Here is a 114,039-nt window from a genome sequence, read left to right as displayed (position 1 = left end):
TCCCGGCCAGCATCAACGGCACGCGGACGGCCCAGCCGTGCGCGTCGGGGAGCAGCGCCAGCGCGGCGTCCATCGCCAGGCCGACGACGAAGACGTTGGAGACCGTACCGAGGCCCGGACGCTGCCTCAGCGGGATCCACAGCAGCAGCACCGCGGCGCCCACGACGATGGACACGGCCCCGATCGACAGACCGGTGAGCTCGGCGAGCCCCTGGTGCAGCACGTTCCACGGCTCCAGGCCGAGGCCGGACACGACGAGGAGCGCGGAGCTCACGCCGTACAGGGTGAGGCCCGCGTAGAGCTGCGTGAGTCTCCGCGGCAGCCGCGTCGCCCCGCGTGCGGTGCCGGGTGTCGTGCCGGGTGTCGTGCCGGACAAGAGGTGCCCCCGTCGGTGGTGGTAGTGGCCTGGCGCATGACACTCTGTGGCTTGTACAGAGAAGCCAACCATGGCCAATTCGAGGAAGGTGGACCGGGAATCATGGCTCAGTGGACTTCGGCAATGGGGTCGACGCAGCTCGCCCGTCTCCTCGCCTCCCAGCAGGACCGCCCCGCGGGCACGCGCCGCCCGCCCGCCTACCGCGCCCTCGCCGACGGCATCCGGCTGCTCGTGCTCGAAGGACGCGTACCCGTCGCCGCGCGCCTGCCCGCCGAGCGTGAACTCGCGGTCGCCCTCGCCGTCAGCCGCACCACCGTCGCCGCGGCCTACGAAGCGCTGCGCACCGAGGGGTTCCTGGAGTCCCGCAGGGGAGCGGGCAGCTGGACCGCGGTCCCCGCCGGAAATCCCCTCCCCGCGCGCGGGCTCGAACCACTGCCTCCCGAGGCGCTCGGTTCCATGATCGACCTCGGCTGCGCCGCACTGCCCGCGCCCGAACCCTGGCTCACCCGCGCCGTCCAGGGCGCCCTCGAAGCCCTCCCGCCGTACGCCCACACGCACGGCGACTACCCCGCGGGCCTGCCCGCCCTGCGCGAGATGCTCGCCGAGCGCTACACCGCGCGCGGGATCCCCACCATGCCCGAACAGATCATGGTGACCACGGGCGCGATGGGCGCCATCGACGCCATCTGCCACCTCTTCGCGGGCCGCGGCGAACGCATCGCCGTGGAGTCGCCGTCGTACGCCAACATCCTCCAGCTGATGCGCGAGGCGGGCGCCCGCCTCGTCCCCGTCGCCATGGCCGAAGGCCTCCAGGGCTGGGACATGGACCGCTGGCGCCAGGTGCTGCGCGACGCCGCGCCCCGGCTCGCGTACGTCGTCGCGGACTTCCACAACCCGACGGGCGCGCTCGCCGACGAGGACCAGCGCAGGCAGCTCGTCGAGGCGGCCCGGTCCGCGGGCACGGTCCTCGTCGTCGACGAGACGATGAGCGAGCTCGGACTCGACGCGGACCTCGCCATGCCGCGCCCTGTCTGCGGCTTCGACCCGGCGGGCTCCACCGTCATCACCGTCGGCTCGGCCAGCAAGGCCTTCTGGGCCGGTATGCGCATCGGCTGGGTGCGGGCCGCCCCGGACGTGATCCGCAGCCTCGTCGCCGCGCGCGCGTACGCCGACCTCGGCACCCCCGTCCTCGAACAGCTGGCCGTGAACTGGCTCCTGAACACCGGTGGCTGGCAGGCCGCCGTCGACGTGCGCAGGGAGCAGGCCAGGGAGAACCGCGACGCGCTGGTCGCCGCCGTCCGTCGCGAGCTGCCCGACTGGGAGTTCGAGGTGCCGCGCGGCGGTCTCACCCTGTGGGTGCGCACCGGGGGCCTGTCAGGGTCGCGGCTCGCCGAGGTGGGCGAGCGGGTGGGCGTGCGGGTGCCATCCGGGCCGCGCTTCGGAGTGGACGGGGCGTTCGAGGGGTACGTACGGCTGCCGTTCACGGTGGGGGGCGCGGTCGCCGACGAGGCGGCGGCGCGGCTTGCGGCGGCGGCACGGCTGGTCGAGACAGGCGTCGGCGCGGGCGCGCAGGTCGCGCACCCGTTCGTCGCCTGACGCCCCTCTACGGAGGAGGGTCTCAGCTCTCGGCGGGGACCGGTTCCGCCTCCGTGGCCTCCGGGGGTGCGGCCTCCGTTTCGTCCGGCGGGGTGCTCCGCTCCGGCAGCAGTTCCATGACGGCCCCGCGGTGGGCCTCGCTGGTCGCGTCGTCGTACGGATCGGGGGTCGCGGGCACCTGGAGGCGGTGCACCTGGCCCGCGCCGAGCCGGGCGTAGCCGCGGCCGGGCGGGACGTCCATCGTGGGCGTCGTGTGGGGAGGCACCCCGAGGACGTCCTCCAGCTGGTCGACCGTGGCGTAACCGAGCACCACGCGCGCGCGGGTGTGCTGGTGCACGGCTTCGCTCAGCGCGTCGAGGCCGTCCAGCTGGTCGGCGACCACGACCGTCACGTTGGCCGCCCTGCCGTGCCGCAGTGGGACCTGCAGCAGTGACTGGGGGTCGGTGCGCCCGTCGGCCGCGGCGAGGTGGCCGAGCGCGCTCGGGCGGTCGAGGAGGATCCACAGGGGGCGCTTGGTGTCCTCCGGGGGCGGGTGACCCGCCTGCCGCGCGCGGTTCGCCGCGATGAGCCTGCGCTCCGTCTCGTGCGCCGCCCATTCGAGGCTCGCGAGCGCCCCGGTGAGCCCGCACTCGATGGCGAGGACCCCGTCGCGGCCGGTCAGGCAGGCGTAGTCGCCGGTGCCGCTGCCCTCGACGATGAGCACATCGCCGTACTGCAGCGCCTGGAGGGCGATGGAGCGCAGCAGGGTCGTCGTGCCGCTGCCGGGCTGCCCGGCGATCAGCAGGTGGGGCTCGGTGGAGCGGATGCCGGTGCGCCACACGACGGGGGGTACGTCGCGTTGTTCCGCACCGTCGGCCAGCGGCAGGGTGCGCTGGACGCCGGTCTCGTCGGTGAAGCCGAGGACGGTCTCTCCCGGAGCGGTGACGAAACGCTGGGCCGCGATGTCGGTGGGCAGCGGGGAGAGCACCGTGACGGTGAGCTGGTTGCCCTCCTCGTCCCACAGGAAGTGGTACTCGCGGCCGCGGCCCGCCTTGGCGTGCAGCAGTTGTTCGATGCGTGCACGGGACTCGGCCTCGCCGTCCGTGAAGTACGCGGGGTAGCGCACCACGAGCCGGGAGATCCGCCCGGTGTCGTCGAAGTCGTGCTCGACGAACGCCTTGTCCCATTCACCGCCGTGCGCGAAGAGCGGGGCGGGGTCCTCGGGGACCGAGAAGTATGGGACGAGCGCTTCGTAGAGGGACTGCAGCCGCTGTACCTGTGCCTCGTCCGGTCCTGTCGGCTCCGGAGCGGTGCGCTCGCGGCCGGTCCAGGCCGCCGCCGCCATCAGGGAGGCGATGGCGAGCAGCGGCCCGTAGGGAACGAGCGCCACGACCAGGACCACGGAGGCCGCAAGGAACAGCAGCGGCCCGCGCTTGTCCTTGGGGGTGTCGGCCCATCTGCGCCGCCCGGCGGCAGCCAGCCGGCGCAGTCCGCGGGTGATCGTGATCAGCGGATGGAGAACGTCCGTGGCGCTGTCGGCCGCCGACCGTGCCAGTTCCCTGCTCCGGGCGATGGATGCGGTGCCGTTGCTCAGAATGCGGGGGAGTGGTCGCCTGGCCACGTCTGTCTCCTGGAGGTGCGTGCGAAAGCGGGACGGTCAGAACTTGATCCCGCCGAGGAGGCTCGCCAGGCTCGCGCTCCCGGCCTTGATGCTCGGGGCGATGGCGGTGCCCGCCATGAAGAAGCCGAAGAGGGCGCAGACCACCGCGTGCGACGCCTTGAGTCCGTCCTTGCGGAAGAAGAGGAAGACGATGATTCCGAGCAGTACGACGCCCGAGATGGAAAGGACCATGACGGTTCTCCTGGTTTGGTGGGGACAGTCACCATGAGTTCTTCCAGGTTCACAGCATGTATCCATACGATAAAAGGTGCAAATGGGTTAATTTCTTGAGATTTCCCTCTAGCGGCGGAGCCCAGTTGGGCCATGGTGATGGTTCCGAGTGGCCTCCGCGCCCCTGCGTGATCTTTGCCTCGAGCGGCTCGGGTCATGTGCCCGCCGGGGCAGTACCCTGTCGATTCACTCGTGCGGCTGCACAGGCAGACGCAGCCGAAAGACCAGAAAGGCGGAACGCTCCCATGAGCGAAGCCCCCGACCCCGAGGTCGTGGAGCTGGCGACCAAGATCTTCGATCTGGCACGTCAGGGCGACGCCGTGGCGCTCGCCGCCTATGTGGACGCAGGTGTCCCCGCGAACCTCACGAACGACAGCGGCGACTCCCTGGTGATGCTCGCGGCCTACCACGGGCACGCCGACGCGGTCCGCGCCCTCGTGGAGCGCGGCGCCGACACCAACCGCGCCAACGACCGGGGCCAGACCCCGCTCGCCGGAGCCGTCTTCAAGGGCGAGGACGCGGTGATCCGGGCCCTCCTGGACGGTGGCGCGGATCCCGCCGCCGGTACTCCGTCGGCGGTCGACACGGCCAGGATGTTCGGAAAGGCGGAGCTGCTGCAGCTGTTCGGGGCCGCCTGAACCGGGTACCTGACCAGCAACAACGGGGGCGCTGGAAATGTGGTCGCGGCGGACCTGACCGCCGGGTCATCATGACGACGTGATTCACGGACGCGACGGTGGGGCAGATGTTGCCGCACCGCGTGGACCGTGAGCGGCCCGCCCCCGGACCTCCCGTCCGGGAACCCCCGGGCCACCGACGAGAGGCAGAGGAAGATGGTCTTCGACAAGCAAGAGACGGCGGGCGGCCCGACGTGTTGGCGCACGGCCAGGTAATGCGAGATTCCCGGTTGCGTCGACGCTTGATGTGAGGCTGTTTCCCATGTTCGATCCGGTCATAGCGCCCAGCGGTACGCTGCTCGGCCTGCTGCAGCGGGGCCGCGGCGACGGCACCCTGCACGCGCTCACCGCCCCACGTTCCGAGGCGCTCACCGCCCTCGACCACTGCGTGCTGAACGATCCCCGTCACGACTGGCAGGTGGAGAACCGTTCGCTGTACTACGCCCGGCTCTACCTCGACCTGCACGGCGGGCTCGGTGAGATCGAGCGGCACCTCTTCGATGCCGAGGACGTCCTGAACACGGACGACTCGCGCACCGGACTCGCCCTCGCCGTCCTCGGGCACCTCGCCTCGTACGGCAGGCAGGACGCCCTCGAACTCCTGCGGAGGTACGCGGCGTTCGGCTCCAACTGGGCCTGGGCCCTCGACGAGCTGGCGCTGCGCGACGACGACGCGGGCCTGCGGGCCCTCGCGGCCCCCGTGCTCGCCAGGTTCGCCCCCGACGCGGAGGGCGAGGCCGACCTGGCCGCCGCCGTCCGCGACGCCTACGAACCGAGGCCCTGGCGCCTCTGGGAAGAGGACCCCCGCGCCGACATCGGCGCCCGCGTGCGAGCCGCGCGGGAACAGGGCTCCTTCGACCGGTGGCAGCGCCAGATGCGGCCCTCGGGGCCGCGCCCCGGCTGGAGCGTCCAGGCCGTCTTCGACTGGGCCCAGGAGGGCCTGGAGCGGGGCACCGTCCTGTACGTGCCCGCGGCCCGCTGCCTGACCGCGGTCGCCGGACCCGACGACCGCGCCGAAATCATCGAGGCCGCCCGCAACGGCTCCGACGGGGCGCGCGGCACCGCCCTGCGCTACCTCGCGGACACCCACGACCCCGCCGTCCTCGACCTCATCGAGTTCGCCGCGGAAGGCCCCTCCCGGGTCGTGATCGACGCCGCGACCGACGCCTTCGAACGGATGCGCAGCATCGCCGCCGTCGAACGCGCCCGACGCTGGGCCTACCGGCCCGACGACCTGGGCGCGGCCGCCGGACGCATGCTCGCCTGCCGGGGTGGCGCACAGGACAGCAAGCTGGTCCTCGCCGCACTCCGCGAGGCCGTCCGCGGCGAGGGCCCGGACGCACCGACCCTGTGGACCCTCGTCGACGGCGCCGGACGCCTCGGCATCGCCTGCGCCGCCCCCGTGCTGCGGCACGTCTACAGAGAGACCGCCTCCTCCCACCTCCGCGGCCGCGCCGCCCGCGCGCTGGCCGCCACCGACCCCTCCTTCGCCTCCGGCTTCGCCGTCGAGTGCCTCTGGGACTGCGAGGAGTCCACCCGCGAAGTCGCCGCACGGCACGCCGAGACCGGTGACGCCCGCGTCGTCAACCGGCTCCGCAGGCTCGCCGCGGACCCCGCCGAGGAGGACGAGGTACAGACCGCGGTGCGCAGCAGGATCGGCCCGGACGCGGCCGTGTAGCGGGCGGCCTACGGAGCCGGTCGCGGCCGCCGCCGGTTCATGGCGACGAAGCGTACGGGCGTGCCCGGCCGGGCCTGGGCCGCCGCGGCCAGATCGCTCTCGCGGACCACGGCGACCACCGGGTAGCCCCCGGTCGTCGGATGGTCGGCCAGGAAGACGACGGGCCTGCCGTCCGGCGGGACCTGCACGGCGCCGAGCACCATGCCCTCACTGGGCAGCTCACCCTCGAAGGCCCGCTCCAGTGCGGGCCCCTCGGTGCGCAGTCCGATGCGGTTGCTGGCCGAGGACACCGTGTACGCGCGCGTGGTGAGCGTGTCCAGGGCCGCCGCCGTGAACCAGTCCGCGCGCGGCCCGAGCGTCACCCTGAGGACCAGCTCCTGGGGTGGCGCGGGCTGCGGCACGATGTCCACGCGCGCGTGGGTGCGGCCGGGGTGCCCCAGGGGCAGGACGGCGCCGGGCGCGAGCGGGGGCGGGCCGAGGCCGGAGAGCAGGTCCGTGGAGCGGCTGCCGAGCACCGGGTCGACGGTGACACCACCGTCGAACGCGACGTAGCAACGTACTCCGGAGACGGCCGCCCCGACGTCCAGGAGCGCTCCCTCGGGCACCCGCACCGGCGCGCCCCAGGGCGCGGGGCGGCCGTCCACGGTCACGGGGCAGGGGGCGCCGCCGACGGCGACCGTCGTGGTCCTGCGCGGACGTACGGCACAGCCGTCGAGCGTGGTCTCCAGGACCGCCGCTTCGGGCGGGTTGCCCACCAGGCGGTTGACCAGGCGGGCCGCGGGCGGGTCGAGGGCTCCGGAGCGCGGTACTCCGAGATGGGCGTGCCCGGGGCGCCCGAGGTCCTGCACGGTGGTCAGGGCTCCGGCGCGTACGACGGCGAGGGCGTGGTCGGTCATCACGTCCTCGCTGCCGGGTGGGGCACGAAGCGGACGCGGACGCCTGGGGAGAGCAGCGCGGCGGGCACGCGCGCGTGGTCCCACAGCACGGTGTCCGTCGAACCGATGAGCTGCCAGCCGCCGGGCGACGCACGGGGGTAGACGCCCGTGTACGGGCCCGCCAGGGCGACGCTGCCCTCGGGGACGCTGGTACGGGGCGTGGCCCGGCGCGGTACTTCGTAGCGCTCGGGCAGGCCTGTCAGGTAGCCGAACCCGGGTGCGAACCCGCAGAAGGCGACGCGGAATTCGGCGGCCGAGTGGATCCGGGCCACCTCGGCCACGGGGACGCCCCAGTGCGCCGCCACGTCCGCGAGGTCCGGTCCGTCGTACCGCACCGGTATCTCCAGGACCACTCCCGCGCGCGGGGGCAGCGGCGGGATATCCCAGCCGGGCAGCTCCGCCCCGACGCGGGCGGGCTCGTCGAGCCCGTCGAGGAGCACCGTACGGGCCGCGGGCACGATCTCCCGCACGCGCAGGGCACCCGACGCGCGGCGACGCAGCAGCTCGGCGTGGAGGGCCTGGGCCTCGGTGCCGTCGGAGAGTTCGACGAGCAGGGCCCGCTCGCCGACCGGCAGGGCCCTCATGCGAACGCCGCCACGCGCACGCCCGCCGCCTCCAGCGCGGACCGCACCCGGCGCGCCAGATCCACCGCCCCCGGAGTGTCGCCGTGCAGGCACAGCGACCGCGCGCGGACCTCGATCTCGCGGCCTCCGAGCGAGGTGACGACACCGGAGCGGGCCATTCCGACGGACCGCGCGACGACGGCGTCCGCCTCCGTGACGACCGCTCCCGCACGGGAGCGTGGAACGAGAGTGCCCTCTTCGGTGTAGGCGCGGTCCGCGAACGCCTCGGTGACAGTGGGGAGCCCGGCCTTGTCCGCCGTCTTCAGGAGGGACGATCCGGGCAGCCCCAGCACGGGCAGCGCGGCGTCGGCGAGCAGTACGCCCTCGACGACCGCGCGGGCCTGTTCCTCGTCGTGGACGACGCGGTTGTAGAGCGCGCCGTGCGGCTTCACGTACGACACGCGCGTGCCCGCCGCGCGGGCGAACACCTCCAAGGCGCCGATCTGGTAGGCCACTTCGGCCGCGAGCTCGGCGGGGGGCACGTCCATGGCGCGCCGCCCGAAGCCCGCCAGGTCCCGGTAGGACACCTGCGCGCCGATCCGCACCCCGCGCTCGGCGGCGCGGTCGCACACCCGGCGCATGGTGGCCGGGTCCCCGGCGTGGAACCCGCAGGCCACGTTGGCGCTGGTGACGACGGAGAGCAGCTCCTCGTCGTCGGTCAGGTGCCAGCGGCCGAAGCCCTCGCCGAGGTCGGCGTTGAGATCGATCAGGGGCGCGCTCATCAACGTAAGCCTCCAGTGCTTGACGCAAGCCTCCAACGCTTTCGGCGGTCACACCACGCGGTACTGCTCGTCCCGGGCGTCGGTGACGAACATCCGGCCCGGCGCGTGCGTGATCGCGAAGGGCGGCCGCGATGCCATCACCGCGGCCTGCGGCGTGACCCCGCACGCCCAGAACACCGGGATGTCGTCGGGTTCCGGGGCCACCGCGTCGCCGAAGTCGGGGCGGTCCAGGTGCGGGATCCCGAGCCCGCCGGGGTCGCCGCAGTGCACCGGACTGCCGTGCACCGCGGGCATCAGCGAGCTCTCCCTGATGGCGTCGGCGAGCAGGCGGGGCGGCACAGGGCGCATCGACACCACCATCGGGCCGTGCAGGCGGCCCGCGGGGCGGCAGGGGCGGTCGGTGACGTACATCGGGACGTTGCGGCCCTGCTCGATGTGGCGCAGCGGGACACCGGCGTCGGCGAGCGCCCACTCGAAGGTGAAACTGCACCCGATGAGGAACGTCACCAGGTCGTCGCGCCAGTGGTCCACCACGTCCGTCGGCTCGGCGGTCTGCTCGCCGTGCTCCCACACCCGGTAGAGGGGCAGGTCGGTGCGGAGATCGGCGCCGGGGGCGAGCGGAGTGGCCCAGGAACCCGCGTCCGTGACGTCGAGGACCGGGCAGGGCTTCGGGTTGCGCTGGCAGAACAGGAGCATCTCGTAGGCCCAGTCGGCGGGGACCGAGACGAGGTTGGCCTGCGTGAAGCCCGCGGCCCACCCCGCCGTGGGGCTCGTGTCGCCCGCGCGGAAGGCGGCCCGCGCCTTCTTGGCGCTGCGGACCGACGGCGTGGCGCGTGTCTCCCGGCTCACAAGAGCTCCCTTCCGCGCGTCTCCGGCAGACCGAGGAGTGCCAGAACGGCGAGTGCGTATCCGATGGCTCCGAAGACGAGCGCTCCGCCGACGCCCCAGCTGTCGGCGAGGAAGCCGACCATGGTGGGGAAGACGGCGCCGATCGCGCGCCCCGTGTTGTACGTGAAGCCCTGCCCCGTGCCGCGGACGGCGGCCGGGTACAGCTCACTGAGGAACGAACCGAAGCCGCTGAAAATCGCCGACATACAGAAGCCCAGCGGGAAACCGAGCACAAGGAGAAGGCCATTGGCGCCGTCCGGGATGTTCGTGTACGCGAGGATGCTGGCCGCGGAGAGGAACGCGAAGAGCGTGATGTTCCGCTTCCTGCCGAGCTTGTCGGTGAGGTAGCCACCGGTCAGGTAGCCGATGAAGGCACCGGAGATCAGGAAGGTCAGATAGCCGCCGGTACCGACGACGGTCAGGCCGCGATCGCTCTTGAGGTAGGTGGGCACCCAGGTGGCCAGCGTGTAGTAGCCGCCCTGCACACCGGTGGACAGGAGCACCGCGAAGATCGTGGTGCGCAGCAGCCCCGGCTTGAAGATGGCCGTGAAGGACCCTTTGTTCGCGCTCTTGCGCCGCTCCTCGGCGGCTTCGGGCGCGTCGTGCACGTTGCGCCGTACGTAGATCACGAGCAGCGCGGGCAGCGCGCCGGTCCAGAACATCACGCGCCAGGCGACGTCGTCGTCCAGGAACTGGAACACCACGGTGTAGACGATCACCGCGAGGCCCCAGCCCACGGCCCAGGAGCTCTGGATCGCGCCCAGGGTGCGGCCGCGGTTCTTGGCGGTGGCGTACTCGGCGACGAGGATCGCGCCGACCGCCCACTCGCCGCCGAAACCGAGCCCCTGAAGAGCACGGAAAACGAGCAGCGTCTCGTAATTGGGCGCGAAGCCGCAGGCGACGGTGAAGACGGCGTACGTGATGACCGTGATCATCAGGGCCTTGACGCGGCCGATCCGGTCGGCGACCACCCCCGCGATGGCACCGCCCACGGCGGAGACGACGAGGGTGACGGTGGTGAAGAGCCCCGTCTGGCCACTGTCGAGGCCGAAGTACGCGGCGAGCGCCACCATGCTGAGCGGCAGCGTGAAGTAGTCGTAGGAGTCGAGGGCGTAGCCCCCGAAGGCGCCGGCGAAGGCGCGGCGCCCGCGGGGGCCGAGGGCGCGCAGCCAGCCGAAGGCGCCGCTGTCGTCGGGGAGTTCGCCCTGTTCGGGGTGTGGACCGGCCGGAGCGGCCGTCTGGGGCGGTGGGGTCGTGCTCATGGGCACCTCACAGGTGAGGGACGGAGGGTGCTGGAGCGGGCGTGGTGCGGTCGTGCGGTGGAGGTGGGGGGAGTCCGGACGGGGAGGGGTGGAGCACGAGCGGTGAGCTGTGCCCGACAACGTAGAGGATCGTTGAACGATCCCTCAATACCCCTGTTGTCTCGTTCTTGCATCTGCGATTGAATCCGGGCATGGCGGAGGGGATGGGTGACGTGAACGGACTGGCCGACGACCGCGCGCTCCTGGGGCGTACGAGTACGGCGGAGCGGGTCTCGGACATCCTGCGGAGCCGCATCGCCGCGGGCTTCTTCCCGCCCGGGACACGGCTCTCCGAGGACAGCATCGGCGGCGCTCTCGGCGTCTCCCGCAACACGCTGCGGGAGGCGTTCCGGCTGCTCACGCACGAGCGGCTCCTTGAGCACCAGCTCAATCGCGGGGTCTTCGTACGGATGCTGACCGATGACGACGTAGGGGACATCTACCGCACCCGTGCCCTCGTCGAATGCGCTGTCGTGCGGGGGCTCGGCGAACCGCCGTACGCCGTGGACGGACTCGCCGACGCCGTCTCCGACGGCCGGCGGGCCGCGCGGGCGGGCGACTGGAAAGGTGTGTCCACCGCCAACATCGACTTCCACCGGGAGCTCGTCGCCCTCGCCGGCAGCGAGCGCACCGACGAGCTGATGCGCAGCGTCTTCGCCGAACTGCGCCTCGCCTTCCACGTGGTGGACGATCCCCGGCGGCTCCACGAGCCCTACATCGCCCGCAACGGACAGATCCTGGAGGCGCTCCAGGAAGGCCGGCGTGACGACGCGGAGAGGCTGCTCGTCGAGTACCTGGACGACTCGCGCAGGCGGGTGGTCGACGCGTACGGGCAGCGGGGGGCGGAGGGCGAGCGGGGCGCCTGAACCGGGCGGTCGGCATGCCGGTGAGGGGCCAGCGGCACAGTGGCCGGGCGTTGTCACATCTGCGCCGTTTCGACCGTTGTCAGACCGAGGATCTAGTCTGTGCACCGTGACTTCGCCTGCCGTTACGGACACCGCTCCGCCCCAGCTCAGCGCGGGGCCGCGCCCCGCTCTGGGCCCGGCCGCCGACGAGGGCCTGGCGCGCCGCCTGCGCGCCCTCGCCTGCACGGCGCCGCTGCACGACCTCGACGTGCGCAAGGCCAACCTCGCGGGTGAGTACTCGGTGTACGCGATGGCGGAGGTGGCCCTGTCCGCCATCGACCTCGTCACGCTGAACATGGACTTCGATACGGGCGCCGACCACGAGCAGATCGTCGCCAGGCTGCTCCCGCGCGTCGCCGCCCAGGCGCCCGCGCGCCCGGCCGCCGAGCACGAGCGTGTGGCGCGCTGGGTCCTGGAGAACCTGATCAACGTCGGCAGCGTCGACCGCGGCTTCCGCGCCGTATACGGTACCTTCGCCCCGGACGGCACATATGTCCGCAGGGACTACGACTTCAAGCTCCTCGAAGAGGTCCCCGGCCACGGCGGCAGTGTCTACCTGCGGACGACCGACGAAGCGGTCAACGTCCTGGTGGGCGCCCTCGACACCGACGTCACCAGCGCACAGATCGCCGCCGAGGTGAAGCTCGAGGTCCTGATCAGCCGCGGCAGGCTCGCCGACGCCCAGCTCGCCGCGGAGCAGGCGCGCTACCGCACCGTCCAGTACTCGGAAACACTGCGCAAGGCCCTCGACGCGACCCGGCGCAACGTCCGCGCGGTGGACTGGCTCAAGGCCGTCCCCGACATGATCGCCGAGGCGCTCGACCACGTCGCGGACCGGTACCGCCACGAGAACGCCATCCTGACCAACATCCGCAAGGCCCGCGACGAGTCCGAGGACCCCGAGCAGAAGCGCCGCGCCGCCGAGCTGGTCGACATCGTCAAGGACTGCATCCGCCGCCACACCCAGCTGCAGTCCCGCCTCCTGGAGGCCGGCCCGCTCTTCCGCGCCGAACAGGACCGGCAGGCCTTCGCCACCCCCACGGCGCGCACGGGCCTCGACCTGTACGGACAGCTGGTGGCCCCCCTCCTGCCGCTCCCCGCCGAGCAGGCGATCCGCGTGACGGACGCCTACTTCGCGCGCGGCACCGGACTGCGCACGCCCGTCTCCGTCCGCGTCGGCGACCTCGTCGACATACTGCTCACGCCGCCCATGGAGCGCGAGCACCTCGGCGCGGAGATGCCCGAACCCGACCTCATCGCCACCCCGGACGACAGCCGCTTCAGCGAGGAGCAGCTCGCGAGCGCCATGGAGCTGCTCGACCTGCCGGCCGACGCGCCGCGCCGGCTCTCCGGCCTCCTTGCCGACGCCCGGCGCCGCGACACCGAACTGCCCTACCTGGTCGCCCTGTTGGCCGTGCACGCGGCCAGCCCGCCGGTCGGCACCGCTTACCGCCAGGGCGAGGAGAAGCTGCTCTTCGCCGTGGACGACGGCACCGAACTCGACGACGAGGAGTTCGGCGGCGCGGACCTCATCGTCGGCACGGCACTCCTGGACGCCGTCGGCATGGCAGCCGACCGGACGGAGGCGGCATGACCAGGACCGACCCCCCCTCTCCACCCCACCCCCAAGGAGCACACGCCGTGACCGACCACCCCGCAGAGCACGCCGCGTGGGGCGAGCCGGACTCCACGGCGGCGCCCGCCGCCCCCGCGCCCGTCACCCCCGCCGACGCAGCCGACGCCGCACGGCTCGTCGCCTTCGGGCTGCAGCCCAAGCTCCAGCCCGCCCGCGACCAGGAGTACGCGGAACTGCTCCGCCGCTACCGCGAGGATCCGCCCTTCGCCCGGCTCGCCGACGCCGTCGCCACCGGACTCGGACTCGTCGTCCTGGAGGTGTCCCCGCGCGCGGGCATGGCCGTGACCGCCGCGGAGGACTCCGTCTTCGCCGTCCGCATGGGGGACTACGCCCGCCGCGCGGCCACCGACTCCACCGACCGCTTCCTGCACGGCCTCGCCCACCTCGCCATCGCGGCCATGGCGTTCCCGCGCCCCGAGGACCTCGCCGACGACGGCTACATCGGCCGGGTCACCGTCAACGGAGTGGACGCGTTCGTGCGCCAGGCCTGCCACCGCCTGGAGGAGCGCGCCGAGGAACAGGGCGACAACACCGACCCCGCGACGGACACCCCCGGCCTCGAAGCCGCCTGGCGGATCTGGACCCGCCGCAGCTCGACCGGCGCCACCAAGGACGCCCGCCGCCTCGCGGGTTCCACCACCGGCATCGTCGGCAAGGCCGCCGCCTTCCTCACCGACTCGGGCTTCCTGCAGCGCACGGGCGACGACTCCGGAGGGACGTACCGCACCACGGCCCGCTACCAGCTCCAGGTCCGCGACATGGCGGGCACCGCGGCCATGGCGGAGCTCCTCGAACTCGGCGTCGTCCCGGTCACGGACGGTTCGGCGACGCTGCTGCCGCCCGAAGAGACCGACGACCTGGAGCTGGCCGCCGACGCGGGGCTGCCCTTCCACTCCTGACGCGGCCCCGACAGGCCGCCGGGCCCCGGCCCTCCCCGCCCCCCCACCTTCCTTGCCGTCCCCACGACTTACGACGAGAGTCCGCCGCCATGTACGAGCTGTCCCGGATCCGCCTCTACTCCATCGGGCCGGCCGGTGCGCGCTACGCCGACACCGTGCTCGACCTGCGCGGCGTCGGCGCGGAGGTGCCCGACCCCGCGCCCACCCAGGCGGAGTTCTTCGAGGACGAGCCGGTCGGCCCGCCGCGCCGCCCCGCACCCGCCGGCGTGCTCTTCCTGGAGAACGGCGGCGGCAAGTCCGTCCTGCTCAAGCTGATCTTCTCGGTGATGCTGCCCGGCCACCGGAACACGCTCGGCGGCGCCAGCTCCGGTGTGCTGCGCAAGTTCCTGCTCGCCGACGACTGCGGACACGTCGCCCTGGAGTGGCAGCACACCCTGACCGGCGAGTGCGTGGTCGTCGGCAAGGTCAGCGAATGGCGGGGCCGACAGGTCTCCAACGACCCGCGGAAGTTCGCCGAGGCCTGGTACTCCTTCCGGCCCGGCCCCGGCATGAGCCTGGACTCGCTGCCCGTCGCCGAGTCCACCGCCGTGCGGCCTTCGGCGGAGGGCGCGTCCGGCGCCCAGGGGCGGCGGCGCACCATGAAGGGCTTCCGCGACGGCCTGACCGAGGCGGGCAAGGCGTACCCGCACCTCGAAGTGCACTGGGAAGAGATCCACGACCGCTGGAACGAACACCTCGGCGACCTCGGACTCGACCCCGAACTCTTCCGCTACCAGCGCGAGATGAACGCCGACGAAGGTGAGGCCGCAGGCCTCTTCGCCGTCAAGAAGGACTCCGACTTCACCGACCTGCTGCTGCGCGCCGTCACCGACACACGCGACACGGACGGCCTCGCCGACCTCGTCCACGGCTTCGGCAACAAGCTCGGCCGCCGGGCCGAGCTGATGGCGGAACGCGACTTCACCGCAGGCTCCGTTGACCTGCTGAACCGCATCGTCGACGCCGCCGACACCCGGGCACGCGCGCGTGACGTACACGCGGGCGCGGAGCGCCGCACCCGGACCCTGGCGCGCAGGCTCTCCGCGCGCGGCGTCGAGGAGCGGGGCCGCGCCGCCGAACTGGCCGGACAGGTCACCGCCGCCGCCCACACCGTCACCGAGGCCGAGCAGGCGCGCGGCAAGAGCGCCCTGATCTCCGCCGAACTGGCCTACCGGCACGCCTCCCTGGCGCTCACCGTCGCCGAGAAGGCCGCCGCCGCCCAGCGCCGCGAGCTCGCCGACGCCCGCACCCTGCACTCCGCCTGGCAGGCCGCGGAGGCCGTCCTCAGGCACCGCGCCGCCGCCGACCGCTCCGCGCGCGTGGCCGTCGCCATCCGTGAGGCCGAGCGTGACGCGGCACCCGCGCTCGCCGCCCGCGCGAAGGCCGCGTCCGACCTCGTCCGCGCCCTGCACACCGCAGCCGAAGGCGCGGAGAACCTCGCCAACGAAGAGGAGGAGCGGTCCGCCGCGCTCCAAGAGACCGGCGAGGCCGCACACCGTGACGCCACGGTCGCCGCCACCGAGGCGCAGCGCGCCCGCAGCGAGGTGGGCCACCTCAAGCAGCGCCTCGCCGAGGTCGAGCAGGAGACCGCCGAGGCCGTCCGCGCGGGCTGGCTCGACGACACCGCACCCGACGCCGACCCGGCCCGTGCCGCTCTCGCCGCCAGCGACGCCGAGAAGACCACCGTCGCCGCGTGGGACGCCGCCCGCGAAGCCGCGGGACGCGCCGCCGACCACGCCAAGGAGACGGCCGCGGCGGAGGCCCGCGCCGAACTCACCGCCGCCCGCGCCTCCGACGCCGCGACCGCCGCCGAGGCCGCCCACGACACGGAGCGCCGCGCCGCCGAGTCCATCGCGGGCAACCAGCGGCTCGCCGAACTCCTGAGCCTGCCGAGCGCGGGCGGCGGAGTGCCGCTGCCCCGCCAGGGAAGCGACCACTCCGAAGACGCCTCCGTCGAAAGCGCACTCACTGAAGGCGCCCTCTCCGGAAGCGCCCTCTCCGTAGAGGAGCTGGACCGCTCCGCGGACGACCTGCGCGTCCTCCTCGACGACGGCGTCGCCTCCGCCGAGCGGCAGCTCTTCGACCTGCGCACCGCGGCCGCCGACGACTCCCGCATCCTCGGCGCCCTCGGCGACGGCGGCCTGCTCCCGCCCGGACCCGACGTCCTGGCCACCGTCGAGTTCCTCGGCGAGCACGGCATCCCCGCCCTGCCCGGCTGGCGCTACCTCGCCCAGGCCGTCGACCCCGCCGACCACGCGCGCGTGCTCGCCGCCCGCCCCGAGCTCGTCGACGGCGTCGTCATCACCGACCCCGACACGCACGCCCGCGCCCGCGACGCCCTCGCCGACGCCGCCCTGCTGCCCCGCTCCGCCGTCGCCGTGGGCACCGCCGCCGCCCTCCTCGCGCCCACGCCGGGCGAGCAGTCCACGGACAGTGGCGTCTTCCTCGTACCGCCGAACCCGGCCATGCACGACGAGCACGCCGCCGACGAGGAGCGGCAGGCGCTGCGCGCGCGGGCCGCCCGGCGGGACGAGGAGATCCGCGCGCTCGCCGTCCGACTCGCCAAGGACCGCGAGCTCGCCGCCCGCCTGGCCTCCTGGCGCACCGGCTGCCCCAGCGGCCGCCTCGCCGAACTCGCCACCGCCGCCGAGGAGGCGCGAGCCTTCGCCGCGGAGGCCGAGGCCGAGCTCGCCGAGGCCCGTACCGCCCGCGCCGAGGCCGACGAGGCCGCGAGCGAGGCGGCACGCGTGCGTGACGAACGCCAGGACGCCGCCCAGCGCGCCCGGCGCGTCGCCGACGCCCTCGCAGGCCTCGCCTTCCGGCTCCGCGAGCGGGCGGGCTGGCAGACCAAGCTCCGCGAACTGGCCGACGACGCCGTGGAGTCCGAGGCCCGCGCCCAGACCTGCCTGGACCGGGCCCGCGCCGCCGACGAGGACCGCCGCGCCGCCCAGCGCGCCGCCGACGACGCGCGCCGCACCGCCCGCGCGCTGCGCGCCGAGCGCGCCGAGATCGCGGGCGCCCCCGAGGACGTACCGGAGGAGAGCGACACCCGCAAGTCGTCGCTGCCCGCTTTGCGAGAGGCCTACCGCGCGGCGTCCCAGCTCTACGAGAAGGTGGGCGTCGGCGCCGACCTCCGCGCCGAGCAGGCCCGTGCCGAGAGCGACGAGAGCGCCGCCCTCGCCGAGCTCGACCGGCTCAGCAACAAGGTCCGCACCCGCGCCGCCCTGCTCCTCGAAGGCACCGACGGCTCCGACGGGCCCTCCCGGCAGGCAGCCGCCGCCCGCGCGGAAGCCCAGGTCCAGCTGATCGAGGCCCGCGCGTCCACCGCCAGCGAACAGCTCGGCAGGCTCCGCGGCGAGGCCGAGCGGCACGCGCCCGAGGACGGCGACGCCCACACCGAGCTCCCCGAAGAGCTCGTCCCCGCCGACGCCGAGCAGGCCCAGACCCTCCTGCGCACCGCCACCGGCGAACTGGCCGCGCACACCGAGGCGCTGAGCCGCGCCAAGGAGGCGCACGCCGCCCTGCTGCACACCCACCGCGTCACCGAGGACGCCGCAGGCGGCTTCGACGAGACCGCGGCGCTGCTCCGCGACCTTCTGCGCGAACACCACGAAGAGGACGCCGAAGACACCCCCGAGGGCTACCCCGGCTCTCTGGAAGAGGCCCGCCAGGCCGCCGCGGAAGCACGCCGCTCTCTGCGCGGCTGCGCCGCCGACCTGTCCACGGCCGAGTCCGCCGTGCGGGAGGCCAGCGACATCCTCGTGCGCCACGCGAACTCGACGCGGTACGAGCAGGTGCGCACCCCCGCCCGCCAGCAGATCCGCGAACTGCCCGCGTCCGCGCTGCCCGAGCACGCCAAGAAGTGGGCCGACGCGTTCGCGCCCCGGCTCCGCGTCCTCACCGACGAGCTGGAGCAGCTGGAGCGCAACCGCGACAGCATCGTCGACCGGCTGCGCGGCCTCGTCGAGTCCGCGCTCGCCACCCTCCGCTCCGCACAGCGCCTCTCCCGCCTGCCCGAGGGCCTGGGGGAGTGGTCGGGCCAGGAGTTCCTGCGGGTCCGCTTCGAGGAGCCCGACCAGGCCACGCTCGTCGAACGGCTCGGCGAGGTCATCGACGACGCGACCCGCGCCGCCGTGAAGAAGAACTCGGACATGCGGCGCGACGGCATGTCCCTGCTGCTGCGCGGCGTCCAGGCCGCTCTCGAACCGCGCGGTATCGCCGTGGAGATCCTCAAGCCGGACGCCGTGCTGCGCGCCGAGCGCGTCCCCGTCGGACAGATGGGCGACGTGTTCTCCGGAGGGCAGCTGCTCACCGCGGCCATCGCCCTGTACTGCACGATGGCGGCCCTGCGCAGCAACGACCGGGGCCGCGACAAGCACCGGCACGCCGGCACGCTCTTCCTGGACAACCCCATCGGCCGCGCCAACGCGACGTACCTCCTGGAGCTCCAGCGGGCCGTCTCGGACGCGCTCGGCGTGCAGCTGCTCTACACGACCGGCCTGTTCGACACGACCGCGCTCGCCGAGTTCCCGCTGGTCATCCGGTTGCGGAACGACGCGGACCTGCGCGCGGGCCTGAAGTACATCAGCGTCGAGGAGCACCTGCGCCCGGGCCTGCCGCAGCAGGACCCCGACGGCGAGACGGTGCACGGGGAGATCACCGCGACGCGCATGTACAAGCGGCCCGCCGCCCAGCCGGAACCGGCTCAGGGGGTCTCTACGCAGTGAGCTGTTTCGTCAGCCAGTCATGGAAGAACCCGATGTGGTGCTCGGTCGGCACCAGCACCCCGCCCTCGCGGTAGGCGCGTGACGCCATCGCGGGCTGGGTGCGCTCGCAGGCCGCGAAGTCCTGCGTGTTGACGCGGTGGAAGAGTTCCACGGAGTGCGTCAGGTCCGCGCCGGAGGCGACGACGTCGGGTGCGTACAGCCAGTCGCACTCCACGACCGTGCGGTCCTCGGCCAGCGGGAACATCCGGTGCAGGATCACGTGGTCGGGGACGAGGTTGATGAACACGGTCGGCTTCACGGTGATCGCGTAGTAGCGGCGGTCCTGGTCCTGCGACACTTCGGGGAGACGGCCGAAGCCCGCGCTGCCGTCGACCGTGAAGCCGCCGACCTCCTCCCCGAACGCGGCACCGTGCCCCACGTAGTACTGCGCGGCGAAGCCGTCCGCGAACTCCGGCAGGACGTCGGTCAGTTCGGGGTGGATCGTCGCGCAGTGATAGCACTCCATGAAGTTCTCGACGATCAGCTTCCAGTTGGCGCGTACGTCGTAGGAGACGCGTTTGCCGAGGGCGAGACGCTCGGTGCCGTAGCGCTCGATGGACGCCGCGTCGCCGAGCCGTTCGACCGCCGCGCCCATGACGGTCTCTTCGAAGGAGGGCGGTTCGTCGGCCAGGCACACCCACGCGTAGCCGAGCCACTCCCGGAGGGGCACCTTGATCAGACCGTAGGCGGCGCGGTCCACGTCCGGCATCTTCACCAGGTTGGGTGCGGCGACGAGCCGTCCTTCCAGGTCGTACGTCCAGGCGTGGTACGGGCATTGGAGGGCGCGCCGCACCTGCCCGGACGCCTCGGTGCACAGGCGCGCGCCGCGGTGCCGGCAGACGTTCAGGAAGGCGCGCAGTTCGCCGGTGCGGGAGCGCGTGACGAGGACACTCTCGCGGCCCACCTGCACGGTGCGGAAGGCGCCGGGCTTGTCGAGGTCGGCGGCGCGCACGGCGCAGAACCAGAGAGCTTCGAAGACGCGGTCCTGCTCCTGCCGGAAGATCTCCGGGTCGGTGTAGTAACGGCCGGGGAGGGTGGCGGTGAGGCTCGGCGGCAGCGGGGTCGTCGTCACGGTTCTCGTACTCCTCAACGGTGCTTGTCAGGCAGGCGTGGCGGCGAGGCGGCTCGGGTCGAAGAGCTCGATGGGGTGCGCGGTGGCGCCGTCGAGGGCCAGATCGGCGAGGATCTCGCCGACCACGGGCACGAACTTGAAGCCGTGTCCGGAGAAGCCCGCCGCGACGGTCACCGAACCGGGGTGCTCCGGATGTCGGGCGATCACGAAGTGCTCGTCGGGAGTGTTGGAGTACATGCAGGTGGCGGCCTTGACGAAGCCACCGGGGAGGCCCGGGACCAGCCGCCCCACCTGTTCGGCCATCGCGACGATCTCGTCGTCGTGGACCGTCCGTTCGATGCTCTCCGGAGTGCAGGGGGTGCCCTTGCGGAAGAAGGCCGCCTTCGCTCCCAGCGAGGGCCCGTCGATGGCGGGGAAACCGTAGACCTGGACGCCCTCCGCGTCCTCCCAGATGTAGATCGGATGGTTCTCCGGGAGGAAGGGGCCGACTCCGCCGGAGGGCTGGAACCAGTACATGACCTGCCGTTCGATGGTGAAGGGCACGCCCAGGTCGGTCAGCAGCCCGGGTGCCCACGCGCCCGGGCAGATCACCAGCTGTCCGGCGGTGTAGGTGTCCTCCGCGGTGTGGACGCGCACCCCGTCCCGGTACGGCTCCCACCGGGTCATGGGCTCCTCGAAGTGCAGGTCCGCGCCGTCTCGCGTGGCCAGTTGGAGATGTGCGGCCACGGTGTTCTCGGGGCGGACGAGGCCCGCCCGCGCCTCGTACAGGGCCACCTCGTCGTCGCCCGGGGTCAGCGTCGGGAAGCGGCGGCGGATCTCCTTGGCGTCGAGCATCTCGTGGGGCAGGTCCCACCGTTCGGCGGAGAGCCGTGAACCGGAGACCGTGCGGCTGTCGGGGTGCCCGAGCATCACGCCGCCGCACAGGGTGGCGATGTCGCGGCCCGTGTCGCGTTCGAGGCGGTCGTACAGCTCGTAGGCGCGCAGCAGCAGCGGTACGTACGCGGGGTCCTCGAAGTAGGACTGCCTGGTGATGCGCGAACCGCCGTGGCTGGAACCGCGGGCGTGCACCGGGCCGAACTTCTCCAGGCCGAGGACGCGGGACCCGCGCGCGGCGAGGTGGTGCGCGGCGGCGCTGCCCATGCCGCCGAGGCCGATCACGATCACGTCGTAGGTGGGGGACACCGGTGCCTCCTGGCGGCTAGCGGCGGATACGGGTCATCTCCGGGTCGAACAGGGGCTCTTCGGCGACCGTCGCGGGAACCTTCTCGTCGAAGTACTCGATGTGGACGCCGGTGCCCGTCTCCAGGGGCGGCAACCAGGCGTAGGCGACGCAGCGGCCCAGGGTGTACCCGTACGAGGCGCTGGTGACGTATCCGCAGGGGGCGCCGTCGACGTACACGGGTTCCTTGCCGAGGACGACCGCGGCGGGGTCGTCCAGCAGCAGGGCGGTGAGTTTCCGGGTGGGCCGCCCGAGCTTCTCGAGCGCCGAACGGCCCACGAAGTCACCCTTGTTCATGCGGACCGCGAAGCCGACGCCCGCCTCGTAGGGGTGGTGTTCGGTGGTCATGTCGTGACCCCACGCGCGGTACCCCTTCTCCAGGCGCAGGCTGTTGAACGCGGAACGCCCGGCCGCGATCAGGCCGTGCGCCCGCCCCGCCTCCCACAGCGTGTCCCAGAGCCGGAGCCCGAGATCGGCCGTGGTGTACAGCTCCCAGCCCAGTTCACCGACGTACGACAGGCGCATCGCGGTCACCGGTACGTGCCCGATGTACGTCTCCTTGGCCTTGAAGTAGCCGAAGGCCTCGTGGGAGAAGTCGTCCCGGGTGAGCGGCTGGACGAGCGCGCGGGCCAGTGGCCCCCACACGCCGATGCAGCAGGTCCCGGAGGTGATGTCCCTGACGTGGACGTCGCCGGGGGCGTGGCGGAGCAGCCAGTCGAGGTCGGCGGGGGAGTTGGCGCCCACCTGGAAGCGGTCGGGGGCGAGGCGTGCGACGGTCAGATCGGAGCGGATGCCGCCCGCCTCGTCGAGGAGGAGGGTGTACGTGACCGCGCCGGGCTTCTTGGCGAGGTTGTTGGAGGTCATGCGCTGCAGGAAGGCGAGAGAGCCGGGCCCGGTGACTTCCAGGCGGCGCAGCGGCGTCATGTCGTAGAGGGCGACGCGCTCGCGGGTGGCGTGCGCTTCGGCGGCCGCGATCGGTGACCAGTGACGGGCCGCCCAGGCGTCACGAACGTGCCCCTGAAGGCCGTCTGCCAGCGGGGCATTGGCCTCGTACCAGTGCGGGCGCTCCCAGCCGCCGCCCTCCAGGACGACCGCCCCCAGCTCCTGCTGCCGGACGTGGAAGGGGCTGACCCGTAGGGGTCGTGGCCGGTCCATCGGCTGGAGCGGGTGGATGACGTCGTACACCTCGACGAACTGCTGCGCGCCGCGCTCCGCCACGTACGCGGGGGAGCGCTGGGCGTCCTCGAAGCGCGTCAACTCGCACTCGTGCAGGTCGAGCGAGGGCCGCCCGTCGACCATCCACTCGGCGACCGCCTTGGCGACGCCGGCGGAGTGCGTCACCCACACGGCCTCGGCCAGCCAGAAGCCCCGCAGCGTGCGGGACTCGCCGAGTACGGGCATGCCGTCGGGCGTGAACGAGAAGACGCCGTTGAAGCCTTCCGCGATCTCCGCCTCCTTCAGCGCGGGGAGCAGTTGTCGGCACTCCTCCCAGCTGGGCGCGAAGTCCTCCTCGGTGAAGGGGTACGAGGACGGCATGTCCTCGGCGTCGTCGTACGCGGGAACGGTGAACGGGTCGACGGGCAGGGGGCGGTGGGCGTACGAGCCGATGCCGATGCGGTCGGTGTGCTCACGGAAGTACAGATCGCGGTCCTGGTGGCGCAGGATCGGCCTGGAGGCCTCGGTGCGCGGGTCGTTGAGGCCCGCGAGCTCGGGCAGCGGCGCGGTCCTCACGTACTGGTGGGCGAGCGGCAGCAGCGGGATGTCGACCCCCGCCATCCGGCCGATCACGGGCCCCCAGAACCCGGCCGCCGAGACGACGTGATCGGCGGGGAAGGTGCCGCGGTCGGTGACGACGGCGGTGACGCGGCCACCCTCCTTCTCGATGCCCGTCACAGTGTGCCGTTCGAGAAATCGTGCTCCACGCGCGCGTGCCCGTTCCATCTGCGCGCGGCAGGCGGGCACGGCACGGGCCAGGCCGTCCTCGGGCGTGTACAGACCCCCGTACACCAGCGTCTGGTCGATGAGCGGCCACAGCTCCTTGCAGCGCGCCGGGCCGACGAGTTCGGCATGCACGCCCCAGGACGCGGCGAAGCCCGCCTTGCGGTGCAGGTCGGCCCAGCGTTCGGGCGTCGTGGCGAGCTCCAGGCCGCCGACGGCGTTGAAGCAGGGGAGACCGTCCACCTCAAGGGCGTTGAACTTCTCCACGGTGTACGCGGCGAACGCGGTGAGGGTCTTCGAAGGGCCTGTCCGGAAGACGAGGCCGGGCGCGTGCGAGGTGGAGCCGCCGGGCGCGGGCAGCGGCCCCTGGTCGAGGACGGTGACATCGGTCCAGCCGCGGGCCGTCAGCTCGTCGGCGAGCGAACAGCCGACGATGCCGGCTCCGACGACGACCACGCGGGGCCCTACGGGGTGGTCGGGGATCAGGGTGGGGTCCGGGTCCAGGGTGGGGTCGGGGTTCAGGGCGGGGTCGGGGTTCAGGGTCGGGTCGGGGTTCACAGGACCACCACCGATCGCAGCACTTCGCCCCGCTGCATCCTCGCGAACGCCTCCTCCACCTGATCGAGCGTGATGGTCTCGGAGACGAATCCGCCGAGGTCGAGACGGCGGGTGAGGTACTGGTCGACGAGGATCGGGAAGTCCCGGGTGGGCAGGCAGTCGCCGTACCAGGACGACTTGAGGGCACCGCCGCGCGAGAAGAGGTCGATCAGCGGCAGGTCGACCGTCATCTCCGGGTCGGGCACACCTACCTGCACGAGCACGCCCGCGTGGTCACGCATGTAGAAAGCCTGTTTGTACGTCGACGGGGTGCCGACGGCGTCGATGGCGACGTCGACTCCGTGGCCGCCGGTCAGCTCACGGACCGCCGCGACGGGGTCCGTGCCGCGTGAGTTGACGGTGTGCGTCGCGCCGAACCGGGTCGCCCCGTCCAGCTTGGCCTCGTCGATGTCGACGGCGATGACGCGTCGGGCCCCGGCCAGGGACGCTCCGGCGACCGCGGCGTTCCCGACGCCGCCGCAGCCGATGACCGCGACGGTGTCGCCGCGCCCCACCCCGCCGGTGTTCACCGCGGCTCCGTACCCCGCCATCACGCCGCAGCCGATCAGGGCGACGGCCTCGGGACGGGCCGCCGCGTCGACCTTCACGGCCTGCCCGGCGGCGACCAGCGTCTTCTCGGCGAAGGCGCCGATCCCCAGGGCGGGGCTGAGCGGGGTGCCGTCCAGCAACGTCATGGGCCGGGTGGCGTTGCGGGAGTCGAAGCAGTACCAGGGACGGCCGCGCAGGCAGGAGCGGCAGGCTCCGCAGGGAGCGCGCCAGGCGATCACGACGCAGTCGCCGGGGACGAGGCCGTCGATGTCGGCGCCGACCGCCTCGACGATGCCGGCCGCCTCATGGCCGAGCAGGAACGGGAAGTCGTCGTTGATCGCGCCCTCCCGGTAGTGCAGATCCGTGTGGCAGACCCCGCAGGCCTGCACGGAGACGAGAACCTCTCCGGGGCCGGGATCTGGCACGACGATCGTCTGCACCTCGACGGGTGCGCCCTTCTTCGGGGCGACGACGGCACGGACCTCGTGGGGCACGGCCAGACTCCTCTGCTGTTGCGCACGGCGTGGCGGTGTTGTTGCGTCCTGCACGTTCGGTTGCGCTATGAGAGACATAGTGAGAACGCCATCAAGAGGCCGTCAAGGGGGCGGAGCCAAGCCGTTCGCCGCTTCTGGGAGCGCATGGGGGCGCGCACGCACGCGTGAGGGCGGAGCCGTGAACCCCCGGCTCCGCCCTCATGAGTTCGTACGCTGCGGTGCTGCGTCCGCGGACCCCGCGCCCGGCCCGTGCACCGGCTGTGCCGCGGACCGGGCAGTGCCCGGAAATGTCAGAGGCCCTGCCTCGTCCGCTCCAGAAGCCCTGCGTCGTCCGCTCCGAAAGCCCTACCCCGTCCGCTTCAGAACCCGTACCCCATCCGCCGGGAGAGCTCGACGGCGGCGGCGACGGTGCGCTTGCCGAGCTCGGTGAGACGGTCCTCGGTCAGCCGGTAGACGGGGCCGGAGGCGCTGAGGGCGCCTATCACCTTGCCGTCGTGCGCGCGCACCGGCGCGGCGACGGCGGCGAGGCCCACCTCCAGCTCCTCGACGGCCACGGCGAATCCCTGCTCGACCACGGCCTCCAGCTCCCCGCGCAGCGCCACCGTGCCGGTCACCGTGTGCTCGGTCAGACGCGGCAGGGTACGGGCCATCAGGCCCTCCCGCAGGGTGGTCGGCAGATGGGCGAGGAGCACCTTTCCGCTGGACGTGGCGTGCAGCGGGGTGCGCCGGCCGAGCCAGTTCTGCGCCGTCACCGATGCCGGGCCGCGGGCCTGCATGATGTTGACCGCGGCGTCGTCGTCCAGGACCGCGATGTTGACCGTCTCGCCCAGCTCGTCCGCGAGCTCACGGCAGACCGGGCCGCCCTCCTGAGAGATGTCCATGCGCACGGCCGCCGCCCCCGCGAGGCGGAGTATCCCCGCGCCGAGGAAGTACTTCCCCCGGTCCTTCGCCTGGCCGACCAGGCCCCGGTTCTCCAGCACGCCGAGCAACCGGAAGGCCGTCGACTTGTGGACGCCCAGCTCGTCGGCGATCTCGGTGACTCCGGCCTCGCCGTGCCGCGCGAGGATCTCGAGAACGCTCACCGCGCGGTCCACGGACTGGACGGATCCAGCCGCCCCCTTCGGCTGTTTCTCCCGCGGTTCACCGCGGGGTGTCCTGTCCTGATCAGCCTGTTTCCGGTCGCCCGTCATATCTGAACTCTCACCACCTGGCGGCCTCTTGAAGCCGCGTCTTCGGGAAGCCCTTGACGCGATGGGCGCCCCACCCGGATTCTGTTGCGCATAGCGCTCTCTGTTGCGCCATGCGAAACATCATGTTACCGAAGGGTCTTGGTCCCCCTAGGGCCCAGGACCGGGCCGAATCACTCCCAGAGGGGGGCCCATGATCCCCGTATGCCGCCTTGAAGACCTCCCCGCAGGCGACTCCGTCCGCCTCGACACCACACCGCCCGTCGCGGTGTTCAACGCCGACGGCGAGCTCTACGCCATCGACGACACGTGCAGCCACCAGGATGCTTCCCTGTCGGAGGGGTGGCTGGAGGGCTGTCTGGTCGAATGCCCTCTGCACGCCGCTTCATTCGATCTTCGCACCGGCAGGCCCACCTGCCTGCCCGCGCGCCGCCCCGTCCGTACCCACCAGGTGTACGTGGAGGACGGCGTCGTCCACGTGCTCGTCGCCGCCGACGCGGGAGTCGCCGGTGACGGCGGTGCGGGCGCCGCCGAGAAGGGATCGGCGGCATGAGGACCGTCATCGTGGTGGGCGCCTCGCTCGCCGGCCTGTACGCGGCCAGGGAACTGCGTACCCAGGGCTTCGACGGCCGCCTCGTCGTCATCGGGGCCGAACCGCACGCGCCCTACGACCGCCCGCCCTTGTCCAAGGGCTTCCTCACCGGCACGGCGGACGAGGCCCAACTCGCCCTCACCGACGAGGAGGAGACGGACGAGCTCGCCGCCGAGTGGCTGATCGGCGCGCGGGCCAGGGCCCTCGTCGCGCGCGGCCGCACGGTCGTCCTCGACGACGGCCGCACCGTGGCGGGCGACGGCGTCGTCATCGCCACCGGCGCGGCGGCCCGGCGCCTCCCCGGACCTCCGCTCGCGGGCGTCCACACCCTGCGCACGCTGGACGACGCCCGCGCGCTGCGGGCCGAACTGACGCGTGGGCCGCGTCGCGTCGTGGTGATCGGCGGCGGCTTCATCGGTGCCGAGACCGCGTCCTCGTGCGTGACCCTTGGGCACGACGTCACCGTCGTCGAAGCGGCGCCGCTGCCCCTCGCGGCCCCACTCGGCCCCGAGATGGCCTCGGTGTGCGCACAGTTGCATGCGCGCGGTGGGGTCAGGCTGCTGACGGGGGTGGGTGTGGCGGGGCTGCGAGGTGGGAGGGGCGGGGGCGCGTCCGACTCGGGGACGGCCGAAGCACGGATGTCTGAGGCACGAACGGCTGAGCCACGGGCGGCTGAGCCACGGCCGGCTGATGCGCGTGCATCGGGCCTGGCTCGGGCCAACCGATCCGTCGCCGCCGTCGAACTGGCCGACGGCCGGCTGCTGCCCGCCGACGTGGTCGTCGTCGGTATCGGGACGGTCCCCCATACGGACTGGCTCGCGGGCTCCCCCCTCGCAGTGGACGACGGTGTCCTGTGTGACGACGGCTGCGTTACCGCGCTGCCCCAGGTGGTCGCGGTGGGCGACGTCGCAAGGGCGGGTGGAATCCGCGCCGAGCACTGGACCGGTGCCACGGAGCAACCACGCGTCGCCGTACGTAATCTGCTCGCCGGGAGCACGGTCGAGACGGTGCACTCCCTGCCCTACTTCTGGTCGGACCAGTACGGCTCCCGCATCCAGTTCGCCGGTCGGCGGAGCGACGGGGACGCCGTACGCATCGTCGAGGGCTCGCCGGACGGCCTGGGCGACCCGGCGACAGGCACGCGCGGAGAAGGGCTCCTTGCCGTCTACGAACGCGCGGGACGGACCACCGCGGTCCTCGCGGTCGACCGCGCCCGTCCCTTCATGAAGATGCGCAGGGGCCTGGCCGCCGCCCGGGCGGCGGAGCTCGCCGGAGTCTGAGAGCCTGAGTCACAGCCCCGACCGCGAGCAGCCGTCGGCCTGCGCCGCGCCGCTCAGGGATGTGACAACTGCCCCGGCCCACTGCGCCCGCGTATGCGTTCCTTCCCGCGCGCCATGGCCCGTGCCTCCCGGCGGGCCCGGCGCCGCTCGCGCCGCAGCCGCCGCGCCGTGCTGCTCGGCATCGACACCACGCCGTTGCGCTGGTTCCACACCTGGCGGGTCACCCACACGTCCAGCACGCCCCAGGTGGCGACGACCGTGCTCGCCACGCTGCTCAGCACCATGGGGAAGGAGAGCCACGACCCCGCCAGGGCGGCGAGGAAGGCGACCATGGCCTGCACGAGTGTGAGCGCCACTATGATCACGGCCCGCACCGCCGCCGTCCGCACCGGATCGGGCAGCCGCCGTCTGCGTGCGGGCTCCTCGACCCACAACGGCTGCCGCCGCTCCGCCTCTTCGCGCTCCCGCGTACCGCCCCCGGACTCCCTGTGGCGCTCTGCCGTACCCATCATTTCGTCACTCCCCCCGCTGCTCGCGGCCGTTCACGGGTCACCCTCCGGACTGCCCGTTCTGCCGCGCTTCATGTCGCCCGCCCCGTGACCTGCCCGAGCTGTGCCGGTGACCTGACCGCGGCCCGCGGCTCTCTCCCTCAAGGACGAACGAGAGATCCGAAAGATTCCCGTTCCGGTTCCGGGGAGCGAAGAAATCCGGCCAACTGGCGTGCGTACAACGGCGGATGGGCCCCAGTAAGAGGTGCCACATGCTGGGACGCAATCTCCCGTAATGGAGGGACAACTGCGGACGTCCCTTTCGCGTCACGGCCGAAAAGCGTTCGGATGCGCCTTCGAGTTGCCCGTGAGTCAGTAGTAGGCTCGCGCCGTTTGTTGACGCACATGTGTGCCCCTGGCCCGTGCAACGGTCGCAGGGGCCGATCTGGGGGAGGCCATGCGCTTTCGCGGGAAGTCCATCCGCAGGAAGATCGTGGCGCTGCTGCTCGTGCCGCTGCTCTCCCTCACGGCGATCTGGGCCTTCGCCACCGTGATCACGGGCCGCCAGGCGCTGAGCCTCGTCGACTCGGTCAACGTGGTCGACAAGCTCGCCTATCCGGTCGAGGACACGGCGCGCGTGATCCAGCAGGAACGCCGCCAGACCCTCGTATACCTCGCCGACCCCCGGGCCTCGGACGCCATGTCCGCGCTGCGCCGCAGCCGCACGGCGACCGACGGGATGATCGACAAGATCCGGGCCAACGCCCAGGACCCGGACGTCCGTGACGGCGTCACCGGGGATTCGCGCAAGCGGCTCAACGAGCTCGTCGAGGCCTTCGACAGCATCGACCCGCTGCGCCGCGGCGTCGAAGAGGGCACGATCACCCGGGCCGGCGCCCTGAAGATGTACACCAAGCTGATCGACCCCTACTTCGACCTGCTGAGCACGCTCAACGGCTTCTCCGGCCTCGACGACATGAAGTACGACCAGCAGGGCCGTGCCCTCGTCGGCGCCACCCGCGCGCGTGAGCTGCTGTCGCGCGAGGACGCGCTGATCGGCTCGGCGCTCGTCGCGGGGCGCATCACCAAGTCCGAGATCCGCCAGGCCACCGAGCTCCGGGCGCAGCGCGGACTCCTCTTCGAAGTGAACTTCGCCCAGCTCCCCGAGGACGACCGCGCCCGCTACGAGCGCTACTGGAACGGCACCGAGACCACCCAGCTGCGCAAGGCCGAGCAGGCCATCATCGAGTCCGGGCCAGGCACCCCGCGCGTGGTCACTGCGTCCCACTGGGACGAGGCCGCGGGCCGCGTCCTCAAGCAGCTCTCCGAAAGCAACATGGAGGCGACCGACCGCTTCCAGGACCGCGTCGAGCCCGCGGCCGTCGACGTGATCGTCCGCGTCATCGCGGCCGGCGTGCTCGGCCTGCTCGCCCTGCTGGTCTCCCTCTTCCTGTCCGTACGCATCGGCCGCGGCCTCATCAGGGACCTGCGCCGACTGCGACTCGAGGCCCATGAGGCGTCCGGCGTCCGGCTGCCCGGCGTACTGCGCCGCCTGGCCGCAGGCGAACAGGTCGACGTGGAGACCGAGGCGCCCCGGCTGACGTACGGCAAGGACGAGATCGGCCAGGTCGGCCAGGCCCTCAACACCCTGCAGCGCGCCGCCGTCGAGGCCACCGTCAAACAGGCCGACCTGCGCCGCGGCGTCTCCGAGGTCTTCGTCAACCTCGCCCGCCGCAGCCAGGTCCTGCTGCACAAGCAGCTCACGCTCCTGGACACCATGGAGCGCAGGACCGAGGACACCGACGAGCTCGCCGACCTGTTCCGCCTCGACCACCTCACCACCCGCATGCGGCGGCACGCGGAGGGTCTCGTGATCCTGTCCGGCGCCGCCCCGTCGCGGCAGTGGCGCAAGCCCGTCCAGCTCATGGACGTCGTCCGCGCGGCCGTCGCCGAGGTCGAGGACTACGAACGCATAGAGGTGCGCCGCCTGCCCCGCATCGCGGTCACCGGGCCCGCGGTCGCCGACCTCACGCACCTCATGGCGGAACTCCTGGAGAACGCCACGGTGTTCTCGCCTCCGCACACCGCCGTCCAGGTGCTCGGTGAGCACGTCGCCAACGGCTTCACCCTGGAGATCCATGACCGGGGGCTCGGCATGACCCCTGACGCCCTCCTGGACGCCAACCTGCGCCTCGCCGAGACCCCGGAGTTCGAGCTCTCCGACACCGACCGGCTCGGTCTGTTCGTGGTCAGCAGGCTCGCGCAGCGCCAGCGGGTCCGCGTCTCCCTGCAGCCCTCGCCGTACGGCGGTACGACCGCCGTCGTGTTCATCCCCGAGTCCCTGCTCACCGACGACGTACCGGACACCGACGGGGCCGGCTTCCGGATCGACCGGGCCCGGACCAAGGCGGCCGTGCCCGGCGCCGACCAGGGCGTCGACCGTGCCGCGGCCCTCGCCCAGGTGCCCGTGCAGCTGCCGGGCCTGCCCGCCTCCGTCCTCGACGGCCCCGTCGAGCTCGAGGCGCCCGTCGGCATGGCGGGTCTTGACGGTTTCCCCGGCTCTCTCGACGACGAGGACAGTGAGCGCGGCGGCCTCTTCCGGCCCCGCCGACGGGTGGCGGGCACGCCCGGGGAACAGCACCAACAGGCCCGCGACGACCGCGAGGCGAGCCGCGCGGAGCCGACCCGCCGGGACACCGCAGACGCCGACGACGACTCCGCCGAGGACGCCCACTCCGGAGGGCCCGTACCGCTGCCGCGCCGCAGGACCCCGAAGCTGGTCCGCTCCAACGGCCGCCCGGTGACGCACGCCAAGCCCCAGGACAGCCGTTTCCCCGACGACAGGTCGCCGCAGGAAAGCCGCTTCTCCGGAGGCAGGGCCCAGGACGGGCGCTTCTCCGAAGACAGCCGTTTCCCCGAGGACAGCCGGTTCCAGACGGACAGCCGCTTCCAGGACGACAGGTCCACGCAGAGCAGGCCGTTGGCCCCGGCCGCCGAGGACGAGATCCCGTCCCCGCAACGCCCGCAGCAGCAGCCCTCCTGGCCCGACCTGTCACCTCCGCACCGCGACGTCACGGCCGTCGACGACATGCCGACCGAGCTCCCGCCGCGGGGCCGCCGCGCCGCGGCCCAGGACACCGGCCGGGAACGGACCACCACGACCACCGTCGGCGGGCTGCCCCGCCGCGTCCGGCAGGCCAGCCTGGCCCCGCAGTTGAAGGACGGACCCGACCGCCGCTCCCCACGCGCCGAGACCCGGCCGGAGGAGCGGGACGCCGAAGAGGTACGCAGCCGCATGGCGTCGCTCCAGCGTGGCTGGCAGCGCGGCCGCGACGAGAACGCCGCGGGCGACGACGCCACGGACGGCACAGCACCAGGAACGACACCCGAGGGGGACGGTCGATGACCGCACCGAACGCCGACGCACGCACCACCACGACCGGGGGGCGGGGTGAGCTGAACTGGCTCCTCGACGACCTGGTGCAGCGCGTCGCCAGCATCCGCAAGGCACTCGTGCTCTCCGGAGACGGCCTGCCGACCGGCGTGTCGAAGGATCTGACCAGAGAGGACAGCGAGCACCTCGCCGCCGTCGCCTCCGGGTTCCACAGCCTCGCGAAGGGGGTCGGCCGGCACTTCGAGGCGGGCCGGGTCCGCCAGACCGTGGTCGAGCTCGACGACGCCTTCCTGTTCGTCACGGCCGCGGGCGACGGCAGCTGTCTGGCCGTCCTCGCGGACGCGGATTCCGACGTCGGTCTGGTCGCGTACGAAATGACCCTGCTGGTCAAGCGGGTGGGCGTGCATCTGGGTTCGGCACCGCGCACGGATCTGCCCGCCGGGGGGTAGTGGGAGGTCATGAGCGAAGACGGTCGAGGGACGCAGAGAACCACAACGGCGCGGAAGTTACAGCGGGCGCAGGAGGCGCCCCGCTGGTTCGACGACGACGCGGGCCCCGTGGTGCGGCCGTACGCCATGACGCGCGGCCGCACCACGAGCAACGGACAGCACCGGCTCGACCTGATCGCGGTCGTCGTCACCGAGGCGCACGCGTACGACGTCCCGGAAACCGACCGGACGCTGTCTCCGGAGCACGTGGACATCGTCGGGCTGTGCCGCGACACGCCTCAGTCGGTCGCCGAGCTGGCAGCCGAACTCGACCTGCCCATCGGCGTGGTCCGCGTCCTCATAGGGGACCTCGTCGACGACGAACTGGTGCACGTGACCCGCCCCGTGCCCCCCGCCGAGCTGCCGGACGAGAGCATTCTGCGCGACGTGATCAGCGGCCTCCGGGCACTCTGAGTCACGTGGCGGCGCCCCTGGCGATGTACTCGTGATCGAACCCCCTGGCGGCGGCGGATACGGACCGGCCCCGCGCGACACCACTGATGCAGGAGAAGCGAGCGATGATCTTCAAGCGCACTCAGCGCGACAAGGCCCCCGTCGAGCCGGTCACGCTGAAGATCCTCGTGGCGGGCGGCTTCGGCGTCGGCAAGACGACGCTGGTCGGCGCGGTCAGTGAGATCAAGCCGCTGCGCACCGAGGAGACCCTCAGCGAGGCAGGCAGGCCCGTCGACGACACCAGCGGCGTCGCGGGCAAGCACACCACTACGGTCGCGATGGACTTCGGCCGCATCACTCTCCGCGAGGACCTGGTCCTGTACCTCTTCGGCACGCCGGGACAGGACCGCTTCTGGTTCCTCTGGGACGAGCTGGCGACCGGCGCGCTGGGCGCCGTCGTCCTCGCCGACACACGGCGCCTGGAGGACTGCTTCGCCGCCGTGGACTACTTCGAACGACGCTCCATCCCCTTCGTCGTCGGTGTCAACTGCTTCGACGGTGCCAACATCTACCCGGCCGACGCGGTACGACAGGCGCTCGACCTCGACGGCCACGTGCCCGTGGTGATGTGCGACGCGCGCGACCGCGAGACCGTCAAGGAAGTCCTCATCGACGTCGTCGAACACGCGATGGCGGCGGCCGCGGCGGCGCGGGAACCCGCCACTACGTAGCGTGCGGTCACGCTGCGGCCCGTACCCCCGCCGACTGGGGTACGGGCCGCAGTTCCGTCCGGCCGGCCGTCAGCCCTCGTCCTCCTCCAGCCAGCCGAGGCTCCGCTCCACCGCCTTGTGCCAGTTGTGGAACTCGCGGTCCCGCGATGCGGCGTCCATGTGCGGGGTCCACTCGACGTCCTGCTGCCAGTGCGCCTTCAGCTCGTCGAGGTCGTTCCACACGCCGGTCGCGAGCCCCGCCGCGTACGCAGCGCCCAGACAGGTGGTCTCGGAGACCTTGGGACGGATCACCGGCACACCCAGGACGTCCGCCTGGTGCTGCATCAGGAGGTTGTTCTTGGTCATGCCGCCGTCCACCTTGAGGGTGGTGATCCGCACTCCGGAGTCCTGGTACATGGCGTCCACGACCTCGCGCGTCTGCCAGCTGGTCGCCTCCAGGACGGCACGCGCGAGGTGCGCCTTGGTGACGTACCGGGTGAGACCGGTGACGACGCCGCGCGCGTCGGAGCGCCAATAGGGCGCGTACAGGCCGGAGAACGCGGGCACGATGTACGCCCCGCCGTTGTCGTCCACGCTCGCCGCAAGGGACTCGATCTCATCCGCATTGCGGATGATGCCGAGCTGGTCCCGGAACCACTGCACCAGAGCGCCGGTGATCGCGATCGACCCCTCCAGGCAGTACACCGGCGCGTCGGAGCCGATCTTGTAGCCCATCGTCGTGAGCAGACCGCTCTTGGAGGGTACGGGCCGGTTACCGGTGTTGAGCAGGAGGAAACTGCCCGTGCCGTACGTGTTCTTGGCCGTCCCCGTGTCGTAGCAGGCCTGCCCGAAAACGGCCGCCTGCTGGTCGCCGAGGGCGGAGGCGACGGGCACTCCGGAGAGCTGGCCCACCGCCGTTCCGTACACCTCGGCCGACGACCTGATCTCCGGCAGGACCGCTTCGGGGACGTTCATCGCCGACAGGATCGACCGGTCCCACTGGAGGGTCTCCAGGTTCATCAGCATGGTGCGGCCCGCGTTGGTGACGTCGGTGACGTGCTTGCCGCCGTCGGTGCCGCCCGTGAGGTTCCAGATCAGCCAGGAGTCGATGGTGCCGAAGGCTATTTCGCCCCGCTCGGCGCGGGCCCTGAGTCCCGGTACGTTGTCGAGCAGCCAGGCGGCCTTGGGCCCGGAGAAGTAGCTCGCCAGGGGCAGACCCGTCTGCTCACGGAAGCGGTCCTGGCCGTCGGCACCGCCCAGTTCGTTGCAGAGCGCCGAGGTGCGGGTGTCCTGCCAGACGATCGCGTTGTGCACGGGCTTGCCGGTCGCGCGGTCCCACAGGACCGTGGTCTCCCGCTGGTTGGTGATGCCCAGCGCGCTCAGCTGGTCGGCGCGGAGGCCGGCCTTGGCGATCGCCCCGGCGACCACCGCCTGCACCTTGGACCAGATCTCGGTGGCGTCGTGCTCCACCCAGCCGGGCTTGGGGAAGATCTGGCGGTGCTCACGCTGGTCCACGGCGACGATCGCGCCGTCCTGGTTGAAGATGATGCAACGGCTCGACGTGGTGCCCTGATCGATGGCGGCGACGAATTTCTCGGAGCTGTCCGGCATGGCTACTCCTTGATGACCTTGGTGAGAAGAGTCGGAAGGCTGCGAGGACTCAGAAGGCTGCGTTGTAGATGAGGCCCGCGAGAGCCCCGCCGATCAGCGGCCCGGCCACCGGAACCCAGGCGTAGCTCCAGTCGGACGTGCCCTTGTTGGGGATCGGCAGGAACGTGTGCACGACGCGCGGACCGAGGTCGCGCGCCGGGTTGATGGCGTACCCCGTGGGACCACCGAGCGAGAGGCCGATGCCGACGACCAGGAAGGCCACGATCAGCGTCTGCGTGCCGGATTCGCCGAGCCCCTTCGTGAGCCCGAAGGCCAGGATGGGCAGCACCAGGGCGATGGTCGCGATGACCTCGGTGATGATGTTGGCGACCGGGTTCCGGATCTCCGGGATGGTCGAGAAGATCCCGAGCGTCGGCGTCGGCACGTGCACGCCCTCCGAGTCGCCCTTCGCGCCCCGCGTGACGTTGGCGTTGAACTGCGCCAGGTACACGAGATAGGCGAGGACGGCACCCAGCATCGCGCCGACCATCTGCCCGAGGACGTAGATCCAGGTCTTGTCCCACTCCCCGGTGTCGATCGCGATGCCGAGCGTGACGGCGGGGTTGAGGTGACCACCGGAGAGCGGGCCCGCCGTGTACGCGCCGGCGAGCACGCCGAAGCCCCATCCGAAGGCGATGACGACCCACCCGGAGGCCTTCGCCTTCGAATGGCTGAGTGTGACGGCGGCGCACACACCGGCGCCGAGAAGAATCAGAATCGCGGTGCCGATGACCTCACCGACGAAGATGTCCCCGTTCGAGTACATGGCGGCTCCTAGGCCCTCGCCCGGGGCGGTGCGCCCCGGTCCTCCGTGCAGGGTGCGTTCCCACGACTACCGCCTGGATACGCCCGGCTGACGCAGCCGGAGGCAGAGGTCTCCCGAGCCCCGCCCGGCGCCCATGGCGAGCGTGCCGTCACAGACGGATCGCCGCTGGGGGATGACCTGCCGAACAGGCTGAACAGGCCCTTTGTGCCGACCCTGCACGCGCGCAGAGGCTCTGTGCGCGGGGGGCCGAAGTGCGGCGACGCCGACTGACACCCGGAAGTGTTCACCGATGGTGATGGAGCGTCAAGGTCGCGGACGGCACTGGTTAACCGGCGTGCGAGCTTCCTCCACAGCGCCCGTGACGGCCTCCCAGGCGCCGTCTGCCGCCCGAACGGCCCCGCGTCCGTGCCGCGACGCCCCGGGCCTCCGCGGAGGGCCTCAGTGCACCGCCACGACCGACGACCCGTGCCCGAACAGCCCCTGGTTCGCGGTGACCCCCACGCGCGCCCCAGCGACCTGCCGCGCTCCTGCCGCCCCGCGCAACTGCCACGTCACTTCGCAGACTTGCGCGATGGCCTGCGCGGGCACCGCCTCCCCGAAGGAAGCGAGGCCCCCACTGGTGTTCACGGGCACACGTCCGCCCGGCGCCGTCACTCCGTCGCGCAGCAGCTTGGCGCCCTCGCCCTCGCCGCACAGGCCCAGGTCCTCGTACCACTGCAGTTCCAGTGCGGTCGACAGGTCGTAGACCTCCGCCAGCGATATGTCCTCGGGGCCTATGCCCGCTTCCTCGTACGCCGCCCGCGCGATGGACGCCCGGAACGTCCCCTCGGCAGGGTGCACGACCGCCGCCGAGTCCGTCGCGATGTCCGGCAGGTCGAGCACTGTCGTCGGATACGTGGGGGTGACGGTGGACACCGCGCGGATGCGCACCGGGTCCGCCGCTCCGTGACGGCGCGCGAACTCCATGCTGGTGAGCAGCAGGGCCGCGGCGCCGTCCGAGGTGGCACAGATGTCGAGCAGGCGCAGCGGATCGGCCACGACGGCGGACGCGGCGACCTCCTCGGCGGTCACCGTCTTGCGGTAGCGCGCGTTCGCGTTGAGCGCGCCCGCCGCGGCGTTCTTCACCTTGACCTGGGCGAAGTCCTCCAGGGTGTCGCCGTGCACGGCCATCCGGCGGCGCGCGTACAGGCCGAAGTAGGCCGGATTGGTCGCTCCCAGGACGCGGAACCGCAGCCAGTCGGGGTCGTCGGGCCGGTCGCCGCCGGCCGGGCGGAAGAACCCCTTCGGTGCCGCGTCGGCGCCCACCACCAGGACTACGTCGGCCATGCCCGCGAGGATCTGTGAGCGCGCCGTGTTGATCGCCTGGGCGCCGGACGCGCAGGCCGCGTACACACTCGCCACGCGCGCGCCCTGCCAGCCGAGCGCCTTGGCGAACGTGGCTCCCGCCACGTACCCCGGATAGCCGCCGCGCACGGTGTCTGCTCCGACGATCGAACCGACGTCCCGCCACTCGACCCCGGCGTCCGCGAGCGCCGCGCGTGCCGCCACCACTCCGTACTCGACGAAGCCGCGCCCCCACTTGCCCCAGGGGTGCATGCCTGCGCCGAGCACCGCCACCTCCGTGGTCATGCGCCCACCCCCACGGGCCGCCAGTGCCAGGTCGTCCATGTCGTCCCGCTGTCCTCGTCGAGGACTCCGGGGACGAGCTCCACCTCCATGCCGACTGCCAGATCGGCCACGGAGACCCCGGGAACCGACTGCCCGAGCACCACCATCCGCTCCGCCTCCAGCTCCACTGCGATCAACGTGTAGGGCTCCCAGGGAAGTTCCGGGTCGGAGACGTAGGGGGCGGGGGGCCGGTAGCGGCCGTCGGTGTACGACCAGACGCGCCCGCGCCGCGACAGCGGCACCTCGGCGAGCTCGCCGCCCGCACAGCCGGGATTGCGGCAGAACCCGTCCTCGCGCGGGAAGAAGACACAGGCGCACGCGGCGCAGCGCGTGCCCAGCAGACGGAAGTCGTCACCCTCTCCGGTGAACCAGTTGGCCACCACGGGTGTGCGCGTACGCGACAAGGCTCCTCCAGGGCACCGGATCTGACGGGACGTCAGGAGTGTGCCACGGGCAGCCCGCTTTCGTCAGGAGGCACCGAAAACGGTCACGGGCCGGCCGACTTTCGCCGAAGGAGTGAAATCCGGGAGGCACGGTGAACCGGACGGCCTTCTTTCGCGTCCGAGTATCGGTAGGGGGTGTCCGGGGCCGACGGGGGTGGTCCCGGACACCCCCTGCAGTACCTGTGGTGCCGGCGGCCTCACTTTCCTCGCAGCGACTGCCGGGAGACCGGGAAGTCGAAGTAGGTGTCGGGGAACGTCTCGGGCTTGTACGTGTAGTGCCACCACTCTTCGGGGAGGTTGACGAAGCCCTCCTTGCCCAGCGTGTCGCGCAGGAGATCGCGGTTGGCGCGCTGCTTCCCCTTGATCCGGGGATCGTCCGTATGCGACAGGGTGTCGAAGCAGTCGAACCCCGTCCCCATGTCCACGGAGTTGTCGGGGAAGCGCTCGCCGCGCGGCCCGAAGCAGGACTTCAGCGGCTCTCCGGGGACGTACGGCCGGGTCGGCAGGGCCGGCAGCCGCACCACCGTCAGATCCACCGTGGAACCGCGGCTGTGCCCGGACTTCTCCGCGATGTACCCGTCCGCGAACAGCCGCGACTTGTCGACACGGGGATAGAACTCCGCCTTCATGCGCTCATCGGCGAGATCCTTCGCCCAGCGCACGAAGTGGTCGACGGCCCGCTGCGGCCGATAGCAGTCGTACACCTTCAGGGAGTACCCCTTGCGCAACAGCTTGCGCTGCGCCTTGTGCAGGGCCTCCGCCGCGGGCTGGGTGACGATGCACATCGGCTTCCTGTAGCCGTCGACGGGCTCGCCGACGAAGTTGTGCGGCGTGAAGTAACGCATCTCCTGAATGATCGTCGGGTCGACGTCACGCAGCGCGGCGAACTCCTTCGGAGCTTTGGGCTCGGCACGCGCGTGCGCGGGGGAGGGGGCGGCGGCCACGGAGAGCAGAGCGGCGGCGCAGAGGGCGAGATTCCGCAGGGCGGGGACAAGTCCTGTCATGTCCCAGCGTCTATCAGGATCACCGCCACCCGCGAAAGACCGGCGCGACAGGGATCGGATACAGTCCGCGGCGTGTCCGCATCCCCACACTCCACCAACTCCGTCCCGGGCTCCCACTGTTCGAGCTGCGGGACGTCCTACGAGGACCAGCCCGTGGGCTGGCCCCGCACCTGCGCCGACTGCGGCGCGGTGGCCCATCGCAACCCGCTGCCCGTCGCGGTCGCGCTCCAGCCCGTCTACGACACCCAGGGCACCGGCCTGGTCGTCATCACCCGCACCATCGCTCCCGCGCGGGGAGGCATCGCGCTGCCCGGCGGGTACATCGACGACCGGGAGGACTGGCGCGACGCGGTCGTGCGCGAACTGAAGGAAGAGACCGGCATCGGAGCGGAGAGCCGCGACGTCCGCCTGGCCGACGCCATGAGCGCAGCCGACGGCTACCTCCTGCTCTTCGGCCTCCTCCCCGCACGGCCCGCCACGGACCTGCCGCAGTCCGTGCCGACGGACGAGACCGAAGGCTGGCACCTGCTGCGCCGCCCCGAAGAACTCGCCTTCCCACTGCACACGCTGGCGGCACACGCATGGTTCGAGGGCCGCTACTGACCGGCAACCGCCACCAGCCCGCAAGAACTCCGTTCAGTCGCGGAAGCCCACTCCGGCGCGGCTGACCCTCACCCGCCCACTCCCCGCACCCGCACCGGACGCCCCGGTGCGGGCCCGTCCTCGCTCCCCTCCCGCTCGACGACGACCCGCCCCTCGCTCCACCGCGTCGTGAACCGTTCGAGCTCCGCCTCCGCCCACCCGTCACCCGCGTCGGCAACCACGAGGCCACCCCCCGAACGCCCCTGAGCGGGCGCCCACACCTCCAACTCGACGCCTCCCTCGCACCCGAGCACGGGCAACACCGTGCCCGCGCGCGCGAACACCGGAATGCGCGACAACGGAGCGTCCACAAGCACCTTCCCCGGCCCCTCGTACGCCCGGCCGGTCGCCGTGTCGTACCAGCGCCCCCGCGGCAACCGCACCGCCCGCCGCACCGCACCGCTCTCCAGCACCGGCGCCACCAGCAAGGAGTCGCCGAGCAGGAACGCGTCCTCACAGTCCCGCAACGTCCTGTCCTCCGGATTCCCCCACCACAAGGGCCGCACATAGGGAGCGCCGGTACGCCGCGCGAGATGGGCGAGCGTCACGAAGTACGGCAACAGCCGCCTGCGCTCGACCAGAACCTCACGCGCGTGGCCCAGCACCTCGTCGCCGAACTCCCACGGCTCACGCCGCCCCGCCCCGATCGCCGCATGCGTGCGGAACAACGGCAGATACGCCCCCAGTTGGAACCACCGCAGATACAGCTCCGGCGACGGACTGCCGTCGAAACCGCCCACATCAGGACCCGAATACGGCACACCGCACAACCCCAGCCCCAACACCAGCGAAAGCGACGCCCGCAACCCGGGCCAACCCGTGGACACATCCCCGGACCACGTCCCTCCGTAGCGCTGCATCCCCGCCCACCCGGAACGCGAGAACAAGAAGGGCCGCTCCTCGGGATGCAGCGCACGCACCGCCTCATACCCGGCACGGGCCATCGCCAGGCCATAGATGTTGTGCGCCTCACGATGGTCACCGCCGCGCCCCTCCAGGGAGTGCCGCGCCGACCGCGGCAACGTCGCCTCGCCGAACGCGGCGAACGACACCGGCTCGTTCATGTCGTGCCAGAAACCCGAGAACCCCTGATCGAGACGCTCCTTGTAGAGCGTGCCCCACCACTCACGCGCGCGCGGGTCGGTGAAGTCGGGGAACACCGCCTCCCCGGGCCACACGACACCACGCACCGTCCGCCCCGAGGCATCCCGCACAAAGGCATCGGCCGCCACCCCACTGTCGTACGCCTCCACCCCCTGCTCGGACTTCACCGCGGGGTCGACGATCGACACGAGCCGGATCCCGCCCTTGCGCAACTCGTCCGCGAACTGCGGCAGCTTGGGAAACCGCTCCCTGTCGACCGTGAACACCTGGTGCGCCTCGTAGTGATCGATGTCCAGGTGCACCGCATCCAGCGGCAGCCCCCGCTCCTGATAGCCGGCGACGATCCGCCGCACCTCCTGCTCACTGCCGAAGCCCCACCGCGCGTGATGATGCCCGAGGGCCCACGAGGGCGGCAGCGCCGACGGACCGGTGAGCGACGCCCAGGTGTGCAGCACGCGCGCGGGAGTACCGACCATCGCCCAGTACCGCAGCGGGCCGCCACTCATCCGAACCTCGCACGAACCGGGCCGATCGTGACCGGATCCCGCGCCCTCCACACCCTCGTGGACCGAGACGGCGCCCTCCCACGTGTTGTCGTGGAACACCAGGTGCGTGGCGGCGTCGGCCACCACCATCTGCACCGGCATGGTGATGTACAGCGGATCGTCGCCCGGCCCGAAGGACCCGCCCGGGTCCGTGTTCCACAGCCGGTACGTCCCGTTCCGCAACCGCGGCCCCGAGGACCGGCCGCCGAGACCGAAGAACCGCGCCTCCGCAGGCACCTCCGACCGCTGCACCCAGCGCCCCGCACCACCGTCGGCACGCTCCCACCAGCGCGGCGGCAGATCCCGCCGCAACGTCACCCCGCCCGGCGTGCGCAGCTCCACCGCCCCGTACCGCGAGACGACGACCGTCACGCGCTCCGATACGACCCGCCAGCCACCCTCCGTGTCGGGCTCCAGGACGGCCCGCGGATCCGGCTCGGGACTCCGGCCCGCCAGCGCGTACGACGGCTCCGGCTCCGCCCCGTCCCACCCCAGGAAGACCGCCCCGCCGGCGGTCACCCGCACCCGCAGCTCGGCACGGGTGAACCGCACCACGCCACCGCCCGGCTCCCGCCCCATCCCCGTCACGGGCCCGGGCACCCGTGCGCGCTCCGTGCCCGGCGGCACGACCGCCGCGGCGTCCGCCCGCCATCTGCGCCACGAGGAGCGCACCGTGCGCAACCCCTGCGCCGTGCCGATCATGCCGACCACCTTCACCGAACGCACCAGGTCACGACCGTTCATGCTGCTCACCCTGCCACCGAAGAAGCCGTATGTGTGCCCCGTTCATTGGCCGTTCACCTGGGGCGACACCACACAGCCGCGGGGCCGACCGTGTGGGGCACACCCTGGTGCGGAAGTCGATCACGTGGCATCGTCCCTTGCAGCTGTGTTCACGCGCACACCCAGCACGTGCGCACTCCACACGCATACGACGCGTACAGTCCGGGAGCCGCCCCATGACGTCCTCAGCGAACCCTGCGCCGCTCTGGCAGCCGAGCCCGGAGAGGATCGCCGAAGCGCAGGTCACACGGTTCCAGGTCTGGGCCGCCGAGCACTACGGAGCGCCGGCCGACGGGGGCTACGAGGCGTTGCACCGCTGGTCGGTGACCGAGCTCGAGACGTTCTGGAAAGCTGTCACCGACTGGTTCGACGTCCGCTTCACCACCCCCTACGCGCGCGTACTGGGCGATCGCACCATGCCGGGGGCCGAGTGGTTCCCCGGAGCGACCCTCAACTACGCCGAACACGCACTGCGCGCCGCCGACGACCCCACGCGCGCGGACACCCCCGCGATCCTCCACGTGGACGAGAGCCACGACCCGCAACCCGTCACCTGGGCCGAGCTGCGCCGCCAAGTCGGATCCCTCACGGCGGAACTGCGCACCCTCGGCGTACGCCCCGGAGACCGCGTCAGCGGCTACCTGCCGAACATCCCGCAGGCCGTCGTCGCCCTCCTGGCCACCGCCGCCGTCGGCGCCGTCTGGACCTCCTGCGCCCCCGACTTCGGCGCCCGCAGCGTCCTCGACCGCTTCCAGCAGGTCGAACCGGTCGTCCTGTTCACCGTCGACGGCTACCGCTACGGAGGCAAGGAGCACGACCGCCGCGACACGGTGGCCGAACTCCGCTCCGAACTGCCAAGCCTCCGCGCGGTCGTCCACATCCCGCTCCTCGGCACCGAAGCCCCCGAAGGCGCCCTGGAATGGTCGGCCCTCACCTCGGGTGAGACTGCCCCCACCTACGAAGCCGTGCCGTTCGACCACCCCCTGTGGGTGCTCTACTCGTCCGGCACCACCGGTCTGCCCAAGGCGATCGTCCAGTCCCAGGGCGGCATCCTCGTCGAACACCTCAAGCAACTCGGCCTGCACTGCGACCTCGGCCCCGACGACCGCTTCTTCTGGTACACCTCGACCGGCTGGATGATGTGGAACTTCCTCGTCTCCGGCCTCCTCACGGGCACCACGATCGTCCTGTACGACGGCAGCCCCGGGCACCCCGACACCGCGGCCCAGTGGCGCATCGCCGAGCGCACCGGAGCCACCCTCTTCGGCACCTCGGCCGCGTACGTCATGGCCTGCCGCAAGGCCGACGTCCACCCCGCCCGCGACTTCGACCTCTCCCGCGTCACCTGCGTCGCCACGACCGGCTCCCCGCTGCCCCCGGACGGCTTCCGCTGGCTGCACGACGAGTTCGCCGACACCCCGGGCGGCCTGTGGACCGCCTCGGTCAGCGGCGGCACCGACGTCTGCTCCTGCTTCGCCGGCGCCGTACCTACCCTTCCCGTGCACATCGGAGAACTGCAGGCCCCCTGTCTCGGCACGGACCTGCAGTCCTGGGACCCCCACGGCAAGCCACTCACCGACGAGGTCGGCGAACTGGTCGTCACCAACCCCATGCCGTCCATGCCCCTCCACTTCTGGAACGACCCGGACGGCACCCGCTACCACGACAGCTACTTCGACACCTACCCCGGCGTCTGGCGGCACGGCGACTGGATCACCCTCACCTCACGAGGCTCGGTGGTCATCCACGGCCGCTCCGACTCCACGCTCAACCGACAGGGCGTCCGCATGGGATCCGCCGACATCTACGAGGCCGTCGAGCGCCTGCCGGAGATCCGCGAATCCCTCGTCATCGGCGTCGAACAGCCCGACGGCGGCTACTGGATGCCGCTCTTCGTCCACCTCGCCGAAGGCGCCGCCCTCGACGACAGCCTCCGGGACCGGATCAAGCGGACGATCCGCGCGCAGCTCTCCCCGCGCCACGTCCCCGACGAGGTCATCGAGGTCCCCGGCATCCCGCACACCCTCACCGGCAAGCGCATCGAAGTCCCGGTCAAGCGCCTCCTTCAAGGGACACCTCTGAACAAGGCAGTCAATCCGGGCTCCGTCGACCGCCTAGAACTCCTCGACTTCTACGCCGACCTGGCCCGCCAACGCGCCTGACAACCACGCCTTCCCCCAGCTCAGCGGCGATTGTCAGTGCCCCTCGTTACTGTGAGTGAGCATTGATCGACCGAGTGCAGGGGGAATCATGGCGCACACCCGAAACGACACGATGCGACGCGCACTGCGCCGCGAAGTCACCGGAACCATCGGCCTGCTGGCCGACGAGGAGGACTTCGCGGCCATGCGCCGCTACCGGACCTTCACCTTCGACGACCACGAGACCTATCTCCAGCAGGTCGAAGGCCTCCTCAGAACCCTCGCCTCCCAGGGCCGCCACACCACCATCGCGCTCTTTGACCCCGAGGAGTACCGGGAGTACTGCGCGGAGACCGGCCTCAACCCCGACACCTCGGACAGCCGCAGCCGCTTCACCGCGGCACTGGCATCGGGCGGCCCCACCGTTCCTTACGAGGGGCAGCCCCTCGCCGACCTCGTCCCCGACCTCGTCGACGAGGCGGTCCGCCGAGCCACCTGGGAGTACGCGACCGTTGTGCTCGCCCGCGCGGGCACCTGCGAAACCTGCGGCGAGGACATCGGACAGGCTGCCTTCAACCGGGCCTCCGCACTCATCACCCAGGCCCTCGACACCACCCACCCCGGCACCCGCCACCTCGTGTGCAGCGTGCCCTCCGACCCCGAAACCCTCCTCGCCGCACTCCACGTCGAGGTGGACAGCGAAGGCCGCGCCCTGCTCGACCACACCGAGGCCCTGGAATTCGCGACGGTCCTCGCCGTCGGCATCGCCACCCACCGCGCAGCCGGCATGGTGCTGCGCTCCAGCGCCGACGGGACCCGCGACCGCGTCCACGGCTGGCGCATGAACGGCAGCCGACTCCAACCCCTCACCGCGGCCGAGGTCTTCGACGCCTACTGCACCGACGCCATCACGGGCGAACTCGTCGCCCCCGAATCCGGCGTCGACTACTGCGCCGCACCCAGCCTCGAAGCCGACGATCCCGAAAGGGGACACACGCACTGAACGCACGAGGGCCGCCCCACCGAACGGCGGGGCGGCCCTCGAAACCAAGCAGTCGTCGGCTACTCGCCCGACAGCACCGCCTGCGCGGCCTTACGAGCCTCTTCCGCACTGTCCGCGGCACGCGCCGCCGACGCGGCACGCTCGCACTGCGCCAGCGTGTACTTGCCGAGCGTCGCACGCACGTAAGGAATGGACGCCGCACCCATCGACAGGGAGGTGACACCCAGACCGGTCAGCACACACGCGAGCAGCGGGTCGGAAGCCGCCTCGCCACACACGCCACAGCTCTTGCCCTCGGCGCTCGCCGCTTCCGCCGACAGCGCGACCAGGTCGAGCAGCGCGGGCTGCCACGGGTCCTGCAGCCGGGACACCGCGCCTACCTGCCGGTCGGCGGCGAAGGCGTACTGAGCGAGGTCATTGGTGCCCAGCGAGAGGAACTCGACCTCCTGAAGGATCGAGCGCGCCCGCAGCGCGGCCGACGGAATCTCGACCATCGCACCGAACTTCGCCTGCAGCCCCGCCTCACGGCACGCGTCCGCGAACGCCTTGGCGTCAGCACGGTCCGCCACCATCGGCGCCATGACCTCGAGGTAGACGGGCAGCCCCTCGACGGCCTTGGCCAGCGCGGTCAGCTGCGTCCGCAGCACCTCGGGGTGGTCGAGCAGCGAGCGCAGCCCGCGCACACCGAGCGCCGGGTTGGGCTCGTCGGCCGGCGTCAGGAAGTCCAGCGGCTTGTCGGCACCGGCATCCAGCACACGCACGACGACACGGCCCTCGGGGAAGGCCTCCAGCACCTTGCGGTACGCCTCGACCTGCTTCTCCTCCGACGGCGCCTTCGTGCTGTCGTCAAGGAACAGGAACTCGGTACGGAACAGACCGACACCCTCGGCCCCCGCCTCGACGGCGGCCGGCACGTCGGCGGGACCGCCGACGTTGGCGAGCAGCGGCACCTTGTGCCCGTCGGACGTCGCACCGGGACCGGACGACGCGGCCAGCGCGGCCTTGCGCGCGGCAGCGGCGGCCTCGAGCTGCTCCCGCTTCTCCGCACTCGGGTCCACGAAGATCTCTCCGGTGCTGCCGTCCACGGCCACGACCGTGCCCTCGGCGAGCTCGCCGGCGCCCGGCAGCGCGACCACGGCCGGTACACCGAGCGCACGCGCGAGGATCGCACTGTGGCTGGTCGGCCCACCCTCTTCGGTGACGAAACCGAGCACCAGAGCAGGGTCGAGCAGCGCGGTGTCCGCGGGCGCGAGGTCACGCGCGATCAGTACGTAGGGCTGGTCGCTGTCCGGCACACCCGGCATCGGAACGCCCAGCAGCCGCGCGACGATGCGGTTGCGCACGTCGTCGAGGTCCGCCACTCGACCGGCCATGTACTCACCGGCACCGGCCAGCAGTTCGCGGTAGTGGGAGAACGCGTCGTAGACAGCGCGCTCGGCCGTGCTGCCGACGGTGATGCGCCGGTCGACGTCGGACATGAGCTCCGGGTCCTGAGCGATCATGGCCTGCGCCTCGAGCACCGCCTGGGCCTCGCCACCGGCCAGATTGCCGCGCGCATTCAGGTCGGCCGCCACAGCTTCCACGGCCTGGCGAGCACGCCCCTGTTCGCGCCCGGCCTCCTCCGCGGGAATCTGCTTCGCCGGCGGCTCGAGAACCGCCGTGCCCATGTGCCGAACCTCGCCGACCGCCACACCGTGGCTGACGCCGACGCCTCGCAGCGTTGTCTCCATTTCACCCGTCTCCGGTAGTGCGACGGGCCCAGCCGTCGCGGTGGTTGTCCTGCGTGCCGTCAGCGACGGCGATGACGTCACTTCCAGCTGAAGAGAGCGTCGCCGGCCTTCACTTCGCCGTCCTCGATGAGGTCGGAGAGGGACTCGGCGGTGGCCTCGAGGGCCACGATGGGGCACACCGGGGACTTGCCGGCGGCCTCGACGGCCGACGGGTCCCAGCGCACGACGGCCTGGCCGCGCTGCACGGTGTCACCCTTGTTGACGAGGAGCTCGAAGCCCTCGCCGTTGAGCTGGACGGTGTCGATACCGAGGTGCGTCAGCACGCCGTGACCCTGGTCGTCGACCACCACGAAGGCGTGGGGATGAAGAGAGACGACGATGCCGTCCACGGGAGAGACGGCCTCAGAGGGCTCACGCGCGGGATCAATAGCCGTGCCGGGCCCGACCATGGCGCCTGAGAACACGGGATCCGGTACTGCGGAGAGCCCAATGGCACGTCCTGCAAGCGGGGACGAAACACTGGTCATGGCAAGCCTCCCAGGGGGTGGAGATTCATAGCCGCCGTCACTACCTGTCCTGGACGACGCACTGTTCAGAAGGGTAAGTCATAAGAAGTCCCGGTTCCGCATGAGTGGTCCCGGTTGGCGGGAGTAGAGGCAGTGCACAAGCGATTTGCGCCCGCCCGGAGCCCGATGTAGAGTCGTACTCCTGCCTAGGGCCGTGGGACGCAGACAAGCGTCCGGTCCCGGCGGCAACCTTCACGTCAGATCCTATCCCTGGGTCCGGTTCCGCATGTCTGCGGTGACCGTGGTCAGAGAGTCGAATAAGACCTGATAAAGTCGGAACCGCCGGAAAGGGAAACGCGAAAGCCGAAAGGCCGGAGCGGGAACCGGAAAGGCACCGAGGAAGTCGGACACGAAAGAGTCTGATAGAGTCGGAAACGCAAGAACAGCAAGAACAAAAGAAACACCGAAGGGAAGCGCCCGGAGGAAAGCCCGAGAGGGTGAGTACAAAGGAAGCGTCCGTTCCTTGAGAACTCAACAGCGTGCCAAAAGTCAACGCCAGATATGTTGATAACCCCGTCTCCGGCCAATCGGCTGGGACGAGGTTCCTTTGAAAAAACACAGCGAGGACGCTGTGAACGGCCGGGATTATTCCTCCCGACCGTTCCGCTCTCGTGCTGTGTCACCGGATTACCGGTACACATTCACGGAGAGTTTGATCCTGGCTCAGGACGAACGCTGGCGGCGTGCTTAACACATGCAAGTCGAACGATGAAGCCTTTCGGGGTGGATTAGTGGCGAACGGGTGAGTAACACGTGGGCAATCTGCCCTTCACTCTGGGACAAGCCCTGGAAACGGGGTCTAATACCGGATAACACCTACTCTCGCATGGGAGAGGGTTAAAAGCTCCGGCGGTGAAGGATGAGCCCGCGGCCTATCAGCTTGTTGGTGAGGTAGAAGCTCACCAAGGCGACGACGGGTAGCCGGCCTGAGAGGGCGACCGGCCACACTGGGACTGAGACACGGCCCAGACTCCTACGGGAGGCAGCAGTGGGGAATATTGCACAATGGGCGAAAGCCTGATGCAGCGACGCCGCGTGAGGGATGACGGCCTTCGGGTTGTAAACCTCTTTCAGCAGGGAAGAAGCGAAAGTGACGGTACCTGCAGAAGAAGCGCCGGCTAACTACGTGCCAGCAGCCGCGGTAATACGTAGGGCGCAAGCGTTGTCCGGAATTATTGGGCGTAAAGAGCTCGTAGGCGGCTTGTCACGTCGATTGTGAAAGCTCGGGGCTTAACCCCGAGTCTGCAGTCGATACGGGCTAGCTAGAGTGTGGTAGGGGAGATCGGAATTCCTGGTGTAGCGGTGAAATGCGCAGATATCAGGAGGAACACCGGTGGCGAAGGCGGATCTCTGGGCCATTACTGACGCTGAGGAGCGAAAGCGTGGGGAGCGAACAGGATTAGATACCCTGGTAGTCCACGCCGTAAACGGTGGGAACTAGGTGTTGGCGACATTCCACGTCGTCGGTGCCGCAGCTAACGCATTAAGTTCCCCGCCTGGGGAGTACGGCCGCAAGGCTAAAACTCAAAGGAATTGACGGGGGCCCGCACAAGCAGCGGAGCATGTGGCTTAATTCGACGCAACGCGAAGAACCTTACCAAGGCTTGACATATACCGGAAAGCATCAGAGATGGTGCCCCCCTTGTGGTCGGTATACAGGTGGTGCATGGCTGTCGTCAGCTCGTGTCGTGAGATGTTGGGTTAAGTCCCGCAACGAGCGCAACCCTTGTCCCGTGTTGCCAGCAGGCCCTTGTGGTGCTGGGGACTCACGGGAGACCGCCGGGGTCAACTCGGAGGAAGGTGGGGACGACGTCAAGTCATCATGCCCCTTATGTCTTGGGCTGCACACGTGCTACAATGGCAGGTACAATGAGCTGCGAAGCCGCGAGGCGGAGCGAATCTCAAAAAGCCTGTCTCAGTTCGGATTGGGGTCTGCAACTCGACCCCATGAAGTCGGAGTTGCTAGTAATCGCAGATCAGCATTGCTGCGGTGAATACGTTCCCGGGCCTTGTACACACCGCCCGTCACGTCACGAAAGTCGGTAACACCCGAAGCCGGTGGCCCAACCCCTTGTGGGAGGGAGCTGTCGAAGGTGGGACTGGCGATTGGGACGAAGTCGTAACAAGGTAGCCGTACCGGAAGGTGCGGCTGGATCACCTCCTTTCTAAGGAGCACTTCTTACCGAGTCCGCTCGGTCAGAGGCCAGTACATCAGCGACTGTCTGATGCTGGTTGCTCATGGGTGGAACGTTGACTATTCGGCCTGAATCTGGGCCGGAGGCTGCAAGTACTGCTCGTAAGAGTGTGGAAAGCACGATCTCCGGACAGGGACGGGTCGGGCACGCTGTTGGGTATCTGAGGGTACGGGTTTGTCCCGACCTCAATGCCGACCCCAGTGCACTCGGGCTACTGGTCCGGGGTGATGGGTGGTTGGTCGTTGTTTGAGAACTGCACAGTGGACGCGAGCATCTGTGGCCAAGTTTTTAAGGGCGCACGGTGGATGCCTTGGCACCAGGAACCGATGAAGGACGTGGGAGGCCACGATAGTCCCCGGGGAGTCGTCAACCAGGCTTTGATCCGGGGGTTTCCGAATGGGGAAACCCGGCAGTCGTCATGGGCTGTCACCCGCTGCTGAACACATAGGCAGTGTGGAGGGAACGCGGGGAAGTGAAACATCTCAGTACCCGCAGGAAGAGAAAACAACCGTGATTCCGGGAGTAGTGGCGAGCGAAACCGGATGAGGCCAAACCGTATGCGTGTGATACCCGGCAGGGGTTGCGCATACGGGGTTGTGGGATCTCTCTTTTACAGTCTGCCGGCTGTGAGACGAGTCAGAAACCGTTGATGTAGACGAAGGACATGCGAAAGGTCCGGCGTAGAGGGTAAGACCCCCGTAGTCGAAACATTAGCGGCTCGTTTGAGAGACACCCAAGTAGCACGGGGCCCGAGAAATCCCGTGTGAATCTGGCGGGACCACCCGTTAAGCCTAAATATTCCCTGGTGACCGATAGCGGATAGTACCGTGAGGGAATGGTGAAAAGTACCGCGGGAGCGGAGTGAAATAGTACCTGAAACCGTGTGCCTACAAGCCGTGGGAGCGTCGGATATGTGCTTGCACATATCTCGTGACTGCGTGCCTTTTGAAGAATGAGCCTGCGAGTTTGCGGTGTGTTGCGAGGTTAACCCGTGTGGGGAAGCCGTAGCGAAAGCGAGTCCGAATAGGGCGATTTAGTAGCGCGCTCAAGACCCGAAGCGGAGTGATCTAGCCATGGGCAGGTTGAAGCGGCTGTAAGAGGTCGTGGAGGACCGAACCCACCAGGGTTGAAAACCTGGGGGATGACCTGTGGTTAGGGGTGAAAGGCCAATCAAACTCCGTGATAGCTGGTTCTCCCCGAAATGCATTTAGGTGCAGCGTCGTGTGTTTCTTGCCGGAGGTAGAGCACTGGATAGGCGATGGGCCCTACCGGGTTACTGACCTTAGCCAAACTCCGAATGCCGGTAAGTGAGAGCACGGCAGTGAGACTGTGGGGGATAAGCTCCATGGTCGAGAGGGAAACAGCCCAGAGCATCGACTAAGGCCCCTAAGCGTACGCTAAGTGGGAAAGGATGTGGAGTCGCAGAGACAACCAGGAGGTTGGCTTAGAAGCAGCCACCCTTGAAAGAGTGCGTAATAGCTCACTGGTCTAGTGATTCCGCGCCGACAATGTAGCGGGGCTCAAGCGTACCGCCGAAGTCGTGTCATTCCAGCAATAAGCCCCAACGGGTGCTGGGATGGGTAGGGGAGCGTCGTGTGCCGGGTGAAGCCGCGCCGGAAGGCAGTGGTGGACGGTTCACGAGTGAGAATGCAGGCATGAGTAGCGATACATACGTGAGAAACGTGTGCGCCGATTGACTAAGGGTTCCTGGGTCAAGCTGATCTGCCCAGGGTAAGTCGGGACCTAAGGCGAGGCCGACAGGCGTAGTCGATGGATAACCGGTTGATATTCCGGTACCCGCTGTGAAGCGTCAAACATCGAGCCCATTAATGCTAAGGCCGTGAAGCCGTCCTGGAGCCTTCGGGCAAAGGGAAGTGGTGGAGCCGCCGACCCAAGGTGGTAGTAGGTGAGTGATGGGGTGACGCAGGAAGGTAGTCCAGCCCGGGCGGTGGTTGTCCCGGGGTAAGGGTGTAGCCCGTTATCCAGGTAAATCCGGATGACATGAGGGTGAGACCTGATGCCGAGCCGATTGTGGTGAAGTGGATGATCCTATGCTGTCGAGAAAAGCCTCTAGCGAGTTTCATGGCGGCCCGTACCCTAAACCGACTCAGGTGGTCAGGTAGAGAATACCGAGGCGTTCGGGTGAACTATGGTTAAGGAACTCGGCAAAATGCCCCCGTAACTTCGGGAGAAGGGGGGCCATCACTGGTGATCGGATTTACTCCGTGAGCTGGGGGTGGCCGCAGAGACCAGCGAGAAGCGACTGTTTACTAAAAACACAGGTCCGTGCGAAGCCGTAAGGCGATGTATACGGACTGACGCCTGCCCGGTGCTGGAACGTTAAGGGGACCGGTTAGTGCGCTTTCGGGCGTGCGAAGCTGAGAACTTAAGCGCCAGTAAACGGCGGTGGTAACTATAACCATCCTAAGGTAGCGAAATTCCTTGTCGGGTAAGTTCCGACCTGCACGAATGGCGTAACGACTTCTCGACTGTCTCAACCATAGGCCCGGTGAAATTGCACTACGAGTAAAGATGCTCGTTTCGCGCAGAAGGACGGAAAGACCCCGGGACCTTTACTACAGTTTGATATTGGTGTTCGGTTCGGCTTGTGTAGGATAGGTGGGAGACTTTGAAGCGGGCACGCCAGTGTTCGTGGAGTCAACGTTGAAATACCACTCTGGTCGTGCTGGATGTCTAACCTCGGTCCGTGATCCGGATCAGGGACAGTGTCTGATGGGTAGTTTAACTGGGGCGGTTGCCTCCCAAAGAGTAACGGAGGCGCCCAAAGGTTCCCTCAGCCTGGTTGGTAATCAGGTGTTGAGTGTAAGTGCACAAGGGAGCTTGACTGTGAGACCGACGGGTCGAGCAGGGACGAAAGTCGGGACTAGTGATCCGGCGGTGGCTTGTGGAAGCGCCGTCGCTCAACGGATAAAAGGTACCCCGGGGATAACAGGCTGATCTTCCCCAAGAGTCCATATCGACGGGATGGTTTGGCACCTCGATGTCGGCTCGTCGCATCCTGGGGCTGGAGTCGGTCCCAAGGGTTGGGCTGTTCGCCCATTAAAGCGGTACGCGAGCTGGGTTTAGAACGTCGTGAGACAGTTCGGTCCCTATCCTCTGTGCGCGTAGGAATATTGAGAAGGGCTGTCCCTAGTACGAGAGGACCGGGACGGACGAACCTCTGGTGTGCCAGTTGTCCTGCCAAGGGCATGGCTGGTTGGCTACGTTCGGAAAGGATAACCGCTGAAAGCATCTAAGCGGGAAGCCTGCTTCGAGATGAGTATTCCCACCCCCTTTGAGGGGTTAAGGCTCCCAGTAGACGACTGGGTTGATAGGCCAGATCTGGAAGCCCGGTAACGGGTGGAGGTGACTGGTACTAATAGGCCGAGGGCTTGTCCTCAGTTGCTCGCGTCCACTGTGTTGGTTCTGAAACCACGAACAACCCCATGCATGGTCACGCATGGTGCGGTTGACAGTTTCATAGTGTTTCGGTGGTCATAGCGTGAGGGAAACGCCCGGTTACATTCCGAACCCGGAAGCTAAGCCTCACAGCGCCGATGGTACTGCAGGGGGGACCCTGTGGGAGAGTAGGACGCCGCCGAACTTTTCTTATAGCCGTGGTCTCTGGATTTAATTCCAGGGACCACGGCTTTTTTGTTTTCCGGAGTCCTGTCACCTCAGTCCTCTGCACTCAGCGTCACCCCTCTGCACCCGCGAGGGGCCACTGAGGGTAGGGTCAGGAGGCATCATTGGCTCTTTTCCCCACAGGAGGCCCCCGGGTGGAGGTCCAGGAGACGCGTGTCCAGACGGACCGTGTCCTCACCATCCCGAACATCCTCAGCATGGCGCGCCTCGCCGGCGTTCCCCTCTTCCTGTGGTTGATCCTCAGGCCCGAGTTCGGAGGACCCAACAGCGACGGATGGGCGCTGCTGGTCCTGGCGCTGAGCGGAGTCAGTGACTACCTCGACGGCAAGCTCGCGCGTCGCTGGAACCAGATCAGCAACCTGGGCCGGCTCCTCGACCCCGCGGCCGACCGGCTCTATATCCTCTCCACCCTGGTCGGACTGACCTGGCGGGAGATTCTCCCGCTCTGGCTGACCGCGGCGTTGCTGCTGCGTGAGCTGGTCCTCCTGGTGATGGTCGGGATCCTCAGGCGGCACGGCTATCCGCCGCCGCAGGTGAACTTCCTAGGCAAGGCCGCCACCTTCAACCTGATGTACGCCTTTCCACTACTGCTCCTCAGTGATGGAAGCGGTCCGCTTGCCACACTCGCTGCTATTTTCGGATGGGCGTTCGCAGGTTGGGGTACAAGTCTGTACTGGTGGGCAGGGATCCTCTATGTGGTCCAGGTCCGCCGACTTGTCAAGGTGGACAAGCCAGCCGATTGAGCTCGCCGTTATGGCGGCCGTAGAGGCTCGAAGGCTCTCATCCGAGCATTGATGGTGCGCCCATCCCGGTGAGCTGTGTCGGCTGGTTCGTCGTCTAATAAGGAGGACGTTTCCGACATGAAGGCCGTCGTGATGGCCGGCGGTGAGGGCACCCGCCTTCGCCCCATGACCTCGAGCATGCCCAAGCCGCTCCTTCCCGTGGCCAACAGGCCGATCATGGAGCACGTGCTGCGTCTGCTGAAGAGGCATGGGCTCACCGAGACCGTAGTGACAGTGCAGTTCTTGGCGTCGCTCGTCAAGAACTACTTCGGCGACGGCGAAGAGCTGGGAATGGAGCTCACCTATGCCAACGAGGAAAAACCGCTCGGCACCGCGGGCAGCGTGAAGAACGCCGAGGAAGCGCTGAAGGACGACGCCTTCCTCGTGATCTCCGGTGACGCGCTCACCGATTTCGACCTCAGCGAGCTCATCTCCTTTCACAAGGAAAAGGGCGCGCTCGTCACCGTGTGTCTCACGCGCGTACCCAACCCGCTGGAATTCGGCATCACCATCGTCGACGAAGAGGGCAAGGTCGAGCGCTTCCTCGAGAAGCCGACCTGGGGACAGGTCTTCTCCGACACGGTGAACACGGGCATCTACGTGATGGAGCCCGAGGTATTCGACTACGTCGACCCCGACGTGCCGGTCGACTGGTCCGGGGACGTCTTCCCGCAGCTCATGAAGGAAGGCAAGCCGGTCTACGGCTATGTCGCCGAGGGCTACTGGGAGGACGTCGGCACGCACGAGAGCTACGTCAAGGCGCAAGCCGACGTGCTCGAGGGCAAGGTCGACGTCGAACTCGACGGCTTCGAGATCTCACCCGGTGTCTGGGTGGCCGAGGGGGCCGAAGTGCACCCCGACGCCGTGCTGCGCGGTCCGCTGTACGTCGGTGACTACGCGAAGATCGAAGCGGACGCCGAGATCCGCGAGCACACCGTCGTGGGCTCCAACGTCGTCGTGAAGAGCGGCGCGTTCCTGCACAAGGCCGTCGTGCACGACAACGTCTACATCGGGCCCCACAGCAACCTCCGGGGCTGTGTCGTCGGCAAGAACACCGACATCATGCGAGCCGCCAGAATCGAGGACGGCGCGGTCATCGGTGACGAATGCCTGGTCGGTGAGGAATCGATCGTTCAGGGCAACGTCAGGGTGTATCCGTTCAAGACGATCGAGGCCGGCGCGTTCGTCAACACGTCGGTCATCTGGGAGTCCCGCGGCCAGGCGCACCTGTTCGGCGCGCGCGGAGTCTCCGGAATCCTGAACGTGGAGATCACGCCCGAGCTCGCCGTGCGCCTCGCGGGGGCGTACGCGACGACCCTGAAGAAGGGCTCCACCGTCACCACCGCGCGTGACCACTCGCGTGGTGCGCGGGCGCTGAAGCGTGCGGTGATCTCGGCGCTGCAGGCCAGCGCCATCGACGTACGGGACCTGGAGAACGTGCCGCTACCGGTCGCGCGGCAGCAGACGGCGCGGGGCAGTGCCGGCGGGATCATGATCCGGACGACGCCCGGTGTGCCGGACTCCGTCGACATCATGTTCTTCGACGGGAACGGGGCCGACCTGTCACAGGGGAGCCAGCGCAAGCTCGACCGGGTCTACGCACGCCAGGAGTACCGGCGGGCCTTCCCTGGCGAGATCGGCGACCTGCACTTCCCCTCCAGCGTCTTCGACTCGTACACCGGATCGCTGCTGCGCAACGTGGACACCACGGGAGTCGCCGAGTCGGGGCTGAAGGTCGTCGTCGACGCGTCCAACGGAAGCTCGGGACTCGTACTGCCGAGCCTTCTCGGGAAGCTCGGGGTGGACGCGCTGACGATCAACCCGGGGCTCGACGAGTCGCGGCCCACCGAGACGGCCGACGCGCGCAGGTCCGGGCTCGTGCGGCTCGGGGAGATCGTGGCGTCCGCACGGGCCGCCTTCGGCGTGCGGTTCGACCCGGTCGGCGAGCGACTTTCGCTCGTGGACGAGAAGGGGCGGATCGTCGAGGACGACCGGGCCCTGCTGGTCATGCTCGACCTGGTGGCCGCCGAGCGGCGCAGCGGGCGGGTGGCGCTGCCGGTGACCACGACACGAATCGCCGAGCAGGTCGCCGCGTACCACGGCACGCAGGTGGACTGGACGACCACGTCGCCCGACGATCTGACGAGGGTGGGCCGGGGCGACTCGACCATCTTCGGCGGTGACGGGCGCGGCGGCTTCATCGTGCCCGAGTTCAGCGGTGTCTTCGACGGAACTGCCGCATTTGTGCGGCTCGTCGGGCTGGTCGCGCGGACACAGCTCACGCTGAGCCAGATCGACGCGCGGATCCCGCGGGCACACGTGCTGAAGCGTGATCTCGCGACGCCGTGGGCGGTCAAGGGACTCGTGATGCGGCGTGTGGTCGAGGCCGCGGGTGACCGGTCCGTGGACACCACCGACGGTGTGCGGGTCGTGGAGGCCGACGGGCGTTGGGTGCTTGTGCTGCCCGACCCGGCCGAGGCCGTCACGCACCTGTGGGCCGAGGGGCCCGACGACGCGTCCGCACAGGCGCTGCTCGACGAGTGGTCCACGGTGGTGGACGGCGCCGGTCGCTGACCTTCCCGGACGCCGGGCAGCAGCCGCAACAGGTGCTGCCCGGCGCGCCGGTGGGGCCATTCGGAGGTAACGCCCGCGACGTGCGACGATGTGCGGCATGCCGCAGCAGCCCCCCGTTCGGAGCACCCCCTCGCGCCCCCGGCGCCCGGACGCCTCCATGTCGCTGCTCACCACCGTCATGGACCACAGTCTGGACGAGGGATACGCGGAGGCGGCGGCCCGCAAGAAGGCCAGCGGGGACAGTGGTGTCCCGCGCCCGCTGCGGGCCAAACTCGGGCTCGCGGCCGGTCTGGTGCTGGCTGCGCTGGTGGTCACCGTGGGCGCCGCCCAGGCGCGCATAGAGGCACCTGTAGTGGCCAAGGAGCGCGAGGAGCTCATCGACCGCGTCGAAGAGGCGACGGCGGGTGCCGACGCGCTCGAGGACGACGTGGACGAACTCCGCGACGACGTGGGCGAGCGGCAGGAAGCCGCGCTGAAGAAGCACGGCGGCAGCCAGGGCGAGTTGGTGGGGCTCCTCTCCGGTGCCACGGAAGTGCACGGACCCGGCGTGAAGCTCGTCGTGGACGACAAGAAGCAAGCCGACCAGGGCGGTGGCGGCCCGCGCGAGAGCACCGGATTCTCCGACACGGGACGTGTACGTGACCGGGACATGCAACGTGTCGTCAACGGCCTGTGGCAGTCGGGCGCCGAAGCGATTTCCATCAACGACCAGCGTCTCACCGCGCTGTCGGCGATCAGGGCCGCGGGTGACGCGATACTGGTCGACAACCGGCCGCTGGTGCCGCCGTATACGGTGCTCGCGGTGGGTGACGGCAAACGCTTGAGCACCCGGTTCCAGAACAGCCGCGACGGTCAGTACCTGCATGCTCTGCGGGAGAACTTCGGCATCGACGCCAGCATCTCGGTGTCGGACGAACTCCGGCTGCCGGCAGCGCCGAGCGTGACCGTACGAACAGCAGAGCCGAAGGCAGGAAAGGGCACATCGTGATCGCCGTACTGGGCCTCGTCGTGGGAGTCGTGGCCGGATTGTTGGTTCGGCCCGAGGTTCCGGCGGTGGTCGAGCCGTACCTGCCGATCGCCGTGGTCGCGGCTCTCGACGCCGTGTTCGGAGGGTTGCGGGCCATGCTCGACGGCATCTTCGACGACAAGGTGTTCGTGGTCTCGTTCCTGTCGAACGTGGTGGTGGCGGCCCTCATCGTGTTCCTGGGCGACAAGCTGGGCGTGGGCGCACAGCTCTCCACCGGTGTGGTGGTCGTCCTCGGCATCCGGATCTTCTCCAACGCCGCGGCGATCCGTCGGCACATCTTCAGGGCGTGACGCCGATGAGTGCCGACGAGAGCCCCGGCTACAACCGGCGCAAGGAACTCCCCGAAGAGGTCCACACCGCGCCGGGCACGCCCGCGCCCGAGACGCCCGCGTCCGAACCGCAGGGGGCCACGCAGCGGGGCACTGCGACGCCCGCGGGGAAACCGCAGCTCACCGGCCGTCAGCGGCTGGCTCAGGGCCTGTGGCCGCCCCGTGTGACCCGGCCCCAACTCATCGTCGCCCTGCTGCTGTTCGTGCTCGGCCTCGGCCTGGCCATCCAGGTGCGGTCCAACAACGACAGCAGCGCGCTCCGTGGCGCACGGCAAGAAGATCTCGTACGCATCCTCGATGAACTGGATGACCGAACTGAGCGTCTGGAAGAGGAGAAGCGGCGCCTCGAAGAGCAGCGGACCGGGCTTGAGAACAGCTCGGACCAGGCAGAAGAGGCCCGCAAGCAGACGGTCGAGCGGGAGCGGCAACTCGGCATCCTGGCAGGCACGGTGGCGGCCCAGGGGCCCGGCATCCAGCTGACCATCGAGGACACGAAGGGGGCGATCGAGGCGGACATGCTGCTCGACGCCATTCAGGAGCTGCGCGCCGCCGGCGCGGAGGCGATCCAGATCAACGACGTGCGCGTCGTCGCCGACACGTATTTGTCGGACGCCGACGGCGGTGGCGTCCGGGTGGACGGCCACAAGGTCGGCGAGCCGTACCTCTTCAAGGTGATCGGCAAGCCGCAGGATCTGGAACCTGCGCTGAACATCCCGGGAGGTGTGGTGCAGACTCTGGAGAAGGAGCAGGCCACGGTCACCGTGGAACGCTCGGAGAAGATCGTCGTGGACGCCTTGCGACCTGCGAAGCGGCCTGACTACGCTCGGTCGTCCTCCCAGTGACGGGCGGACGCATGGGCGTCGTCGGGCGGGGGCATGAGGTTGCGGGGGGTCGGCGCACCGGAAGCACGGTGCGTGGTGGAAACTGTTTGGTGGTCACGGACGTTGTGAGGATGTCTGGCTCACCGACGAATGCCGGTGTGTGCAATCAGGGTTCGTCCTGCCCCACGGGCGGGTCTGTTTCGGTCAAGGGGAATCGCCCGTGAAGTTGTTTGCGAAGTTGTTCGGCAAGAGCGCACGTGAGGACAGCGGCAATCCGGCCACTGCCCGGCACCGTGCCCCGCGCCAAGGAGATGCCGAGGAGCAGGGCGCGGGTCGCCCGATGTTCCGCGATCAGGTCGCTGGTCCAGGTGGTGACAATTCGGGCGGACAGGGCGCGTCATCTGTTGACCCTGCCGGTCCCGGCCGCATAGGTTTCGGGGAACCTTCAACCTCAAGTACGGGTGGAGGGTTCGCCCCCGGCCCGTACGGATCGAATGCCCCCGCGGGGCAGCCACGGCAGGAGGACCCGTCCATGGCCCTGGTGTGTACGAGGTGCGGGAACCGCAACGCCGAGGCGAGCCGGTTCTGCTCCAACTGCGGTGCGCCGCTGCGGGCCGGAGCCACTCCGGAGCGTGCGTCCGAGACCACCTCGACGATCTCCATCTCGGGCCTGGAGGCCTACGACGCCGAGGCGACGGGCCAGAACCCGTCTCCCGCGCTCTCCCCGGAGGCGCAGGCGGCCGTCGACGCACTGCCGCTCGGCTCGGCGCTCCTCGTGGTGCGCCGCGGTCCGAACTCGGGCAGCCGCTTCCTGCTCGACGGCGAGCTGACCACGGCAGGCCGTCACCCGCAGAGCGACATCTTCCTCGACGACGTGACCGTGTCGCGCCGTCACGTGGAGTTCCGTCGGGTCCAGGACGGTTCCTTCACCGTCGCGGACGTGGGCAGCCTCAACGGCACGTACGTCAACCGGGAGCGGATCGACTCGGTCTCGCTCTCGAACGGCGACGAGGTGCAGATCGGCAAGTACCGACTGGTCTTCTACGCGAGCCAGCGGGCCGTCGGCCTCTGACCCTCCCCCAGGCGCCGTCTGGGGGCACGACCCCCAGGGAAGGCCCATGCTGCAAACACCGAGGGGCGGTGCCGGGAACGGCACCGCCGCCGCGGACCGCCGGCTGATGAGCATCGGTACCGTGCTGAACGAACTGCGTGACGAATTCCCCGAGGTCACGATCTCGAAGATTCGGTTCCTCGAGGCCGAGGGGCTCATCGAGCCGCAGCGCACGCCGTCCGGCTACCGGAAGTTCAGCCCGGAGGACGTCGAGCGGCTCGGGCACGTCCTGCGGATGCAGCGGGACCACTACCTGCCGCTCAAGGTCATCCGTGAGCACCTCGACGCGCTGGAGCGCGGTGAGAGGCCCCCGCTGCCGTCCCTGGGGCGCCAGCGAGAGGGCGGCGGCGGACAGGGCCAGGACGAGGCCGAGGGGCCCACGGCGGCCCGTGTGGGCCGTGACGAGCTGCTGGCCGCCGCCGAGATCGACGAAGGACAGCTCCACGAGTGGGAGGCGTACGGCCTGGTCGCGCCGTTGCCGGACGGCGGATACGACGCGGAGGCCGTCACGGTCGCCTCACTCGTGGTCGAACTCGGCCGGTTCGGCATCGAGCCGCGCCATCTGCGGGCCATGAAGGCCGCGGCGGAGCGCGAGGCCGCTCTCGTGGACGCGGTGGTCGCGCCGCTGCGACGGCACCGCAATCCGCAGACCAGGGTCCACGCGGAGGCGCGTACCAAAGAGCTGGCGGGCCTCACGGGAAGGCTGCACTCGGCACTCGTGCAGACTGCGCTCGGCGTCAGATTGCCCTGACTCGGCCGCGCCCGGCCGGTACTCGACGGGTGCCCGACTACCCAAACCTGCCAGCCACGTCCTAGGGTTGCTGTGTGAACGAGCTCGACGTCGTAGGTGTCCGGGTCGAAATGCCCTCCAACCAGCCGATCGTGCTCCTGCGTGAAGTGGGAGGCGACCGGTACCTCCCCATCTGGATCGGACCAGGTGAGGCGACCGCCATTGCCTTCGCGCAGCAGGGCATGGCACCCGCACGGCCGCTGACCCACGACCTTTTCAAGGACGTGCTGGAGGCGGTCGGCCAGGAGCTCTCCGAAGTGCGCATCACCGACCTGCGGGAAGGTGTCTTCTACGCGGAGCTGGTCTTCGCCAGCGGTGTCGAGGTGAGTGCGCGGCCTTCCGACGCCATAGCGCTGGCGCTGCGGACCGGAACGCCGATCTTCGGGAGCGACGGCGTGCTGGACGACGCCGGCATCGCCATCCCGGACGAGCAGGAGGACGAGGTCGAGAAGTTCCGCGAGTTCCTCGACCAGATCTCGCCCGAGGACTTCGGCACCAACAGCCAGTGAGCTGCGGCCGGACGTCCGTTTTCAGGCCATTCGGCTAGCTGTTCCCCGGTGAGAGGTACGGGAAACCACTCTCAGGGTGATTATCACTCGGCGTGCCGAGTGTGGCGATCGTTGACGAGCCCCTGGCGACTGCCTACCGTCGAGAAGGCAGGTCAAGGAGGGAGGTCGGCGTGAGAAGCAGCGGCGACGGTACGGCGATGGGCGGTCCGTACCCGTTCCACGGCGGTGCGGTCGATCACTCTCCGAACCGACCGATGGCGGTCCAGGGGAGCGGGGACGCCACGTCCGAGGACGCGGAGCAGAACGTCGGCTACCGCGGTCCCACCGCGTGCGCGGCGGCGGGCATCACCTACCGGCAGCTCGACTACTGGGCCCGTACCGGCCTGGTCGAGCCAAGTGTGCGGACCGCGGGCGGCTCCGGGACACAGCGGCTCTACAGCTTCCGTGACGTGGTCGTCCTCAAGATCGTGAAGCGGTTCCTCGACACGGGTGTGTCGCTCCAGAACATCCGCGCCACCGTCCAGCATCTGCGGGAGCGCGGCTTCTGTGACCTGGAACGGATGACGCTGATGAGCGACGGCGCGACGGTGTACGAGTGCACGACGTCCAGCGAGGTCCACGACCTGCTCCAGGGCGGGCAGGGCGTCTTCGGGATCGCCGTGGGCGTCGTCTGGCGCGACGTCGAGGCCGCACTGTCCCAGCTGCACGGCGAGCGCGTCGACACCGGGGAGACGCTGATCGGGCACAACCCCGCCGATGAGCTGGCCCGAAGGCGCAACAAGGCCGTCTGAGGCCGCGTTGTCAGTGGCGTAGGGCAGCATCAGTGGTGTGAGAAGCGCGCCGACGATCCTGCATCTGGACATGGATGCCTTCTACGCGTCCGCAGAGCAGGCCGCGAAGCCCAGTCTGCGTGGAAAAGCCGTGGTGGTGGGCGGTCTCGGGCCGCGGGGCGTGGTGGCCACCGCCTCGTACGAGGCGCGGCGGTTCGGTGTGCATTCGGCGATGCCCATGGGACAGGCGCGCAGGCTGGCGCCCAACGCCGCCTATCTCGTGCCGCGCTTCGGGCTGTACCGCGAGATCAGCGAGCAGGTCATGGGGCTGCTGCGGGAGCTGTCACCGCTGGTGGAGCCGCTCAGCCTGGACGAGGCCTTCGTGGACCTGGAGGCGGGCGGCGTCGCCGACTCCGCGGAGTCCGCAAGGGCCGTGGGGGAGCGGCTGCGGGCGGACATCAGGGCGGTGACGGGGCTCTCCGGGTCGGTGGGGCTCGCCGCGTCCAAGATGCTGGCGAAGATCGCCTCCGAGGAGGCCAAGCCGGACGGGCTGACGCTCATAGCGCCGGGGACGGAGCGGGCGCTCCTCGGGCCGATGCCGGTGCGGACGCTGCCCGGGGTGGGGCCCGCCACGGGGGACCATCTGCGGCGGGCCGGGATCCTCACGGTCGCGGAGATCGCGGAGGCCGGTGAGGACGAGCTCGTACGGCTCCTGGGCAAGGCGCACGGGGGCTCGCTGTACGCGATGGCGCTGGCGCGGGACGAGCGGCCCGTCGTGGCGGAGCGCGAGTCGAAGTCGGTCAGTGTCGAGGACACGTACGACGTGGACATCCATGACCGGGTGCGGGTCAGGGCCGAGGTCGCGCGGCTGGCCGAGCGGTGTGTGCAGCGGCTGCGGGCGGCGGGGCACTCGGGGCGGACCATCGTGCTGAAGGTGCGGCGGTTCGACTTCTCGACGCTGACGCGGTCCGAGACGCTGCGCGGGCCCACGGACGACCCCGGGGTGGTCCAGGAGGCCGCGGCGCGGCTTCTGGAGGCCGTGGACACCACGGGCGGCGTCCGGCTCCTGGGAGTGGGCGTCACGGGTCTCGCGGACTACACGCAGGAGGATCTCTTCGCGCAGGCACAGGCGGAGGCGCAGGCTCAGACCGCCGGCGCGGAGACGGTGTCCCTGATCAAGGGGGAGGGGGCGGCAGGACCGGGGACGGCTGTGGGGCCGGTGGGGCCTGAGCCGGAGCGGGTCGAGGAGCCGGTGGAGCCGGTGGAGAGACGGTGGGTGGCCGGGCACGACGTACGGCATGCCGGGTACGGGCACGGGTGGGTGCAGGGGAGCGGCCTGGGCCGGGTGACGGTGCGTTTCGAGACGCCGCTGTCGGCGCCGGGGCGGGTGCGGACGTTCCGTACGGACGACCCGGAGCTGACGCCCGCGGAGCCGTTGCCGCTGGTCGCCGCGCCCGCACCAGCTGCGCCCGCACCAGCCGCGCCCGCGCCGCCCGCCTCCGGATGAGGTCGGTCAGGGGCTTTCCGTGCCGGCGACGTGGCCGAAGTTCTGGTCCGGGGGCGGCAGGGAGGACGGGGGCTGCGGGGGTGTCGTGTCCAGGCCGTAGTGGTGGTAGAGCTGGAGTTCCTGCTCGGGGGAGAGGTGGCGCCCCACTCCGAAGTCCGGGGCGTCCTTGATCAGGTCCCGGTCGAAGGGGATGCGCAGGGTGCCGTCCTCGACGAGTTCGCTGGGTTCCAGCGGGACGAAGGCGTCCCGGCTGAAGAGACCGGTGCGTATGGCCGCCCATTCCGGGGCGCCGGTGGCATCGTCGAGGTAGACCTCGTCGACCGTGCCGATCTTCGCCCCGTGCCGGTCGAACGCCTTGCGGCCGATCAGGTTGCGCGGATCGATATCGGTCTGCACGGGCCCTCCAGCTGGTCGCGGCTTGTCGAAAACGGGCGTAACTCATCCTTAATCATTCGTAGTCACTACGAAAGAGCACTTCGGGGCAGGCGGCCACTCGAGGGATCGGCCATGGTCCTCGCTGGTAGGCTGGCGCCTGGCCGCTGACCCCGTGCGGGAGAGCTCTCCGGATCACACGTCCGGGGGCGCCGAAGGAGCAAATCCTCCCCGGAATCTCTCAGGCACCCGTACCGCACGGACGAGGTCACTCTGGAAAGCAGGGCGGGCGTCGGGCGGGCACGTTCGGAACCCTTCCTCACCGACGGTGAAAGCAGATCTGTCGCGAGACGGACCTGTGAAGCTCTCAGGTTGACATGACAGAGGGGGAGGCCGTCCGGGTACCCGCGCCGTGGTACCCCTCGCAGGTCGTGCTGACCAGGAGGCCTCCGCAATGACTGCCACCAATCGCATCCCGCTCTCCGAGCTCGAGCAGGGCATCCCCTTCGAGCAGCGGCACATAGGGCCCGATGCGGAAGCGCGGGCCAAAATGCTCGCCCAGGTCGGGTACGGCTCGCTCGACGAGCTGACGGCCGCAGCGGTGCCGGATGTGATCAAGAACGCCGAGGCGCTGAACCTGCCCGGCGCGCGCACCGAGGCCGAGGTGCTGGCCGAGCTGCGCTCCCTCGCCGACCGCAACCAGGTCCTCGACTCCATGATCGGACTCGGGTACTACGGAACCTTCACCCCGCCGGTCATCCTGCGGAACGTGATGGAGAACCCTGCCTGGTACACGGCCTACACGCCGTACCAGCCCGAGATCTCGCAGGGCCGTCTCGAGGCGCTCCTCAACTTCCAGACGATGGTCGCCGAGCTGACCGGACTGCCCACCTCCGGTGCGTCGCTCCTCGACGAGGGCACCGCCGCCGCCGAGGCCATGGCGCTGTCGCGGCGCATGGGCAAGGTCAAGAACGGCGTCTTCGTCGTCGACGCCGACGCGCTGCCGCAGACCATCGCCGTGATCCGGACCCGCGCCGAGCCGACCGGTGTCGAGATCGTCGTAGCCGATCTGAGCGCGGGCATTCCGGCCGAGGTCGCCGAGCGCGGTGTCGTGGGCGTGCTCGTGCAGTACCCGGGCGCCTCCGGTGTCGTACGGGACATCAAGCCGCTCATCGACGAGGCCCACGAGCTCGGCGCGGTCGTCACCGTCGCCGCCGACCTGCTCGCGCTGACCCTGCTCACCTCGCCCGGCGAGCTCGGCGCCGACATCGCCGTCGGTACGACGCAGCGCTTCGGCGTGCCGATGGGCTTCGGCGGCCCGCACGCCGGTTACATGGCGGTCCGCGAGAAGTTCGCGCGCAGCCTCCCGGGGCGGCTCGTCGGTGTCTCCGTCGACGCCGACGGCAACAAGGCCTACCGCCTCGCCCTGCAGACCCGCGAGCAGCACATCCGCCGCGAGAAGGCCACCAGCAACATCTGTACCGCTCAGGTGCTGCTCGCCGTCATGGCCGGAATGTACGCCGTGTACCACGGGCCGGAGGGCCTGAAGTCCATCGCGCGCCGCACCCACCGGTACGCGACGCTCCTCGCGGCCGGGCTCACCGCCGGTGGCGTCGAGGTCGTCCACGGCGCGTACTTCGACACGCTGTCCGTGCGCGCCGAGGGGAGGGCCGAGAAGCTCGTCTCCGCCGCCCGCGAAGCCGGCGTGAACATCCACAAGGTCGACGCCGACCACGTCTCCCTCTCCTGCGACGAGACCACGACGCGCGCCCAACTGGCCGCCGTCTGGGGCGCTTTCGGGGTCGACGCCGACATCGAGGCGCTGGACGCCGCCACCGCGGACACGCTGCCCGAAGGCCTGCTGCGCGGTGACGACTACCTGACGCACCCCGTCTTCCACCAGTACCGCTCCGAGACCGCGATGCTGCGCTACCTGCGCAAGCTGGCCGACCGCGACTACGCGCTGGACCGCGGCATGATCCCGCTGGGCTCCTGCACCATGAAGCTCAACGCGACCACCGAGATGGAGCCGGTCACCTGGCCCGAATTCGGCCAGCTGCACCCCTTCGCCCCCGCCCAGCAGGCCCAGGGCTACCTCACGCTCATCCGCGAGCTGGAGGAACGTCTCGCCGAGGTCACCGGGTACGACAAGGTCTCGCTGCAGCCCAACGCCGGGTCGCAGGGCGAGCTCGCCGGACTGCTCGCGGTCCGCGGCTACCACCGCGCCAACGGCGACGAGCAGCGCACCGTCTGCCTCATCCCGTCCTCCGCGCACGGCACCAACGCCGCGAGCGCCGTCATGGCGGGCATGAAGGTCGTCGTCGTGAAGACCGCCGACGACGGCGAGATCGACGTCGAGGACCTGCGCGCCAAGATCGAGAAGCACCGCGACGAGCTGTCCGTGCTGATGATCACCTACCCCTCCACGCACGGCGTCTTCGAGGAGCACGTCGCCGACATCTGCGCGTCGGTGCACGAGGCCGGCGGCCAGGTGTACGTCGACGGAGCCAACCTCAACGCCCTGGTGGGCCTCGCCAAGCCGGGCCACTTCGGCGGTGACGTCTCGCACCTCAACCTGCACAAGACGTTCTGCATCCCGCACGGCGGCGGCGGCCCCGGCGTCGGCCCGGTCGGCGTCCGCGAGCACCTCGCGCCGTACCTGCCCAACCACCCGCTGCAGCCCGCCGCGGGCCCCGAGACCGGGGTCGGTCCGATCTCCGCGGCGCCCTGGGGCTCCGCGGGAATCCTCCCGATCTCCTGGTCGTACGTGCGCCTCATGGGCGGCGAGGGCCTCACGCGCGCCACCCAGGTCGCGGTGCTCTCCGCCAACTACATCGCCAAGCGCCTCGAGCCGCACTACCCGGTGCTCTACACCGGTCCGGCGGGCCTCGTCGCGCACGAGTGCATCGTGGACCTGCGGCCGCTCAGCAAGGCGACGGGCGTCAGCGTCGACGACATCGCCAAGCGCCTCATCGACTACGGCTTCCACGCGCCGACCATGTCGTTCCCCGTCGCGGGCACCCTGATGATCGAGCCGACGGAGAGCGAGGACCTGAACGAGATCGACCGGTTCTGCGAGGCGATGATCGCCATCCGCAGGGAGATCGAGAAGGTCGGCTCGGGCGAGTGGGCCGCCGACGACAACCCGCTGCGGAACGCCCCGCACACCGCCGCCGCGCTCAGCGGTGAGTGGGAGCACGGCTACAGCCGCGAGGAGGCCGTCTTCCCGGCCGGGGTCGTCGCGGCGGACAAGTACTGGCCGCCGGTGCGCCGCATCGACCAGGCGTACGGCGACCGGAACCTGGTCTGCTCCTGCCCGCCGCTGGATGCGTACGAGGACTGATGCGCGCGCCCGCACGGAGCGGGCATGCGTCGGGGCCGGTTCGGAGACTTCTCTCCGGGCCGGCCCCTCGTTCTTCCGTGATGCTCAGGTGCTGTGCGGCAGTGCGGTGCGCTCGTGCGGATGTGCCGTCGGTCAGGCGGCCGTCATGATCTGATCGGTGCCCAGCGGTCGGTGCGGGGCGATGATCTGGCCGTCAGGCAGCAGCTCACCGGTGTCCTCGAAGAGCAGGACGCCGTTGCACAGCAGGCTCCAGCCCTGCTCCGGGTGGCTTGCCGTGAGGAGCGCGGCTTCCCGGTCGGCGGAGTCGGCTGTCGGGCACGGTGGTTGGTGCTGGCACATGGAAGGGTTCTTTCGCTGCGATGTGATGGCTGTGACGTCGGTCCTGTGGCTCGATGCGGTATTCATAACCGCCCCCCGTTGTAGTCGGTCCGATCCCAGTGTTGCCCTACGGGCGTCAATCCGCAGGGATTTTGCCGCAGCGGCTCCTACTGCTTAATGACGTATCACCCACCCGGATGGTTCAGCCCAACTTGCCTGTCTCTTCGGGTGGTTCGGGGTGGCCTGACCGGGCTAGTCCACTTGGGTGGGCAGCGCTGTGCCCCGCGGCCGGTGGGCGGCGGGGCACGGGAGGCGTGGAGTGGTGCTGTCAGGCGGGTGAGCTCAACAGCGGTGCCGGTGTCAGACGGTGGTTGAGCATCGGCAGGAGTTCGGCGACGCGGTGCGGGCGGTGGGCCGCGATGCCGGGCGGGGCGGGCGCGAGCGGCACGAGCAGATCGGTGGCGGCCAGCGTGCCTTCGGCGCCGTCGTCCGTGCAGTCGCGGTGGAGCCAGAGCGTGAGCATATAGAGCTCGGGTACGGAGAGCAGCCGCGGCTGGCACGGCATCGGCATGGCCTCCGCATGGCGCAGGGCGCGCTCCGTCGAGGTGATGTAGGGCCCCTCGAAGAAGTGGGAGAAGGCCCAGCCGTCCGGGGTGAGGATCGTGTCGGCCGCGGCGACGGACCGCTCGGCGCAGCGGATCAGGAAGCGCCAGCCGGCCAGCCGTGTGGGCGATGTGGCCTGAGGGGTGATGTGGTCCAACACATGGACAGGTAGCGGGAGTTCGGGGCTCGCCGGTCCCTGTGCGGTACGCAGGGACGGCGTGCGGGCCTCAGTCACGGCGGTGGGGGAACCGAGTGCGGCAAGGACGCAGCGCAGGGCGGGCGCGGGAGCCGGGGGGACATGCAGCGGCATGGTGGGTCGCCTCTCTCGTTCGACAGGCACAGTGGAGCGGGGGCAGGTGCGTGACGGCGCTGTCAGCTCTGGGTCAGAGGGGCGGGGGCTGGGGCCGCGAGCGCCAACTCTCTGCCTAGTTTGCTGAGTTTATACGAGCCGTGTTCGAGCGGTGTTTCATCTAGACGCACCGTATATTGCGGGCAAGGACTTAACGAGCCTTCGTTGTGCGGGCCTTTACCCCGATTTAGTACGGGCCCTGGCGTCATGACCTCGTATTCCCTGTTCCGTGCGGTCGGCCGATTTTTGCCGGTGCTTTTGACCAGGCGCTTCCGAACGGAATCTTCGCCGTGCCGCATGCCCGGTGAATGTGCCGGACACGCGTCGCGTCGAGCGTACTGGTCGGCGGCCCCGCGCGGGGCGTTATCGATCACATTGCCTGGGCATCATCCCCCGTACACAGCGGCCGGAGCCTCGGCTGCCCGTTCGAGGAGGGACGCTTCGATGGGGGAGAAGGTCGTGGCGGGCACGTTCGACCTGGCCGACAGGCACCACTACCGAGGCAAGCTCCGAGAGTGTCTCGCGGGGCTGGAGCGGATGCTGGCGGAGGAGCGATTCGACCGGCCCAAGAATCTGATGGGCATGGAGATCGAGCTGAATCTGGCCGGGCCCGACGGACTGCCGAGAATGTTGAATGCGCAGGTACTCGAGCGCATCGCGAGCCGGGATTTCCAGACGGAACTCGGAATGTTCAATCTCGAAGTCAACATCGCCCCGCACCGGCTCGGCGGACGCGTTCTCGACCGGCTCGCGGAGGAACTGCGCACGGGCCTCAACTATGCACACAGGAAAGCGAACGAGCTCGCCGCCGGCATTGTCATGATCGGAATTCTGCCGACCCTGAACCGCGCCGACCTGGTCTCCGCGAACCTCTCCGACGTCGACCGGTACGCCCTGCTGAACGACCGGATCGTGGCGGCACGCGGCGAACCCTTCGCGCTGGACATCCAGGGCGTGGAGCGGCTGACCTGCACCTCGACGTCGATAGCGCCCGAAGCGGCCTGCACCTCCGTCCAGTTGCACCTCCAGGTGACGCCCGGCCGGTTCGCCGACGTGTGGAACGCGGCGCAGGCCATCGCCGCAGCGCAGATCGTCGTCGGCGCCAACGCGCCCTTCCTGTTCGGCCGTGAACTGTGGCGCGAGTCGCGCCCGCCGCTGTTCCTCCAGTCCACCGACACACGGCCGCCCGAACTGCAGGCCCAGGGAGTGCGGCCGCGCACCTGGTTCGGGGAGCGCTGGATCACCAGGCCACTCGAGCTCTTCGAGGAGAACCTGCGGTACTTCCCCGCGCTGCTGCCCCTGATGGAGGAGGAGGACCCGCTGGGCGTCCTGAACGCGGGCGGTGTGCCGCGCCTCGGCGAACTCGTCCTGCACAACGGCACCGTGTACCGCTGGAACCGCCCCGTGTACGGCATCGCCGACGGCGTCCCGCACCTGCGCGTGGAGAACCGCGTCCTGCCCGCGGGCCCCACCATCACCGACGTCATCGCCAACGCCGCCTTCTACTACGGGCTCGTGCGGGCGCTCGCCGAGGAGGCGCGGCCCGTGTGGTCCCGGCTCCCCTTCGAGACCGCCGCCCGCAACTTCGACGTCGCGTGCCGCCACGGCATCGACACCACCTTGCAGTGGCCGCGGCGCGGCAGGCTCGGCGGCATTACCGAGGTGGCGGCCGTCCACCTCGTACGCGACGAACTGCTGCCGCTCGCCGCGGCGGGCCTCGACGCGTGGGGTGTGGAGCCCGCCGACCGCGACCTGTACCTCGGGGTGATCGATGAGCGGTGCCGGCGGCGGGTCAACGGCGCGTCCTGGCAGGCGACGACGTACCACCGGGCCCGGGACGGCGGGATGTCCAGGCAGGAGGCGCTGGCCGCGACCACCAAGCGGTACAGCGAACTGATGCACACGGGGGAGCCGGTGCACACGTGGCCGGTGGGGCTGCGGGAACCGGCGATACCGCTGGGCTGAACGCGGGGTCAGCCCTGATTGCTGCCCGCCTCCATGATCGCCTTGAGGATCACCGCGTGGATCTGCGCCGGGTCGTCGACCTGGTGCCCGGAGCCGCCCGTCGCCTCCGCGATCTGCTGAACCTCGTCCTTGTCCGCCTCGGGGCCGACCGCGATGGCGATGATCGGCACCGGGTGCTCGCGGTCGGAGATCTCCTCCAGCTGCGCGATCAGGGAGCTGCGCGAGATGCTGCCCGGATCCTGGTTGGCGCCGTCGGTCAGGATCACCAGGGCGTTGAACCTGCCGCGCGCGTACGTCGACCTGGCTTCCTTGTAGGCGGCGAGCGTCGTGTCGTACAGGCCCGTGGCGCCGCCCGGCACGGGCTGCAGGTTGCTGAAGGCGTCCGACAGCTCGTCGCGGTGCGTCGCGCCGCCCTTGCGGTCGCCCAACCGTCGGGTCGGCTCCAGTTCGCGGTAGTCGCGGGCGCCGTCGAGCCGGGTGGCGAACTCCCACAGGCCGATCTCGTCGTCGTCGGTGAAGCCCGCGAGGGCCCGCAGCAGGGACGCCTTGGTGACCTCCATACGGGACTGGTTCCGGCCGGGCACGAACTGCCGCATGGACTCCGAGGCATCAACGACGGTACTCAGCCGGGCACTCTGGACGGTGATCGTCCACATGCCCAGCGTCTCCTGGAGCTCCTTGTCCGACGGCGGGTCCGTGGCCTCGCCCGCGTACGGCTGCGGCGTGCGGCCGCCCGCGGCGGTGACCAGCCTGTCGGACGGCTGGTCGGGGTCCGTCCTGAAACCGTGCTCGGCCAGGATCCGCCGTCCGTCGTCATCGCTGAACATCGTCATGAAGCGCAGGGCCGCGCGGCTCGTGTCGGTGGTCATACGGCTGTCCTCGACGAGCGTGTACGGGTAGTCGAGCCGCGGCGAACCGTCCTTCGGGTAGAAGAGGTCGAGGCTGTTCTCCTCGCCCGCCGACGCGTTGTGCGCGAACGCGGCCTGCTCGGAGAGGACCAGGGCCTGGTTGCGCCGCGGATTGTCCTGCTCGGTGCCGGAGCCGTCGCGGGTCAGGGTGTCCAGGAGCCGGCTGTCGCTGTCGGTGGTGCGGGTCGACAGGGCCTTGGCCAGGGCGGCGGCCCGGGTCGTCCCCTCCTTGCCGCCCTCCTTCTTTGCGGACGCACCCATCTTGGCGAGGGCGAGCAGGCCGCTCGCGCTGCGCGCGGGATCGGCCGCGCCGAGGCGCAGCTTGTCGCCCTTCGTCGCGGCCGTGGTCAACTCCGGCCAGCTGTACGTCTTCCGCGGCCAGCCCAGCGACTCGGCGGCGGACGGCACCATGCCGATGCCGACGGGCGAGGAGGCAATGTTGCCCGCGGGGGAGATCTTGCTCTGCTTGGCCCCGAGGCCGACGCGCTGCACCCACACATCGGAGTCCGGCACCCACACGTCGTACTCCGGATCGCCCTTTCCCGAGCGGAGTTCGGTCGCCACCTTGTACGAGTCGCGTGCGGTCACCCGCACGTCGATGCAGTGCCCGTCCGAGGTGATCTGCTGGTCGCGGGCCTCGTCGGCAGCCTCGCGCAGGGCCGGGGACACGGCGGGAGCGGCGACGACGTCGAGGCGTACCGCGTCGTCGCCGCAGGAGCCGTTGAACGTGAGCAGTCCGGTGCGGACCGCGGCCGCCGCGCCTCCCGCCACCACCAGGACGAGCGCCGTGGCGATGGCGACCGTACGTCCGCGCGACTGCGGCCGGGGGCCGGGCGCTGCCGTCCCGCGCTCATCGGGCAAGCTGTGACGTCCCATGGCGGTGGTGCCCCTCCTTGAATGATGAAGCAAGGAAAGGGGGCTGTGCGCCAACGATCGGCGTCCGTCCCCCTCGGCCTGTCGCGCACGATCTTCGTAACTTCTTTCGAGACCCTAGCGGGGCGAGGATGGGGATGAGGCGGGATTACTCAACTGGAGGCGTACGTGCAAGCGGAGCCGGGGCCGATGGCCGGTTCTTTTCCGGCGGACGGTCCGTCGCGGCGGATTCTGAGGGACGAGACGCTGCTCGTCCTGGCCCTCTCGCTCGGCGCGAGCGGGGTGTCCGCGCTGATCAGCTTTGTCGGGTCGGTCACCAAACCGGGCGGCCTGAAGGACCAGGCGGCCACGCTGAACGCGTCGGCCGCGCCGGGCAGGCCGTGGCTTGATCTCGCATGGCAACTGTTCGGCATCACGACCGCGTTGGTGCCGGTCGCGCTGGTGGCGCACTTCCTGCTGCGCGAGCGGGCGGGGCTGGGGACGATCGGTTTCGACCGGACGCGGCCCTGGCCTGACCTCGGACGCGGCGCCGCGATCGCCGCGGTGATCGGCAGCACCGGGATCGCCTTCTACCTCGCGGCCCGCGGGCTCGGCTTCAACCTCACCGTGGTGCCCGAGGCGCTGCCCGACGTGTGGTGGAAGTACCCGGTCCTCGTGCTGTCCGCGGTGCAGAACGCGGTACTGGAGGAAGTCATCGTCGTGGGGTACCTGCTGCGCCGGTGCGGGCAGTTGGGGTGGACACCGATGGCGGCGCTGGTGGGCAGTTCGGTGCTGCGCGGCTCGTACCACCTCTACCAGGGCATCGGCGGGTTCGTCGGGAACCTCGCGATGGGGGTGGTGTTCGTCCTGCTCTACCGCAGGTGGGGGAGGGTCGGCCCGCTGGTCGTGGCCCACTCCCTGCTCGACATCGGCGCGTTCGTCGGCTACGCGCTGCTCGCGGGGAAGGTGGGGTGGCTGCCCACGCCCGCGTGACGCGTCGGTGGGCAGCTCACCGTTGCCCGGTGTCTCCTACGGGTCGGCTGTGGCGCCCGGTCAGGCGAACAGTTCGCCCTCGATGACCGTGACCGCGCGGCCGGTCAGGAGGGTGCGGTCGCCCTGCAGCCGGGTGCGGACCAGGCCGGTGCGGGCCGAGGCCTGGAGGCCGGTCAGGTCGGTGCGGCCGAGGCGTTCGGACCAGAAGGGGGCGAGGGCGGTGTGCGCGCTGCCCGTCACCGGGTCCTCGTCGATGCCGACGCGCGGGAAGAAGCAGCGGGACACGAAGTCGTAGCCGCGGGCGGGGTCCTCGGCTTTGGCCGTGGCGATGATGCCGCGCTCGGAGTGGCGTACGAGGGCCTTGTGGTCCGGGGTGAGCGACCTGACCGTCTTCTCGTCGGCGAGCTCGACCAGCAGGTCGCCGGTGTTCCGGCCGGTGTCGTACGCGAGGAGGGGCTCGGCGCCCAACGCCTCGGCGATGCCGTCGGGCAGTTCGATCGCGGTGAGCGGAGCGGTCGGGAAGTCGAGGAGGAGGGTGCCGTCCTCGTGCGCGGTCGCGGTGAGGATGCCGCTGCGCGTGGTGAAGCGGAGGGTGCCGGAGGCCGCGCCGGTGGTGTGCAGGACGTGCGCCGTGGCCAAAGTGGCATGGCCGCAGAAGTCGACCTCGGTGGTGGGGGTGAACCAGCGCAGCGCCCAGTCGGCGTCGCCGCCCGGGGGCAGCGGGTGCGCGAAGGCGGTCTCGGCGTGGTTGACCTCCATGGCCACGTTCTGCAGCCAGGTGTCGTCGGGGAAGGCGTCGAGGAGCAGGACTCCGGCCGGGTTGCCCGCGAAGGGGCGGTCCGTGAAGGCGTCGACGACGCGGATGCGGTGGGAAGTCGGCATGCGCATCACGCTAGAGGGCTGCGGAGTGCGCTGGGTAAGGCCAATTCGGCATGGCTGGACTGGCTGACTGGACCGGACGGCTGGACTGGACGGCTGGACTGGACGTGCTGGACTGGTTGAGGTGAGGGGTTGGCCTGCCGGGCCCCTGCGGGGGCGTGCTGCGAGGCTGCTTGGGGGCTCGCCTGCGGCACGCGCCCGCGGAGGTGCGGATCAGGTGGTGATGGTGGTTACGGGGTCGACGCCGTAGGTGCGCGCGTAGCCGTTCTCGGCGCCGACGAGGAGGTCGACGACCTCGAAGTAGCGGTCCCAGAACGGGGTTTCGCGGAGCGCGTCGATCAGGAGCTGGTAGGCGCCGTGACTGTCCGCCTCCCAGACCCAGACGTCGGTGACGCGCGTGGAGTAGAACTCCGTGTCGTAGAAGCGGGACCGGACGCCGGACGTTTTTTCCTTGATCACGGGGACGATCTCGGTGGTGAAGGCCTCGATCCGCTGTTCGACGGTCATGGCCAGCCATTCGGGGTTGGTCTTGACGAGCATGAACGCCGTGACCGGCGTTTCCGTTGCGGTGCTGGGCATGGAGGTGCCTTTCCTGCCTTCTTACGGGTGGTTCGGACGGACTGCGTCGGGGTCAGTCAGGCGCGTACGGCGGGCTTGAGCACCCGGGCGCACCACTGCTCGAAGGTCGTGGCTGTGGCTGTGGCTGTGGCTGTGGTCGTGGTCGTGCTTGTGGTTGCGGGCGAGGCGTGCGCGGCGGTGCGCGGGACGCCCGCGTCCAGCCCTTCGTCCTTGGCGCGCTTCATGTCCACGACGCCTTGGGCGAACTCCTTGTCGAGGCCGTAGCCGACGAGGGCGGCGTGCAGGTCGTCGTAGGACTGGCGCTCGTAGCGGACGGGCCGGCCGAGCTGTTCCGTCATGATGCGGGCCAGGTCGGTGGGGGAGAGGTCCTGCGGGCCGAGGACGGGGACGCTGCCGACGCCGGTCCAGGTGCGGTCCAGGAGCAGGGACGCGGCCGTGGCGGCGATGTCGGCGACGGCCACCAGGGGTGCCTTGCGGTCCGCGTCGAGACAGTCGACGAAGACGCCGTTCTCCCGGATCGAGTCGGCCTCCTCCAGGAGGTTCTCGAAGAACGACGGGTTGGCGAGGGCCCGGTAGGCCACGCCGGAGGAGGCGATGAGGTCGTCCATGGCCAGGGAGGCGGTCACGAGTCCGGCGCGGCCGGCGGCCGGGGTGCCGCGGCCCAGCGCGGAGACGCCGACGACGTGACCGACGCCGTGCCTGGTCAGTGCCTTCGCGGCGGGACGGGTGAAACCGCTGTAGGCCGCCTCCGGGGTGAGGGAGGAGTCCGGCGGGACGAGCCAGAAGACGGCGTCCGCGCCCGCGAAGGCGCGGTCGACGGTCTCGGGGTCGCCGTGCGAGCCGGTGACCACCTCGACGCGTTCGCGTACGACGTCGGGGAGCCGTGCCGGGTCGCGCACGACCACGCGGAGGTCTTCCGGGGCCGGATCGGAGTCGAGAAGCCGGGTGAGCAGGTGGCTGCCTATGTTCCCGGTGGGTGCGGTGATGACGATCATGTGGGCTTCCTGGTCGGTGCCTGTTCGGACAGCACCATCTTGCGAACGCGCCAGGCATTGCCACAATGGGCACTTCGGCACGCAATCATTGCCAGGAGTGGAATTATGCAGGTCAAGAGCACAGATCCGGTTCTCGACGCCAATCTCGCCATCGCGCTCGACGCCCTTCTCGCGGAGGAGAGCGTCACGAAGGCCGCCGCCCGGATGCATACGTCGCCGGCCGCCATGAGCCGTACGCTCGGCCGCCTCCGGCGGATCCTCCGAGATCCGCTCCTGGTCCGCGCGGGACAAGTGATGGTCCCCACTCCCCGCGCGCTGGCGCTGCGAGAGGAGGCCGCCGGGGTGGTGCGCCGCATCACGGCGCTGCTCACGCCCGAGACGCCCGTCGACCCGGCCACTCTCAGCAGCACGTTCACCGTCCAGGGCGCCGACCTGATCGGCGCGGCGCTGGCGCCCGCCCTGTTGCGGCTGGCCCGTCAGGAGGCGCCGGGGGTCTCCCTGCGGATGCGGGCCGAGGAGCTGGAGGCGGGCCCGGCGCTCCGTGACGGCCGGATCGACCTGGAGATCGGCTCCATCGACCACGTCGACCCCGAGACGCAGGTCGAGGAACTGGTGACCCTGCGGATGGCGGCGGCCGTCCGCCCCGACCACCCCCTGACCCGCAAACCGCTGACCCCGGCCCGGCTCGCCGCCGCCGAACACGTGGTGGTCAGCCGCCGCGGCCGCTTCTCGGGCCCGCTGGACGCCGCCCTGGCCGAACACGGCCTGCAGCGACGCGTGAGCGCGGTCCTGCCCAGCCACTTGGCCGCGTTGACCCTCGCGGCCGCCAGCGACGTGGTCTGTCTGATTCCCGCGGTGCCCGACGGTGAGACCCCGTCACCGGTCACCGCACCCGCGTCCGTCCTGGGGCTCCACGTGCTCGACATCCCACTGCCCCTGCCGCCCCTGACGATCGGCATGGCCTGGCACCCCCGCCACGCGGCGGACGGCGCGCATCAGTGGCTGCGGGGGGCGGTGCGCCAGATCTTCCGTACGTCTACGTCCTGAACGCCCGACAGGTCACGCAGGTCGGCGGTGACTCAGGCGGCTCGGTCGGCTCAGTCGGTGAGGCTTGCCAGCCGAACTGTTCCGATATATCGTTGAGGCATCGCGACAGATTCGCGACTGATACGAACAATCGACGACAGGAGTGATCACCATGCGTACCCATGGTTCTGAACACGAGCACGGTCGCGGCCACGGACACGGCCGCCGCGGCGGCCCCGAGGGCCGTGAGGGATTCGGCCGCGGAGGCTTCGGTGGCTTCGGCGGATTCGGTGACTTCGACGGGCGGCGCGGCGCGTTCGGTCCGTTCGGGCCCGGCTTCGGCGGGCCCGGTGGTCCCTGGGGCGGCCGGGGCGGACGCGGTGGCGGTCCGCGCGGCAGGGCGCGGCGGGGCGACGTACGCGCGTCGATCCTGGCCCTGCTGAAGGACCGGCCCATGCACGGCTACGAAATGATCCAGGAGATCGCCGAGCGCAGCGGCGGGGCGTGGAAGCCCAGCCCCGGTTCGGTCTACCCGACCCTCCAGTTGCTGGAGGACGAGGGTCTGATCAGCAGCGCCAGCGAAGGCGGCAAGAAGCTCTTCTCGCTCACCGGTGCCGGGCGCGAGGCGGCCGAGGAGGGCCCCGAAGCGCCGTGGGAAGAGGCGGGCCGCGGGGTCGACTGGGACACGCTGAACGAGATCCGGCAGGCCGGCTTCGGTCTGATGGAGGCGTTCGGCCAGGTCTGGAAGACCGGTACCAAGGAGCAGCGCGAGAAGGCGCTGACGGTCATCAACGACGCCCGCAAGAAGATGTACCTGATCCTCGCCGATGAGGACTGAGGTGGTCGGGGCCGATGGCCCGCACCGCAGATGAGGCGCCCCGCACGCATCGTGTGGGGCGCCTTTTTGGTGTGCTCTGATGTGTCCGGGGTGCTGGGCCCGTGGCGGGCGGGAGGTCGGTCGGGCAGGCGGTCGGTCGGTCGGTCGGTCGGGTCAGGTCACCAAGCCGTCCAGTTTGCGCAGCGATTCGTTGAGCGCGGCCGTCGCCGAGTCCCGCAGCTTGCCCGCCATCAGGGAGACCGCGGCCCCCGTGAACTCGCCTTCGATGCGGACCACCGTCGCCGTCCCCTCGGGTGAGAGGGAGTAGCGGGTACCGACGTTGACGCCCATGGGGCCCTTGCCCGCGATGGCGAGGGTGCGGGCGGTCTCCAGTTCGCCGATGGTCCAGTTGACCTCGGCGGGGAAGCCCATCAGCTTCATGTTCTCCACGAAGGTGCCGCCCACTTCCAGCGTCGTGGGCCCGCCCTGGGGGAAGCTCGTGTGCGTGGAGTTCCACTCGCCGTAGGAGGAGAAGTCGGTGAGCCGGTCCCAGATCTTCTCGGCGGGCGCCTCGATCCTTGCCTCCGCGCTGACTTCGGCCATGCGGCCACCCCTTCCCGTCGGGCGCTGCGACGGCCGCAGCTACGGTGTCGCGGAACGTAGCCGCAGGCCCCCGAACATTCAATACTGATGAACCGTCAGGTTTGGTGAGCGGTGGAACCGGGGGCGTGGCCTCGTATGTTCTGCCCGGTCAGGGGTGAGGTACTGTTCCCTCTGCCCTGTGACGGACACAGGCGGCGCGCTTTGGAGGTGAGACCCATTACCGCAGTAGCAGGTCGGGTGCTCCCCTCTCGCGACCGCGTAGTTCACCCGGCGTACCGGCGCAGGTGACCCGAGGGAGCCCCATCAGGTTCCCGAAAGGTATTCCTCACATGTCGGTCTCGACTTTCTCCACGTCACATCGTTCCTCCGTCATCAGCACGCTGCGTGCCGCCGGCTGTGTCTTCGCCGAGGACGAGGCGGAGTTGATCCTCTCCACCGCGCACACCCCCTCCGAAGTGGCCGCCATGGTCGAGCGCCGCGCGGCCGGCCTGCCGCTCGAACACGTCCTGGGATGGGCGGAGTTCCGAGGGCTGCGGATAGCCGTGGACCCAAGGGTGTTCGTACCGCGCCGCCGCACCGAGTTCCTCGTCGGCCTGGCCGCCGAACTCGCCGGACGCGCGGCCGTCGTCGTCGACCTGTGCTGCGGATCGGGGGCCCTCGGGGCCGCGCTCGCCGCGGGCCTCGAACAAGTCGAGTTGTACGCGGCCGACATCGACCCCGCGGCGGTCCGCTGCGCCCGCCGCAACGTCGTCGAGGCCGGAGGCGAGGTCTACGAAGGAGACCTCTACGACCCGCTGCCCGACGCTCTCCGGGGGCGCGTCGACATCCTCCTTGCGAACGTCCCGTACGTCCCCTCCGGAGAGGTGGGTCTGCTGCCCGCCGAGGCCCGCGTCCACGAGGCGCGCGTGGCGCTCGACGGCGGCGCGGACGGACTCGACGTGCTGCGCCGGGTGACCAAGGGGGCGCCCGCGTGGCTGGCGCCCGGCGGTCACCTCCTCTTCGAGACGAGCGAGGGGCAGGTGTCCGCGGCGGTCGACGCCGTCGAACGGGCCGGTCTGGCGGCGCGGGTGGTGAGCGACGAGGAGAGGTACGCGACGGTGGTCATCGGGACGTGGCCGGGGCGCGGAGCGGGCGGGTTCCGGGACTGACGGCGCGTGCCGGGCGTCGCGGGGCAGGCGGGACTTTCGCCACAGGCCCTAGCCGACCCGCCGTATGACCGCCGCGTCGAACAGGTCCGACGCCCTCGGGAGCGGGCTCTCGTCGTGGCAGTGCCAGGCGTCCCAGAAGAGGTCGGCGGGCAGCGCGTCGTCGGGTGCGTACACCCGGTAGAAGTACTGCCTGCCGTCGACCGCAGGCAGGGCGACCATCCAGCACCTGCTCTCCATGCTTGTGGGACGAGCGGGCCGGTGTGATGGTTGCGCGCCGGATGCGGGCGCCCGGCGCGCACGGGGTGGTGGGCAAGGCGGCGCGCGAGCGTCCGCGCGGATCGTTGGATCTCATCCGTAAGGAGGACAACCAACGCCCGCTTGCCCACCCTGTGTCGGACGTGAAGATGCTTCCCGCCGCCGATGCATATGCCCCTGGGGGTTGATGTGGTGGGAGATGTGCATAGCCGTACCCCGTCGGGCGCCGAGCCCGGCCCGACCCGAGAAGAACCCGACTCCGGACTCACCGCGGAGCTGGCGTCAGTGGTGTCCGGGGCGCGTCGACGCGCCCTCCGTGACGGCGACCGGCAGATCGACACCGCACATCTGCTGCACTCCCTCCTGGAGACCGACCCCGAGGTGCGCGCCGTCTTCGAAAGCGGTGCCCAGGCCGTACGGGTCCTCGGCTATCTCGTGCAGCGCAGCATCGGCTACGGCCTCCAGTGGCAGGGCACCGTCGAGGACTCCGGTGCCGTCCCGGTCGTGACGCCCGTACGGGAGACCGGATGGTCCCCGTCCGCCACCACCGCGATGGACGTGGCCCTGGAACGCGCCGAACGGCGCGGCGAACCGCGTGCCCTCGGCATGGACCTGCTCGCCGGGCTCGTCACCGACCCGGAGTGCCGGGCGGTCGAGGTCCTCGCGCGAGCGCGCGTGGACGTTCCGGTGCTGCTGTCCCGCATAGAGGCGGGGTGCAGGCAGTACGCCGCCGAGGGCGGTCACGGCCACGGGTTCGCCGGAGGTCAGGGGTAGCACAGGGCGGGGCGCACCGTGGTGTCCGCCGATTGAGACAGGGGTCTAGCGGCGTGACGCTCATGACGTCACCTGCCATGATGTGCCGGTGCAAGCGTCTGAGGGGATACAGGTGAAGCCCGGCAGGGGCGTCGGTCTGGGGCTCGCCCTACTCTCGGCGGTCGCCTTCGGCGGCTCAGGTGTCGCGGCGAAACCGCTGATCGAGGCGGGTCTGGACCCCCTGCACGTGGTGTGGCTGCGGGTGGCGGGCGCCGCCCTGGTGATGCTGCCCGTCGCGTGGCGCCACCGCGGACTGTTGCGGAGCAGGCCCGCGCTGCTCGCCGGCTTCGGCCTCCTCGCCGTCGCGGGCGTCCAGGCCTGCTACTTCGCGGCGCTCTCCCGTATCCCCGTCGGCGTCGCCCTGCTGATCGAGTACCTCGCGCCCGCGCTCGTCCTCGGCTGGGTCCGCTTCGTGCAGCGGCGGCCGGTGACGCGGGCGGCCGCACTCGGCGTGATCCTCGCCGTCGGCGGCCTCGCCTGCGTCGTCGAGGTGTGGGCGGGGCTGAGCTTCGACGCCGTCGGACTCCTGCTCGCGCTCGGCGCCGCCTGCTGCCAGGTCGGCTACTTCGTCCTGTCCGACCAGGGCAGCGACGCGGGCGACGACGCCCCGGACCCGCTCGGCGTCATCGCGTACGGACTGCTCGTCGGCACCGTCGTACTCACCGCCGTCGCACGGCCCTGGGGCATGGACTGGTCGGTGCTCGCCGGTGACGCGGACCTCGACGGCGCCGCGATGCCTGCCTGGGCCCTCCTCACCTGGATCGTCCTCATCGCGACGGTCGTCGCCTACGTCACCGGGGTGCTGTCCGTGCGCAGGCTGTCGCCCCAGGTGGCCGGTGTCGTGGCCTGCCTCGAAGCCGTCATCGCGACGGCGCTGGCCTGGGTCGTCCTGGGCGAGCACCTCTCGGCGCCGCAGGTCGTCGGGGGCGCGGTCGTGCTGGTGGGCGCGTTCATCGCCCAGTCTTCGGCGCCGACCGAGCCCGTCGTGCAGGGCGCCGTCCCAGCACCCGAAACGGAGTTGTCGCGCAGCGGAAGCCGGTCCTAGGGTGCCGGTCATGCACGCACGCGCACTCGTACTTCCGCCTCCCGCCGCTTAGACGCGGGACGCTCACGGATCACGCCCGAGCCGGTGGCCGGGCGCAACGGTGCTGCCCGCAGACGGAGCCAGTCATCCCTCTCTGCTGCGGAGAAAACACGTGTCGAACTTCTTGCGCACGTCCGACGTGCCCATTCTTCCGAACCCCGTCGCATCCGGTGACGCCGGACCGCGTGCCGCCGGCCTCGGCGTCGGGCGCGGACTCTGCTGTCTGATCGTCGCCGGAATCGCCTGGGGGACTGCGGGCGCCGCCGCCGCGCTGGTCTTCCGGGAAAGCGACATGGGGCCCGTCAGCCTCTCCTTCTGGCGGTGCGCGGGCGGATTCGTGCTGCTGCTCGCCGCGCGCCTGATGCGGCCGCGCGCTGCGATCGCGCGCACCTCGACGGCGCGTGTCGCGGCCGCCGAACCGGTACGCCGCAGGGTGCGCCGGATCCTCGCGACCGGCGTGGCCCTCGCCGTCTTCCAGACCGCCTACTTCGCCTCGGTCGAGGCGACCGGCCTCGCGGTCGGCACCGTCGTCACCATGGGCTCGGGCCCCGTCCTCATCGCACTCGGCGCACGGCTCGCCCTGGGGGAGCGGCTCCGGCGCGGCGGCGTGATCGCCGTGTTGGGCGCCCTTACGGGCCTCGTCGTTCTCGTCCTCGGGGATGACGGCGGCGGGGGCGCGACCGTGCGGCCGGCCGGTGTGGTCTGGGGACTCGTCTCGGCGGCCGCGTACGCCACCATGACGCTGATCACGCGCTGGTGGGGGAGGGGCGGCACGGTGGACTCGTCCGACACCACCGTCTGGGCGTTCGCCGTCGTCTCGCTCTGCCTGCTGCCGCTCGCCGCGGCCGAGGGCCTCGTCCCGCACACCGCCGACGCCGCGCGCGTGGCGGCGTATGTGCTGTACATCGCCGCCGTGCCGACGGCGGTCGCGTACGCCCTGTACTTTGCCGGGGCCGCCGTCGTACGGTCCGCCACCGTTTCCGTGATCATGCTCCTGGAGCCGGTGGGCGCCGCGGTCATCGCCGTCGGGCTGCTCGGTGAGGACCTGACGGCGGCGACCGTGGCGGGTACGGCCCTGATGCTGGTGGCGGTCACGGGCCTCGCGGTCGCGGAGACGCGGGGCGCGGTGGCGCAGCGGCGGAGTGCGGCGGAAGAGCGGAGGTCCTCGCCCGGCCGCGGCTCAAGGGTGGAGCGGCGTCACAGTTCGACCAAGTAGTCCGGCACCTTGATGTCGGGTGCCAGGTCATCCGACGGGATGAGGGCGCCGTGGCCCTTGCGGAGCGGGACGACGCCTGCCCAGTGGGGGAGTCGCAGGTCCTCCGGGTCGTCGTTCGGGCCGCCGGTGCGTGCCTTAGCCGATACTTCGTTCAGGTCGAGGCTGAGCACGGCGGTCGCCGCGAGCTCCTTGGTGTTGGCGGGGCGGGAGTCGGCCGAGCGGCCCGGCACCACGTGGTCGACCAGCGCGTCCAGCGCGAGCCGCTTCTCCTCGGGGTCCGTGACCTGGTGGGCGGTGCCGTGGATCACCACGGAGCGGTAGTTGAGGGAGTGGTGGAAGGCCGACCGGGCCAGGACCAGGCCGTCGACGTGCGTCACGGTCAGGCACACCGCCAGACCCGGGTCCCGCTCCTCGGACGTGGCACGCGCCATGCGCAGCGGCCGGGAACCGGTCGAACCGTGCACGTACAGGCGCTCGCCCACCCGTCCGTAGAGCGTCGGGAGCACGACGGGGGCGCCGTCGCGCACGAACCCGAGATGGCAGACGTAGGCCTCGTCGAGTATCGCGTGCACCGTCTCCCGGTCGTACGCGGCGCGATCCGCGGAGCGCGTGGGGATCGTGCGGTCCGTCGGTGCGTAGGCGGCGCTGTCCGGCGGAGTGGTGTCGGTGGTGCCCGGCGTCGTCTGCATGACTCTCCCTGTGCTGAACCTGTACTGATCTGCCCGCAGGTGATGCGTTCCGGGCGGCGCTGCCCGGCTCATCGACTTGCGAGCGCTATTGCACTAGTGCATACTTTGCTTTGTGCTAGGAGAGTATCCGATCAGTGGGCGGCGCGCAGCCGAGATTGCGGCCAGCGTGGAGCGGTCCGTCGGCGACGGCGACCTCGAACCGGGGCAACTGCTGCCCCCCATGCGCGAGTTGGCGACACGCCTCGGGGTGAATCCCAATACCGTGGCGGCCGCCTACCGCACGCTGCGCGAACGAGGCGTCATCGAGACGGCGGGACGTCGCGGCAGCCGTGTGCGCCCCAAGCCCGCCACCACGACGCGTGAACTCATCCGGGTGGACGCACCGCCCGGCGTGCGCGACGTCTCCATGGGCAATCCGGACCCGAAGCTGCTGCCAGCCCTCTCCGGAGCCTTCATGGCGGCCGCCGCGCATAGCGACGCACAACCCGTCCTCTACGGAGAGAGCGCGGTGGACCCGGAGCTCGAACGGTGCGCACGCGCGGCGTTCACGGCCGACGGTGTCCCGCACGGCCCGCTCGCCGTCACCTCCGGATCGCTCGACGCCATCGAACGGGTCCTTGCCGTCCACCTCAAGCCCGGCGACGGGGTCGCCCTGGAGGACCCCGGCTGGGGAAGCCTGCTCGACCTCGTCTCCGCACTCGGGCTGCGTGCGATCCCGGTGGGCGTGGACGACGAGGGCCCGCTGCCCGCCGACATGGAGCGGGCACTGGCCTCCGGAGCACGCGCGGCCGTCGTCACGGACCGCGCACAGAACCCCACGGGTGCCGCCGTCACCGCTCCACGCGCGCGTGCCCTGCGGCAGGTGTTCGCCTCGCACGAGGACGTGCTGCTCATCGAGGACGACCACGGCCACGGCATCGTCGACCTGCCGCTGCACCCATTGGCGGGATCGACCCGGAACTGGGCCCTCACCCGCTCGACCGCCAAGGCGTACGGCCCTGACCTGCGACTCGCCGTGCTGACCGGTGACCCCGTCACCGTCGACCGGCTGCGCGGGCGGCAGCGGCTCGGGCCCGGCTGGGTGAGCCGGCTGCTGCAACGCGCCGTCGCGCGGCTCTGGACCGAGGGCGCCGTCGACCCCCGCGTGGTGTCGGCGTCCTACGGGCGGCGGCGCGAGGCACTGATCGCGGCGCTCGCCGAGCGGGGCGTCACCGCGTACGGACGCAGTGGCATGAACGCGTGGGTGCCGGTCCCGGACGAGACGGGGGCGGTCGCGCGGCTGCTGCACGCGGGGTGGGCGGTGGCGCCGGGGGCGAGGTTCCGGCTGAACACGCCGCCCGCGGTGCGGATCACCGTGGCGGCGCTGGAGGACGAGGAGATCGCGGCGGTGGCGGACGCCGTCGCCTCCGCGACCGGGCCCGCTCCGGCGCGGCGCTACGACTGACGGGGCGGAGGCTCGGCCGTCACCGGCGCTGCTTCCCGGGGCGCCGCCGCACGCGGCCTGGACTGCGTGAGCGCCGCGCCCGCCAGGACGATCACCGCGCCGACCGGCGTCGACCAGCTCAGGGACTCGCCGAGCACCGCTACGCCCGCGCCGGTCGCGATGACCGGAATGAAGTACGTGACCATCTGGGCGGTGGTCGGGCCCACCTCGGCGACCAGCGCGTACTGCAACAGGAAGGCGAGCCCGGTGCCGAGGGCGCCGAGCGCCACGATCGCCAGCAGCGGCACCACGGGGAAGTGCGAGGGGAACGTGGTGAACAAGGGCGTCACCACGGCCAGTTCGGCGGTCGCGACCAGCAACTGGGCGCCCGACAACGACAGATTGGAGTGCCCGGAACCGGCCAGTGTGCGACGTACGTAGATCCAGCCGATCGGGTAGCTGAGCGAGGCGAGCAGCGCCATCGCCGTACCGCCGAGGTCGAGACCGCTGAAGCCCTGCCAGGCGCCGAGCACGGTGAGCACGCCGAGGAAGCCGAGGCCCAGACCCGCGACGCGGCGCCGCGAAGGACGGTCCTCGGAGAGCGCGACGAGCGACAGGGCCATGCCCCACAGGGGCGACGTCGCGTTGCAGATCCCGGCGAGCGTCGAGGGGATCGTCAGTTCCGCGTACGCGAAGAGCGAGAACGGCAGGGCGTTGAGCAGCAGCGCCGACACCGTCAGGTGCAGCCAGATCCGCGGGGAGCGCGGCAGCCGCTCACGCTTCACCGCGAGCACGGCTGCGACGACGACGGTCCCGAACGCCAGCCGCCCCAGGGTGACCTGGAACGGCGCGTACCCCTCCGTGCCCACCTTGATCAGCAGGAAGCTGAAGCCCCAGATCAGCGACAGGACGCCGAAACGGATACGCCAGTCGAGGACGGATGCTGACGTGGTCGGCGGCGACGGAGCAGGCGTTGGTGGTGATGCTGCTGTTCGCGACTGCGGGGGCGGTGGTCATGCGTCTCACGATGAGCCCGAACGATCTCGTAGCACAAGCGAGATTTTGTGCGCGGTACCGCGTAGCATCGCTTACATGTTGAACCTGGAGCGCCTGCGTACGCTCGACGCCCTCGCCCGGCACGGATCCGTCAGCGGTGCGGCCGCCGGTCTGCACGTGACGACCTCGGCCGTCTCGCAGCAGATGACGAAGCTGGAGCGCGAGGTCGGCCAGCAACTGCTCGCCAAGAACGGCAGAGGCGTGCGCCTGACCGACGCGGGACGGCTGCTCGCCCAGCACGCGGCGCGGATCCTCTCGCAGGTCGAGCTCGCCCAGGCGGACCTGGAGGAGCAGCGCGGCAAGGCGGTGGGTGAACTGCGGATCGCCGCGTTCCCCACCGCCATGCGCGGCCTGATGCCCGCCACGCTGTCCGCGCTCCGCGTCGACCACCCCGGGCTGCGGGTGCGCTGCCAGGAGAGGGAACCGACACCGGCCGTCGCGGCCGTGGTGCGCGGCGACCTCGACATGGCGGTCGTCCTGGACTGGTACAACAAACCCCTGCCGATACCGGAAGGCCTGGTCAAGGCCCCCCTTCTCGACGACCCCGCCGATGTGGCGATGCCCGCCGCCCACCCACTCGCCGACCGCGCCGAAGTCGACCTGGAGGAGTTCGCCGACGACGAGTGGATCGCCTGGGCGGAGGGTGAGTTCTGCCAGGAGTGGCTCATGTTCACCCTGCGCGGCAAGGGCATCGAGCCGCGCATCGCGCACCGCGCGGAGGAGCATCACACCCAGCTCGCCCTGGTCGCCGCCGGCCTCGGCGTGTGCGTGGCCCCGCGGCTGGGCCGCGATCCGATGCCGATGGGTGTGCGGACCGTCCCGGTGCGGCACCGGGTGCGGCGGCACGTGTACGTGGTGTGGCGGTCGGACGCGGACCGCCGCCCGTCGATCAGGGCGGCGGCGGAGGCGTTGCGGGGGGCGGGGGCCGGGCTGAGATAGCACCCGGCCGGTGGGGCGCGCGAGGCTGTTGGCCTCGTCTGCGGGTTCAGGTGGTGTGGCGCCTGCCCTGGTCGTCGCAGGGCAGTTCGGCGGCGGTGTGGTGAGTGAGGAAGTCGCGGGTGGCCTGGCGCTGCACTTCGGTGATGGCGGTGGGCTTGATGTCGATGATGCCGCCGAAGGGGCGGTCGACGTCTCGGATGATGCACAAGGTGGAGGTCAGGAGGGCGGTGATGACGGTCAGGGTGATGATCTGCCCGCGATTGTTGCGGCGGGGCAGACAGATCCCCAGGGCCGCCACGGTGATGACCAGGGTGGCGAGCAGGAACCACAGGATGACGCCGGGGATGCTCGCGGTGGCCTGGGTCAGGCGTTCCTCGCGCTCGTCGGAGCGCTTGTGGTCGGCGGAGGCCAGCATGCCGAAGACCGGCTTGCCCTCGACTTCGCGAAAGACGCGGCGCAGATCGGTCGACCACACGCTGGGGGCCGTCGACCCCTTCCCGTCGGCCATGGCGGGCCACTCCCGCTCGCGTACGGCGCGGGCGTAGCAGACGGCGTCCGCCTGAACCTTGGCGCGCTGTTCGGCGGGTGCGTACTCGGCGGACTCCACGAGTTGGTCGACGGCCCGTGCCTCGCCGCGTGAGGCGACCTCGGCCTTGCCGTAGGAGCCGTTGGCGGTGACGAGGACGAAGGCGAGCAGCAGCACGGTCAAGGTCAGCAGCGGGCCGACCAGATCCTTGACGGCCATGCCGGCGTCGTCGTCCTCGCTCATGAGGCGGGGCCGCAGGAAGCGGTTGGCGGCCAGGCCCGCGAGCAGGGCCAGGACGGCGACGACGATGATCAAGACCACGGACGGCCACCTCCGGGTGGGGGTCGGTCGCGCCCCGGGGGTCGGGGCACCGAGGTCTTGTCCTCCCAGCCAGCAGACGCCCCTTACCGGCAGAAACGTCTCTTCACCTTCGAACGGGGGGTCTTCGTTGGGCCGGTAAGCCCCTTTGGTTTCTTCTGTCGGTGATCGAGCCCGGCAGCACTACGGATCCCTGCTGCGGGCCGCGGGCCGCAGCCGCGGGCCCCGGTCGCCGGGCGCTACGGCCGGCCGAGGTCGGTCAGCTTCCGGAAGTCCCAGGACGCGACGGCGTCCGGGGTCAGCCGCAGCCATCCGTGACGCCCGTCGTGCGGCATCTCGTCGAGGCCGAAGACCTTGCGCGCGAACAGGCGCTCCGGGACGTCGAGTTCTGGACAGGGGCCGCCCGTGCGCGGGATCTCGCCCACGAAATCCACCGTGCCGGACAGCTCCACCCCGCGCAGCTCGCCGTACTCCTCGCCGGTGTCGACCACTACGGCGATCCGCGGGTCCTTGCGCAGGTCGGCCCAGCGCTTGCTGCGGGTGATCGAGTACAGCCACAGGGACGTGCCGTCCCAGGCGAACCAGAGCGTGCTGACGTGCGGCGCACCGTCCGGCGACACGGTCGCCACCCGGCAGGTGCGCTCCTCGGTGAGGAACGCGTCGAGCTCCTCCGGCGTCATCATGATCCGGCGACCCCGGCGCTGCGTGACGGCCATGTGCCCTCCTGTTCGGAGCCGCCTGACTGAGTGTCAGGAAGGCTGTCGGGAAAGCATGGACGCTCTTCCTTAGTGGCGCAATGGCCGTTAGCCTCTCGCCGGCCGGTGTCTCGGCCGGTGTCTCGGCCGGTGTCCGGGACGTCCGCGACAAGGGGAAGCCATGCCGTCGTACGAAAAGCTCAGGGAGATCCTCGACCCCGCCACCACCGCCCTGCTGACCGTCGAGTGCCAGCAGGGCGTCGTCGGCACCGAGAGCGCCCTGCCCGAACTCGCCGCGGCGGCACGGTCCTCGGGGGCCCTCGCCAACGTCGCCCGGCTGGTGGCCGCGGCACACCAGTGCGGCGTCCAGGTGCTGCACGCGGTGGCCGAGCGGCGGCCCGACGGGCGCGGGGCCAGCCACAACGCCCGGCTCTTCCGGGCCGCCGAGCGACTGCCCGTGCAGCAGCTCTCGGGCACCGCGGCCGTGCGGATCGCCCCGCCGATCGAGGTGGCCGACGAGGACTTCGTCGTACGCCGCCTGCACGGCCTGTCACCCGTCGCGGGCACCGACGTGGACCCGCTCCTGCGCAATCTCGGCTGCCGCACCCTGCTGGTCACCGGGGTCTCGGCCAACGTCGCGATCCCGAACGCCGTGTTCGACGCGGTGAACCTCGGTTACACCGCCGTCGTACCCGCCGACGCCATCGCGGGCGTCCCCGCCGACTACACGCCGGCCATGGTCCGCAACACCCTCGCGCTCGTCGCCACCATCACGGCCACGCAGGACGTGCTGGCCGCGTGGAAACTGCCGGGACGGCCGGTCAGGCCCGCTTGATCGAGCCGCCCGTCACGGTGATCGCGGCGGCCGGCAGCGGCTTCGGCGCGGGCCCGCCCCGCACGCTGCCGTCGGCGATGTCGAACTTGCTGCCATGGCACGGACAGTTGACGGTGCCGCCCTCGACGGTCGTCACCGGGCACCCCTTGTGGGTGCAGAGGCTGGAGAACGCCTTGAACTCGCCCTTCGTGGGCTGGGTGACCACCACCTCCGCGTCCTTGAAGATCTTGCCGCCGCCCACGGGGATGTCGGACGTCCTGGCGAGGACACCGCCCGCGTCACCGTCACCGTCGCCGCCGTCCTCGGCGGAGCTCTCGCCGCCCCCGCAGGCGGTCAGGGCGGCGGCCAGGCCCGCGGCGCCGATCGTGGCCACGACCGTGCGGCGGCTGGGCTCGGAGAGCGTCTCTTCGTAAGTCGTCATGTCCAGTGGTACGGGGCCGCGGGCCACCGCGTTCAACTCTGTAATCTGGGCCAATGCTCAGCCACGTCACCGCGGTCCGTTACGTCACACCCCTGCGGGAAGGCGGATCACTGCCCGGGCTCGTCGAGACCGACGACCACGGAACGTACGGAACGTACGTCCTCAAGTTCACCGGCGCGGGACAGGGCCGCAAGACACTCGTCGCCGAGGTGATCTGCGGCGAGCTGGCCCGCAGGCTCGGCCTGCGGATGCCTCGGCTCACGGGGATCCAGCTCGACCCGGTCCTCGGCCTCGGCGAGCCCGACGAACGGGTGCAGGCGCTGCTGAAGGCGAGCGGCGGACTCAACCTCGGCATGGAGTTCCTGTCAGGCGCCCTCGGCTTCGACCCGCTCGCCCACGTGGTGGACCCGGCCGAGGCGGGCCGCGTCATCTGGTTCGACGCGCTGATCAACAACGTGGACCGCTCCTGGCGCAATCCGAACCTGCTCATGTGGCACGGCGACCTGTGGCTGATCGACCACGGGGCGAGCATGATCTGGCACCACAACTGGCGCACCGCGGAGACCGCGGCCGCCAAGCCGTACGACGCGTCGGACCACGTTCTCGCCCCCTACGGCCCCGACATCGCGGCGGCCACCGCCGAGCTCGCCCCGCTCGTCACCGAGGAACTGCTCGCCGAGGTCGCCGCCGAGGTGCCCGAGGAGTGGCTGGCGGACGAGCCGGGCTTCGACGGCCCGGACGACGTGCGCCGCGCCTACGTAGCGGCCCTCCTGCCGCGCGCCAAGACCATCCACGAGCGGATCACCCTGCCGGGTGCCGGACCGAAGGGCGCCACCCAGTGACCGAGCAGACCGCGCCCGTACGGGACGTCTTCGAGTACGCGCTGGTGCGCGTCGTGCCGCGCGTGGAGCGCGGTGAGCAGTTCAACGCGGGCGTCGTGCTCTACTGCCGCGCCAAGTCGTACGTCGCCGCCCGCACGCACCTCGACGAGGCCAAGCTCCTCGCCCTGGACCCGGCGGCCGACGCGGACGGCATCCGGGCCGCGCTGGGTGCCGTCGAGCGGATCTGCGAGGGCGGCGAGGCCGCGGGTCAGGCCGAGCGGGACGACGCGGGGCGGCGCTTCCGCTGGCTGATCGCGCCGCGCTCCACGGTGCTCCAGCCCGGCCCCGTACACACCGGTCTCACGGCGGATCCCGAGGCCGAGGTGAACCGGCTCGTCGAGCTGTTGGTGAAGTGAAGAGGCACAGGGGTGACATAAAGAGTCACACCTCTCCTGTGGGCCGTTGACACCCGGTGCCAGGCCTTCTAGCGTCTCGTCCAGCTGAAGGTACTAAGCGGTCGCTCACCATCGGGGCGTACCGTTGGAGCCCCACTCCGTGGAGCCCCACTCCGTAAAGCTCCATCCCGTAGAGCCGCATCCCAAGGGCGAGGAGAACCAGCATGTCCACCACAGAGCAGCGCGTCGCGGTCGTGACCGGCGCAGCGCGAGGCATCGGCGCGGCGACCGCAGTACGGCTCGCCGCCGAGGGCCGCGCCGTGGCCGTCATCGACCTCGACGAGGCCGCCTGCAAGGACACCGTCGCGCAGATCACCGCGGCCGGTGGCAAGGCGATCGCGGTCGGCTGCGACGTGTCCGACGAGGCCCAGGTCGAGGCCGCCGTCGCCCGTATCGCCGAGGAGCTCGGCGCGCCGACGATCCTCGTCAACAACGCCGGTGTGCTCCGCGACAACCTCCTCTTCAAGATGAGCGCGACCGACTGGGACACGGTCATGAACGTGCACCTGCGCGGCGCCTTCCTGATGTCGAAGGCCTGCCAGAAGCACATGGTGGACGCCAACTTCGGCCGTATCGTCAACCTCTCCTCGTCCTCCGCGCTCGGCAACCGCGGCCAGGTCAACTACGCCGCCGCCAAGGCCGGCCTCCAGGGCTTCACCAAGACCCTCGCCAAGGAGCTCGGCAAGTTCGGCGTCACCGCCAACTCCGTCGCCCCGGGCTTCATCGTCACCGAGATGACCAAGGCCACCGCCGACCGCGTCGGCATGGGCTTCGAGGACTTCCAGGCCGCGGCCGCCACCCAGATCCCGGTGCAGCGCGTCGGCCGCCCCGAGGACATCGCCAACGCCATCGCCTTCTTCACGGGCGACGCGGCCGGGTTTGTGTCGGGGCAGGTCATGTACGTGGCCGGCGGCCCGCTCAACTGACCTGAAAGGCGGAGGCAGAGATCATGGCTGTGCAGGACAGCGGAAAGGCCGCGCTCGTCACCGGAGCGAGCCGCGGCATCGGATACGGCATCGCCGAGGCGCTGGTGGCGCGCGGCGACCGGGTCTGCATCACGGGACGCAACGAGGACGCCCTCAAGGAGGCCGTCGAGAAGCTCGGCGCCGACCGCGTCATCGGGGTGGCGGGCAAGGCGCACGACGAGGCCCACCAGGCGGTCGCCGTCGAGCGCGCCATGGAGGCCTTCGGACGTGTCGACTTCCTGATCAACAACGCCGGTACGAACCCGGTCTTCGGCCCGATGGCCGAGATGGACCTCAACGTGGCCCGCAAGGTGTTCGAGACCAACGTCATCTCGGCGCTCGGCTTCGCCCAGCAGACCTGGCGGGCCTGGCAGAGCGAGAACGGCGGCGCGATCGTGAACATCGCCTCCGTCGCCGGAGTCTCCGCGTCGCCGTTCATCGGCGCGTACGGGATGAGCAAGGCCGCCATGGTCAACCTCACCCTGCAGCTCGCCCACGAGTTCGCCCCGAAGGTGCGGGTGAACTCGATCGCGCCCGCCGTCGTCAAGACCAAGTTCGCCCAGGCGCTGTACGAGGGCCGCGAGGCGGAGGCGGCGGCCTCCTACCCGCTCGGCCGGCTCGGAGTGCCGGAGGACATCGGGGGCGCGGCCGCGTTCCTCACGTCCGGCCAGTCCGACTGGGTCACGGGCCAGACACTCGTGGTCGATGGCGGCATCTTCCTCAATGCGGGCGTCGGCTGACGAAGGCCGCACACCCGGCGGAGACGCCCTTTCGGTGACGTTCCCCCGCATCAAGTGCCCTGTCGGCGCCAGGACTTGGCCCGACAGGGCACTGCGATATTGTCTCCCGACCCCATGGCATGGCCGATCGAGGAGCGTGCGCGTGTTCAGTGAAGTTCCCCCTGCTAAGCGGATCAGGGGTCTGCGTCCGGTGGCGGCGATCGCGTCCATGTCGCTGCTCGCCGGCTGCGGGATGCTGTCGTCCGAAGGGTCGGACGACGAGGAGCAGATCACCGTCGGCACGATGAGCGCGCCGAGCACCCTGGACCCGGCGAAGGCCTGGGACAGCTCCTGGGAGCTCTACAGAAACGTTTTCCAGACGCTCCTCAGCTTCCCCTCGGGGGCCACCGAGCCGGAGCCGGACGCCGCCGAGTCCTGCAAGTTCAGCGACGCCTCCAGCACGGTCTACACCTGCGAGCTGCGCGAGGGCCTGAAGTTCTCCGACGGCGACGAACTGGACGCGGCCGCCGTGAAGTACTCCTTCGACCGCATACGGACCATCAACGCCAAGGGCGGCCCCACCGGCCTGCTCGGCTCGCTCGACAAGGTCGAGACGGAGGGGGACCTGACGGTCGCCTTCCACCTCAAGAAGGCCGACGCGACCTTCCCCTTCGTCCTCGCGACCCCCGCCATGTCGATCGTCGACCCCAAGGAGTACCCGGCGGACAAGCTCCGCGAAGGCGACGAGCTGACCGGCTCGGGCCCGTACACCCTGGACGCGTACACGCCGAACGACAAGGCCGAACTGGTCAAGAACGATCATTACGAAGGCGCGGCCGACGTCAAGAACGACGCCGTGACCATCCGCTACTTCAAGAAGTCGTCGGCCATGGTCGGCGCCCTCAAGAACAAGCAGATCGACGTGACCTTCCGAGGCCTCGCCTCCGAGGACATCGTCGCCATGCAGGGGCGCGGCAGGCGCGAGCAGGACATCGAGCTCGTCGAGGGCTCGGGCACCGAAATCCGCTACCTGGTGTTCAACACCAAGGACCCCTGGGCGCGGAAACTGCCGGTCAGGCGGGCCGTCGCGCAGATCGTCGACCGCGGCGCCATCGCCCACAAGATCTACAAGGACACCGTCGAGCCGCTGTACTCCATGGTCCCCAGGGGCCTCACCGGCCACGCCACCGGGTTCTTCGACGACTACGGAAACCCCAGCGCCGCCAAGGCCAGGAAGATCCTCACCGACGCCGGCATCCACCAGCCGGTGCCGCTCACCCTCTGGTACACCACCGATCGCTACGGCTCGGCGACCGAGCCCGAGTTCGCCGAGCTCAAGCGCCAGCTGGAGGGCTCGGGACTCTTCAAGATCACCCTCAAGAGCCGCCCCTGGACCGAGTTCCAGGAGGGGTACAGCAACGGTGAGTACCCCGTCTTCGGCCGAGGATGGTTCCCCGACTTCCCGGACGCGGACAACTTCATCGCGCCGTTCGTCGGCCCGGAGAACGTGCTCAACACGCCCTACCCGTCCAAGGAGATCACGGACGAGGTGCTGCCGCGCGAGCGCAGGGAGACCGACCGGGGTGCCGTGATCGACGAGTTCGAGCGGGCCCAGGAGATCCTCGTCGACGACGTCAGGCTGCTGCCGCTGTGGCAGGGCAAGCAGTACATCATGTCCAGCGAGGAGATCGCGGGCGGTGAGCGGGCCCTCGACCCGTCGGCGATCATGATGATGTGGGAGCTTCAGCGCAAGACCAGCTGGTGAGCGACGAGGCGGTGCGTCGGTTGTCGGTGGGCGGCGGGCCGGTTGTCAGTGGGCGCCGGTAGGTTCTGTGGTGAGAAGTGACCGCACACCGGAGGTTGTTGACGTGACCGACATCGCCATGCTGCCCGCGTCCTGGCGCGGAGTCCTCGGCGAGGAGCTCCAGAAGCCCTACTTCAAGGAGCTCACCGAGTTCGTCGAGGAGGAGCGGGCGAAGGGTCCCGTCTATCCTCCGCGCGAGGAGGTCTTCGCCGCCCTCGACGCGACGCCGTACGACCAGGTGAAGGTCCTGGTCCTCGGTCAGGATCCCTACCACGGCGAGGGCCAGGGGCACGGCCTCTGCTTCTCCGTGCGGCCCGGCGTGAAGACGCCGCCCTCCCTGCGGAACATCTACAAGGAGATGAAGGAGGAGCTCGGCCACCCCGTGCCCGACAACGGCTATCTGATGCCGTGGGCCCAGCAGGGCGTCCTCCTGCTCAACGCGGTCCTCACCGTCCGCTCCGGCGAGGCCAACTCCCACAAGGGCAAGGGCTGGGAGAAGTTCACGGACGCGGTGATCCGGGCGGTGGCCGACCGCCCCGACCCCGCCGTCTTCGTCCTGTGGGGGAACTACGCGAAGAAGAAGCTCCCGCTCATCGACGAGGAGCGGCACATCGTCGTGCAGGGCGCCCATCCCTCGCCGCTGTCCGCGAAGAAGTTCTTCGGCTCGCAGCCGTTCACGCAGATCAACGAAGCGGTCGCGGCGCAGGGACACGAGCCGATCGACTGGCGCATCCCGGACATCGGCTGACGTCAGCCTCCGTGGGCGCGGTCGTGGGCGTGGGCGAGGGAGTACGGGGTGGGCTCCGCGCCGAGGTGGCGAGGAGCGTCACCGGGCTGGCCCAGTGGTACGGGTGAGCGCCCCGCCCGCGATCGTGCCTGACCGTGATTGTCAGTGGTGGCGGCTAGCGTCGTGAGGGATGGGGGCGACGGCCGTACGACCACGGAGGACCCGGTGACGGAGCAGCAGGAGCAGACGGCGGAGGACGCGATGATGACGCGGATCGGGCAGGCGGTCATGCTGCATCACGGCGGTGACCGTGAGGAGGCGCAGGGCCGCTTCCTCGGTCTGTGGGGCGAGATCGGCGAGGACGGCGACCCGCTGCACCGCTGCACGCTCGCGCACTACATGGCGGACACGCAGGCCGACCCCTCCGACGAACTGGCGTGGGACCTGCGGGCGTTGTCGGCGGCGGACGAGCTCACGGACGAGCGGCTGAGCGCACATCACGCATCACTCGCGGTGCGCGGCTTCTACCCGTCCCTGCACCTGAACCTCGCCGCGGACTACGTGAAACTGGGCCGCCCCGGAGCGGCCCGCAGCCACCTGCGCCAGGCACGCGGCGCGGTGGGCGCACTGGAGGACGACGGCTACGGCAGGGGCATCAAGGACGCGATCGCCCGGCTTGAGGGGGGGTGGGGGGGGGGAGGGGGGGGTGGGGGGGGGGGGGGGGGGGGGGGGGGGGGGGGGCGAATGGGCGGCCGAGTCCCCCTGAGGGGATGAGCGCACTCCGTCGCGGGGTCAGCGGCCGTACGTGTCGCGGCAGATGACCGCTTCGGGGCTGTTCGGCCGCCACTTGCCGTAGGCCTCGCCGAGGGCGCAGACGTCCGTGACCGGGGCGGCGGGGACCCCGGCGGGCGCGGGCCGGGTGGCTCCCGCGTCGGGACGTGTGGCGGCGGGGCCGCGTGCGGGGGCGGCGGGGGCAGGGGCGGGGGGCGGTGCTTGGCGGTGCGTTCGGGGCGGTGGCGGGGCGGAGGGTTCGGCTCCGGTGCTTGACGGGCTTCCGTCCGCTTTCCGGGGGGCCGGGCCGCGGGACGGGTCCATGCGCTGCAGCGCTTCCCGGGCCGGGGCCTGCACGATCTTCGGCCGCTGATCTCCGTCGGTGCGCGGCGCGGGCCGCGGTGCGGTGGCCGCGGCCGGGCCGGGGCCCGAGGGCCGCTCGACGCTCGTGCAGCCGGTGAGGGCGGCCGAGGCGGCTGCCGAGACGGCCACGGTGACGAGGAGCGCGGCGGCGGTGGTCGTCGGTCGATGCATCTGCGCAACTTTGGTGGGTCGGGGCGCAGTTGGCGCACGAACCTGGTGAGGTTGCCCCGCACGGGTGACGGACCTGATGTGTCTCACCCGTCCAGCATCCCCCGCAGCAGTTCCCCCACGCTGCTCCGCAGCTCCTCTTCCGTTGGCGCCGCGGCGTGGTACGAGCCCGCCACGCACGAGAACATCAGCCCGTCGCACCAGGCCACCAGGGACAGCGTGTGGCGTTCCGGTGCGGCGGAGCCCGCGGCTCGGAGCAGGGACTCCAGGGGCTCCCTGAACTGGGCGCCGGCCGCGTCGTAGAAGGCGCGCAGTTCCGGCCTGCGGGTCGCTTCCATGGCCAACTCGTAGCGGGATACGAGGAGTTGACGATGGTCTCCGGTCAGGTACTGGTGCAGGGCCAGGGCGAGGCCGGTGGCCAGCTGCTCGCGCCCCGCTGCCGGGTGTGGCATCCCGGCGGGGTTCAGTACCTGCGCCTCGCGTTCGGCCTGCCGTCGTACCGCCGCCTCCAGGAGGGCGAGCCGGGTCCGCGCGTAGTTGGACGTGGACCCCTGGGGGAGGCCCGCCACCTCGTCGACGGCGCGGTGGGTGAGGCCGCGCATGCCGCGTTCCGCCAGGAGGGCGAGGGCGGCGTCGGCGATGAGTTCGGTGCGGGGAGCTCCCGCGCTGCGTACGGGCATGACGGAAACCTTACCCAGCGCACTACAGGTGTAGTACGGTCGTACCGGTCGCTCACTACACCTGTAGTTACCAGGAGGAGCCATGGACGAGATCCAGATCCAGATCCGGAACCAGCAGCCCCACGCCGTCGTCATCGGCGGCGGCATCGGCGGGCTCACCGCGGCCATCGGGCTGCACGCGTCCGGCTGGCGGGTGACCGTCCTGGAGCGTGCGGCCTCCCTGGAGCCGGTCGGTTCGGGCATCGGCCTCGCCCCCAACTCCCAGCGCGCCCTGGACGTCCTCGGCCTCGGCGGCCGGGTCCGTGCGCTCGCCGCCTGGGAGGGCGACGGCGGGATGCGCGCGCAGAACGGGCGGTGGCTGGTGCGTACGAGTGCCGCCGCGGCCGAGGGGGCGTACGGCGGATCGCTCGTCATGCTGCACCGCGCGACCCTCGTGGACCTGCTCGTCTCCGCGCTGCCCGAGAATTCGCTGCGCACGGGGACGCGGGCCCGCCTCACGGACTCCGGCACCGCGGACCGCCCCGCCATCGTCAGCACGGACGACGGCGACATCGAGGCGGACCTCGTCGTCGGCGCCGACGGCATCAACTCCGCCGTGCGCGCGGCACTCTTCCCGGCCCACCCCGGCCCCGTGTACGCGGGGTTCACCGCCTGGCGCTTCGTCATCCCGGCCCCCGACCAGCCGTTCACGCCGCACGAGACCTGGGGCCGCGGCGGCGTCTGGGGCACGCATCCGCTCAAGGACGGCAGGGTGTACGCGTACGCCACCGCCCGACTGCCCGCGGGAGGCAGGGCGCCCGATGGCGAGAAGACGGAGCTGCAGCGACGCTTCGCCGACTGGCACGACCCGATCCCCGGTCTGATCGCCGCCGTCAGGGACGAGGACATCCTGCGCAACGACGTCCGTCACCTGACGACGCCGCTTCCCGCGTACCACCGCGGTCGCGTCGCCCTCCTCGGTGACGCCGCGCACGCCATGGCGCCGAGCCTCGGCCAGGGCGGCAACCAGGCCATCGAGGACGCCGTGGTCCTCGCTCACCACGTGACGCCCGGCGCCGACCTCGCCGCGGGCCTCGCGGCGTACAGCGCGGCCCGCGTCCCCCGCACCACGGAGATCGTCCGGCGTGCCGCGCGGGCCGCCCGCCTCACGCACCTCACCAGCGGCCCGCTCATCGGCGTACGCAACACCCTCATCTCGACGGCGACGCGCCTCGGCCCCGACTTCATCATGCGCAGCTTCTCCTCCATCGCCGACTGGCGTCCCCCGCAACCCCCGTATGCTGCGGGAACGACGACCGGAGACGCCGAGCGGCAACAGGCCGGAGACAGTCGTCGGCAGACAGACAGCAGACAGGAGAACAGTGGTGAAGATCGGCTGCATCGGACTCGGTGACATCGCGCGGAAGGCGTACCTGCCCGTCCTCACCACCCTGCCCGGGGTCGAACTGCACCTGCAGACGCGTACGCCCGCCACCCTCGCCCGGGTCGCCGGGGTCCACCACATTCCGGACTCCCGCTGTCACACCGACCTGGAAGCCCTGCTCGCCCAAAACCTCGACGCCGCGTTCGTGCACGCGCCGACGGCCGTGCACCCGGAGATCGTCACCCGGCTCGTCGAGGCGGGCGTGCCGACCTACGTCGACAAGCCCATCGCGTACGAACTCGCCGACTCCGAGCGTCTCGTGCGCCTCGCGGAGGAGCGCGGCGTCAGCCTCGCCGTCGGCTTCAACCGCCGCTTCGCGCCCGGCTACGCGCAGTGCGTCGAGCACCCCCGCGAGATGATCCTCATGCAGAAGAACCGCGTGGGGCTGCCGGAGGACCCGCGCACGCTCGTGCTCGACGACTTCATCCACGTCCTGGACACGCTGCGGTTCCTCGCGCCGGGCCCGATCGACGACGTCACGGTGCGTTCCCGCGTCGAGGACGGACTCATGCACCACGTGGTCGTGCAGCTCGCCGGTGACGGGTTCGTCGCGATCGGCATGATGAACCGGCTGAGCGGCTCCGCCGAGGAGATCCTCGAGGTCTCCGGCCAGGACACCAAGCGGCAGGTGGTCAATCTCGCCGAGATCGTCGACCACAAGGGCCAGCCCAGTGTGCGGCGGCGCGGCGACTGGGTGCCGGTGGCTCGTCAGCGCGGCATCGAGCAGGTCGTGCTGTCCTTCCTGGACGCCGTACGCGCGGGGAAGGTCCTCAGCGCCCGGGACGCGCTGGCGACCCATGAGCTGTGTGAGCGTGTGGTTCGTGAGGCTCAGGAGCAGGCTCGGGGGTAGTGGTTCCGGGGGCGGCCCCAGGGTCGGTCTTGGCTGCGGTCCGCCTGATGGATCGCAGGTATCGCAGTCCTTCGGTCAGGCCCAGCGCGAGGAGCACGAGCAGTGCGGCGTGCACGGGCCAGTCGCCCCACTTGACGTACGCCGTCTCGCCGGTGGCCAGCGGTACGTCGTACAGGGCCGCGGTGCTCGCGGAGGTGCCGATGGTGCTGCCGACGCGCGACCCCTCCGGGCCGTACACCGCGGAGACGCCGGTGAGCGTGGCGTGCACCATGGGGCGGCCCGTCTCCGCGGCCCGTACCGCCGCGAGCGACGCGTGCTGCCGGGGCGCCCAGCTGTTCTGGAACGACGACGTGGCGGACTGGGCGAGCAGCAGCTGGGCGCCGTCCTGGGTGAGCCGTCGGCTCATGTCGGGGAAGGCGGACTCGAAGCAGACGAGGGGCCCGATGCGGAGGCCGTGGTCGTAGTCCTGACGTTGGCCCTGGCCCTGGTCCTGGTCGTGTCGGGCGTCGCGGCCGGTGTGCATCACCACTTGGTGGTCGCCGCGCCTGCGGTCCTCGCCCGCCGCCTTGCCGACGGATGTCGCCCAGCCGAGCAGGGAGCGCGCCGGAATGTACTCGCCGAAGGGCACGAGCCGCATCTTGTCGTAGCGGTCGCCGGTCGGCCCGTCCGGACCCACCAGGACGGAGCTCTTGAATATCCCGGGCCGGTCGGAGCGGCGCGCGTCGACGTTCACCAGGATGTCCGCGCCCACCTCGCGGGAGAGCGCGGCTATTCGGCGGGCGATGTCCGGCCGGTCGGCCAGATCGAACCCGACGCTGCTCTCGCCCCAGACGACGAGGTCCGGGTTCCGGCCCGCGAGGGTGCGGGTCAGCGCCTCCTCGCGGGCAAGACGCTCGTCGGCGCTCGCGATGCCGTCCGCGACGATGCCGGGCTGGACGACGGCGACGCGGGTGTGCCCGGCGGGTTCGGGCCGGGGAGCCCACACCCAGGCGGCCGCCGTGGCGGTGGCCACGGTGAGGATGCCGACGAGGGCGGGGAGGGCGGGGAGGGTGGTGGGTCTACGCGGACTGGTGGGCGGAGCGTCTGTAGGTGGGGTGGCTGGAGTGCCCGTATGCGGGGTGTGCGTGGTCGGCGTGTCCGTGTCCGTGTCCGGAGCGACCGTACGCGGCGAGCCCGTGCCCGACGTGTGCGTGGTCGGCGTGTCCGTGCCTGGAGTGCCCGTATGCGGGGTGTCCGTGCCCGGCGTTTCCGTGTCCGGAGCGACCGTACGCGGCGTGTCCGTACCCGGAGCGGCCGTACGCCGGGTCGAGGACCGCGCCCCCGCCTTCCCCGCTACGGCGAGCAGCGCGACCCCCGTGTTCACGACCACGACGAACGCGCTGACCAGCCACACTCCACCCACCGAGGCGAGTCGCAGCGCGGGCGGCACCTGCCACTGGCTGGAGCCGAGCAGACCCCACGGCCCGCCGAGCCCCTCCCACGACCTGACCAGTTCGACCATCAGCCACCCCGAGGGCAGCACGACGAGCGCGGCGGCGGCCCGTCCCGGCCCCGGCACACCGCCGAGTACTCGCCGCACCAGCCAGCCCCAGGGCGCCCACAGCAGACCGAGCAGCGCGGCGATGACCACGGTGAACACGTGCAGGCTCGGCAGTAGCCAGTGGTGCACGGCCACCATGAAGCCGAGGCCGCCCAGCCAGCCGTCGAGCGCGGCACGCCGGGCGGTCGGGGCCGACCTCGCCAGGAGCATCCACGGCACGAGAGCGACGTACGCGAACCACCACAGCGACGGGGCGGGGAACGCGAGAGCGGGCAACGCGCCCGCGGTGACGGCGATGGCGGCGCGCCACCAACGGGACGCGAGCAGCTGCCCGGCTCGCTGCCGGTATCGCTCCCGCCGGTCGTCGCCGTACAGCTCCATGCACGCCTCCCTCGGTCCCCGACGCCCGATCGTATGACCAGTGTGCGCGACGTAGACGATCTAGGACAGTGGGTCGAGCGGGAAGGGCAGGTGACGCGCCTCAGGCCTCGGAGGTGGCCTCCCGACGCCGGGCGGCCGTCTGGCGCCATTTCTCCGTGACGACCACTTGGCGCAGCCGCCAGCCACTGGGCGTACGGACGAGGGTGAAGGCGTAGCGCCCGCCGCAGATGAAGTCCGGCGCGGTCGCTGGCGCGGGCTCGGCGGCCGGTGCCGAACCCGGTGCCGCGTCGGCGGGCTGCGCGAACCGCATCGGGTTCACGTAGTCGGCCTGGACGCGGGCGACGTCGTCGATGTCCTGGTCCAGCGTTCCGAACTCCAGCCTTCGGTTGGTGATCAGGTGCTGGCGCATGGGGAACATCCGCATGGTCTCGGACAGCCACGCGGTGATCGCGTCGGCTCCTCCCTCGATGCCGCCCGCGGAGCGGTAGTCGGCACGCCCGTCCGGGGCGAAGAGCTGTCGGTAGGCGGTCCAGTCGCCGTCGTCGACGGCGACCGCGTACTCGGTGATGAGGGCATCGACGGCCAACCGGTCGATCACGGCGGCGAGTTCCACGCGCTGCGTCATCGGCTCAGTGTTGGGCACGTGAGGTGGTGAGCCAAGGGGCGTGCAGGGATGTGCGGGGAAGAACCGGCTATGCGGCCTTCACCATCTCCTTACGGACAGCGGCGGCCCACTCCGTCACCAATTGCTCGTACTCTCTGCGCTGTTCGGCGGAGAGCCGGCCGCCTGTGCGCAGCCACAGGCCGCGGATCCGCTCGTTCAGCTCGGCGGACGAGCGCACGGAACCATGGGGTGGTGGGGTTAAGGGCATGGCGCCAAGCCTAGGCGATGGGTACGACATTCGGAACTGTCAGCTACCGCACACCTGCGCCACGTGACCGAACGGACACCGTGGGACGGCCGTCGACGTGCGGGAATAGGTGCTCGCCGCCGTGCGGCCCTGCCCGGTTGTCGACCGCTCTAGCAGCCGTTCGGACCGGACATGGCTACCGCTCGTGGGCGCGGTAGATCGCACGGCTGGGGTGGGTCTTCTCGATGAGTCCCGAACGGGCTGAGTCCCGGAGGGCTTGGCGAGCCCGTTTCTCCTGCTGGCGCCGGTCGCCATCGCCACGGCCGGCGTCCCGCAGCGTCTGGGCGGCGCGTGCGGTGTCCCACGTTCCGCCCAGCGAGCGGATGGCTTTCTCCAACACCTGCGCGTGCGTCACAGCCATGACGGTAGCGCGTGGAGAGCGATGCGGCGCTAGCCGATCTGTTCGGCGAGGGCGACGATGATGCCTACGGGGCCGCGGAGGTAGCAGAGGCGGTAGCTGTTCTCGAACTGGACCACCTCGCCGAGGAGTTCGGCGCCGTAAGGGCGCAGGCGGGCGACGGTGTCGTCGATGTCGTCGACGGCGAACATGACACGGTGCAGGCCCAGCGTGTTGGGGGACACGTGGGGCGATGCGGCCGCGAGCGCCGCGGGGGCGTGGTACTTCGTCAGCTCCAGCCTGCCGTGGCCGTCGGGGACGCGCATCATCGCGATGTCGGTGCGTACGCCGTCGAGTCCGACGATGCGGTCCGCGTACAGGCCCTCGATCTGCGCCTTGCCCTCCAGTTCCAAGCCGATCTCGGTGAAGAAGGCGACGGCTGCGTCCAGGTCCTCGACGACGATGGCGACGTTGTCCATCCGCTGAAGCGTCATGGCGGTACTCCTTTTGGGGCGTGTGGCCTGCTTGTGGCCACTGATACACCCAGGACGGAGCCGACGCCGCGTTCTCGACATCCGGAGAGGCGCGAAGAAATTCGGGGACCGGCGACCTCGTGGTGTTGGCCGACAGCATGCGCATGTACCGCCGTGGTTTACCCGGCTACCGCAGTGGGTGCGTGGCCAGGTCAACCCGTTGCGGGATGCCCACAGCGCCGTTCTGCCCCTAGCGTCTCAGTCGACCGCACGATCAGGGACCACAGGGGGAACACCGTGCGAAACATCCAAAGGGCCGCGCTCGGGACAGCCGCCGCGCTGGCCGCACTCGCGGGCGCGCTCACACCCACAGCGAGCGCCGGTTCGACTGCCGCAGCAGGCTGTTCGGTCACCGCCTGGGGCCATGCCGGCCGCTACATGTGCGGCACAGACCTGAAGGCTGGGTACGTGGATTGGAACAGGGACCGGAAGACTGACGAGGTCTTCGTGATCGGGCCGAACCGGAAGATCTACCACACGTGGGCTCGGGCAGGGGGTTGGAAGGAAATGCCGGGAAACGGGCGGGCCGACAATATGATGGGCGCCAGCGAGACCGGCAACCCGTCACGCCGCTGCGTCATCGTCTACGTCAACCGCGGCTTCCACTACTGGCAGAACTGCTTCTACAGCGGCAAGTGGCACAACTGGACCCGATCCGGCTGACCCCGAGCACGCCCCCACGCCCCCGCGCGAACCCCGACGCGGGGGCCTCTGTATGGCTGGGGTGTTGAGGGCCGAGCAAGTGTGGATAGAGACGTACACCGGGGTTGCAGGTGACGCCCCACGACAGGTAGTACATCTCCAAGGCTGTGGTCGGCTATTTGCTGGCCAGTGCGGCCTGGATGGCGACGGGTGGGGGCGCTGGCCGGGATGTGCGGCGTCATGCCGCGCGGGAGCATCCGCTGCGGTCATGGCTCTCGCAACTCAGGGACTGATGAGCCGGGCGGGTACCCCGCGGCCTAGCCCGCCGACTCGCCCGCGTGCGGGCTGAGTTCTCCCATGCCCACCAGGACGAACAGCACGATGCCCAGCAGGACCCGGTAGTAGACGAACGGCATGAAGCTCTTCGTGGTGATGAACTTCATGAACCAGGCGATCACCGCGTAGCCGACCACGAACGCGATGATCGTGGCGAAGATCGTCGGGCCCCAGGAGACGTGGCCCTCGCTCGCGTCCTTCAGTTCGAAGACGCCGGACGCGAGGACCGCGGGGATGGCGAGGAGGAAGGAGTAGCGGGCCGCGGCCTCGCGGGTGTAGCCCATGAGGAGGCCGCCGCTGATCGTCGCGCCCGAGCGTGAGACGCCGGGGATCAGGGCCATCGCCTGGCAGAGGCCGTAGATCAGGCCGTCCCTGACACCGAGTTCCTTCAGGCCCTTGCGCTCCCGCACCGCCCGGTGCTTGCCGCCCGTCTCGTCGCGGGCCGCCAGGCGGTCGGCGATGCCGAGGACGATGCCCATCACGATCAGCGTCGTGGCGATCAGGCGCAGATCGCGGAAGGGGCCCTCGATCTGGTCCTTGAACGTCACACCGAGGACGCCGATCGGGATCGAGCCGACGATGACCAGCCAGCCCATCTGCGCGTCGTGGTCCGAGCGCGGCACCTTCCCGAAGAGTGAGCCGAACCATGCCGACAGGATGCGTGCGATGTCCTTGCGGAAGTAGATCAGCACCGCGGCCTCCGTGCCGATCTGGGTGATCGCGGTGAACGCGGCCCCGGGATCGTGCCAGCCCGCGAACGCCGCGGTCAGGCGCAGATGCGCGCTGGAGGAGATCGGGAGGAACTCGGTCAGCCCCTGGACGAGCCCGAGGATGAAGGATTCAAACCAAGACATGAAAACTGCGCCGTCCAAGTACTGATCATCAGGCCGCGAATGCGGTCGTAGCGGTCATATAGGGGCGTGGCTGGGGCAGGGCGGGCCGGAAAGTCGGTGGGAGAGGTCGCGGGACGTCGGAGCGCGGGGCGATCACGTCCCCCGTCGTGGGGGCAGCGTAGCGGGCCAGGGTTACGGGACGGTGGCAGGGCCGACCGGTGGCTGTGGCGTCGGGCCCGACCGCACGAGAGGCGAATTGCTCAGCGGTCGCGGAAGTGGTGGCGCTTGAACCACGCCACCGTCGCCCCGCCCAGACCCGTCACCGCGATGAACCCCATCGCGATCAGGAAGACGGGTGACGTCGGCGTCGACGCGCGGGCGCCCGCGATCACGTACGCCGCCGTGTTCGGGATCGAGCCGAGGCCCGTCGCGAGCAGGAACGGCAGCCAGCCCATGCGGGACACCGCCGCGCAGTAGTTGGCCGCGGCGAACGGCACGCCGGGGAACAGCCGCACCGCCAGCATCGAGCGGAATCCGTGCCGGCTGAGCTGGCCGTCCGCGGCCTTGAGCCAGCGCCCCCGCAGCAGTGGCCGCAGCGCGTCCTGGCCCAGCATCCGGCCGAGACCGAAGGCGATCCCGGCACCGAACACCGTGCCTGCGATCGCCGCGACGAGGCCCGCCTGTGAGCCGAAGAGCGCGCCAGCCGCCAGATTGAGCAGCGGCCGCGGCACGAACGCGGCGGTGCACACCCCGTACGCCACCGCGAACAAGGCCACCGCCGTGGCGCCGCCCAACTGCGCGAACCATCCGTCGGAGAGGACGCGCTGCGGCTCGAAGAGCAGGACGCACGTCGCCGCCGCGGCCAACAGCACCACGAGCAACGACAGCCGCGACCACGGCGAGAGCAGAGCCCTGGCGCAGCGCACGGCGAGGCCCTGCGGGCGGACGGTTGCGGTCTCGAACATTCGGGAAGAGTAACCGGCTCATGTGACTGATCGCCGTATGGTGCGTCTCATCGGCGTCACAGTCCCTATATCCGTGGCGAGAAGTGCCCTTGTCGACACGGTGCTCGAACGGTGCGTTGTGACCCGTTCGGAGGCGGCTGATCCTCGACTACCCACACCGGTCGAGCAGCGCCTCCACGATGCTCATCAAACGGTCCCCGACCTGGTCGATGCTGCCGTTCTGCGTGCTGACCTGCGCCCCTTCGAGCAGGAACGTGATCTCGGCCGTGGTCCGTGCCGGGTCGGGCAGTCCTGCCCGCTCGCACATGGCGGCCAGCCGCCGGGCCTGGCGTGCCTTGTGTTCCTCGATGACCTGCCGCGCGGGATGCGAGCGGTCGGGGAGTTCGGCGAGTGAGTTGATGAACGGGCAGCCCCGGTACGAGAGCGCGGGCAGGCCCTCGGCGATGAAGCGGGTCAGGCCCAGGATCTGCTCCCTGGGGTCATCGGGGTGTGCGGCCTCGACCCGGTCGAAGGCGGCCTGGTAGTCGGCGGCGACGATTCGCAGCCACTCCGCGACCAGCGCGTCCTTCATCTCGAAGTGCCGGTAGATCGCCGCCTTCGTCGTCTCGGCCCGGTCGGCGATCGCCTGGACGCCCACCCGCCGGATGCCCTCGCTCTGGAAGAGCTCTTCCGCCGCGTCGAGGATGCGCTCGCGAGGCGGGAGTTTGGCCACCCTGCTCGGCCTGCTGGGGGTCGCAGGTGCCGCAGGGGTCGGGGTGGTCGCTGTCATGGTGTTACGGTACCAGCCCGTCCCATTCGATACCGATCGGTATCGGATAGGACCTAGCGGTACCGGATACGGCGCACAGGAGGAAGCAGTGAAAGTTTCCGAGTACGTGGAACACGACGCGGTCGGGCTCGCGGAGCTGGTGGCCGCGGGCGAGGTGACGCCCGCCGAAGTGGCCGCGGCCGCACGCGAGGCGGTGCGGGTGGTCGACCCGGAGATCAATGCCGTCGTCGAGACGTGGGCCACCGACGACGAGCCTGCCCCCGCCCCCGGCAGTGCGCCGCTGGCGGGCGTCCCGTTCCTGATCAAGGACCTCGGCGTCGCCATGGTCGGACGCCGGACGGAGTTGGGCAGCCGGCTCGCGGCCGGTCATGTCGCGGGCGCCGACTCCTCGCTGATGGTGCGGCTGCGGCGGGCGGGCCTGGTGACGTTCGGGCGTACCACGACGCCGGAGATGGCGTACAGCATCACCACGGAGTCGGCGTTCCACGGGCCGACCCGTAATCCGTGGGACCCGGCGCGGAGTGCCGGTGGGTCCAGTGGGGGCGCCGGTGCGGCCGTCGCCGCCGGGATCGTCCCCGTCGCGCACGCCACGGACGCCGCGGGGTCGCTCCGTATACCCGCCGCATACAACGGCCTCTTCGGGCTGAAGCCCACCCGGGGCCGCGTCTCCGTGGGCCCCGACTTCGACGAGATCTTCAACGGTCTGGGCGTGCAAGGCAGCGTCAGCCGCACCGTGCGCGACAGCGCGGTCCTGCTCGACCGAATCAGCGGCCCGGAGTCGGGCGACCCCTACTCCGCGCCCCAGCCACCCAGGCCCTATGCCGAGGAAGTCACCCGGCCCCTGAGTCGGCCGCTGCGCATCGGCGTCCTCACCCAGGCGTGGGGCGGGCGCCGGACCACCGCGCCCGTGGCCGACGCGATCTCCCGGACCGTGCGGCTGCTCGAATCCCTCGGCCACCGGGTGGGCGAGGCGCGGGTCGGCCTCGGCGTCGGCTGGGACGAGTTCGTGCTGGCCAACGCTCGTCTCATGACGGCGAACCTCGCCGCGTCCGTCGACGCGCTGGCCGCCGCGTCCGGACGACCCGTCGACGACTCCACCCTCGAACCGGTGACCCTCGCCGGACACCGGTACGGGCAGCGGGTCAGCGGCCCGCAGTTCGTCGCCGCCCTCGCGGTCCGCAACCGGGTCGCCCGCAGTCTGGCGCGGTACTTCGACACGTACGACCTGCTGCTCACCCCGACCCTGCCGGAACTGCCCATGCTGCTCGGCGAGTACGGGCAGGGCGCGGACGCGCTGGACGGGTTCGGCTGGATCGAGCGCCTCAACGACCGCTCGCCGTTCACCATGGCGTGCAACGTCGCGGGCACGCCCGCCATGTCCGTGCCGGTGGTGTCCGACCCGGAGACGGGGCTGCCGGTCGGCATGCAGTTCGCCGCAGGGTACGGGGGAGAGGGGCTGCTCTTCCGGCTCGCCGGGCAGCTCGAACAGGCGAGCCCGTGGTCCGGTCGTACGCCTGCCGTGTGGGCGGGCAGCTCTCGGACCCGCTGACGTCCCGGCGGCAACTCGTCTCCCAGGGCGTGCCGTTCGCGCATAAATCATTCGACGTGGGCGTTTTCTTCGGTGAGGATCGGACCCATGTTCCGGTACGCCTTCCTCGCAGCCACGCCCGCAGTCGCGGGCGCTGCGAAGGCTGCCGTCCCCACGCCGACCGTCCCCACGCCGACCGTCCCCACACCGGCCGTCCCCACACCGACCGTCTCCACGTCGGCCGTCCTCGCACCCGACGCCTTCGGCGGCACCCGAAGCTGACCCTCCCCGGACATCCCGGCGGACCCCCGAGGGGGAGGGTCGGTCCGGCCCCGGGGTCCCCGTCCCGACCGCGCGCATCCGCCGGTCCGGGACAACAGCTTCGAGTTCCGGAGAAGGAACCAGCATGTCCAAGACCGCCTACGTCCGTACGAAGCCGCACCTGAACATCGGCACCATGGGCCACGTCGACCACGGCAAGACCACCCTGACCGCCGCCATCACCAAGGTCCTCAGCGAGCGCGGCACCGGCGGCAGCACCCAGTACGTGTCCTTCGACCGCATCGACCGCGCCCCCGAGGAGGCGCAGCGCGGCATCACCATCAACATCGCGCACGTCGAGTACGAGACGGACACCCGCCACTACGCGCACGTGGACATGCCCGGCCACGCGGACTACGTGAAGAACATGGTCACCGGCGCCGCCCAGCTCGACGGGGCGATCCTCGTCGTATCGGCGCTGGACGGGATCATGCCGCAGACCGCCGAGCACGTGCTGCTCGCCCGGCAGGTCGGCGTCGACCACATCGTCGTGGCCCTCAACAAGGCCGACGCGGGTGACGAGGAGCTCACCGACCTCGTCGAGCTGGAGGTCCGCGACCTGCTCTCCGCGCACGGGTACGGAGGCGACTCCGTCCCCGTCGTACGGGTCTCGGGGCTGAAGGCCCTGGAGGGCGACCCGCGGTGGACGTCCGCGATCGAGGCCCTCCTCGACGCGGTGGACACCTACGTGCCGATGCCCGAGCGCTATCTCGACGCGCCGTTCCTGCTGCCCGTCGAGAACGTGCTCACCATCACCGGGCGCGGCACCGTCGTCACCGGCGCCGTGGAGCGCGGCACCGTCCGGCTCGGGGACCGCGTGGAGGTCCTCGGCGCCGACACGGAGACGGTGGTCACCGGCCTGGAGACCTTCGGCAAACCGATGGAGGAGGCGCAGGCGGGCGACAACGTGGCGCTGCTGCTGCGCGGTCTGCCACGCGACGCCGTACGACGCGGCCATGTCGTCGCGGCGCCGGGCAGCGTCACCCCACGGCGGCGCTTCACCGCGCAGGTGTACGTCCTGTCGTCCCGCGAGGGCGGCCGTACGACGCCGATCGCCACCGGATACCGGCCGCAGTTCTACATCAGGACCGCGGACGTCGTCGGCGACGTCGACCTCGGCGAGGCCGCCGTGGCCCGTCCCGGCGACACCGTCACGATGACGGTCGAGCTGGGCCGTGACGTACCGCTGGAGACCGGCCTCGGCTTCGCGATCCGCGAGGGCGGCCGCACCGTCGGCGCGGGTACCGTGACCGGCGTCGCCTGACGAGTCGCGGTTCGTCACACCCGCCCCGGGGGGATCGGCCCCCCGGGGCGGGCGGGCACAATGGACGGCGTGGACGAGCATGAGTTCGAGGGCGGGGCCGGGGCGGACGCCCTGAGCGCAGGTGTGGGCGCGGAGGCAGAGGCGGACGAGGCCGTTCCGGTCATCCGGGAGGTCGACCACGGCACGGCCAAGCTCATGCCCGACATCGACAGGGCGCACGCCTGGCTGCTCACGGTCGACGGCGCCCCCCAGTCGTACGTGGACCTGGACGAACCCACCCACCTCGAGTTCGAGTACGCGCGCCGCCTCGCCCACGTCCTGGACACCGCGGCCGAGCCGGGTGCCCCGCTCGACGTCACCCATCTCGGCGGCGGCGCCCTCACCCTGCCCCGCTACCTCGCCGCCACCCGCCCGGGCTCCCGGCAGCAGGTGATCGAGGCCGACCACGGGCTGCTCCGGCTGGTCGCCGAGCGGCTGCCGTTGGCCGGGGCGAGCGGGGTCGCCGTGCACGGCGCCGACGCCAGGGAGTGGCTCGACGCCGCGCCGGACGACAGCGCCGACGTCGTCGTCGCCGACGTCTTCGGCGGCTCACGCGTCCCCGCGCACCTCACCACGGTGACGTACGCGCGCACCGCCGACCGAGTGCTGCGCCCGGGCGGGCACTACACCGCGAACCTCGCCGACGGCGCCCCGTTCGCCTTCCTCCGCTCCCAACTCGCCACGTTCGCCGAGGTCTTCGAGGAGCTCGCGCTGATCGCCGAGCCGTCGGTGCTGCGCGGCCGCCGCTTCGGGAACGCCGTGCTGATCGCCGCGCACCACCCCATCGACGTCGGGACACTGGCCCGCCGCACGGCCTCCGACGTCTTCCCCGCGCGTGTCGAGCACGGTGACGCGCTGCGCCGCTTCATCGGGGACGCGCGGCCGGTGCGGGACGGGGAAGCGGTCCCCTCACCCGAGCCGCCCGACGGCGCCTTCTCCATCGGGTGACGCATCGGCCGCGGCAGCGACCGGGTCCTGCTTCGGCTTCGGGTCCGTCAATGTCCCGGCCGACGCCACGTGCGTCGTGCGCCGCGTCAGGTTCCGTACGTCAGGTACGAAGAGGACGGCCGCCGTCACCAGGACCACCAGCGCCGCACAGCCCCAGAGTGACGGAGTCCGGCCGAACGCGGACTCCGCGGGGCCCGCGAGCGCCGTGGCCAGCGGGACCATCGCGATCGAACCGAACCAGTCGTAGGCGGCGACGCGCGACAGCTTCTCCTCCGGGATCTCCTGGTGCATCGCGGTCATCCACGAGACACCGAACACCTCGATCGCGACGCCGCTGACGAACATCACCGTCGCGAGACCCGCGACCGGCAGCGGCACGGCGAGCGCCGCCGAGGGAGCGGCCAGCGGGAAGACGCAGAGCGTGCCCGCGAACAGCAGGCGCCGCGGCTTCCACCGCATCATCAGGAACGCCCCGCACACCGTGCCCGCCCCGAACGCGCCGAGCGCCAGACCCCACGGCCCGGCACCCCCGAGATCGTCCCGCGCCACCAGCGGCCCGAACACCGACTCGGCGGCGCCGACCACCGCCACCACCACCGAGAACTGCGCCACGATCGACCACAGCCAGGGCCGCCCGGTGAACTCGCGCCAGCCGTCCCGCAGGTCGGCGATGAGTCCCTCGCCGGGTGCACGCTCCGGGATGTGACTCACGTCGAGGAAGGACCGCATCGCCCCCGCGACCGCGAACGCCACGGCGTCCACCGCGAGCACCCAGCCAGGACCGATCGCCGCGACCATCAGGCCGCCGAGCGCGGCGCCGCCGAGCCCGGCCCCCTGCATCGCCATGCGGTACATCGCGAACGCGCGGCCCACCTGCTCGCCGCTGACCGACGACATCAGCATGCCCTCGGCGGCAGGGCCGAAGAAGGCCTGGCCGACGCCGCCGAGCCCGCCGAGCAGCATCATCTGCCACAGCTGGGGCTCGCCCGCGAGGACGAGCACGGCGAAGGCGGCCTGAGACACGCAGTTGAGGGCGTTGGCGGCGACCATCACGTGGTGGCGCGGCAGCCGGTCGGCGAGCGCCCCGCCGATGAGCAGGAACAGCACGAGGGGCAGCGTCCGCGCGGCGGCGACGAGGCCGACGTCCCCGCCGTCGCCGCCCGCGTCGAGAACCGCGAACGCCGCCGCGATCAACGCCCCGTGGCTTCCGAGGTTCGTCACGATCGCGGCGGCGGTCAGCAGTGTGTAGTTGCGGCCGGCCCAGGAGGGCTTGTGGCGCGGCGCGGGGGCGGGATTCTTCACCCCGGGACTATCCCCGGCGCAAGGGCGACTTGCCAAACCGTTTCTTGAGCACTCCGCCCGCGGCTGCGCTCAGAGCGTCAGCAGCGTCAGGAACCACGGCAGCGTCCTCAGCGGCCGGACTCCTCGGGCGTCTCCTCGCTCAGCCGCACCGTGCCGAGGATCTGCTGCACGAGGTCGTCGGAGACCTCCTCCTTGACGCCCTTCGCGCCGTAGAGGGTCCAGGCGACGAATTCACCCGCGCCGTTCTTGAAGGCGAACGTGGTCGCCTTGCCCTCGGAGTCGCACTTGGCCGACGTGGCGGCACCGGTCGTCGTCGACGTGGCGACGCTGCCCTTGATGCCGGCCTTGGTGGTGAAGTCCTTGATCTCGCCGATCTTGATCTTCTTCTTGTCGGCCTTGGTCTGCTCGGTGTAGCCGCCGTAGACCCACCACGCCGAGTCGTTGCGCGCGACTTCCTTGGTGTTCTTGGCGCCGTTCTGGCCCTTCGTGCCGACCGCGGCGAGCGACGTGTCGTTGGGCTCGCCGTCCTTGTCCTCGTCGGACGTGCACCACTTGTCCTTGAGGATCGCGGGGGCGGACATGCCGATGATGGTCTTCGCGCCCTCCTCCTTGCGGTCGTCGAAAGCGATGAAGGTGTCCGGCGTCTGGACCTTCCAGTCCGGCGGGACGTCGAACGCGGTGCCCCACTTGGGGTTCACGACGACCTGCCAGCCGTCGATCATGGGCTTCTCGTCGTCGGCGTCGCGCGCGTTCCCGTCGTCGCTCGGCGACGGGCTCGCGTCGTTCTTCGCGGACTTCGCGGGCTTCGCGGGGCCCGCCTCGTTGTTCTTGTCGTCATCGCCGCCGAAGACCAGGAAACCGGTGACGCCCGCCGCGACCACCACGGCGAGCGCCGCCACGATGGCGGTGACCTTCGTCTTGTTTCCGCCGCCCTGCCCGCCACCGCCCGGCCCGCCGCCGGTCTGCTGCTGCGGCATCGGCGGCGGCGTCGGGGCCGCCCATTGCGACTGCTCGGGCTGCGAGTACGCACCCGAGTGCGGCTGCTGGTAGCCACCCGTGGACTGCTGGTATCCCGGCTGCTGATACGGGTTCGGCTGCTGGTACCCCGGCTGCTGGTACGGGTTCGGACTCTGGTCCTGCGGGTTCTGCTCGCCCCCGGGCGGCTGATTTTCTGGCCACATGGCGAGTAACCATAGAGGTGCGGGGGACCTGGTGCCATGCGCGGCCCCAGGGGGACGGGCACCGACCGTGCCACACGGGGAGAACCCGTGGAGAACGTGGAGGAACCGGAGCGCAAGGGGAGAATGCGTCAGGATTCCGTCGGGTCCCCGTGCGTGCGCACCGTACTCAGGATCTTCATCACCGTCTCCTCCGGGATCTCGTCCTTCACGCCCTTGGCGCCGTAGAGGCTCCAGGCCACGTACTCACCGGCCGCGTTCTTGAAGCCGAAGGTGATCGCCTTGCCGTCCGACGCGCACTTGCCCTTCTGCGGCGTGTCCGTCGACCGGGCGCGGGCGATGCTGCCCTTGATGCCGGACTTGGTGGTGTACGGTTCCGCCTTCTCGTCGGACGTGAAGCTCTTCTTGTCCGGCTGGGTGTACCCGGCGTAGATCCACCAGCCGACCTGGTTGACCGCGACCTCGTCGGTGTTCTTCGCGCCGTTCGCGCCCTTCGTGCCCACGGCGGCGAGCTCGTGGTCCTCGGTCCTGCCGTCCTTGTTGTCGTCGGTGACGCACCACTTGGACTTGAGGTACGCGGGCGCCGACATGGTCATCAGCGGCTTGCCGGTCTTGTTGTCCTCGAAGGCGATGGCTGAGCCGGGGTTCTGCACCTCCCACTCCGGCGGCACGTCGAAGGCGGTGCCCCACTTCGGGTTCACCACGACGTGCCAGCCCTTGATGGTCGGCTTCGGACCGTCGTCCTTGCCGCGCCCGCTGTCGGAGCCGTCGCCCGTCGTGGGGCTCGGCTGCCGGGAGGGCGGCGCGGGGGAGTCGGCCTTGGTGTCCTTGCCGTCCCCGCCGCCCAGCACCAGGTACCCGGTGACGCCCGCGGCCACGACGACGGCGGCCGCCGTCACGATCGAGATGATCTTGACCTTGTTGCGTCCGCCGCGGTCACCGCCGCCTCCGCCACTGCCGCTGCCGGTCGCCTGCGGCACCCCGGCGGGCGCGGTCGGAGCGCTCCAATGCCCCTGCTGCCCCGCGGTG

The 114,039-nt window shown here is 70.6% G+C and carries 100 protein-coding genes, 3 rRNA genes, 1 pseudogene and 1 riboswitch (2 of these 105 running past the window's edge); of the genes and pseudogenes, 55 read left to right on the top strand and 49 right to left on the bottom strand.

Annotated elements, in window-relative coordinates; genetic code table 11:
- On the bottom strand, positions 1-376 hold the 5' portion of the coding sequence (locus NOO62_RS06975) for a YczE/YyaS/YitT family protein (RefSeq protein ID WP_268770034.1). It extends 314 nt beyond the left edge of the window; only the first 376 of its 690 coding nucleotides appear in the window; it begins with the start codon at positions 374-376; its stop codon lies off the left edge, out of view.
- A gap of 102 nt (positions 377-478) precedes the next feature.
- Between NOO62_RS06975 and NOO62_RS06970 the strand changes: the two genes are divergently transcribed.
- Entirely contained in the window at positions 479-1,972 is a 1,494-nt protein-coding gene (locus NOO62_RS06970; RefSeq protein WP_268770033.1) for a PLP-dependent aminotransferase family protein, read from the top strand.
- Between the two features lie 22 nt (positions 1,973-1,994).
- Here NOO62_RS06970 and NOO62_RS06965 read toward each other — a convergent pair whose 3' ends face one another.
- The gene (locus NOO62_RS06965) at positions 1,995-3,572 is read right to left on the bottom strand and encodes a hypothetical protein (RefSeq protein ID WP_268770032.1); all 1,578 of its coding nucleotides are present in this window, start codon (positions 3,570-3,572) and stop codon (positions 1,995-1,997) included.
- Positions 3,573-3,608: 36 nt separating this feature from the next.
- Entirely contained in the window at positions 3,609-3,803 is a 195-nt protein-coding gene (locus tag NOO62_RS06960) for a hypothetical protein (protein WP_030789254.1), read from the bottom strand.
- Positions 3,804-4,087: 284 nt separating this feature from the next.
- Here NOO62_RS06960 and NOO62_RS06955 point away from each other — a divergent pair, with 284 nt between their 5' ends.
- Together NOO62_RS06955 and NOO62_RS06950 are read left to right on the top strand one after the other, a co-directional pair.
- On the top strand, positions 4,088-4,480 hold the full coding sequence (locus NOO62_RS06955) for an ankyrin repeat domain-containing protein (protein WP_268770031.1): 393 nt from the start codon (positions 4,088-4,090) through the stop codon (positions 4,478-4,480).
- Positions 4,481-4,781: 301 nt separating this feature from the next.
- Entirely contained in the window at positions 4,782-6,197 is a 1,416-nt protein-coding gene (locus NOO62_RS06950) for a HEAT repeat domain-containing protein (RefSeq protein WP_268770030.1), read from the top strand.
- 8 nt (positions 6,198-6,205) lie between these two features.
- Here NOO62_RS06950 and NOO62_RS06945 read toward each other — a convergent pair whose 3' ends face one another.
- Genes NOO62_RS06945 through NOO62_RS06925 form a run of 5 tightly spaced genes read right to left on the bottom strand, consistent with a single transcriptional unit; the run spans position 6,206 to position 10,627 of the window.
- Complete coding sequence (locus NOO62_RS06945) at positions 6,206-7,093, bottom strand: biotin-dependent carboxyltransferase family protein (RefSeq protein ID WP_268770029.1); 888 nt, start codon at positions 7,091-7,093, stop codon at positions 6,206-6,208.
- Positions 7,093-7,716, bottom strand: a complete 624-nt coding sequence (locus NOO62_RS06940) for a 5-oxoprolinase subunit B family protein (protein ID WP_268770028.1) — start codon at positions 7,714-7,716, stop codon at positions 7,093-7,095. Before NOO62_RS06940 ends, NOO62_RS06945 begins: the two co-directional genes overlap by 1 nt.
- Entirely contained in the window at positions 7,713-8,477 is a 765-nt protein-coding gene (locus tag NOO62_RS06935) for a LamB/YcsF family protein (protein WP_268770027.1), read from the bottom strand. Before NOO62_RS06935 ends, NOO62_RS06940 begins: the two co-directional genes overlap by 4 nt.
- 48 nt (positions 8,478-8,525) lie before the next feature.
- Complete coding sequence (locus NOO62_RS06930; protein WP_268770026.1) at positions 8,526-9,326, bottom strand: putative hydro-lyase; 801 nt, start codon at positions 9,324-9,326, stop codon at positions 8,526-8,528.
- Positions 9,323-10,627, bottom strand: coding sequence for an MFS transporter (locus NOO62_RS06925; RefSeq protein ID WP_268770025.1), 1,305 nt, complete (start codon positions 10,625-10,627; stop codon positions 9,323-9,325). Before NOO62_RS06925 ends, NOO62_RS06930 begins: the two co-directional genes overlap by 4 nt.
- Positions 10,628-10,818: 191 nt before the next feature.
- On the opposite strand from NOO62_RS06925, the gene NOO62_RS06920 reads away from it, so the two are divergent.
- The 4 genes from NOO62_RS06920 (at position 10,819) to NOO62_RS06905 (ending at position 18,872) form a co-directional block, all read left to right on the top strand.
- Positions 10,819-11,532: a GntR family transcriptional regulator gene (locus NOO62_RS06920; RefSeq protein WP_268770024.1), complete on the top strand. Its 714-nt coding sequence runs from the start codon at positions 10,819-10,821 to the stop codon at positions 11,530-11,532.
- Between the two features lie 106 nt (positions 11,533-11,638).
- Positions 11,639-13,165 (top strand): hypothetical protein, encoded by a 1,527-nt coding sequence (locus NOO62_RS06915; RefSeq protein ID WP_268770023.1) that lies wholly within the window; start codon positions 11,639-11,641, stop codon positions 13,163-13,165.
- Positions 13,166-13,212: 47 nt separating this feature from the next.
- On the top strand, positions 13,213-14,106 hold the full coding sequence (locus NOO62_RS06910; protein ID WP_268770022.1) for a hypothetical protein: 894 nt from the start codon (positions 13,213-13,215) through the stop codon (positions 14,104-14,106).
- 89 nt (positions 14,107-14,195) lie between these two features.
- Positions 14,196-18,872, top strand: coding sequence for a hypothetical protein (locus tag NOO62_RS06905; protein WP_268770021.1), 4,677 nt, complete (start codon positions 14,196-14,198; stop codon positions 18,870-18,872).
- On the opposite strand, the gene NOO62_RS06900 is transcribed toward NOO62_RS06905, so the two are convergent.
- From NOO62_RS06900 to NOO62_RS06880, 5 genes are all read right to left on the bottom strand, one after another.
- Positions 18,862-19,983: an aromatic ring-hydroxylating oxygenase subunit alpha gene (locus tag NOO62_RS06900; protein WP_268770020.1), complete on the bottom strand. Its 1,122-nt coding sequence runs from the start codon at positions 19,981-19,983 to the stop codon at positions 18,862-18,864. The two genes, NOO62_RS06905 and NOO62_RS06900, sit on opposite strands and share 11 nt — an antisense overlap.
- A 27-nt stretch (positions 19,984-20,010) precedes the next feature.
- A complete protein-coding gene (solA, locus tag NOO62_RS06895) occupies positions 20,011-21,165 on the bottom strand; it encodes an N-methyl-L-tryptophan oxidase (RefSeq protein ID WP_268770019.1) in 1,155 nt (384 codons plus the stop codon).
- A gap of 16 nt (positions 21,166-21,181) precedes the next feature.
- A complete protein-coding gene (locus NOO62_RS06890) occupies positions 21,182-23,626 on the bottom strand; it encodes a GcvT family protein (RefSeq protein WP_268775498.1) in 2,445 nt (814 codons plus the stop codon).
- Between the two features lie 68 nt (positions 23,627-23,694).
- A complete protein-coding gene (locus NOO62_RS06885; protein WP_268770018.1) occupies positions 23,695-24,780 on the bottom strand; it encodes an S-(hydroxymethyl)mycothiol dehydrogenase in 1,086 nt (361 codons plus the stop codon).
- A gap of 359 nt (positions 24,781-25,139) precedes the next feature.
- Positions 25,140-25,970 carry an IclR family transcriptional regulator gene (locus tag NOO62_RS06880; RefSeq protein WP_268770017.1) on the bottom strand — a complete coding sequence of 277 codons (831 nt, stop codon included), beginning with the start codon at positions 25,968-25,970 and terminating at the stop codon, positions 25,140-25,142.
- A gap of 190 nt (positions 25,971-26,160) precedes the next feature.
- Here NOO62_RS06880 and NOO62_RS06875 point away from each other — a divergent pair, with 190 nt between their 5' ends.
- Together NOO62_RS06875 and NOO62_RS06870 are read left to right on the top strand one after the other, a co-directional pair.
- Positions 26,161-26,520 carry a bifunctional 3-phenylpropionate/cinnamic acid dioxygenase ferredoxin subunit gene (locus NOO62_RS06875; protein WP_268770016.1) on the top strand — a complete coding sequence of 120 codons (360 nt, stop codon included), beginning with the start codon at positions 26,161-26,163 and terminating at the stop codon, positions 26,518-26,520.
- Complete coding sequence (locus NOO62_RS06870) at positions 26,517-27,839, top strand: NAD(P)/FAD-dependent oxidoreductase (RefSeq protein ID WP_268770015.1); 1,323 nt, start codon at positions 26,517-26,519, stop codon at positions 27,837-27,839. Before NOO62_RS06875 ends, NOO62_RS06870 begins: the two co-directional genes overlap by 4 nt.
- A gap of 53 nt (positions 27,840-27,892) precedes the next feature.
- Here the strand turns inward: NOO62_RS06870 and NOO62_RS06865 are convergent, their stop codons facing one another.
- On the bottom strand, positions 27,893-28,351 hold the full coding sequence (locus tag NOO62_RS06865; RefSeq protein ID WP_414930772.1) for a hypothetical protein: 459 nt from the start codon (positions 28,349-28,351) through the stop codon (positions 27,893-27,895).
- Between the two features lie 433 nt (positions 28,352-28,784).
- Here NOO62_RS06865 and NOO62_RS06860 point away from each other — a divergent pair, with 433 nt between their 5' ends.
- The 4 genes from NOO62_RS06860 to NOO62_RS06845 all read left to right on the top strand — a co-directional run bounded on the left by NOO62_RS06860 (position 28,785) and on the right by NOO62_RS06845 (position 33,333).
- A complete protein-coding gene (locus NOO62_RS06860; protein WP_268770013.1) occupies positions 28,785-31,733 on the top strand; it encodes a nitrate- and nitrite sensing domain-containing protein in 2,949 nt (982 codons plus the stop codon).
- Positions 31,730-32,170 (top strand): roadblock/LC7 domain-containing protein, encoded by a 441-nt coding sequence (locus NOO62_RS06855; protein ID WP_268770012.1) that lies wholly within the window; start codon positions 31,730-31,732, stop codon positions 32,168-32,170. Before NOO62_RS06860 ends, NOO62_RS06855 begins: the two co-directional genes overlap by 4 nt.
- Before the next feature lie 9 nt (positions 32,171-32,179).
- Complete coding sequence (locus tag NOO62_RS06850) at positions 32,180-32,623, top strand: DUF742 domain-containing protein (RefSeq protein WP_268770011.1); 444 nt, start codon at positions 32,180-32,182, stop codon at positions 32,621-32,623.
- Positions 32,624-32,727: 104 nt separating this feature from the next.
- Complete coding sequence (locus tag NOO62_RS06845) at positions 32,728-33,333, top strand: GTP-binding protein (RefSeq protein ID WP_268770010.1); 606 nt, start codon at positions 32,728-32,730, stop codon at positions 33,331-33,333.
- Positions 33,334-33,402: 69 nt separating this feature from the next.
- Here the strand turns inward: NOO62_RS06845 and glpK are convergent, their stop codons facing one another.
- The 5 genes from glpK to NOO62_RS06820 form a co-directional block, all read right to left on the bottom strand.
- Positions 33,403-34,923, bottom strand: a complete 1,521-nt coding sequence (glpK, locus tag NOO62_RS06840) for a glycerol kinase GlpK (protein WP_268770009.1) — start codon at positions 34,921-34,923, stop codon at positions 33,403-33,405.
- A gap of 49 nt (positions 34,924-34,972) precedes the next feature.
- The gene (locus tag NOO62_RS06835; RefSeq protein ID WP_268770008.1) at positions 34,973-35,728 is read right to left on the bottom strand and encodes an MIP/aquaporin family protein; all 756 of its coding nucleotides are present in this window, start codon (positions 35,726-35,728) and stop codon (positions 34,973-34,975) included.
- A gap of 438 nt (positions 35,729-36,166) precedes the next feature.
- Complete coding sequence (locus NOO62_RS06830; protein WP_268770007.1) at positions 36,167-37,357, bottom strand: lipid-transfer protein; 1,191 nt, start codon at positions 37,355-37,357, stop codon at positions 36,167-36,169.
- On the bottom strand, positions 37,354-37,779 hold the full coding sequence (locus NOO62_RS06825; RefSeq protein WP_268775497.1) for a Zn-ribbon domain-containing OB-fold protein: 426 nt from the start codon (positions 37,777-37,779) through the stop codon (positions 37,354-37,356). Before NOO62_RS06825 ends, NOO62_RS06830 begins: the two co-directional genes overlap by 4 nt.
- A gap of 257 nt (positions 37,780-38,036) precedes the next feature.
- A complete protein-coding gene (locus NOO62_RS06820; RefSeq protein WP_268770006.1) occupies positions 38,037-38,843 on the bottom strand; it encodes a M15 family metallopeptidase in 807 nt (268 codons plus the stop codon).
- A 72-nt stretch (positions 38,844-38,915) separates the two neighbouring features.
- On the opposite strand from NOO62_RS06820, the gene NOO62_RS06815 reads away from it, so the two are divergent.
- Positions 38,916-39,446: an NUDIX domain-containing protein gene (locus NOO62_RS06815; protein WP_268770005.1), complete on the top strand. Its 531-nt coding sequence runs from the start codon at positions 38,916-38,918 to the stop codon at positions 39,444-39,446.
- Positions 39,447-39,514: 68 nt separating this feature from the next.
- Here NOO62_RS06815 and NOO62_RS06810 read toward each other — a convergent pair whose 3' ends face one another.
- On the bottom strand, positions 39,515-41,878 hold the full coding sequence (locus tag NOO62_RS06810) for a glycoside hydrolase family 31 protein (RefSeq protein ID WP_268770004.1): 2,364 nt from the start codon (positions 41,876-41,878) through the stop codon (positions 39,515-39,517).
- A 215-nt stretch (positions 41,879-42,093) separates the two neighbouring features.
- Here NOO62_RS06810 and NOO62_RS06805 point away from each other — a divergent pair, with 215 nt between their 5' ends.
- Both NOO62_RS06805 and NOO62_RS06800 read left to right on the top strand, forming a co-directional pair.
- Positions 42,094-44,079 (top strand): acetoacetate--CoA ligase, encoded by a 1,986-nt coding sequence (locus NOO62_RS06805; protein ID WP_268770003.1) that lies wholly within the window; start codon positions 42,094-42,096, stop codon positions 44,077-44,079.
- 88 nt (positions 44,080-44,167) lie between these two features.
- Positions 44,168-45,061 carry a hypothetical protein gene (locus NOO62_RS06800; RefSeq protein WP_268770002.1) on the top strand — a complete coding sequence of 298 codons (894 nt, stop codon included), beginning with the start codon at positions 44,168-44,170 and terminating at the stop codon, positions 45,059-45,061.
- Between the two features lie 59 nt (positions 45,062-45,120).
- Here NOO62_RS06800 and ptsP read toward each other — a convergent pair whose 3' ends face one another.
- Together ptsP and NOO62_RS06790 are read right to left on the bottom strand one after the other, a co-directional pair.
- Positions 45,121-46,791 carry a phosphoenolpyruvate--protein phosphotransferase gene (gene ptsP / locus NOO62_RS06795; RefSeq protein ID WP_268770001.1) on the bottom strand — a complete coding sequence of 557 codons (1,671 nt, stop codon included), beginning with the start codon at positions 46,789-46,791 and terminating at the stop codon, positions 45,121-45,123.
- Positions 46,792-46,868: 77 nt separating this feature from the next.
- Positions 46,869-47,318 carry a PTS glucose transporter subunit IIA gene (locus NOO62_RS06790; RefSeq protein ID WP_268770000.1) on the bottom strand — a complete coding sequence of 150 codons (450 nt, stop codon included), beginning with the start codon at positions 47,316-47,318 and terminating at the stop codon, positions 46,869-46,871.
- A gap of 679 nt (positions 47,319-47,997) precedes the next feature.
- Here NOO62_RS06790 and NOO62_RS06785 point away from each other — a divergent pair.
- From NOO62_RS06785 to NOO62_RS06725, 13 genes and pseudogenes are all read left to right on the top strand, one after another.
- Positions 47,998-49,522 (top strand): 16S ribosomal RNA (locus NOO62_RS06785).
- A 308-nt stretch (positions 49,523-49,830) separates the two neighbouring features.
- Positions 49,831-52,952, top strand: a 23S ribosomal RNA gene (locus tag NOO62_RS06780).
- An 87-nt stretch (positions 52,953-53,039) separates the two neighbouring features.
- Positions 53,040-53,156 (top strand): 5S ribosomal RNA (rrf, locus tag NOO62_RS06775).
- The 16S, 23S and 5S rRNA genes sit together here, the layout of an rRNA operon.
- A 175-nt stretch (positions 53,157-53,331) precedes the next feature.
- A complete protein-coding gene (locus NOO62_RS06770; RefSeq protein ID WP_150182665.1) occupies positions 53,332-53,940 on the top strand; it encodes a CDP-alcohol phosphatidyltransferase family protein in 609 nt (202 codons plus the stop codon).
- Positions 53,941-54,057: 117 nt separating this feature from the next.
- Positions 54,058-56,553, top strand: coding sequence for a mannose-1-phosphate guanyltransferase (locus NOO62_RS06765; RefSeq protein ID WP_268769999.1), 2,496 nt, complete (start codon positions 54,058-54,060; stop codon positions 56,551-56,553).
- An 88-nt stretch (positions 56,554-56,641) separates the two neighbouring features.
- Complete coding sequence (locus NOO62_RS06760; protein WP_268769998.1) at positions 56,642-57,541, top strand: DUF881 domain-containing protein; 900 nt, start codon at positions 56,642-56,644, stop codon at positions 57,539-57,541.
- Positions 57,538-57,870, top strand: a complete 333-nt coding sequence (locus NOO62_RS06755) for a small basic family protein (protein WP_030794354.1) — start codon at positions 57,538-57,540, stop codon at positions 57,868-57,870. Before NOO62_RS06760 ends, NOO62_RS06755 begins: the two co-directional genes overlap by 4 nt.
- Positions 57,871-57,875: 5 nt before the next feature.
- Complete coding sequence (locus NOO62_RS06750; protein ID WP_268775496.1) at positions 57,876-58,751, top strand: DUF881 domain-containing protein; 876 nt, start codon at positions 57,876-57,878, stop codon at positions 58,749-58,751.
- Positions 58,752-58,833: 82 nt separating this feature from the next.
- Positions 58,834-59,802, top strand: coding sequence for an FHA domain-containing protein (locus NOO62_RS06745; RefSeq protein WP_268775495.1), 969 nt, complete (start codon positions 58,834-58,836; stop codon positions 59,800-59,802).
- A gap of 46 nt (positions 59,803-59,848) precedes the next feature.
- On the top strand, positions 59,849-60,592 hold the full coding sequence (locus tag NOO62_RS06740; protein WP_268769997.1) for a MerR family transcriptional regulator: 744 nt from the start codon (positions 59,849-59,851) through the stop codon (positions 60,590-60,592).
- A 74-nt stretch (positions 60,593-60,666) separates the two neighbouring features.
- A complete protein-coding gene (locus NOO62_RS06735; RefSeq protein ID WP_063795355.1) occupies positions 60,667-61,140 on the top strand; it encodes a bifunctional nuclease family protein in 474 nt (157 codons plus the stop codon).
- 170 nt (positions 61,141-61,310) lie between these two features.
- A complete protein-coding gene (locus tag NOO62_RS06730; protein WP_268769996.1) occupies positions 61,311-61,931 on the top strand; it encodes a MerR family transcriptional regulator in 621 nt (206 codons plus the stop codon).
- Between the two features lie 37 nt (positions 61,932-61,968).
- A pseudogene (locus NOO62_RS06725) lies at positions 61,969-63,517 on the top strand (DNA polymerase IV).
- Here the strand turns inward: NOO62_RS06725 and NOO62_RS06720 are convergent.
- Positions 63,424-63,813 carry a PRC-barrel domain-containing protein gene (locus NOO62_RS06720; RefSeq protein WP_268769994.1) on the bottom strand — a complete coding sequence of 130 codons (390 nt, stop codon included), beginning with the start codon at positions 63,811-63,813 and terminating at the stop codon, positions 63,424-63,426. The pseudogene NOO62_RS06725 and the gene NOO62_RS06720 overlap by 94 nt on opposite strands.
- Before the next feature lie 144 nt (positions 63,814-63,957).
- A riboswitch (glycine riboswitch) is annotated at positions 63,958-64,056 on the top strand.
- Between the two features lie 187 nt (positions 64,057-64,243).
- On the opposite strand from NOO62_RS06720, the gene gcvP reads away from it, so the two are divergent.
- On the top strand, positions 64,244-67,132 hold the full coding sequence (gene gcvP, locus NOO62_RS06715; RefSeq protein WP_268769993.1) for an aminomethyl-transferring glycine dehydrogenase: 2,889 nt from the start codon (positions 64,244-64,246) through the stop codon (positions 67,130-67,132).
- 132 nt (positions 67,133-67,264) lie between these two features.
- Here the strand turns inward: gcvP and NOO62_RS06710 are convergent, their stop codons facing one another.
- A complete protein-coding gene (locus NOO62_RS06710) occupies positions 67,265-67,471 on the bottom strand; it encodes a DUF5999 family protein (RefSeq protein WP_321170557.1) in 207 nt (68 codons plus the stop codon).
- A 307-nt stretch (positions 67,472-67,778) separates the two neighbouring features.
- On the bottom strand, positions 67,779-68,363 hold the full coding sequence (locus NOO62_RS06705) for a hypothetical protein (protein ID WP_268769991.1): 585 nt from the start codon (positions 68,361-68,363) through the stop codon (positions 67,779-67,781).
- A gap of 483 nt (positions 68,364-68,846) precedes the next feature.
- On the opposite strand from NOO62_RS06705, the gene NOO62_RS06700 reads away from it, so the two are divergent.
- Positions 68,847-70,367 carry a glutamate--cysteine ligase gene (locus NOO62_RS06700; protein ID WP_268769990.1) on the top strand — a complete coding sequence of 507 codons (1,521 nt, stop codon included), beginning with the start codon at positions 68,847-68,849 and terminating at the stop codon, positions 70,365-70,367.
- An 8-nt stretch (positions 70,368-70,375) separates the two neighbouring features.
- Here the strand turns inward: NOO62_RS06700 and NOO62_RS06695 are convergent, their stop codons facing one another.
- The gene (locus NOO62_RS06695; RefSeq protein ID WP_268769989.1) at positions 70,376-72,151 is read right to left on the bottom strand and encodes a substrate-binding and VWA domain-containing protein; all 1,776 of its coding nucleotides are present in this window, start codon (positions 72,149-72,151) and stop codon (positions 70,376-70,378) included.
- A 165-nt stretch (positions 72,152-72,316) separates the two neighbouring features.
- Between NOO62_RS06695 and NOO62_RS06690 the strand changes: the two genes are divergently transcribed.
- Positions 72,317-73,120, top strand: coding sequence for a CPBP family intramembrane glutamic endopeptidase (locus NOO62_RS06690; protein WP_268769988.1), 804 nt, complete (start codon positions 72,317-72,319; stop codon positions 73,118-73,120).
- A gap of 60 nt (positions 73,121-73,180) precedes the next feature.
- On the opposite strand, the gene NOO62_RS06685 is transcribed toward NOO62_RS06690, so the two are convergent.
- The 3 genes from NOO62_RS06685 to NOO62_RS06675 all read right to left on the bottom strand — a co-directional run bounded on the left by NOO62_RS06685 (position 73,181) and on the right by NOO62_RS06675 (position 75,573).
- Positions 73,181-74,002 (bottom strand): PhzF family phenazine biosynthesis protein, encoded by an 822-nt coding sequence (locus tag NOO62_RS06685; protein WP_268769987.1) that lies wholly within the window; start codon positions 74,000-74,002, stop codon positions 73,181-73,183.
- Positions 74,003-74,212: 210 nt separating this feature from the next.
- Positions 74,213-74,578 carry a darcynin family protein gene (locus NOO62_RS06680; protein WP_268769986.1) on the bottom strand — a complete coding sequence of 122 codons (366 nt, stop codon included), beginning with the start codon at positions 74,576-74,578 and terminating at the stop codon, positions 74,213-74,215.
- 56 nt (positions 74,579-74,634) lie between these two features.
- Positions 74,635-75,573, bottom strand: a complete 939-nt coding sequence (locus NOO62_RS06675) for an NAD(P)H-binding protein (RefSeq protein ID WP_268769985.1) — start codon at positions 75,571-75,573, stop codon at positions 74,635-74,637.
- A gap of 105 nt (positions 75,574-75,678) precedes the next feature.
- Between NOO62_RS06675 and NOO62_RS06670 the strand changes: the two genes are divergently transcribed.
- Together NOO62_RS06670 and NOO62_RS06665 are read left to right on the top strand one after the other, a co-directional pair.
- Positions 75,679-76,620 carry a LysR family transcriptional regulator gene (locus tag NOO62_RS06670; RefSeq protein WP_268769984.1) on the top strand — a complete coding sequence of 314 codons (942 nt, stop codon included), beginning with the start codon at positions 75,679-75,681 and terminating at the stop codon, positions 76,618-76,620.
- A gap of 151 nt (positions 76,621-76,771) precedes the next feature.
- Complete coding sequence (locus tag NOO62_RS06665; protein ID WP_268769983.1) at positions 76,772-77,437, top strand: PadR family transcriptional regulator; 666 nt, start codon at positions 76,772-76,774, stop codon at positions 77,435-77,437.
- A 153-nt stretch (positions 77,438-77,590) separates the two neighbouring features.
- Here the strand turns inward: NOO62_RS06665 and NOO62_RS06660 are convergent, their stop codons facing one another.
- Complete coding sequence (locus NOO62_RS06660) at positions 77,591-78,019, bottom strand: SRPBCC family protein (RefSeq protein ID WP_268769982.1); 429 nt, start codon at positions 78,017-78,019, stop codon at positions 77,591-77,593.
- A 329-nt stretch (positions 78,020-78,348) separates the two neighbouring features.
- On the opposite strand from NOO62_RS06660, the gene NOO62_RS06655 reads away from it, so the two are divergent.
- Entirely contained in the window at positions 78,349-79,167 is an 819-nt protein-coding gene (locus NOO62_RS06655) for a putative protein N(5)-glutamine methyltransferase (protein ID WP_268769981.1), read from the top strand.
- 48 nt (positions 79,168-79,215) lie between these two features.
- Here the strand turns inward: NOO62_RS06655 and NOO62_RS06650 are convergent, their stop codons facing one another.
- Positions 79,216-79,404, bottom strand: a complete 189-nt coding sequence (locus NOO62_RS06650; RefSeq protein WP_268769980.1) for a hypothetical protein — start codon at positions 79,402-79,404, stop codon at positions 79,216-79,218.
- A gap of 219 nt (positions 79,405-79,623) precedes the next feature.
- Between NOO62_RS06650 and NOO62_RS06645 the strand changes: the two genes are divergently transcribed.
- The 3 genes from NOO62_RS06645 to NOO62_RS06635 all read left to right on the top strand — a co-directional run bounded on the left by NOO62_RS06645 (position 79,624) and on the right by NOO62_RS06635 (position 82,535).
- Positions 79,624-80,196 carry a Clp protease N-terminal domain-containing protein gene (locus NOO62_RS06645; RefSeq protein WP_414930771.1) on the top strand — a complete coding sequence of 191 codons (573 nt, stop codon included), beginning with the start codon at positions 79,624-79,626 and terminating at the stop codon, positions 80,194-80,196.
- A 112-nt stretch (positions 80,197-80,308) separates the two neighbouring features.
- Entirely contained in the window at positions 80,309-81,280 is a 972-nt protein-coding gene (locus tag NOO62_RS06640; protein WP_268769978.1) for an EamA family transporter, read from the top strand.
- Between the two features lie 184 nt (positions 81,281-81,464).
- Positions 81,465-82,535, top strand: coding sequence for a DMT family transporter (locus NOO62_RS06635; RefSeq protein WP_268775494.1), 1,071 nt, complete (start codon positions 81,465-81,467; stop codon positions 82,533-82,535).
- On the opposite strand, the gene NOO62_RS06630 is transcribed toward NOO62_RS06635, so the two are convergent.
- A complete protein-coding gene (locus NOO62_RS06630) occupies positions 82,517-83,224 on the bottom strand; it encodes a pyridoxamine 5'-phosphate oxidase family protein (protein ID WP_268769977.1) in 708 nt (235 codons plus the stop codon). The genes NOO62_RS06635 and NOO62_RS06630 overlap by 19 nt on opposite strands.
- 112 nt (positions 83,225-83,336) lie before the next feature.
- On the opposite strand from NOO62_RS06630, the gene NOO62_RS06625 reads away from it, so the two are divergent.
- Complete coding sequence (locus tag NOO62_RS06625; protein WP_268769976.1) at positions 83,337-84,668, top strand: aminotransferase class I/II-fold pyridoxal phosphate-dependent enzyme; 1,332 nt, start codon at positions 83,337-83,339, stop codon at positions 84,666-84,668.
- Here the strand turns inward: NOO62_RS06625 and NOO62_RS06620 are convergent.
- On the bottom strand, positions 84,659-85,570 hold the full coding sequence (locus NOO62_RS06620; protein WP_268775493.1) for a DMT family transporter: 912 nt from the start codon (positions 85,568-85,570) through the stop codon (positions 84,659-84,661). The genes NOO62_RS06625 and NOO62_RS06620 overlap by 10 nt on opposite strands.
- A gap of 169 nt (positions 85,571-85,739) precedes the next feature.
- On the opposite strand from NOO62_RS06620, the gene NOO62_RS06615 reads away from it, so the two are divergent.
- Positions 85,740-86,642 (top strand): LysR family transcriptional regulator, encoded by a 903-nt coding sequence (locus tag NOO62_RS06615; protein ID WP_268769975.1) that lies wholly within the window; start codon positions 85,740-85,742, stop codon positions 86,640-86,642.
- 46 nt (positions 86,643-86,688) lie between these two features.
- Here NOO62_RS06615 and NOO62_RS06610 read toward each other — a convergent pair whose 3' ends face one another.
- Positions 86,689-87,489 carry a hypothetical protein gene (locus NOO62_RS06610; protein WP_268769974.1) on the bottom strand — a complete coding sequence of 267 codons (801 nt, stop codon included), beginning with the start codon at positions 87,487-87,489 and terminating at the stop codon, positions 86,689-86,691.
- A 236-nt stretch (positions 87,490-87,725) separates the two neighbouring features.
- Positions 87,726-88,202, bottom strand: a complete 477-nt coding sequence (locus NOO62_RS06605; RefSeq protein ID WP_268769973.1) for a pyridoxamine 5'-phosphate oxidase family protein — start codon at positions 88,200-88,202, stop codon at positions 87,726-87,728.
- Positions 88,203-88,362: 160 nt separating this feature from the next.
- Between NOO62_RS06605 and NOO62_RS06600 the strand changes: the two genes are divergently transcribed.
- Positions 88,363-89,016 carry a cysteine hydrolase gene (locus tag NOO62_RS06600; protein WP_268769972.1) on the top strand — a complete coding sequence of 218 codons (654 nt, stop codon included), beginning with the start codon at positions 88,363-88,365 and terminating at the stop codon, positions 89,014-89,016.
- Here the strand turns inward: NOO62_RS06600 and NOO62_RS06595 are convergent.
- A complete protein-coding gene (locus tag NOO62_RS06595; RefSeq protein WP_268769971.1) occupies positions 89,003-89,437 on the bottom strand; it encodes a Rieske (2Fe-2S) protein in 435 nt (144 codons plus the stop codon). The two genes, NOO62_RS06600 and NOO62_RS06595, sit on opposite strands and share 14 nt — an antisense overlap.
- 53 nt (positions 89,438-89,490) lie before the next feature.
- On the opposite strand from NOO62_RS06595, the gene NOO62_RS06590 reads away from it, so the two are divergent.
- From NOO62_RS06590 to NOO62_RS06560, 7 genes are all read left to right on the top strand, one after another.
- Complete coding sequence (locus NOO62_RS06590; protein ID WP_268769970.1) at positions 89,491-90,279, top strand: HipA family kinase; 789 nt, start codon at positions 89,491-89,493, stop codon at positions 90,277-90,279.
- The gene (locus NOO62_RS06585) at positions 90,276-90,674 is read left to right on the top strand and encodes a DUF3037 domain-containing protein (RefSeq protein WP_268769969.1); all 399 of its coding nucleotides are present in this window, start codon (positions 90,276-90,278) and stop codon (positions 90,672-90,674) included. The genes NOO62_RS06590 and NOO62_RS06585 overlap by 4 nt, the downstream gene beginning before the upstream one ends.
- A 203-nt stretch (positions 90,675-90,877) precedes the next feature.
- Entirely contained in the window at positions 90,878-91,639 is a 762-nt protein-coding gene (gene fabG, locus NOO62_RS06580; protein WP_268769968.1) for a 3-oxoacyl-ACP reductase FabG, read from the top strand.
- A gap of 23 nt (positions 91,640-91,662) precedes the next feature.
- Positions 91,663-92,418, top strand: coding sequence for an SDR family oxidoreductase (locus tag NOO62_RS06575; RefSeq protein WP_268769967.1), 756 nt, complete (start codon positions 91,663-91,665; stop codon positions 92,416-92,418).
- 208 nt (positions 92,419-92,626) lie between these two features.
- Complete coding sequence (locus NOO62_RS06570; protein ID WP_268775492.1) at positions 92,627-94,162, top strand: ABC transporter substrate-binding protein; 1,536 nt, start codon at positions 92,627-92,629, stop codon at positions 94,160-94,162.
- A gap of 103 nt (positions 94,163-94,265) precedes the next feature.
- The gene (locus NOO62_RS06565; protein ID WP_268769966.1) at positions 94,266-94,949 is read left to right on the top strand and encodes a uracil-DNA glycosylase; all 684 of its coding nucleotides are present in this window, start codon (positions 94,266-94,268) and stop codon (positions 94,947-94,949) included.
- Positions 94,950-95,153: 204 nt separating this feature from the next.
- The gene (locus NOO62_RS06560; RefSeq protein ID WP_268775491.1) at positions 95,154-95,702 is read left to right on the top strand and encodes a hypothetical protein; all 549 of its coding nucleotides are present in this window, start codon (positions 95,154-95,156) and stop codon (positions 95,700-95,702) included.
- Between the two features lie 18 nt (positions 95,703-95,720).
- Here the strand turns inward: NOO62_RS06560 and NOO62_RS06555 are convergent, their stop codons facing one another.
- Positions 95,721-96,233, bottom strand: coding sequence for a hypothetical protein (locus NOO62_RS06555; RefSeq protein ID WP_268769965.1), 513 nt, complete (start codon positions 96,231-96,233; stop codon positions 95,721-95,723).
- Between the two features lie 83 nt (positions 96,234-96,316).
- Entirely contained in the window at positions 96,317-96,910 is a 594-nt protein-coding gene (locus NOO62_RS06550) for a TetR/AcrR family transcriptional regulator (RefSeq protein WP_268769964.1), read from the bottom strand.
- Positions 96,911-96,992: 82 nt separating this feature from the next.
- Here NOO62_RS06550 and NOO62_RS06545 point away from each other — a divergent pair, with 82 nt between their 5' ends.
- Together NOO62_RS06545 and NOO62_RS06540 are read left to right on the top strand one after the other, a co-directional pair.
- Positions 96,993-98,303, top strand: coding sequence for an FAD-dependent monooxygenase (locus NOO62_RS06545; RefSeq protein WP_268769963.1), 1,311 nt, complete (start codon positions 96,993-96,995; stop codon positions 98,301-98,303).
- Positions 98,275-99,183 (top strand): Gfo/Idh/MocA family protein, encoded by a 909-nt coding sequence (locus NOO62_RS06540; protein WP_268769962.1) that lies wholly within the window; start codon positions 98,275-98,277, stop codon positions 99,181-99,183. The genes NOO62_RS06545 and NOO62_RS06540 overlap by 29 nt, the downstream gene beginning before the upstream one ends.
- On the opposite strand, the gene lnt is transcribed toward NOO62_RS06540, so the two are convergent.
- The 5 genes from lnt to NOO62_RS06515 all read right to left on the bottom strand — a co-directional run bounded on the left by lnt (position 99,104) and on the right by NOO62_RS06515 (position 102,846).
- A complete protein-coding gene (lnt, locus tag NOO62_RS06535) occupies positions 99,104-101,104 on the bottom strand; it encodes an apolipoprotein N-acyltransferase (RefSeq protein WP_268769961.1) in 2,001 nt (666 codons plus the stop codon). The two genes, NOO62_RS06540 and lnt, sit on opposite strands and share 80 nt — an antisense overlap.
- Positions 101,105-101,204: 100 nt before the next feature.
- A complete protein-coding gene (locus NOO62_RS06530) occupies positions 101,205-101,729 on the bottom strand; it encodes a nuclear transport factor 2 family protein (protein ID WP_268769960.1) in 525 nt (174 codons plus the stop codon).
- A gap of 67 nt (positions 101,730-101,796) precedes the next feature.
- Complete coding sequence (locus NOO62_RS06525) at positions 101,797-101,976, bottom strand: hypothetical protein (protein ID WP_268769959.1); 180 nt, start codon at positions 101,974-101,976, stop codon at positions 101,797-101,799.
- Positions 101,977-102,151: 175 nt separating this feature from the next.
- Entirely contained in the window at positions 102,152-102,376 is a 225-nt protein-coding gene (locus NOO62_RS06520) for a hypothetical protein (protein ID WP_268769958.1), read from the bottom strand.
- 29 nt (positions 102,377-102,405) lie between these two features.
- A complete protein-coding gene (locus tag NOO62_RS06515) occupies positions 102,406-102,846 on the bottom strand; it encodes a VOC family protein (protein ID WP_268769957.1) in 441 nt (146 codons plus the stop codon).
- 276 nt (positions 102,847-103,122) lie between these two features.
- Between NOO62_RS06515 and NOO62_RS06510 the strand changes: the two genes are divergently transcribed.
- Positions 103,123-103,548, top strand: a complete 426-nt coding sequence (locus NOO62_RS06510) for a hypothetical protein (RefSeq protein ID WP_268769956.1) — start codon at positions 103,123-103,125, stop codon at positions 103,546-103,548.
- Between the two features lie 296 nt (positions 103,549-103,844).
- Here NOO62_RS06510 and NOO62_RS06505 read toward each other — a convergent pair whose 3' ends face one another.
- The 3 genes from NOO62_RS06505 to NOO62_RS06495 all read right to left on the bottom strand — a co-directional run bounded on the left by NOO62_RS06505 (position 103,845) and on the right by NOO62_RS06495 (position 106,430).
- A complete protein-coding gene (locus NOO62_RS06505; protein WP_268769955.1) occupies positions 103,845-104,717 on the bottom strand; it encodes an undecaprenyl-diphosphate phosphatase in 873 nt (290 codons plus the stop codon).
- Between the two features lie 239 nt (positions 104,718-104,956).
- A complete protein-coding gene (locus NOO62_RS06500; protein ID WP_268769954.1) occupies positions 104,957-105,661 on the bottom strand; it encodes a TVP38/TMEM64 family protein in 705 nt (234 codons plus the stop codon).
- Between the two features lie 148 nt (positions 105,662-105,809).
- The gene (locus NOO62_RS06495) at positions 105,810-106,430 is read right to left on the bottom strand and encodes a TetR/AcrR family transcriptional regulator (RefSeq protein ID WP_268769953.1); all 621 of its coding nucleotides are present in this window, start codon (positions 106,428-106,430) and stop codon (positions 105,810-105,812) included.
- A gap of 88 nt (positions 106,431-106,518) precedes the next feature.
- On the opposite strand from NOO62_RS06495, the gene NOO62_RS06490 reads away from it, so the two are divergent.
- From NOO62_RS06490 to NOO62_RS06475, 4 genes are all read left to right on the top strand, one after another.
- Positions 106,519-107,979: an amidase gene (locus tag NOO62_RS06490; protein ID WP_268769952.1), complete on the top strand. Its 1,461-nt coding sequence runs from the start codon at positions 106,519-106,521 to the stop codon at positions 107,977-107,979.
- Between the two features lie 87 nt (positions 107,980-108,066).
- Positions 108,067-108,240: a hypothetical protein gene (locus tag NOO62_RS06485; protein ID WP_268769951.1), complete on the top strand. Its 174-nt coding sequence runs from the start codon at positions 108,067-108,069 to the stop codon at positions 108,238-108,240.
- A gap of 124 nt (positions 108,241-108,364) precedes the next feature.
- On the top strand, positions 108,365-109,543 hold the full coding sequence (tuf, locus tag NOO62_RS06480; RefSeq protein ID WP_268769950.1) for an elongation factor Tu: 1,179 nt from the start codon (positions 108,365-108,367) through the stop codon (positions 109,541-109,543).
- 195 nt (positions 109,544-109,738) lie between these two features.
- Positions 109,739-110,530, top strand: a complete 792-nt coding sequence (locus NOO62_RS06475) for a spermidine synthase (RefSeq protein ID WP_268775490.1) — start codon at positions 109,739-109,741, stop codon at positions 110,528-110,530.
- On the opposite strand, the gene NOO62_RS06470 is transcribed toward NOO62_RS06475, so the two are convergent.
- From NOO62_RS06470 to NOO62_RS06460, 3 genes are all read right to left on the bottom strand, one after another.
- Positions 110,492-111,832, bottom strand: coding sequence for an MFS transporter (locus tag NOO62_RS06470; protein WP_268769949.1), 1,341 nt, complete (start codon positions 111,830-111,832; stop codon positions 110,492-110,494). The two genes, NOO62_RS06475 and NOO62_RS06470, sit on opposite strands and share 39 nt — an antisense overlap.
- A 107-nt stretch (positions 111,833-111,939) precedes the next feature.
- Entirely contained in the window at positions 111,940-113,013 is a 1,074-nt protein-coding gene (locus NOO62_RS06465; protein ID WP_268769948.1) for a hypothetical protein, read from the bottom strand.
- Between the two features lie 128 nt (positions 113,014-113,141).
- A protein-coding gene (locus tag NOO62_RS06460) for a hypothetical protein (protein ID WP_268769947.1) crosses the window boundary here: on the bottom strand, positions 113,142-114,039 show its 3' portion. It continues 149 nt past the right edge of the window; the window shows 898 of its 1,047 coding nt (coding positions 150-1,047); its start codon lies beyond the right edge, outside the window; it ends in the stop codon at positions 113,142-113,144.

It is taken from the genome of Streptomyces sp. Je 1-369 (assembly GCF_026810505.1).
Lineage (GTDB): Bacteria > Actinomycetota > Actinomycetes > Streptomycetales > Streptomycetaceae > Streptomyces.
The sequence above is the reverse complement of the archived record's forward strand: the minus strand, read 5'-3'. Positions and strand labels throughout refer to the sequence as shown.

Excerpts from the sequence above, each read along its gene's own strand:
- NOO62_RS06550 (WP_268769964.1), bottom strand. The coding sequence starts at position 96,910 with ATGCCCGTACGCAGCGCGGGAGCTCCCCGCACCGAACTCATCGCCGAC.
- NOO62_RS06525 (WP_268769959.1), bottom strand. The coding sequence starts at position 101,976 with ATGCCCTTAACCCCACCACCCCATGGTTCCGTGCGCTCGTCCGCCGAG.
- NOO62_RS06845 (WP_268770010.1), top strand. The coding sequence starts at position 32,728 with ATGATCTTCAAGCGCACTCAGCGCGACAAGGCCCCCGTCGAGCCGGTC.
- NOO62_RS06880 (WP_268770017.1), bottom strand. The coding sequence starts at position 25,970 with ATGACGGGCGACCGGAAACAGGCTGATCAGGACAGGACACCCCGCGGT.
- NOO62_RS06605 (WP_268769973.1), bottom strand. The coding sequence starts at position 88,202 with ATGGCCGTCACGCAGCGCCGGGGTCGCCGGATCATGATGACGCCGGAG.
- NOO62_RS06820 (WP_268770006.1), bottom strand. The coding sequence starts at position 38,843 with ATGACAGGACTTGTCCCCGCCCTGCGGAATCTCGCCCTCTGCGCCGCC.
- NOO62_RS06740 (WP_268769997.1), top strand. The coding sequence starts at position 59,849 with ATGCTGCAAACACCGAGGGGCGGTGCCGGGAACGGCACCGCCGCCGCG.
- NOO62_RS06850 (WP_268770011.1), top strand. The coding sequence starts at position 32,180 with ATGAGCGAAGACGGTCGAGGGACGCAGAGAACCACAACGGCGCGGAAG.
- NOO62_RS06710 (WP_321170557.1), bottom strand. The coding sequence starts at position 67,471 with ATGTGCCAGCACCAACCACCGTGCCCGACAGCCGACTCCGCCGACCGG.
- NOO62_RS06970 (WP_268770033.1), top strand. The coding sequence starts at position 479 with ATGGCTCAGTGGACTTCGGCAATGGGGTCGACGCAGCTCGCCCGTCTC.
- NOO62_RS06790 (WP_268770000.1), bottom strand. The coding sequence starts at position 47,318 with ATGACCAGTGTTTCGTCCCCGCTTGCAGGACGTGCCATTGGGCTCTCC.
- NOO62_RS06495 (WP_268769953.1), bottom strand. The coding sequence starts at position 106,430 with ATGACAGCGACCACCCCGACCCCTGCGGCACCTGCGACCCCCAGCAGG.
- NOO62_RS06685 (WP_268769987.1), bottom strand. The coding sequence starts at position 74,002 with ATGCCGACTTCCCACCGCATCCGCGTCGTCGACGCCTTCACGGACCGC.
- NOO62_RS06475 (WP_268775490.1), top strand. The coding sequence starts at position 109,739 with ATGCCCGACATCGACAGGGCGCACGCCTGGCTGCTCACGGTCGACGGC.
- NOO62_RS06595 (WP_268769971.1), bottom strand. The coding sequence starts at position 89,437 with ATGACGACTTACGAAGAGACGCTCTCCGAGCCCAGCCGCCGCACGGTC.
- NOO62_RS06655 (WP_268769981.1), top strand. The coding sequence starts at position 78,349 with ATGTCGGTCTCGACTTTCTCCACGTCACATCGTTCCTCCGTCATCAGC.
- NOO62_RS06545 (WP_268769963.1), top strand. The coding sequence starts at position 96,993 with ATGGACGAGATCCAGATCCAGATCCGGAACCAGCAGCCCCACGCCGTC.
- NOO62_RS06555 (WP_268769965.1), bottom strand. The coding sequence starts at position 96,233 with ATGCATCGACCGACGACCACCGCCGCCGCGCTCCTCGTCACCGTGGCC.
- tuf (WP_268769950.1), top strand. The coding sequence starts at position 108,365 with ATGTCCAAGACCGCCTACGTCCGTACGAAGCCGCACCTGAACATCGGC.
- NOO62_RS06660 (WP_268769982.1), bottom strand. The coding sequence starts at position 78,019 with ATGGCCGAAGTCAGCGCGGAGGCAAGGATCGAGGCGCCCGCCGAGAAG.
- NOO62_RS06520 (WP_268769958.1), bottom strand. The coding sequence starts at position 102,376 with ATGGCTGTGACGCACGCGCAGGTGTTGGAGAAAGCCATCCGCTCGCTG.
- NOO62_RS06905 (WP_268770021.1), top strand. The coding sequence starts at position 14,196 with ATGTACGAGCTGTCCCGGATCCGCCTCTACTCCATCGGGCCGGCCGGT.
- NOO62_RS06860 (WP_268770013.1), top strand. The coding sequence starts at position 28,785 with ATGCGCTTTCGCGGGAAGTCCATCCGCAGGAAGATCGTGGCGCTGCTG.
- NOO62_RS06465 (WP_268769948.1), bottom strand. The coding sequence starts at position 113,013 with ATGTGGCCAGAAAATCAGCCGCCCGGGGGCGAGCAGAACCCGCAGGAC.
- NOO62_RS06675 (WP_268769985.1), bottom strand. The coding sequence starts at position 75,573 with ATGATCGTCATCACCGCACCCACCGGGAACATAGGCAGCCACCTGCTC.
- NOO62_RS06955 (WP_268770031.1), top strand. The coding sequence starts at position 4,088 with ATGAGCGAAGCCCCCGACCCCGAGGTCGTGGAGCTGGCGACCAAGATC.
- NOO62_RS06570 (WP_268775492.1), top strand. The coding sequence starts at position 92,627 with ATGTCGCTGCTCGCCGGCTGCGGGATGCTGTCGTCCGAAGGGTCGGAC.
- fabG (WP_268769968.1), top strand. The coding sequence starts at position 90,878 with ATGTCCACCACAGAGCAGCGCGTCGCGGTCGTGACCGGCGCAGCGCGA.
- NOO62_RS06830 (WP_268770007.1), bottom strand. The coding sequence starts at position 37,357 with ATGACCACGGAGGTGGCGGTGCTCGGCGCAGGCATGCACCCCTGGGGC.
- NOO62_RS06705 (WP_268769991.1), bottom strand. The coding sequence starts at position 68,363 with ATGCCGCTGCATGTCCCCCCGGCTCCCGCGCCCGCCCTGCGCTGCGTC.
- NOO62_RS06950 (WP_268770030.1), top strand. The coding sequence starts at position 4,782 with ATGTTCGATCCGGTCATAGCGCCCAGCGGTACGCTGCTCGGCCTGCTG.
- NOO62_RS06925 (WP_268770025.1), bottom strand. The coding sequence starts at position 10,627 with ATGAGCACGACCCCACCGCCCCAGACGGCCGCTCCGGCCGGTCCACAC.
- NOO62_RS06940 (WP_268770028.1), bottom strand. The coding sequence starts at position 7,716 with ATGAGGGCCCTGCCGGTCGGCGAGCGGGCCCTGCTCGTCGAACTCTCC.
- NOO62_RS06530 (WP_268769960.1), bottom strand. The coding sequence starts at position 101,729 with ATGACGCAGCGCGTGGAACTCGCCGCCGTGATCGACCGGTTGGCCGTC.
- ptsP (WP_268770001.1), bottom strand. The coding sequence starts at position 46,791 with ATGGAGACAACGCTGCGAGGCGTCGGCGTCAGCCACGGTGTGGCGGTC.
- NOO62_RS06485 (WP_268769951.1), top strand. The coding sequence starts at position 108,067 with ATGTTCCGGTACGCCTTCCTCGCAGCCACGCCCGCAGTCGCGGGCGCT.
- NOO62_RS06505 (WP_268769955.1), bottom strand. The coding sequence starts at position 104,717 with ATGTCTTGGTTTGAATCCTTCATCCTCGGGCTCGTCCAGGGGCTGACC.
- NOO62_RS06515 (WP_268769957.1), bottom strand. The coding sequence starts at position 102,846 with ATGACGCTTCAGCGGATGGACAACGTCGCCATCGTCGTCGAGGACCTG.
- NOO62_RS06935 (WP_268770027.1), bottom strand. The coding sequence starts at position 8,477 with ATGAGCGCGCCCCTGATCGATCTCAACGCCGACCTCGGCGAGGGCTTC.
- glpK (WP_268770009.1), bottom strand. The coding sequence starts at position 34,923 with ATGCCGGACAGCTCCGAGAAATTCGTCGCCGCCATCGATCAGGGCACC.
- NOO62_RS06945 (WP_268770029.1), bottom strand. The coding sequence starts at position 7,093 with ATGACCGACCACGCCCTCGCCGTCGTACGCGCCGGAGCCCTGACCACC.
- NOO62_RS06810 (WP_268770004.1), bottom strand. The coding sequence starts at position 41,878 with ATGAACGGTCGTGACCTGGTGCGTTCGGTGAAGGTGGTCGGCATGATC.
- NOO62_RS06600 (WP_268769972.1), top strand. The coding sequence starts at position 88,363 with ATGCCGTCGTACGAAAAGCTCAGGGAGATCCTCGACCCCGCCACCACC.
- gcvP (WP_268769993.1), top strand. The coding sequence starts at position 64,244 with ATGACTGCCACCAATCGCATCCCGCTCTCCGAGCTCGAGCAGGGCATC.
- NOO62_RS06865 (WP_414930772.1), bottom strand. The coding sequence starts at position 28,351 with ATGATGGGTACGGCAGAGCGCCACAGGGAGTCCGGGGGCGGTACGCGG.
- NOO62_RS06765 (WP_268769999.1), top strand. The coding sequence starts at position 54,058 with ATGAAGGCCGTCGTGATGGCCGGCGGTGAGGGCACCCGCCTTCGCCCC.
- NOO62_RS06630 (WP_268769977.1), bottom strand. The coding sequence starts at position 83,224 with ATGCAGACGACGCCGGGCACCACCGACACCACTCCGCCGGACAGCGCC.
- NOO62_RS06760 (WP_268769998.1), top strand. The coding sequence starts at position 56,642 with ATGTGCGGCATGCCGCAGCAGCCCCCCGTTCGGAGCACCCCCTCGCGC.
- NOO62_RS06615 (WP_268769975.1), top strand. The coding sequence starts at position 85,740 with ATGTTGAACCTGGAGCGCCTGCGTACGCTCGACGCCCTCGCCCGGCAC.
- NOO62_RS06500 (WP_268769954.1), bottom strand. The coding sequence starts at position 105,661 with ATGTTCGAGACCGCAACCGTCCGCCCGCAGGGCCTCGCCGTGCGCTGC.
- NOO62_RS06960 (WP_030789254.1), bottom strand. The coding sequence starts at position 3,803 with ATGGTCCTTTCCATCTCGGGCGTCGTACTGCTCGGAATCATCGTCTTC.
- NOO62_RS06750 (WP_268775496.1), top strand. The coding sequence starts at position 57,876 with ATGAGTGCCGACGAGAGCCCCGGCTACAACCGGCGCAAGGAACTCCCC.
- lnt (WP_268769961.1), bottom strand. The coding sequence starts at position 101,104 with ATGGAGCTGTACGGCGACGACCGGCGGGAGCGATACCGGCAGCGAGCC.
- NOO62_RS06800 (WP_268770002.1), top strand. The coding sequence starts at position 44,168 with ATGGCGCACACCCGAAACGACACGATGCGACGCGCACTGCGCCGCGAA.
- NOO62_RS06665 (WP_268769983.1), top strand. The coding sequence starts at position 76,772 with ATGCGTACCCATGGTTCTGAACACGAGCACGGTCGCGGCCACGGACAC.
- NOO62_RS06835 (WP_268770008.1), bottom strand. The coding sequence starts at position 35,728 with ATGTACTCGAACGGGGACATCTTCGTCGGTGAGGTCATCGGCACCGCG.
- NOO62_RS06575 (WP_268769967.1), top strand. The coding sequence starts at position 91,663 with ATGGCTGTGCAGGACAGCGGAAAGGCCGCGCTCGTCACCGGAGCGAGC.
- NOO62_RS06650 (WP_268769980.1), bottom strand. The coding sequence starts at position 79,404 with ATGGAGAGCAGGTGCTGGATGGTCGCCCTGCCTGCGGTCGACGGCAGG.
- NOO62_RS06670 (WP_268769984.1), top strand. The coding sequence starts at position 75,679 with ATGCAGGTCAAGAGCACAGATCCGGTTCTCGACGCCAATCTCGCCATC.
- NOO62_RS06590 (WP_268769970.1), top strand. The coding sequence starts at position 89,491 with ATGCTCAGCCACGTCACCGCGGTCCGTTACGTCACACCCCTGCGGGAA.
- NOO62_RS06920 (WP_268770024.1), top strand. The coding sequence starts at position 10,819 with ATGGCGGAGGGGATGGGTGACGTGAACGGACTGGCCGACGACCGCGCG.
- NOO62_RS06870 (WP_268770015.1), top strand. The coding sequence starts at position 26,517 with ATGAGGACCGTCATCGTGGTGGGCGCCTCGCTCGCCGGCCTGTACGCG.
- NOO62_RS06680 (WP_268769986.1), bottom strand. The coding sequence starts at position 74,578 with ATGCCCAGCACCGCAACGGAAACGCCGGTCACGGCGTTCATGCTCGTC.
- NOO62_RS06700 (WP_268769990.1), top strand. The coding sequence starts at position 68,847 with ATGGGGGAGAAGGTCGTGGCGGGCACGTTCGACCTGGCCGACAGGCAC.
- NOO62_RS06875 (WP_268770016.1), top strand. The coding sequence starts at position 26,161 with ATGATCCCCGTATGCCGCCTTGAAGACCTCCCCGCAGGCGACTCCGTC.
- NOO62_RS06805 (WP_268770003.1), top strand. The coding sequence starts at position 42,094 with ATGACGTCCTCAGCGAACCCTGCGCCGCTCTGGCAGCCGAGCCCGGAG.
- NOO62_RS06855 (WP_268770012.1), top strand. The coding sequence starts at position 31,730 with ATGACCGCACCGAACGCCGACGCACGCACCACCACGACCGGGGGGCGG.
- NOO62_RS06695 (WP_268769989.1), bottom strand. The coding sequence starts at position 72,151 with ATGGGACGTCACAGCTTGCCCGATGAGCGCGGGACGGCAGCGCCCGGC.